Annotated in this window: 107 protein-coding genes, 6 tRNA genes and 1 other RNA gene (2 of these 114 only partly in view); 64 read left to right on the plus strand and 50 right to left on the minus strand. The window is 64.3% G+C overall.

What is annotated here, in order from left to right:
• Positions 1 to 43: transfer RNA gene (locus tag GMOLON4_RS13565), tRNA-Tyr, on the minus strand; it reaches 39 nt to the left of the window's first position.
• 175 nt (positions 44 to 218) lie between these two features.
• Here GMOLON4_RS13565 and GMOLON4_RS13570 point away from each other — a divergent pair.
• Both GMOLON4_RS13570 and GMOLON4_RS13575 read left to right on the plus strand, forming a co-directional pair.
• A complete protein-coding gene (locus tag GMOLON4_RS13570) occupies positions 219 to 1,094 on the plus strand; it encodes an inositol monophosphatase family protein (protein WP_245575517.1) in 876 nt (291 codons plus the stop codon).
• A 69-nt stretch (positions 1,095 to 1,163) separates the two neighbouring features.
• Positions 1,164 to 3,071, plus strand: a complete 1,908-nt coding sequence (locus GMOLON4_RS13575) for a M23 family metallopeptidase (RefSeq protein WP_051267186.1) — start codon at positions 1,164 to 1,166, stop codon at positions 3,069 to 3,071.
• A gap of 115 nt (positions 3,072 to 3,186) precedes the next feature.
• Here the strand turns inward: GMOLON4_RS13575 and GMOLON4_RS13580 are convergent, their stop codons facing one another.
• Complete coding sequence (locus tag GMOLON4_RS13580) at positions 3,187 to 4,428, minus strand: DDE-type integrase/transposase/recombinase (RefSeq protein WP_181244158.1); 1,242 nt, start codon at positions 4,426 to 4,428, stop codon at positions 3,187 to 3,189.
• A 179-nt stretch (positions 4,429 to 4,607) separates the two neighbouring features.
• On the opposite strand from GMOLON4_RS13580, the gene GMOLON4_RS13585 reads away from it, so the two are divergent.
• From GMOLON4_RS13585 to GMOLON4_RS13600, 4 genes are all read left to right on the plus strand, one after another.
• A tRNA-Thr gene (locus GMOLON4_RS13585) sits at positions 4,608 to 4,682 on the plus strand.
• A gap of 28 nt (positions 4,683 to 4,710) precedes the next feature.
• Positions 4,711 to 4,784: transfer RNA gene (locus GMOLON4_RS13590), tRNA-Met, on the plus strand.
• A gap of 72 nt (positions 4,785 to 4,856) precedes the next feature.
• On the plus strand, positions 4,857 to 4,988 hold the full coding sequence (locus GMOLON4_RS13595) for a hypothetical protein (RefSeq protein WP_265576758.1): 132 nt from the start codon (positions 4,857 to 4,859) through the stop codon (positions 4,986 to 4,988).
• A 51-nt stretch (positions 4,989 to 5,039) separates the two neighbouring features.
• Entirely contained in the window at positions 5,040 to 5,609 is a 570-nt protein-coding gene (locus tag GMOLON4_RS13600; protein WP_211222705.1) for a Fic family protein, read from the plus strand.
• A gap of 78 nt (positions 5,610 to 5,687) precedes the next feature.
• Here GMOLON4_RS13600 and GMOLON4_RS13605 read toward each other — a convergent pair whose 3' ends face one another.
• Positions 5,688 to 6,338 carry a mycothiol-dependent nitroreductase Rv2466c family protein gene (locus tag GMOLON4_RS13605; RefSeq protein ID WP_026937470.1) on the minus strand — a complete coding sequence of 217 codons (651 nt, stop codon included), beginning with the start codon at positions 6,336 to 6,338 and terminating at the stop codon, positions 5,688 to 5,690.
• 154 nt (positions 6,339 to 6,492) lie between these two features.
• Between GMOLON4_RS13605 and GMOLON4_RS13610 the strand changes: the two genes are divergently transcribed.
• The 4 genes from GMOLON4_RS13610 (at position 6,493) to GMOLON4_RS13625 (ending at position 8,616) form a co-directional block, all read left to right on the plus strand.
• On the plus strand, positions 6,493 to 6,900 hold the full coding sequence (locus tag GMOLON4_RS13610; protein ID WP_051267129.1) for a cupin domain-containing protein: 408 nt from the start codon (positions 6,493 to 6,495) through the stop codon (positions 6,898 to 6,900).
• 273 nt (positions 6,901 to 7,173) lie between these two features.
• On the plus strand, positions 7,174 to 7,926 hold the full coding sequence (locus GMOLON4_RS13615) for an SDR family NAD(P)-dependent oxidoreductase (RefSeq protein ID WP_026937472.1): 753 nt from the start codon (positions 7,174 to 7,176) through the stop codon (positions 7,924 to 7,926).
• Positions 7,927 to 8,053: 127 nt separating this feature from the next.
• The gene (locus GMOLON4_RS13620) at positions 8,054 to 8,308 is read left to right on the plus strand and encodes an addiction module protein (RefSeq protein ID WP_084147601.1); all 255 of its coding nucleotides are present in this window, start codon (positions 8,054 to 8,056) and stop codon (positions 8,306 to 8,308) included.
• The gene (locus GMOLON4_RS13625) at positions 8,305 to 8,616 is read left to right on the plus strand and encodes a type II toxin-antitoxin system RelE/ParE family toxin (protein WP_026937473.1); all 312 of its coding nucleotides are present in this window, start codon (positions 8,305 to 8,307) and stop codon (positions 8,614 to 8,616) included. The genes GMOLON4_RS13620 and GMOLON4_RS13625 overlap by 4 nt, the downstream gene beginning before the upstream one ends.
• Before the next feature lie 84 nt (positions 8,617 to 8,700).
• Here the strand turns inward: GMOLON4_RS13625 and GMOLON4_RS13630 are convergent, their stop codons facing one another.
• From GMOLON4_RS13630 to GMOLON4_RS13640, 3 genes are read right to left on the minus strand one after another with little or no spacing between them, the layout of a single operon-like run.
• Positions 8,701 to 9,267 carry a DUF5655 domain-containing protein gene (locus tag GMOLON4_RS13630; protein WP_026937474.1) on the minus strand — a complete coding sequence of 189 codons (567 nt, stop codon included), beginning with the start codon at positions 9,265 to 9,267 and terminating at the stop codon, positions 8,701 to 8,703.
• 32 nt (positions 9,268 to 9,299) lie between these two features.
• Positions 9,300 to 10,127: a DNA-formamidopyrimidine glycosylase family protein gene (locus tag GMOLON4_RS13635; RefSeq protein ID WP_026937475.1), complete on the minus strand. Its 828-nt coding sequence runs from the start codon at positions 10,125 to 10,127 to the stop codon at positions 9,300 to 9,302.
• Positions 10,128 to 10,148: 21 nt separating this feature from the next.
• A complete protein-coding gene (locus GMOLON4_RS13640; protein WP_211222706.1) occupies positions 10,149 to 15,041 on the minus strand; it encodes an Lhr family ATP-dependent helicase in 4,893 nt (1,630 codons plus the stop codon).
• A gap of 41 nt (positions 15,042 to 15,082) precedes the next feature.
• Between GMOLON4_RS13640 and GMOLON4_RS13645 the strand changes: the two genes are divergently transcribed.
• The gene (locus tag GMOLON4_RS13645; RefSeq protein ID WP_265415382.1) at positions 15,083 to 15,259 is read left to right on the plus strand and encodes a type II toxin-antitoxin system RelE/ParE family toxin; all 177 of its coding nucleotides are present in this window, start codon (positions 15,083 to 15,085) and stop codon (positions 15,257 to 15,259) included.
• Between the two features lie 178 nt (positions 15,260 to 15,437).
• Positions 15,438 to 15,812, plus strand: coding sequence for a hypothetical protein (locus GMOLON4_RS13650; protein WP_026937477.1), 375 nt, complete (start codon positions 15,438 to 15,440; stop codon positions 15,810 to 15,812).
• A 6-nt stretch (positions 15,813 to 15,818) separates the two neighbouring features.
• Here the strand turns inward: GMOLON4_RS13650 and GMOLON4_RS13655 are convergent, their stop codons facing one another.
• Entirely contained in the window at positions 15,819 to 16,232 is a 414-nt protein-coding gene (locus GMOLON4_RS13655; RefSeq protein ID WP_026937478.1) for a VOC family protein, read from the minus strand.
• Between the two features lie 138 nt (positions 16,233 to 16,370).
• Between GMOLON4_RS13655 and GMOLON4_RS13660 the strand changes: the two genes are divergently transcribed.
• On the plus strand, positions 16,371 to 17,024 hold the full coding sequence (locus tag GMOLON4_RS13660) for a hypothetical protein (protein ID WP_026937479.1): 654 nt from the start codon (positions 16,371 to 16,373) through the stop codon (positions 17,022 to 17,024).
• 58 nt (positions 17,025 to 17,082) lie between these two features.
• Here GMOLON4_RS13660 and GMOLON4_RS13665 read toward each other — a convergent pair whose 3' ends face one another.
• The gene (locus tag GMOLON4_RS13665) at positions 17,083 to 17,565 is read right to left on the minus strand and encodes a MarR family winged helix-turn-helix transcriptional regulator (RefSeq protein ID WP_245575508.1); all 483 of its coding nucleotides are present in this window, start codon (positions 17,563 to 17,565) and stop codon (positions 17,083 to 17,085) included.
• A 92-nt stretch (positions 17,566 to 17,657) separates the two neighbouring features.
• Between GMOLON4_RS13665 and GMOLON4_RS13670 the strand changes: the two genes are divergently transcribed.
• The 4 genes from GMOLON4_RS13670 (at position 17,658) to GMOLON4_RS13685 (ending at position 19,744) form a co-directional block, all read left to right on the plus strand.
• Complete coding sequence (locus tag GMOLON4_RS13670; protein WP_026937481.1) at positions 17,658 to 18,284, plus strand: mycothiol-dependent nitroreductase Rv2466c family protein; 627 nt, start codon at positions 17,658 to 17,660, stop codon at positions 18,282 to 18,284.
• An 89-nt stretch (positions 18,285 to 18,373) separates the two neighbouring features.
• Positions 18,374 to 18,811, plus strand: a complete 438-nt coding sequence (locus tag GMOLON4_RS13675; RefSeq protein ID WP_146137504.1) for a maleylpyruvate isomerase mycothiol-dependent enzyme family protein — start codon at positions 18,374 to 18,376, stop codon at positions 18,809 to 18,811.
• Between the two features lie 91 nt (positions 18,812 to 18,902).
• Positions 18,903 to 19,412: a carboxymuconolactone decarboxylase family protein gene (locus tag GMOLON4_RS13680; protein ID WP_051267136.1), complete on the plus strand. Its 510-nt coding sequence runs from the start codon at positions 18,903 to 18,905 to the stop codon at positions 19,410 to 19,412.
• Positions 19,409 to 19,744 (plus strand): GNAT family N-acetyltransferase, encoded by a 336-nt coding sequence (locus tag GMOLON4_RS13685; RefSeq protein WP_051267138.1) that lies wholly within the window; start codon positions 19,409 to 19,411, stop codon positions 19,742 to 19,744. Before GMOLON4_RS13680 ends, GMOLON4_RS13685 begins: the two co-directional genes overlap by 4 nt.
• Before the next feature lie 74 nt (positions 19,745 to 19,818).
• On the opposite strand, the gene GMOLON4_RS13690 is transcribed toward GMOLON4_RS13685, so the two are convergent.
• Positions 19,819 to 21,165 carry a flavin monoamine oxidase family protein gene (locus tag GMOLON4_RS13690; RefSeq protein WP_026937483.1) on the minus strand — a complete coding sequence of 449 codons (1,347 nt, stop codon included), beginning with the start codon at positions 21,163 to 21,165 and terminating at the stop codon, positions 19,819 to 19,821.
• 42 nt (positions 21,166 to 21,207) lie between these two features.
• Entirely contained in the window at positions 21,208 to 22,644 is a 1,437-nt protein-coding gene (locus GMOLON4_RS13695; protein ID WP_245575510.1) for an APC family permease, read from the minus strand.
• 166 nt (positions 22,645 to 22,810) lie between these two features.
• On the opposite strand from GMOLON4_RS13695, the gene GMOLON4_RS13700 reads away from it, so the two are divergent.
• The gene (locus tag GMOLON4_RS13700) at positions 22,811 to 23,386 is read left to right on the plus strand and encodes a TetR/AcrR family transcriptional regulator (RefSeq protein WP_026937485.1); all 576 of its coding nucleotides are present in this window, start codon (positions 22,811 to 22,813) and stop codon (positions 23,384 to 23,386) included.
• 77 nt (positions 23,387 to 23,463) lie between these two features.
• On the opposite strand, the gene GMOLON4_RS13705 is transcribed toward GMOLON4_RS13700, so the two are convergent.
• The 7 genes from GMOLON4_RS13705 to GMOLON4_RS13735 all read right to left on the minus strand — a co-directional run bounded on the left by GMOLON4_RS13705 (position 23,464) and on the right by GMOLON4_RS13735 (position 30,409).
• Positions 23,464 to 25,017 (minus strand): APC family permease, encoded by a 1,554-nt coding sequence (locus GMOLON4_RS13705; protein ID WP_169516530.1) that lies wholly within the window; start codon positions 25,015 to 25,017, stop codon positions 23,464 to 23,466.
• 90 nt (positions 25,018 to 25,107) lie between these two features.
• Positions 25,108 to 26,133 (minus strand): hypothetical protein, encoded by a 1,026-nt coding sequence (locus GMOLON4_RS13710; RefSeq protein ID WP_026937487.1) that lies wholly within the window; start codon positions 26,131 to 26,133, stop codon positions 25,108 to 25,110.
• Positions 26,134 to 26,197: 64 nt separating this feature from the next.
• On the minus strand, positions 26,198 to 27,547 hold the full coding sequence (locus GMOLON4_RS13715) for an LLM class flavin-dependent oxidoreductase (RefSeq protein WP_026937488.1): 1,350 nt from the start codon (positions 27,545 to 27,547) through the stop codon (positions 26,198 to 26,200).
• A gap of 19 nt (positions 27,548 to 27,566) precedes the next feature.
• A complete protein-coding gene (locus tag GMOLON4_RS13720; RefSeq protein ID WP_026937489.1) occupies positions 27,567 to 28,400 on the minus strand; it encodes an alpha/beta fold hydrolase in 834 nt (277 codons plus the stop codon).
• A gap of 40 nt (positions 28,401 to 28,440) precedes the next feature.
• Positions 28,441 to 28,986 carry a flavin reductase family protein gene (locus tag GMOLON4_RS13725; protein ID WP_106486647.1) on the minus strand — a complete coding sequence of 182 codons (546 nt, stop codon included), beginning with the start codon at positions 28,984 to 28,986 and terminating at the stop codon, positions 28,441 to 28,443.
• Positions 28,983 to 29,381, minus strand: a complete 399-nt coding sequence (locus GMOLON4_RS13730; RefSeq protein ID WP_051267140.1) for a RidA family protein — start codon at positions 29,379 to 29,381, stop codon at positions 28,983 to 28,985. Before GMOLON4_RS13730 ends, GMOLON4_RS13725 begins: the two co-directional genes overlap by 4 nt.
• Complete coding sequence (locus tag GMOLON4_RS13735; protein ID WP_026937491.1) at positions 29,378 to 30,409, minus strand: hypothetical protein; 1,032 nt, start codon at positions 30,407 to 30,409, stop codon at positions 29,378 to 29,380. The genes GMOLON4_RS13730 and GMOLON4_RS13735 overlap by 4 nt, the downstream gene beginning before the upstream one ends.
• A 178-nt stretch (positions 30,410 to 30,587) precedes the next feature.
• Here GMOLON4_RS13735 and GMOLON4_RS13740 point away from each other — a divergent pair, with 178 nt between their 5' ends.
• A complete protein-coding gene (locus tag GMOLON4_RS13740; RefSeq protein ID WP_026937492.1) occupies positions 30,588 to 31,226 on the plus strand; it encodes a TetR/AcrR family transcriptional regulator in 639 nt (212 codons plus the stop codon).
• Positions 31,227 to 31,318: 92 nt separating this feature from the next.
• Here the strand turns inward: GMOLON4_RS13740 and GMOLON4_RS13745 are convergent, their stop codons facing one another.
• The 4 genes from GMOLON4_RS13745 to GMOLON4_RS13760 all read right to left on the minus strand — a co-directional run bounded on the left by GMOLON4_RS13745 (position 31,319) and on the right by GMOLON4_RS13760 (position 36,721).
• Positions 31,319 to 32,911 (minus strand): DUF4041 domain-containing protein, encoded by a 1,593-nt coding sequence (locus GMOLON4_RS13745; RefSeq protein ID WP_245575512.1) that lies wholly within the window; start codon positions 32,909 to 32,911, stop codon positions 31,319 to 31,321.
• Between the two features lie 159 nt (positions 32,912 to 33,070).
• On the minus strand, positions 33,071 to 34,144 hold the full coding sequence (locus GMOLON4_RS13750) for an IS630 family transposase (protein ID WP_026937494.1): 1,074 nt from the start codon (positions 34,142 to 34,144) through the stop codon (positions 33,071 to 33,073).
• A 50-nt stretch (positions 34,145 to 34,194) separates the two neighbouring features.
• A complete protein-coding gene (locus GMOLON4_RS13755; protein ID WP_035733345.1) occupies positions 34,195 to 35,697 on the minus strand; it encodes a protein adenylyltransferase SelO in 1,503 nt (500 codons plus the stop codon).
• A 214-nt stretch (positions 35,698 to 35,911) separates the two neighbouring features.
• Positions 35,912 to 36,721 (minus strand): DUF4352 domain-containing protein, encoded by an 810-nt coding sequence (locus GMOLON4_RS13760; RefSeq protein ID WP_051267142.1) that lies wholly within the window; start codon positions 36,719 to 36,721, stop codon positions 35,912 to 35,914.
• 162 nt (positions 36,722 to 36,883) lie between these two features.
• Here GMOLON4_RS13760 and GMOLON4_RS13765 point away from each other — a divergent pair, with 162 nt between their 5' ends.
• Both GMOLON4_RS13765 and GMOLON4_RS13770 read left to right on the plus strand, forming a co-directional pair.
• A complete protein-coding gene (locus tag GMOLON4_RS13765) occupies positions 36,884 to 38,104 on the plus strand; it encodes a sensor histidine kinase (protein WP_051267144.1) in 1,221 nt (406 codons plus the stop codon).
• Positions 38,105 to 38,161: 57 nt separating this feature from the next.
• Positions 38,162 to 38,824 (plus strand): response regulator transcription factor, encoded by a 663-nt coding sequence (locus GMOLON4_RS13770; RefSeq protein WP_026937496.1) that lies wholly within the window; start codon positions 38,162 to 38,164, stop codon positions 38,822 to 38,824.
• 88 nt (positions 38,825 to 38,912) lie between these two features.
• On the opposite strand, the gene GMOLON4_RS13775 is transcribed toward GMOLON4_RS13770, so the two are convergent.
• Both GMOLON4_RS13775 and GMOLON4_RS13780 read right to left on the minus strand, forming a co-directional pair.
• Positions 38,913 to 41,489 (minus strand): glycoside hydrolase family 65 protein, encoded by a 2,577-nt coding sequence (locus tag GMOLON4_RS13775; protein WP_245575513.1) that lies wholly within the window; start codon positions 41,487 to 41,489, stop codon positions 38,913 to 38,915.
• Between the two features lie 97 nt (positions 41,490 to 41,586).
• Complete coding sequence (locus tag GMOLON4_RS13780; protein WP_051267147.1) at positions 41,587 to 42,405, minus strand: beta-phosphoglucomutase family hydrolase; 819 nt, start codon at positions 42,403 to 42,405, stop codon at positions 41,587 to 41,589.
• Positions 42,406 to 42,528: 123 nt separating this feature from the next.
• Here GMOLON4_RS13780 and GMOLON4_RS13785 point away from each other — a divergent pair, with 123 nt between their 5' ends.
• Positions 42,529 to 42,834 (plus strand): hypothetical protein, encoded by a 306-nt coding sequence (locus GMOLON4_RS13785; protein ID WP_035733347.1) that lies wholly within the window; start codon positions 42,529 to 42,531, stop codon positions 42,832 to 42,834.
• A 256-nt stretch (positions 42,835 to 43,090) separates the two neighbouring features.
• On the plus strand, positions 43,091 to 44,263 hold the full coding sequence (locus tag GMOLON4_RS13790; protein WP_051267149.1) for a M23 family metallopeptidase: 1,173 nt from the start codon (positions 43,091 to 43,093) through the stop codon (positions 44,261 to 44,263).
• On the opposite strand, the gene GMOLON4_RS13795 is transcribed toward GMOLON4_RS13790, so the two are convergent.
• Together GMOLON4_RS13795 and GMOLON4_RS13800 are read right to left on the minus strand one after the other, a co-directional pair.
• Positions 44,217 to 45,986 carry a beta-N-acetylhexosaminidase gene (locus GMOLON4_RS13795; protein ID WP_084147604.1) on the minus strand — a complete coding sequence of 590 codons (1,770 nt, stop codon included), beginning with the start codon at positions 45,984 to 45,986 and terminating at the stop codon, positions 44,217 to 44,219. The genes GMOLON4_RS13790 and GMOLON4_RS13795 overlap by 47 nt on opposite strands.
• Before the next feature lie 23 nt (positions 45,987 to 46,009).
• Positions 46,010 to 48,064 carry a glycosyltransferase gene (locus GMOLON4_RS13800; protein WP_084147605.1) on the minus strand — a complete coding sequence of 685 codons (2,055 nt, stop codon included), beginning with the start codon at positions 48,062 to 48,064 and terminating at the stop codon, positions 46,010 to 46,012.
• Between the two features lie 29 nt (positions 48,065 to 48,093).
• On the opposite strand from GMOLON4_RS13800, the gene GMOLON4_RS13805 reads away from it, so the two are divergent.
• Entirely contained in the window at positions 48,094 to 48,228 is a 135-nt protein-coding gene (locus GMOLON4_RS13805; protein ID WP_265576759.1) for a hypothetical protein, read from the plus strand.
• 24 nt (positions 48,229 to 48,252) lie between these two features.
• Here GMOLON4_RS13805 and GMOLON4_RS13810 read toward each other — a convergent pair whose 3' ends face one another.
• Complete coding sequence (locus GMOLON4_RS13810) at positions 48,253 to 48,879, minus strand: response regulator transcription factor (protein ID WP_026937498.1); 627 nt, start codon at positions 48,877 to 48,879, stop codon at positions 48,253 to 48,255.
• Positions 48,857 to 50,188, minus strand: a complete 1,332-nt coding sequence (locus tag GMOLON4_RS13815) for a sensor histidine kinase (RefSeq protein ID WP_051267152.1) — start codon at positions 50,186 to 50,188, stop codon at positions 48,857 to 48,859. The genes GMOLON4_RS13810 and GMOLON4_RS13815 overlap by 23 nt, the downstream gene beginning before the upstream one ends.
• Positions 50,189 to 50,354: 166 nt before the next feature.
• Here GMOLON4_RS13815 and GMOLON4_RS13820 point away from each other — a divergent pair, with 166 nt between their 5' ends.
• Both GMOLON4_RS13820 and GMOLON4_RS13825 read left to right on the plus strand, forming a co-directional pair.
• Entirely contained in the window at positions 50,355 to 51,425 is a 1,071-nt protein-coding gene (locus tag GMOLON4_RS13820) for an ABC transporter permease (protein ID WP_026937499.1), read from the plus strand.
• A complete protein-coding gene (locus GMOLON4_RS13825; RefSeq protein ID WP_026937500.1) occupies positions 51,422 to 52,114 on the plus strand; it encodes an ABC transporter ATP-binding protein in 693 nt (230 codons plus the stop codon). Before GMOLON4_RS13820 ends, GMOLON4_RS13825 begins: the two co-directional genes overlap by 4 nt.
• 43 nt (positions 52,115 to 52,157) lie before the next feature.
• Here the strand turns inward: GMOLON4_RS13825 and GMOLON4_RS13830 are convergent, their stop codons facing one another.
• Entirely contained in the window at positions 52,158 to 53,159 is a 1,002-nt protein-coding gene (locus GMOLON4_RS13830) for a LacI family DNA-binding transcriptional regulator (RefSeq protein ID WP_026937501.1), read from the minus strand.
• A 310-nt stretch (positions 53,160 to 53,469) separates the two neighbouring features.
• Between GMOLON4_RS13830 and GMOLON4_RS13835 the strand changes: the two genes are divergently transcribed.
• Positions 53,470 to 54,060: an FHA domain-containing protein gene (locus tag GMOLON4_RS13835; protein WP_146137506.1), complete on the plus strand. Its 591-nt coding sequence runs from the start codon at positions 53,470 to 53,472 to the stop codon at positions 54,058 to 54,060.
• Between the two features lie 59 nt (positions 54,061 to 54,119).
• On the opposite strand, the gene GMOLON4_RS13840 is transcribed toward GMOLON4_RS13835, so the two are convergent.
• The 5 genes from GMOLON4_RS13840 to GMOLON4_RS13860 all read right to left on the minus strand — a co-directional run bounded on the left by GMOLON4_RS13840 (position 54,120) and on the right by GMOLON4_RS13860 (position 57,204).
• A complete protein-coding gene (locus GMOLON4_RS13840) occupies positions 54,120 to 54,701 on the minus strand; it encodes a flavin reductase family protein (RefSeq protein ID WP_035733349.1) in 582 nt (193 codons plus the stop codon).
• 263 nt (positions 54,702 to 54,964) lie between these two features.
• Positions 54,965 to 55,168, minus strand: coding sequence for a cold-shock protein (locus tag GMOLON4_RS13845; RefSeq protein WP_026937503.1), 204 nt, complete (start codon positions 55,166 to 55,168; stop codon positions 54,965 to 54,967).
• Between the two features lie 346 nt (positions 55,169 to 55,514).
• The gene (locus GMOLON4_RS13850) at positions 55,515 to 56,375 is read right to left on the minus strand and encodes an aspartate dehydrogenase domain-containing protein (protein WP_026937504.1); all 861 of its coding nucleotides are present in this window, start codon (positions 56,373 to 56,375) and stop codon (positions 55,515 to 55,517) included.
• Positions 56,372 to 57,028, minus strand: a complete 657-nt coding sequence (locus tag GMOLON4_RS13855; protein ID WP_026937505.1) for an HAD-IA family hydrolase — start codon at positions 57,026 to 57,028, stop codon at positions 56,372 to 56,374. The genes GMOLON4_RS13850 and GMOLON4_RS13855 overlap by 4 nt, the downstream gene beginning before the upstream one ends.
• 23 nt (positions 57,029 to 57,051) lie before the next feature.
• Positions 57,052 to 57,204 (minus strand): hypothetical protein, encoded by a 153-nt coding sequence (locus tag GMOLON4_RS13860; protein ID WP_156892054.1) that lies wholly within the window; start codon positions 57,202 to 57,204, stop codon positions 57,052 to 57,054.
• 166 nt (positions 57,205 to 57,370) lie between these two features.
• Between GMOLON4_RS13860 and GMOLON4_RS13865 the strand changes: the two genes are divergently transcribed.
• The 5 genes from GMOLON4_RS13865 to GMOLON4_RS13885 all read left to right on the plus strand — a co-directional run bounded on the left by GMOLON4_RS13865 (position 57,371) and on the right by GMOLON4_RS13885 (position 61,144).
• On the plus strand, positions 57,371 to 58,291 hold the full coding sequence (locus GMOLON4_RS13865) for a class II glutamine amidotransferase (RefSeq protein WP_026937506.1): 921 nt from the start codon (positions 57,371 to 57,373) through the stop codon (positions 58,289 to 58,291).
• 114 nt (positions 58,292 to 58,405) lie between these two features.
• Positions 58,406 to 58,831: an FAS1-like dehydratase domain-containing protein gene (locus GMOLON4_RS13870; protein ID WP_407648566.1), complete on the plus strand. Its 426-nt coding sequence runs from the start codon at positions 58,406 to 58,408 to the stop codon at positions 58,829 to 58,831.
• A gap of 3 nt (positions 58,832 to 58,834) precedes the next feature.
• Positions 58,835 to 59,287 carry a MaoC/PaaZ C-terminal domain-containing protein gene (locus GMOLON4_RS13875; RefSeq protein WP_051267155.1) on the plus strand — a complete coding sequence of 151 codons (453 nt, stop codon included), beginning with the start codon at positions 58,835 to 58,837 and terminating at the stop codon, positions 59,285 to 59,287.
• Entirely contained in the window at positions 59,284 to 60,330 is a 1,047-nt protein-coding gene (locus GMOLON4_RS13880; protein ID WP_026937509.1) for a UDP-N-acetylmuramate dehydrogenase, read from the plus strand. Before GMOLON4_RS13875 ends, GMOLON4_RS13880 begins: the two co-directional genes overlap by 4 nt.
• A 34-nt stretch (positions 60,331 to 60,364) precedes the next feature.
• Entirely contained in the window at positions 60,365 to 61,144 is a 780-nt protein-coding gene (locus GMOLON4_RS13885; RefSeq protein ID WP_026937510.1) for a hypothetical protein, read from the plus strand.
• Between the two features lie 204 nt (positions 61,145 to 61,348).
• Here GMOLON4_RS13885 and GMOLON4_RS13890 read toward each other — a convergent pair whose 3' ends face one another.
• Both GMOLON4_RS13890 and GMOLON4_RS13895 read right to left on the minus strand, forming a co-directional pair.
• A complete protein-coding gene (locus tag GMOLON4_RS13890) occupies positions 61,349 to 62,548 on the minus strand; it encodes a pyridoxal phosphate-dependent aminotransferase (protein WP_026937511.1) in 1,200 nt (399 codons plus the stop codon).
• A 191-nt stretch (positions 62,549 to 62,739) separates the two neighbouring features.
• A tRNA-Trp gene (locus tag GMOLON4_RS13895) sits at positions 62,740 to 62,812 on the minus strand.
• Positions 62,813 to 63,001: 189 nt separating this feature from the next.
• On the opposite strand from GMOLON4_RS13895, the gene secE reads away from it, so the two are divergent.
• The 5 genes from secE (at position 63,002) to GMOLON4_RS13920 (ending at position 67,673) form a co-directional block, all read left to right on the plus strand.
• Entirely contained in the window at positions 63,002 to 63,616 is a 615-nt protein-coding gene (gene secE, locus GMOLON4_RS16335; protein WP_322745119.1) for a preprotein translocase subunit SecE, read from the plus strand.
• Between the two features lie 81 nt (positions 63,617 to 63,697).
• Entirely contained in the window at positions 63,698 to 64,609 is a 912-nt protein-coding gene (gene nusG / locus GMOLON4_RS13905; RefSeq protein WP_026937512.1) for a transcription termination/antitermination protein NusG, read from the plus strand.
• A gap of 95 nt (positions 64,610 to 64,704) precedes the next feature.
• Positions 64,705 to 65,139: a 50S ribosomal protein L11 gene (gene rplK, locus GMOLON4_RS13910; protein WP_026937513.1), complete on the plus strand. Its 435-nt coding sequence runs from the start codon at positions 64,705 to 64,707 to the stop codon at positions 65,137 to 65,139.
• Positions 65,140 to 65,254: 115 nt separating this feature from the next.
• The gene (rplA, locus tag GMOLON4_RS13915) at positions 65,255 to 65,944 is read left to right on the plus strand and encodes a 50S ribosomal protein L1 (protein WP_026937514.1); all 690 of its coding nucleotides are present in this window, start codon (positions 65,255 to 65,257) and stop codon (positions 65,942 to 65,944) included.
• A 307-nt stretch (positions 65,945 to 66,251) separates the two neighbouring features.
• Positions 66,252 to 67,673: an MFS transporter gene (locus GMOLON4_RS13920; RefSeq protein ID WP_035733352.1), complete on the plus strand. Its 1,422-nt coding sequence runs from the start codon at positions 66,252 to 66,254 to the stop codon at positions 67,671 to 67,673.
• A 269-nt stretch (positions 67,674 to 67,942) separates the two neighbouring features.
• On the opposite strand, the gene GMOLON4_RS13925 is transcribed toward GMOLON4_RS13920, so the two are convergent.
• Complete coding sequence (locus tag GMOLON4_RS13925) at positions 67,943 to 68,914, minus strand: NADP-dependent oxidoreductase (RefSeq protein WP_026937515.1); 972 nt, start codon at positions 68,912 to 68,914, stop codon at positions 67,943 to 67,945.
• Between the two features lie 106 nt (positions 68,915 to 69,020).
• On the opposite strand from GMOLON4_RS13925, the gene GMOLON4_RS13930 reads away from it, so the two are divergent.
• A complete protein-coding gene (locus GMOLON4_RS13930) occupies positions 69,021 to 70,055 on the plus strand; it encodes a 1-phosphofructokinase family hexose kinase (RefSeq protein WP_026937516.1) in 1,035 nt (344 codons plus the stop codon).
• Positions 70,056 to 70,243: 188 nt separating this feature from the next.
• Here the strand turns inward: GMOLON4_RS13930 and GMOLON4_RS13935 are convergent, their stop codons facing one another.
• A complete protein-coding gene (locus GMOLON4_RS13935; protein WP_106486782.1) occupies positions 70,244 to 71,800 on the minus strand; it encodes an IS1182 family transposase in 1,557 nt (518 codons plus the stop codon).
• 876 nt (positions 71,801 to 72,676) lie between these two features.
• Here GMOLON4_RS13935 and GMOLON4_RS13940 point away from each other — a divergent pair.
• Positions 72,677 to 73,489, plus strand: a complete 813-nt coding sequence (locus GMOLON4_RS13940; protein ID WP_026937663.1) for a YqaJ viral recombinase family protein — start codon at positions 72,677 to 72,679, stop codon at positions 73,487 to 73,489.
• 202 nt (positions 73,490 to 73,691) lie between these two features.
• On the opposite strand, the gene GMOLON4_RS13945 is transcribed toward GMOLON4_RS13940, so the two are convergent.
• Together GMOLON4_RS13945 and GMOLON4_RS13950 are read right to left on the minus strand one after the other, a co-directional pair.
• Positions 73,692 to 74,396 (minus strand): NAD(P)H-hydrate epimerase, encoded by a 705-nt coding sequence (locus tag GMOLON4_RS13945; RefSeq protein ID WP_051267282.1) that lies wholly within the window; start codon positions 74,394 to 74,396, stop codon positions 73,692 to 73,694.
• A 30-nt stretch (positions 74,397 to 74,426) separates the two neighbouring features.
• Positions 74,427 to 75,395, minus strand: coding sequence for an arsenic resistance protein (locus tag GMOLON4_RS13950; RefSeq protein WP_026937664.1), 969 nt, complete (start codon positions 75,393 to 75,395; stop codon positions 74,427 to 74,429).
• Positions 75,396 to 75,570: 175 nt separating this feature from the next.
• Between GMOLON4_RS13950 and GMOLON4_RS13955 the strand changes: the two genes are divergently transcribed.
• Genes GMOLON4_RS13955 through GMOLON4_RS13965 form a run of 3 tightly spaced genes read left to right on the plus strand, consistent with a single transcriptional unit; the run spans position 75,571 to position 78,805 of the window.
• A complete protein-coding gene (locus GMOLON4_RS13955) occupies positions 75,571 to 76,857 on the plus strand; it encodes an SPFH domain-containing protein (RefSeq protein ID WP_026937665.1) in 1,287 nt (428 codons plus the stop codon).
• Between the two features lie 58 nt (positions 76,858 to 76,915).
• Positions 76,916 to 78,433: a TFIIB-type zinc ribbon-containing protein gene (locus GMOLON4_RS13960; protein ID WP_245575542.1), complete on the plus strand. Its 1,518-nt coding sequence runs from the start codon at positions 76,916 to 76,918 to the stop codon at positions 78,431 to 78,433.
• Positions 78,434 to 78,445: 12 nt separating this feature from the next.
• Complete coding sequence (locus tag GMOLON4_RS13965) at positions 78,446 to 78,805, plus strand: hypothetical protein (protein WP_051267284.1); 360 nt, start codon at positions 78,446 to 78,448, stop codon at positions 78,803 to 78,805.
• 19 nt (positions 78,806 to 78,824) lie between these two features.
• Here the strand turns inward: GMOLON4_RS13965 and GMOLON4_RS13970 are convergent, their stop codons facing one another.
• Both GMOLON4_RS13970 and GMOLON4_RS13975 read right to left on the minus strand, forming a co-directional pair.
• Positions 78,825 to 79,250, minus strand: a complete 426-nt coding sequence (locus GMOLON4_RS13970; protein ID WP_026937667.1) for a pyrimidine dimer DNA glycosylase/endonuclease V — start codon at positions 79,248 to 79,250, stop codon at positions 78,825 to 78,827.
• The gene (locus GMOLON4_RS13975; protein ID WP_265576760.1) at positions 79,250 to 81,583 is read right to left on the minus strand and encodes an MMPL family transporter; all 2,334 of its coding nucleotides are present in this window, start codon (positions 81,581 to 81,583) and stop codon (positions 79,250 to 79,252) included. Before GMOLON4_RS13975 ends, GMOLON4_RS13970 begins: the two co-directional genes overlap by 1 nt.
• 233 nt (positions 81,584 to 81,816) lie before the next feature.
• Between GMOLON4_RS13975 and GMOLON4_RS13980 the strand changes: the two genes are divergently transcribed.
• The 7 genes from GMOLON4_RS13980 (at position 81,817) to GMOLON4_RS14010 (ending at position 86,757) form a co-directional block, all read left to right on the plus strand.
• A complete protein-coding gene (locus GMOLON4_RS13980) occupies positions 81,817 to 82,275 on the plus strand; it encodes a MarR family winged helix-turn-helix transcriptional regulator (protein WP_322745120.1) in 459 nt (152 codons plus the stop codon).
• 301 nt (positions 82,276 to 82,576) lie between these two features.
• Positions 82,577 to 83,092 (plus strand): 50S ribosomal protein L10, encoded by a 516-nt coding sequence (gene rplJ / locus GMOLON4_RS13985; protein WP_026937669.1) that lies wholly within the window; start codon positions 82,577 to 82,579, stop codon positions 83,090 to 83,092.
• A gap of 51 nt (positions 83,093 to 83,143) precedes the next feature.
• Positions 83,144 to 83,533, plus strand: a complete 390-nt coding sequence (rplL, locus tag GMOLON4_RS13990; protein WP_026937670.1) for a 50S ribosomal protein L7/L12 — start codon at positions 83,144 to 83,146, stop codon at positions 83,531 to 83,533.
• A gap of 285 nt (positions 83,534 to 83,818) precedes the next feature.
• Complete coding sequence (locus GMOLON4_RS13995; protein ID WP_026937671.1) at positions 83,819 to 85,021, plus strand: LPXTG cell wall anchor domain-containing protein; 1,203 nt, start codon at positions 83,819 to 83,821, stop codon at positions 85,019 to 85,021.
• A gap of 169 nt (positions 85,022 to 85,190) precedes the next feature.
• Positions 85,191 to 86,165 carry a hypothetical protein gene (locus GMOLON4_RS14000; RefSeq protein WP_146137549.1) on the plus strand — a complete coding sequence of 325 codons (975 nt, stop codon included), beginning with the start codon at positions 85,191 to 85,193 and terminating at the stop codon, positions 86,163 to 86,165.
• 67 nt (positions 86,166 to 86,232) lie between these two features.
• Positions 86,233 to 86,320, plus strand: a tRNA-Ser gene (locus GMOLON4_RS14005).
• Positions 86,321 to 86,409: 89 nt separating this feature from the next.
• Positions 86,410 to 86,757 carry a hypothetical protein gene (locus GMOLON4_RS14010; protein ID WP_035733588.1) on the plus strand — a complete coding sequence of 116 codons (348 nt, stop codon included), beginning with the start codon at positions 86,410 to 86,412 and terminating at the stop codon, positions 86,755 to 86,757.
• Positions 86,758 to 86,943: 186 nt separating this feature from the next.
• Here GMOLON4_RS14010 and GMOLON4_RS14015 read toward each other — a convergent pair whose 3' ends face one another.
• Together GMOLON4_RS14015 and ffs are read right to left on the minus strand one after the other, a co-directional pair.
• Complete coding sequence (locus tag GMOLON4_RS14015) at positions 86,944 to 87,885, minus strand: aldo/keto reductase (RefSeq protein ID WP_026937673.1); 942 nt, start codon at positions 87,883 to 87,885, stop codon at positions 86,944 to 86,946.
• 62 nt (positions 87,886 to 87,947) lie between these two features.
• An RNA gene (gene ffs / locus GMOLON4_RS14020) (signal recognition particle sRNA small type) lies at positions 87,948 to 88,044 on the minus strand.
• A 90-nt stretch (positions 88,045 to 88,134) separates the two neighbouring features.
• Here ffs and pta point away from each other — a divergent pair.
• The 10 genes from pta (at position 88,135) to GMOLON4_RS14070 (ending at position 101,336) form a co-directional block, all read left to right on the plus strand.
• The gene (gene pta, locus GMOLON4_RS14025) at positions 88,135 to 90,252 is read left to right on the plus strand and encodes a phosphate acetyltransferase (protein ID WP_026937674.1); all 2,118 of its coding nucleotides are present in this window, start codon (positions 88,135 to 88,137) and stop codon (positions 90,250 to 90,252) included.
• Between the two features lie 85 nt (positions 90,253 to 90,337).
• Positions 90,338 to 91,540: an acetate/propionate family kinase gene (locus tag GMOLON4_RS14030; protein WP_026937675.1), complete on the plus strand. Its 1,203-nt coding sequence runs from the start codon at positions 90,338 to 90,340 to the stop codon at positions 91,538 to 91,540.
• A gap of 183 nt (positions 91,541 to 91,723) precedes the next feature.
• The gene (locus tag GMOLON4_RS14035; RefSeq protein WP_084147651.1) at positions 91,724 to 94,264 is read left to right on the plus strand and encodes a DNA polymerase III subunit gamma and tau; all 2,541 of its coding nucleotides are present in this window, start codon (positions 91,724 to 91,726) and stop codon (positions 94,262 to 94,264) included.
• Positions 94,265 to 94,864, plus strand: coding sequence for a recombination mediator RecR (gene recR / locus GMOLON4_RS14040; RefSeq protein WP_026937676.1), 600 nt, complete (start codon positions 94,265 to 94,267; stop codon positions 94,862 to 94,864).
• Positions 94,865 to 95,152: 288 nt separating this feature from the next.
• Entirely contained in the window at positions 95,153 to 96,424 is a 1,272-nt protein-coding gene (locus tag GMOLON4_RS14045) for an aspartate kinase (protein ID WP_026937677.1), read from the plus strand.
• A 136-nt stretch (positions 96,425 to 96,560) separates the two neighbouring features.
• Positions 96,561 to 97,619, plus strand: a complete 1,059-nt coding sequence (locus tag GMOLON4_RS14050) for an aspartate-semialdehyde dehydrogenase (protein ID WP_026937678.1) — start codon at positions 96,561 to 96,563, stop codon at positions 97,617 to 97,619.
• A gap of 190 nt (positions 97,620 to 97,809) precedes the next feature.
• Entirely contained in the window at positions 97,810 to 99,300 is a 1,491-nt protein-coding gene (gene mqo / locus GMOLON4_RS14055; protein WP_026937679.1) for a malate dehydrogenase (quinone), read from the plus strand.
• A 50-nt stretch (positions 99,301 to 99,350) separates the two neighbouring features.
• A complete protein-coding gene (udk, locus tag GMOLON4_RS14060) occupies positions 99,351 to 99,983 on the plus strand; it encodes a uridine kinase (protein WP_026937680.1) in 633 nt (210 codons plus the stop codon).
• Between the two features lie 96 nt (positions 99,984 to 100,079).
• Positions 100,080 to 100,706, plus strand: coding sequence for a thymidine kinase (locus tag GMOLON4_RS14065; protein WP_026937681.1), 627 nt, complete (start codon positions 100,080 to 100,082; stop codon positions 100,704 to 100,706).
• A gap of 57 nt (positions 100,707 to 100,763) precedes the next feature.
• A complete protein-coding gene (locus tag GMOLON4_RS14070; protein ID WP_051267289.1) occupies positions 100,764 to 101,336 on the plus strand; it encodes an SRPBCC family protein in 573 nt (190 codons plus the stop codon).
• Between the two features lie 150 nt (positions 101,337 to 101,486).
• Here GMOLON4_RS14070 and GMOLON4_RS14075 read toward each other — a convergent pair whose 3' ends face one another.
• Positions 101,487 to 102,932, minus strand: coding sequence for a DEAD/DEAH box helicase (locus GMOLON4_RS14075; protein ID WP_035733592.1), 1,446 nt, complete (start codon positions 102,930 to 102,932; stop codon positions 101,487 to 101,489).
• Positions 102,933 to 103,247: 315 nt separating this feature from the next.
• On the opposite strand from GMOLON4_RS14075, the gene GMOLON4_RS14080 reads away from it, so the two are divergent.
• Entirely contained in the window at positions 103,248 to 103,415 is a 168-nt protein-coding gene (locus GMOLON4_RS14080; protein ID WP_156892059.1) for a hypothetical protein, read from the plus strand.
• On the opposite strand, the gene GMOLON4_RS14085 is transcribed toward GMOLON4_RS14080, so the two are convergent.
• Positions 103,367 to 103,741, minus strand: a complete 375-nt coding sequence (locus GMOLON4_RS14085) for a hypothetical protein (RefSeq protein ID WP_146137551.1) — start codon at positions 103,739 to 103,741, stop codon at positions 103,367 to 103,369. The two genes, GMOLON4_RS14080 and GMOLON4_RS14085, sit on opposite strands and share 49 nt — an antisense overlap.
• Before the next feature lie 43 nt (positions 103,742 to 103,784).
• Here GMOLON4_RS14085 and GMOLON4_RS14090 point away from each other — a divergent pair, with 43 nt between their 5' ends.
• Complete coding sequence (locus GMOLON4_RS14090) at positions 103,785 to 103,979, plus strand: hypothetical protein (protein WP_026937682.1); 195 nt, start codon at positions 103,785 to 103,787, stop codon at positions 103,977 to 103,979.
• A gap of 70 nt (positions 103,980 to 104,049) precedes the next feature.
• On the opposite strand, the gene GMOLON4_RS14095 is transcribed toward GMOLON4_RS14090, so the two are convergent.
• Both GMOLON4_RS14095 and GMOLON4_RS14100 read right to left on the minus strand, forming a co-directional pair.
• Positions 104,050 to 104,355 (minus strand): hypothetical protein, encoded by a 306-nt coding sequence (locus GMOLON4_RS14095; RefSeq protein WP_026937683.1) that lies wholly within the window; start codon positions 104,353 to 104,355, stop codon positions 104,050 to 104,052.
• 515 nt (positions 104,356 to 104,870) lie between these two features.
• Positions 104,871 to 104,947: transfer RNA gene (locus GMOLON4_RS14100), tRNA-Pro, on the minus strand.
• Positions 104,948 to 105,121: 174 nt separating this feature from the next.
• On the opposite strand from GMOLON4_RS14100, the gene GMOLON4_RS14105 reads away from it, so the two are divergent.
• On the plus strand, positions 105,122 to 106,270 hold the full coding sequence (locus GMOLON4_RS14105) for an ISAs1 family transposase (protein ID WP_106486788.1): 1,149 nt from the start codon (positions 105,122 to 105,124) through the stop codon (positions 106,268 to 106,270).
• Positions 106,271 to 106,383: 113 nt separating this feature from the next.
• Here GMOLON4_RS14105 and GMOLON4_RS14110 read toward each other — a convergent pair whose 3' ends face one another.
• Together GMOLON4_RS14110 and GMOLON4_RS14115 are read right to left on the minus strand one after the other, a co-directional pair.
• A complete protein-coding gene (locus GMOLON4_RS14110; protein WP_245575520.1) occupies positions 106,384 to 107,169 on the minus strand; it encodes a metallophosphoesterase in 786 nt (261 codons plus the stop codon).
• Positions 107,170 to 107,317: 148 nt separating this feature from the next.
• Entirely contained in the window at positions 107,318 to 109,873 is a 2,556-nt protein-coding gene (locus GMOLON4_RS14115) for a transglycosylase domain-containing protein (protein ID WP_051267192.1), read from the minus strand.
• Positions 109,874 to 109,983: 110 nt separating this feature from the next.
• Here GMOLON4_RS14115 and GMOLON4_RS14120 point away from each other — a divergent pair, with 110 nt between their 5' ends.
• Both GMOLON4_RS14120 and GMOLON4_RS14125 read left to right on the plus strand, forming a co-directional pair.
• Complete coding sequence (locus GMOLON4_RS14120) at positions 109,984 to 110,169, plus strand: DUF4177 domain-containing protein (protein ID WP_026937561.1); 186 nt, start codon at positions 109,984 to 109,986, stop codon at positions 110,167 to 110,169.
• Positions 110,166 to 110,627 carry a RidA family protein gene (locus GMOLON4_RS14125; RefSeq protein WP_026937562.1) on the plus strand — a complete coding sequence of 154 codons (462 nt, stop codon included), beginning with the start codon at positions 110,166 to 110,168 and terminating at the stop codon, positions 110,625 to 110,627. The genes GMOLON4_RS14120 and GMOLON4_RS14125 overlap by 4 nt, the downstream gene beginning before the upstream one ends.
• 149 nt (positions 110,628 to 110,776) lie before the next feature.
• Here GMOLON4_RS14125 and acs read toward each other — a convergent pair whose 3' ends face one another.
• Positions 110,777 to 111,684, minus strand: the 3' portion of a protein-coding gene (gene acs / locus GMOLON4_RS14130; RefSeq protein WP_035733438.1) for an acetate--CoA ligase. 1,060 nt of this gene lie beyond the right edge of the window; 908 of the gene's 1,968 nt are visible here — the last part of the coding sequence; its start codon lies beyond the right edge, outside the window; its stop codon occupies positions 110,777 to 110,779.

Raw genomic sequence — 111,684 nt, forward strand, 5'->3', positions numbered from 1 at the left:
CTGATTTACAGTCAGATCCCTTTGGCCGCTCGGGCAACCCGCCGGTTTTGGCTCTTCACGATGTGAAGCGCACCGGGTTAGCTTACACAATTTTGCGAGCGCTCGCACACCATTGCCGATTGCCGAGTTATCCACATTTGATACGGTAGGATGCGCTGGGGTTGCGGCTGTGGATGCGGCTGCGTTCCCGAGGCCTCGGGTTGCTACTGTCGCCAACCGTGAATGACATCGAATCCGCCGCATCCGTAGACCCCACCGAACTGCTCGACATCGCTATGCGCCTCGCCACCGAGGCTGCCGAGCTCGTGTCTCGCCGCCGACGCGAGGGCGTGGCCGTCGCGGCCACGAAAACGAGCGTCGTCGATGTCGTGACCGCCGCCGATATTGAGGCGGAGCAGTTCATTCGCGAACGGCTGTCGACCCTCCGCCCTGACGATGGTTTCTATGGTGAGGAATCGGATGCGCTCGAGTCACGTTCCGGGATCAACTGGGTGGTGGACCCCATCGATGGGACGGTTAATTACTTATACGGTTCGCCGAACTATGCGGTCTCGATCGCTGCCGTCACCGGCGACCCAACCGCCGAGCCCGCGGCATTCCAGGCGCTGGCTGGAGTTGTTGCGGCTCCGGATGCGGGAAAGACGTTCTCGGCGTCGCTCGGCGGGGGAGCGTTCGTGAATGGCGAGCGGATAGTGCTTGGGGAGGGGCCGGCCACGCTGGCCGAGTCATTGGTGGCTACCGGTTTCGCCTATTCGCCGGAGCGTCGGGTGCTGCAGGCGCAGGCTTGGCTCGGGTTGGCGGACAAGGTGCGTGACCTGCGACGGGTGGGGGCTGCATCCCTCGACCTCTGTGCTGTCGCGACCGGCCAGGTCGACATCTATTACGAGTTTGGGCTCAAGCCCTGGGACTGGGCCGCGGGCGCGCTCGTGGCGCGAGAATCAGGCGCGTGGGTCGGCGGGTCGGGTTTGGAGGAACGTGAGGGAAGGCGTATTCTGACTGCTGGCCATCCGGGCATAGCTGCTCCGTTCATTGGCCAGCTACTTGATTCAGCACCGCCGAAGTTGCTGTCGTCAGGGGAAAATTTCAGATCGTGATCAAAGCTTGGCTTTTTCGTAATGAATTCGTTACACTTTCCAAGGTTCAATCACGAGGAGTTTTGCTGAATGTCGTCCCCCACCGAGCAGCAGGCCGCGCCACTGTCAAGGCGCGAGCTTCGCGAACTCGAACGTGAAGCGGAACGCCGCAAAGCCCTCGAAACAGCTGCAGCGAAGAAGGCTGCGGCGGCTAAGGCAGCCGCTGCTCTGAAGGCTGCCGCCGAAGAGGCCGCTGCCCGTGAGGCCGCGGCCAGGGAAGCTGCTGCTCGCGAGGCTGCCGCGAAGGAAGCGTCGGCCAAGGAAGCTGCTGCACGCGAAGCCGCGGCGAGGGATGCTGCCGCTACAGAAGTTGCCGCGAGTCAAACCGTATCGTCGAACGTAGACGCCAACCCGGTGTACATGTCGCGTCGTGAGCGTCGCGAAGCCGAGCTTGCCGCCGCGGAAGCTGCGCACGCGGCGGAGGCTGCCCGTATCGCCGAAACCGAACGTGTCGCAGAGGCTGCCCGCGTCGCTGAGGAAGCCCGTCTGGCTGAGGTCGCGCGCGTGGCCGAGGAAGCCCGCATTGCGGAAGCTGCACGAGCGGCAAAGGAAGCCGCAGAACGTAGCGCCACCACTGCTGCACCCGTGGTCGAGGCTGCTGTCGCTGAACCGGTCGCAATCGCGACGGCAGCGAAGCCTGTCGCCGAAGAGCCTGTTTTCCTGTCGCGTCGTGAGCGCCGCGAAGCGGAGCGTCGTGCTGCAGAAGCCGCCGTCGCCAAGCTTGAGGCTGAGTCGCTGCGTGCGGCGGAACTCGCGGTTGCGCGAAACCCGGAGCTGTTCGCGAAGCAGAGCGAACCCAAGCTCGCTCCAGTCGTCGAGATGAAGCCTGCCGTCGCCGAAGAGAAGGTATTCCTTCCGGAGGTCGTCGACACCGCTGCGATCGAGACGCTCGACGTCAAGGCAAAGCCGGTCGTTCTTGCACCCGTCGTATCGCTCGACGAGGTTCGTGCGGCCCGTGCTGAATCCGTGGACATCGTTCCTTCAGCACCGAAGGACGAGCCCGAAGTTGAGGTTCCCGAGGCCTTCCGCGCGAAGGACAAGACCGAACGAGCCGACCGCATCAAGCGCTCGAACCGTGCCGCCTCTTCCGCGGGACGCGTCAGCGGTGGCATGGTGGCGCTCAGCCTCGTTGCGGGAACCGTAGTGCTCGGCGCTGGCTCTGCGGCAGGCTTCTCGATGTTGAACAGCGGGCCGGGTGCCGACGAGACGCCGCAGGCCGCAACTGTCGATACCCAGTCGCTGGTCGTAGGCGCGGAAGCTGCCGACGCCAACATCACTTCGCGCGTCGACGACGTCACCGCGGTGACGTCGATCGGTACCGCGGCTGCCGCGAACCTCGCCACGGGTGTGCAGCTTCCGGACAAGAATGCATACGTCAACAACATCACGGCGAACGTGCAGTGGCCGTTCCCGATGGGCGTGCAGATCTCGAGCGAGTACGGCTACCGCGACGCTCCGACCGCGGGTGCATCCTCGCTTCACGGCGGCGTCGACCTGACGCCGGGTCTCGGAACCCCGATTGGCTCCATCGCCGACGGCGTCGTCACCGATATCGACAACTCGGGTATCTCGGGCATGGGGCTCTTCGTTGAGGTCGAGCACATGATCAACGGGGAGCGCGTTACCGCAGTGTACGGCCACCTGAACCCCGACAGCATCGTGGTCAAGGAAGGGCAGGAAGTTTCGGTTGGCGACGAAATCGCCCAGGTTGGGAACACCGGCGTCTCCACCGGTCCGCACCTCCACTTCGAGGTGCACATCCGTGGCAAGTACGTCGACCCGGTCTACTTCCTGACGAAGCTGAACGTGGCCGGCGTGAAGACTGCCGTTCCTTCGCCCGATGACGGCGTGTCTGTAGCGCTCGGCACCGACGAGAAGCTGCTGCCTGAGGACAGCCACGCATTCGTCGACGAACTCTTCTCGAACCTGAATAAATAAGTCGCCGCGGAGCGAGATGCCTCATGTCAATATGCCCGCGAAATGATCTCCATGCCTCACTTGTGAATGCCCGCGAAATCGTGCCCAACCCGGGCCAGGGTTTCGCGGGCACGGGTTAGCTCGCTTTGCGACGCACCCCACGACTGGTGTCAGGCAGTGGCTTCACGGTCGCGGCTTCCAACTCCAGCGTCGGGCGCTGCGCGAGGCCGGTCAACCGGCGTTGGAGGGACACGATCCGGCGGGCGAGTTCGGCGGGGTTCAGGCTGTCGCGGTACGCGGTCAATTCCGCGATCTGCGCGGGAGCGAGCACTTCCGCGTCCAGGAGCCGATCGAACGGGGTTCGCGGGTCGTCGTACACCCGTTTGCGGCGGCCGACGCGGTCGGTGCTGTAGCCGGTGGGTTTGATCGTGGGTGTGAAATAGTTCAACCGGTCATTGACCAGCGGCCACAGCTGGTTCAGTAGCGTCAGCGCTTCGGGGGTGTCATACCGCCAGTAGAAGCCGTAGTGCCGCACGAGATGGTTGTTCTTCGACTCGATCGTGGCCTGATCGTTTTTCTTATACGGGCGTGAGCGGGTGAAGAAAATCTTCCGGTCCGCGGCCCAACCGATCACTTCGTGGTTGATGAACTCGCTGCCGTTATCGAAGTCTAAGCCGGTGACTTCGAACGGGATGCTGGTGACACCTGCGTCGAGCGCGGCGAGGATGTGGATAGTCGCGTTGTTCCGGATCGAGCGGGTGAACCCCCACCCCGTGCGCATGTCGGTCAGGTTCAATGTCCGTGCGAACTCGCCCTTCAGCGTGGGGCCGCAGTGCGCGACGGTGTCGCCCTCGAAGAACCCGGGCTCGTCCTCGACTTCGTCACCGGCTTTGCGGATCTGGATCGAGGAACGCAGCAAGGGTGAGGGTTTTGTGGTGCTGATCCCGCGCAGCGGGTCGCTGGCGCGGGCCGGGGCGAGGTACCGGTCGATCGTGGCCGCGCTCATCGCGAGCAACTCTTCGCGTACGTCGGGCGAGTACCGCTGCTGGCCGTGAACGAGTTCGTGGTGGCGTTCGAGGGCATCGAGCTGTAGTGGCATGGAGACGGCGAGGTATTTGCCGCACTGGCCGCCGGTCGCGGCCCACACCCGCTGCAGTACCTTGGTCGCGTCGTAGGAATACTTCCGTGGCCGTGGTTTGCGTTCGGTCGTAACGGCCCGTGGTCCTGGTTTGGAGGCTTTCGCGAGTCGGCGTCGGGCGTTATCGCGGGACCAGCCCGTGACCGCGACGACCTCGTCCAACAGCCGGCCACGGTCCTTTTTCGAGGCGTTGGCGTACTGCCGGGCATACTTCCGGGTGATCTCTATTCGGGCGGCCATTGACAACTCACTTCCCATGCCTTGAGCGTCACCGTTTCACGGGCCTTTTTATGTGAGGCATCGAGGGTGTTTCGCGGGCACTTGAAGTGAGTCTTGTCGCGGAGTTGCACATACCGGCTGGTTTAGTGCTAAGCTCTCCTGGTGCCTGTCGCGAGGAATCGCGAATGACCGGCCAAATCGCCCCGATAGCTCAGTGGTAGAGCACTTCCATGGTAAGGAAGGGGTCGCCAGTTCAATCCTGGCTCGGGGCTCCATCAGTTGCTGGACCGGTAGCTGAACCCTGGCAGGGTAGCTCAGTTGGTGAGAGCGCACGACTCATAATCGTGAGGTCGCGGGTTCAAGCCCCGCTCCTGCTACGAACGCCGCAGTCGCGGCAGTGAAGGCCCTCGAGATTCGAGGGCCTTCGTCGTTGGTAGGAGGTCTTCCGCATGGTCGAGGAATACCCAATTCACGCATCCCGCTTCGCGGAGGTGCTGCGCGAGCAGCGAGCCGTCAAGCTCAAGGGTGGCCTGTACCACCTCAATCAGGTGCTCATGGCGTACAACACGAACCGCATCTAAGGTAGCCTCCTCGACGAAGAGCAGACTCGCTTCATCTACGAGACCCGCACCGTGAGCGGCGATGCAGTGCCGGTCGACGATGTGGTGGAGACGATGAATAGCTTCGAGCTTTTCGACGAGATGATTGATTCTCTTGACGCACCCATCTCTGCCGAACGGATCAAGCGGTACCACGGCATCCTCAAGCGAGGCACGGCGCAGTCGAATCTCGATTGGTTCGTGGTGGGCGGCTGGAAGCGCGTGCCGAATGTCGTAGGCCTCCAGCAGACAACAGCACCAGAGCACGTTGAGCTCGCGATGTCGGAACTACTCGAGCAGACGCCATCACGAGGTGCGATGTCGTTTGCGGACATCGTTGATTTTCATCACCGCTTTGAGTCGATTCATCCGTTTCAAGACGGCAGCGGTCGGGTCGGGCGGATCGTGATGTTCCAACAGTGCCTGCAGAATGGCATCATGCCGTTTATTGGCTTGGATGCGCAGAAGGAGCTTTATTACCGCGGCTTGCGAGAGTACGAGACACAGCCAGGGTTCCTACGAGAGACTCTGCGCTCGTTCCAAGATTCGTATTACGCGAAGTTTGCGGAGCTCGTGCCGGTGGTTGGGCGAGAGGGACCGTGATGAAGAAGCCAGAACGCAGCAGTGCCGCTGCCGGACGGCCCGGCAGCGGCACTAACTAGGGACTTCTCGGCGGCCTGCCTACGCGTTCGCAGCGTCGCTGAGCTCAGAGACGCGCACCTGTGGGTCCTCCGTGCGGCTGCGCTTGATCTCGAAGAAGTAGGGGAACTGCGCGAGGCGCACGGCGGCGTCGAACAGCTCGCCAGCCTCTTCGCCGCGGGGAACGCGGGTGATGACGGGTCCGAAGAAGGCCGTGTCGCCGAGCTGGATGACCGGGGTACCTACGTCATCGCCTACCTTGTCGATCGCGCGCTGGTGGTATTCGCGCAGCTTGTCGGTCCACTCATCGGTGTTCGCGTACTCGGCGTACTTCGCGTCGAGGCCAACCTCGGCCAGCGCCTCGGCGATGAGCTCGTCGTATGCACCGAAGCCCTTGAGGCCTCCGCGACCCTCGGCGTGGATCTTGGTGCCGAGCGCGGTGTAGAGCGCATCCACCGAATCTGGGTGTTCGGTCTTGACCGCGGCGAAGACGCGGGCAGGACCCCAGGCTGCCTTCATGGCTTCCTTGTACCCGGACGGCAGCTCTTCGCGACCGTCGTTGAGGACGGCGAGGGACATTGGTACGAACTCGACCTCGATATCGCGAACCTGCTCGACCTCCTTGATCCAGCGGGAGGTCTGCCAAGCGAACGGGCAGGTGGTGTCGAACCAGAGGGTGACCTTTTCAGCCATGAATTGCTCCTTAAGATTTCAGCCGGTGTACGGGGTAACGATCCAACCTTGCGATCTAATCCCGAATGCATCCAACCGGGCTCGAGAATGTCGGTGGTTGGGAGAAAATAGCGTAGGAGACTATAGCGACGCTCGGGTCCAAGAGAGGTTTCACATGAGCGAGAAGCGAGAGCCGTTCCAGCTGCGCCCTGAACGCATTGGCGCGGCGCCTGACGGCCTGCAGGGCGGCTCGGTGCTGCTCGGGTCAACACTCGCTCCCGAGCCACGAGACGGGCACGGGCCAGCGATTCAGCGCATCCTGAACGGCGAAGCCGCAGAGTTCATCATGATGACCTACGCGCCGGGCCAGGTGCTCAGCGATCACCTGGCCGCGCATCCGATCACGATCCAGTGCCTCGAGGGGGAGCTGTTGCTCACCGTGGGGGAGACGAGCTACGAGCTGGTGCCGGGCCGCGTCGCGCACGTAAAGGCGATGGAGGTGCATCGGGTTGAGTGCCCGGCGGATGCGCCCGCGCGGAATGTGCTGTTGCTCACGATGTTGACGGCGGGCGCGCAGCACTGACGTGATGTCTGTGTGGAGAGGGTCGTGGTGTTCAGGTCCATCGAGGACCGAAGACTTCTCGTTATCCATCGTGGCGGCTCGCTCGTCTCCAAAGTGACGACGTGATTGTCTCCAAAGTGACGACTGCGTTTTCCATGGAGTTAAGAATCGAACCGAGTGCGACTTGAGTCTCGGTGCGCCCGCTCGTTAATTCAGCTAGTGGGGGAGAGAGCTTGTCATGCTGGGCGGCGCAGGAACACTGCCAGATCCAGATACAAACAAGGGAGTTCATCCATGTCGTTCAAAGATCGTGTTGCACTTGTCACCGGAGCCGGTTCGGGCCTCGGTGAAGCCATTGCCAAGGACCTCGCTGACAAAGGCGCGAAGGTTGTCGTCGCGGATATCAACGAAGAAGGCGCGAACCGCGTCGTTGCCGAGATCGAGCAGTCGGGCGGCACCGCCGCAGTGATCCTTGGCAACACGATGGTGAAGGAAGACAGCGAAAAGGCGGTGCAGTTTGCGGTCGACACCTACGGCAAACTGAACTACGCCGTGAACAACGCGGGCATCGGCGGCGCGCAGGCTCCGGCAGGCGAGACCGACCTTGAGGATTGGGACCGCGTCATCGGCATCAACCTCAACGGCGTGCTGTACGGGATGCGCTATCAAATCCCGGCGATGCTTGAGGCCGGGGCTGCCGAGAGTGCGATCGTGAATATGGCCTCGATCCACGGTACCGTCGCGGCAATTGGCAACGGTGCCTACACGGCAGCGAAGCACGGCGTAGTTGGCCTCACGAAGAACGCCGCCGCGGAGTATGGCCCGCAGGGATTGCGCATCAACTGTGTGGGCCCCGCTTACATCGAGACTCCGCTGCTCGAGAGTCTGCCGCGCGAAGCATACGACGCGCTGGCCGCCAAGCACCCGCTCGGACGTCTCGGTCGTCCGGAAGAGGTCGCCGCACCAGTGCGCTTCCTGCTCAGCGAAGAGGCCTCGTTCATCACGGGGTCCTACTACCTCATTGACGGCGGGTACACGAGCGTCTAACCTGAGCGGACATTTCACAATGGCGCAGGGCATCGTTCGTACGACTTTGTCCTGCGCCAAATTTCTGTGCATGTGAACGCGCAGGGCTGTCAACGCCCAGGACGATTTCCAGCGTAGAATCCGACGCATGGGATTGTCTGCAAAAGAGGTTGAGGAAGCGTTACTGGCACTCACCCGCAAAGAACGCGCGGCCGTAATTCGCCGTGGCCTGCAGACCCTGGAGAACCGCCAACCAAAGGCTGCGCGGGGTGAAGTAGATGCAGCTTGGCGGGTCGAATTACGTGAACGAATTGATGACATCGAAAGCGGACGGGTCGAGACGGTTTCTATCGACGCGTCATTCGCCGCAGCCCGAGCTGCAATTTCGTCGCTCGGTCAATGAACTTCGTTCGTAGCTCGCATCCCGAAGCAACCGCCGACCTCATCGATGCTGCCAAGTGGTATGAAGCAGAACAAACCGGGCTTGGGGTCGAGTTCCTCCAAGAAGCGGAAGAAGCGGTGCAGTCAATTCTTGAATGGCCACAGATCGCACCTGTGTTGGCGGAATGGGACGAAGAACCGGTTGTCCGTGCGAAGAGCCTAAGCGTCTTTCCCTATCGCGTGCTCTACTACCTCACTGAAAATGAACTAAGGGTTGTCGCTTACGCACATGATCGACGCGAGCCGAATTTCTGGGCCGGACGACTGTAGTTCTTCGGCACGGTTTGCGCGAAGATGCCTCGTTCATCGCGTTCGCTGCCACCGACCCCGCCATCGCATTCGTTTACCGATTCGCTAAAGGTTCTCCTGATAACTGCGCGCGAGCAGGTCGGCGACCTCTTGATCGACCTCGTCGAGGCTCGTCAGTCCGATCTTGACGGGACACACGCGATTCCCCAGATTCTTGGCGGGAAGTAGCCGGCCCTCGGGCGGCACATCCAGCCGGAGTCCGAGATCGATGCGCGTGCGTGTCGAGGGAACGAGCTGCGCGAACGTGCGTCGCGGGCTGACGAACGCGACGTAGGTCTTCCGCATCTGGATGGTGACCTCCGGGCCTGCCAGCTGCGCGAGCTCGATGACGCGCTCGGCAACCGGACGCAGTGCGGGGCGTGACTCATACTGTGCGTCGAAGAGTTCATCCGCCGTCGCCGTGAGAAATTCGGGATAGCCGAATCGCTCCATGATGAGAACCATCTGCGCATATCCGTGAATATCGCGCTCGCGCAACCACGCGCGCAACTCCGACTCGGAGCTGGGATCAGCCTCGCGAATCTTCGCGTTCCACTGCTCGACGGTTTCGCCGGTGCTGCGCTCGAGAAGTTCGCCGCACCACGCCATCATCTCGCGCCAGTCTTTTGCCATAGGTTCCTCCGACTCTCAGCGTTGGGGCGAGCCTATCGCTGGCAGCTCGGGCACCAGGCGGCGTTTCGCTCGGTCGCGCCGGGCTGGTTGCTGCCGGATGCGTGCTTCCCGTCCAAGATGATCGTGCCGCAGCGTCGGCACGGCTGACCGCCTCGACCGAACACGTAGGTCGGCTGGTTGAGATTCCCGGTGAACGTGCGTCCGACGCGGTCGCGATTGGCGAGTAGGAGCCGCCTGCCGAGCGCCACCCACTCGGCTATGTCGCCGCAGTCGGCAACGTGACGGCTCGGGAGCACACTGCGTAGGAAACATATCTCGGTGACGTACTCGTTGCCGAGGCCCGCGATGTTGCGCTGATCGAGCAGCGCCGCTGAGATCTCGCGGTCGGGTTCGTGTTGGATGCGCCGGGTCGCCTCGTCGAGGTCGGGGTCCTCGCCCAGGAGGTCCGGTCCGAGCCAGCCGAGGTGTTCTTCCTCCTCGGACGTCGGCCACAGATCGAGCTTCGCGAGGTCGATGCCGAGCGCGATCACCGCATCCGTGCCCACGATCGCTCGGATGCGGTGGGCCGCTGGCCAGGCCGTGGTCGGTCCGCGCCGTCGCCGGGTATGAGTTGCGGGCTCGGGCGGGCGCGGCGGGACCAGCCGCCAGGAACCATCCATGCCGAAGTGCGATTGCACGGTGTAGTCGCCGATGCGCAGCAGGATGTGCTTGCCGCGGGAGTTCGCGCCGAGGATTCGTTCGCCCACGAGCGATGCGGTCGCGAGCTTTGGCGTCCGCAGTTCGAAGCGGTCCACGACGCGTCCCGCGAGCGACCGGTGCAAGTTCGCGGCCGCGCGATACGCGGAATCACCCTCGGGCATGCGTGCCTCCTCGGCGGTCGCTCACAACCGCATCCTGAGCCCGCGAGGAATCTGCCCGAACCCGGCATCGGTCAGCAGCCGTGCAAGCGGCGTCTCGAGCGCGTATTTCCCGTCGATCTTCTCGATCACGAGGTTCGGGATGCGCGCACGCCGCACAGCGTCGGCCAGCGAGATGGCGGCGGCGCGGGCGACTGGATTGTTTTCGACGGCATCCAGCGAGTCGTCCTCGAGGAACGACAGCAGCGTTTTGCCGCCGCGCTCGACGTAGAGCACGAGCGCGCCGTCGACGAGGGTTACGAGTCCGCCGGCCTTGCGGCCGGGGCGGTGAGTGGATGGGTGTTCGGGCCAGGGGAGCGCGGCACCATACGGGTTGGCCGGGTCGGTCGCCGCCAGGGTGATCGCGCGCAGCGGCGGTTTCTCGGTGAAGCGGTCGTCGTCGGCGCGGCGGAGCAGGTCGATCGCTCCAGCGGTCGCGAACTGCGCCGCGCCGAGGCCGTCGATGAAGTACCCGCGGCGCGCACGGCCCGCTTCCTCGAACTTCGCGAGCACGCGGTAGGCGAGCGCGAAGCCACCTTCGGCGCCGGAGGCCTCGACGGAGCCGCGGGTGACGACACCGTAGCGATCGAGCTGCAACTCCGCGGCCGCCTGCGCCTTGACGGTCGCATCCTCGTCGTACGTCGCGGCGAGCGACCAGCGGCCGGCGGCGCGGGGCGGCACCTGCACGGCCTTGCGCTCGGCCGCCCAAGAGCGGAAGGAGCGGCCACGTGCGGGTTGCCGGGCGGTTCGGTGCGAGGGCGCGGAGCGGCTCGCTGAACCCGAGCGCGCAGGGCCCGTCAGGACCGCCCGCAGCGGCACGAGCGAGTCGCACGTAACGACACCGAGCCACGCGAGCTCCCACAGCGCATCCGCGATTGCCTCGAGGGAGGGCGTGTCCCGGCGGGGAGCTGGTGCGCCTGGGGTGTCGGTCGCGGCGCGGAAGGTGGGGCCGAGACCGGGTGCGGCAGCGGTGGGGTCGGGGTCGGGATCGCTTTCGTGCGCTTCGGCGGCACTATCCTGCTCGAGCGCGATCACGATCTGCGGCAGGAACATCGCACCGCCCTCCGCGAGCACGGCGGCGACGCGCTTCGCGAGCGGGGATGCATCCTCGGGCAGCGCCTCGCGCTGGAACGTGAGGTGCTCGGTATCGGTGAGGTGCAGGCTCAGCCAGCCGTCGGCGCGGCCGATCTCGCCGTGACCGTGCCAGCGAACCTCGCCCGAGACGATCAGCTCGTCGAGCATCCCGGGCGCGTAGTCGCGCACGCGCGCGGGCAGGACGAGCGACTCCCACGCGGATGCGGGGATCTGCACGCCCTGCAACTGGTCGATCACGGTGAACACGCCCTCGACGCCCGACACCGCCGCGCCACCCGAACCGGAATCGACCTGCTGCCAGTCGGCGAGGAACCGGGCATACGCGGCCTGCGAGACCGGCTCGACCTCGTGGCGCAGCTTCGCGAGGGTGCGGGCGCGGATGCGGCGCAGGACCCGGTCGTCGACCCACTCCTCACCGGCGCGGCCGGGTGTGAACTCGCCGCGCACGACCCGGTGCGCGAGCTCGAGGCGCTGCAGCGCATCCGTCGCGACCGCGTGGCCAATGCCGAGCCGGGTCGCGACGTCCGCGGTCGTGAACGGTGCGTGGGTGCGGGCGAAGCGGCCGACGAGGTCGCCGAGTGGGTCGGCGATCGGGGTGAGGAACGCGGCGGGCACGCCGATCGGGATGGGGGTGCCGAGGCCGTCGCGCAGGCGCGCGGCGTCTTCGATCGCGGCGACGCGCTCCTCGCCCGCGATACGCAGGCGGAGGGCGCGCTTGTCGGCGACGAGGTGGGCGACGATCTCGCTGACCTCGAAGGTGGAGCTTGTCGAAGCCTCGCTGGTTGAGCTTGTCGAAGCCATCGCGACCTCGACATGCTCGGCCGTCGACGTGGGTTCGGGCACCTCGACGGGCTCGGCGACCTCGGTCGCATCCTCGCCGAACCGGTCGATAATCTCCGCCTCGGTGAGCGGACCGAGCAGCCGAAGGAGGTCGGCGACGCCCTCGAGGTCGCGGGCGCGGAACCCCGGCGCGCGCTTCTGCAGCTCGGCCTCGACATCGGCAATCGCCTCCTGATCGAGCAGATCACGCAGCGAGGTGGCGCCGAGCAGCTCGGCGAGGAGGCTCGCATCCAGGTTTAACGCCGCGGCGCGGCGCTCCGCGAGCGGCTGATCGCCCTCGTACAGGAACTGTCCGACGTATCCGAACAGCAAATTGCGCGCGAACGGCGACGGCTCCCCGGTGATGACCTCCGTGATCCGCACCTCGCGCGACTCGATCCGCGCGATCAGCTCGGTGAACGCGTCGAGGTCGTACACATCGTGCAGTACCTCGCGCACGGTCTCGAGGATGATCGGGAACTCGGGATAGCGGCGGGCCACCTCGAGCAACTGGGCGGCGCGCAACCGCTGCTGCCACAACGGTGAGCGCTTGCCGGGATGCAGCCTCGGCAGCAGCAGCGCGCGGGCCGCGTTCTCGCGGAAGCGTGCGGCGAACAGCGCCGAGGCGCCGACCTCGCGGGTCACCGTCGGCGCGATCTCCTCGCGGTCGAAGACGAACAGCTCGGCGCCGGGCGGGTCGGCGTCGATGTCGGGAATGCGTACGACGATGCCGTCGTCGCTCGCCATCGCAGAGCCCTCCATCCCGAATCGCTCGCGCACCCGCGCCGTGACGAGCAACGCCCACGGCGCGTGCACCCGCCGCCCATAGGGCGAGTGGAGTACGACCCGCCAGTCGCCGAGCTCATCCCGGTTGCGCTCGACGACGAGCACCCGGTCGCTCGGCACCTGCCCGGTCGCCTCACGCTGTTCGCGCACGTAGCGCAGCAGGTTTGACGAGGCGTTTTCGTCGAGCACCGGGGCGAGCGTCGCGGGTACCGCGTCGTTGGATGCGATGTCTCGCGTGACCTCGCCGATCGCGGCACCGAGCTCCGCGGGCCTTCCGATCGAGTCGCCGTGCCAGAAGGGGAGCTTTCCGGGCTCGCCAAATGCGGGGGTCACGCGCACGCGGTCAGGCCCGATTTCGCGGATGCGCCACGAGGTCGAGCCGAGCGCGATCACGTCGCCGACGCGCGACTCGTAGACCATTTCCTCGTCGAGTTCGCCGACGCGCATCCCCGCTTTCCGACGACTCGAGCCCGTCGTGCCGTCCTCCGCCTCGGGGCCGTCCTCGGCGCCCGTGAACATGAACACGCCGTACATCCCGCGGTCGGGGATTGTGCCGCCGCCGGTCACCGCGAGTCGCTGCGCGCCGGGGCGGCCCTCGAAGGTATCGGCGTCGCGATCCCACAGGATGCGCGGGCGCAGGTGGGCGAACTCGTCCGACGGATAGCGGCCAGCGAGCAGGTCGAGCACCGAGTCGAGCAGCGTCCGTGACAGTCGCTGGAATGACGCAGCCTTCCGCACGAGCGCGAGCCAATCATCCACCGCCCAGCGGTCGATCGCTGAGGCCGCAATGATCTGCTGGGCCAGCACATCCAGCGGGTTCTCGATCAGCTCGATGCGCTCGATCGAGCCCGAAAGCATCCGCGAGGCGACGACCGCGGAGTGCAGCACATCCGCGCGGTGCTTCGGCAGCAGCTCGCCGCGCGAGACGCCGCCGACCTGGTGCCCGGCGCGGCCGAGGCGCTGCAGGCCCGAGGCGACCGAGGGCGGCGACTCGACCTGGATGACGAGCTCGACGTCGCCCATGTCGATGCCGAGCTCGAGGCTCGAGGTCGCGACGACGCAGCGCAGCTGGCCCGACTTCAGCGCCTCCTCGACCTCAGCGCGGATGTCTTTCGACATCGAGCCGTGGTGGGTGCGCGCGAAGGGGGCGTCTTCGCCCTCGTCGGTCGCGGCGCGCCCGGTGCGCTCGCGGTATTCCTCGTTGAGGTTTGCGGTGAGGCGTTCGGCGAGTCCGCGGGAGTTCACGAAGACGATCGTGGAGCGGTGCTCGAGCACGCGGTCGACGATCTCGGACTCGATGTGTGGCCAGATCGAACCGCGGCGCGGGTCGGTCGCCTGCGAGGCATCCCCGAACAGGATGTCGTCGTCGAGGTTCGTGCTCGGTGCCGGCGTTCCAGACGTGCCGAGGTCGCTGAGATCCTCGACGGGCACGACGACCTTGAGATCGAACGCCTTCTCGCTCGGCGGCGCGACGATCGTCACCGGTGCCGAGCCGCCCAGGAATTTCGCGACGGTCTCGAGCGGTCGCACCGTCGCCGAGAGCCCGATGCGCTGTGCGGGTGGGCGTTCCTCCGGGGACGTGCGGAGCGCATCCAACCGCTCGAGCGAGAGCGCGAGGTGCGCGCCACGCTTCGAGTCGGCGAGCGCGTGCACCTCGTCGACGATGACCGTGTCGACGGTGCGGAGCCCATCGCGCGCGGTCGAGGTCAGCATCAGGTAGAGCGACTCCGGGGTGGTGATGAGCACATCCGGCGGATTTGCCTGCAGGCGCCGACGCTCGGCGGGCTTCGTGTCGCCCGACCGCACGCCGACCGTGATCGGCGTCGCCTCGAGGCCGAGTCGCTTCGCGGTCTGGTCGATGCCGACGAGTGGCGCGTTGAGGTTGCGCTCGACGTCGACGCCGAGGGCCTTGAGTGGCGAGATATAGAGGATGCGGGTACCGCGTTCCCGGGGGGCGGTGCCGTCGTGGATGAGCCGGTCGAGCGCCCAGAGGAACGCCGCGAGCGTCTTACCGGAACCGGTCGGCGCGACCACGAGCGTGTGGCCGCCGGTTGCGATCGCATCCCACGCCTCACGCTGGGCGCGCGTCGGCTGCTCGAACGCGCCGAGGAACCAGGTTCGGGTCGCCTCGCCGAAGGCATCCATGCCGGAGCCGTTCGAAGCGTGCGCGTCAGTCATCTCTTTAGCGAACCACATGACGCTGGCCTGCGCGTGGTGGTGTGGCGGTGAAAGCGATGGCGGAAGTGCTGGGCCGAGGGCGTCGGTGTGACGAAATCCGTGAAGGCTATCGCCGCTACGCGATCGGCAGCCACCTCATCTTCGTTGTCGAATTGAAGCATGGCATCGATGTCATTCGGATCCAGCACCAACCGATGGACCCGACGCGGCACTTCTAACCGGGCGAGGGCGTCACGAGCCGTGTGCGCCACCAAGTCCTCTATTGCCATTGAAGTAAAGAGGGGATAGATTTAAAGCGTGAAGGCGCAGAAAACCCGCGACGTGCTCCGGCAGATTCAACGGTCGGGGGTACCCCTTCCCCGTGAATGGGAATAAAGCAAGTCAGGAGGAGCTCAGGTGCGAGAGCTGGATGTGGTCGTCGAACGCGACGGTAAGTGGTGGGTGTTTGAGATTCCTGAGCTGGGGACCGGCGGGCAGGCGCTAAGTCTCGCCGAAGTCGACGATGAAGCTCGAGACGTGGCCGCCATGTGGCTCGAGGAAGACCTCGCGTCGATAAAGGTCGACGTCACGATCAATGCTGCGGCGCATTCGATCGCGGAATGGGAGGCGGCGGAGCGGGAAGAAATCCAAGCGCGGGAGGCTCAGGCGCATGCCGCAGAGCGTCGGCGCGCCGTAGTTCGAGAGCTGCGAGGGCAAAAATTCAGCGCCCTTGACGTCGCGCGGATACTCGGAATTTCGAAGCAGCGCGTGTACCAACTCGAGAAGAAGTAAGTCTGGTTACGCGGCGGGCGGCCCGCCAGCCGCGGCCTCGGGGTCCATCCAGAACGGCTCGAAGTGGTTGCCGTCTGGGTCGTCGAACTGGCCGCCGTACATGAAACCGTGGTCCTGAATCTTGCCGACCTTGCCGCCAGCCTTTCCTACGGTTTCGAGGAACGCATCCACGGCCTCGCGAGAGTCGAGGTCGAAGGCGATCAACGCGAGCGACTGCGTCGCCGGGTCGCCGACCGTCTTGTCGCCGATGAAGGTTTGGTAGTAGTCGCGGTGGAGCGCCATAAGGTACTGCCCGTCGGACATTTCGACACTGACGGCGTTTTCGTCACTGAAGTTGGGATTGACCGACCAGCCGATGGCGGTAAAAAACACCTTTGACCGTTCGACGTCGGAGGTTGGGATGTTCAGGAAAATACTCATGCCCCAAGCCTTGTCTGGATCGGCGTAGAGCAACACCGTTTGACGCTGGCAGTACCTGGCAATGTTCCCCACACCTGATCAGCCCGTTCGGGTGCCGCTTCGTGAGCATGGCATATTGGATGCGTCGGACGGAGTGCCATGACGAAACGCGACGAGAACAACGCCAAGATAAAGCGGGGAGACGGCAGCGCGATCAAGCCAGTTCGTGGGCTCGAGGCGTTGTGGCGATCACAGTTTGGCATTCGCCTCGTCGAGCAAGATGGCAACGGCCGGGATGCGGTTCGCTCATATGCGGTCGACGTCAACCTCTTCGATTGGGAACCTACCGGCGCACTTTACCGCGACGGCCAACAGTACCTTCGAGCTGAGCTGCCAGTGCGATTCCCGGTGCAGCGGGGCGAGATCGACGTCGCGGCGACGTCGTTTGGGATGAAACGTGTGCATTTCATTCGAGACAACGAGGAGGTTCAGCTGCTGCCGATGCCGGGAACGGCTGAGCATGCCCGCGCAATGTTTGCCCGCGAGCATCCCTTTTGGAGCCGCTTGATCGGCATCCTCGCTATCGTCGTGATGCTGGTGAGTCTCGCGCTGCTCGTCCCTTGGGCGCTCGAACAGGTCACTCGCGTCGAGTTCATCGCCGAACGGTTTGGAGTGTTCGTTTCGCCGCTCGAGATCCCCGGGTGGCTTGGCGGAGTCCTCACGGTGGCGGGATTTGCGGCGGCCATCGAACGGGCGCTCACGCTCCGGAATCACTGGCTCATCGATGCAGACACATGGTTCCTAGGGGACTAGCGCGTGGTTCGCCTGCTGCTTTCGTGAGGGCTTGCGCGTAAGCAACATCCATCTTCACCTAGTCGGCAAACGGATCGGTAATCTCCCGAAGCCGGGTCAGTGCATCCCGCAACTGCGCCATCGATTCCTCGCCGAGATGTTCGGTCCACTCGGCCTCGATTCGAGCCTCCTCGCGGCGGGCGATCGGCAGATACTTGTCGATAGTCTCCGTGGTTCCGCGGACGAGCCTGGCCCTGCCGTCGGTCGGGTCGGGAACTCGCTCGACGATGCCGGCTTCTTCGAGCCGATCGATGAGTGACGTCGCGGTTTGCTTCGTGATTTGCGCCTGCTCGGCGAGGTCCGAGATTCGGCTCCCGCCGGGGGCGATTCTGGCAAGCAGTCGGCCCTGTGCGACCGTAAACTCGGCCCCCGCATCCCTCATCACCTGGAAGATTCGAGTCTCGGCGTAGCGCTGCGCGATGAACATCAAGACGGATGTGGGGAGTGCTCGGTCTTCGGGGTCGAGGTAGTGCGGGTTGGTATTGGCGGGTGACGCGTTCACGACGATCCTTGATTTGATTCGATTATCGAAGTAAAATAGTTCGTAGATCGTACCATTATTACTCGCGGAGCCTCAAGGAAGAGGGTGAGGTCATGGACGACACGCGTACGCGAATCGACTACTGGTTTGATCCCGTCTGCCCTTATTCCTGGAACGCGCACTGCTGGCTCGTCGAGGTGCAGCGAAAGGCCCATATCGATGTCACGCTTCACCCAATGAGCCTGCTTTTCGCCAATGAGCATTCCGAAGAATCGGATCAGTACAAGAAGAATGTCGCCAGAACTGCCGCCCCATCGCGCGTCGCGATGGCGATCTTCGAGCGTCATGGCGGTGAAGCATTGCGTCAGTTTTATCTGGCGTTCGGTCGCCCTATTTTCGATCACTGGCGGTATGCCTCGAGTCGGGAACTTCGGGATGCGATGGTCGCGGCGCTCGCGGAGGTGGGCCTTCCTGCGAACCTCATTGAGGCTGGTGAAGACACAACGTTCGACAATGCCCTCCGGCGCAGTCACGAGGAGGGAACCGGGCCGGTAGGCGGCCGAACTGTCGGTACCCCAACCATCCACATCGATGGTGCCGCCTTCTTCGGGCCAGTGCTGCAAAGCATCCCCCGAGGCGACCAATCGCTCGAACTACTCGAAGCGCTGCGGCTTCTTGCCCACAGCGACAGCTTCTATGAGCTCAAACGCGACCGCACGAGACCGCCGGTGTTCGATTGACCGGTCTGAACGAATCCGAGGAAAATCATGAACACCACACTTCTCGACATCGACGGCATCCGGGCGGGATGAACGCGATCAACAACGCGATGTCTATCAAGAAAGCAAACCAGGTGGCGAAGGAAACATTCGCTGACGAGATTCGCGCAACCATCGGCTCGCGGAAGCATAACGTCGGTGTGACTCCTCGGGAGACGCTGGTGGATGCGCTCGTGCATCCGCAAGACATCGCGATTCCGCTCGGCCGCGAGATGCCGATGGACGCGCTTGCTGCTGCCACGGCGGCCGAACGGGTGTGGTCGTATCAAGGTAAGGGGCTGGCGAGAGTCTTCCGAAACCTGCCGCTCTGGCACATGCGACTGGTCGCGACGGACATCGATTGGTCAGTCGATCCGCTCGGCGGGACAGTTGGTGCTCCCGAAATTCGTGGGCCGATTGCGGAACTGCTCCTGCTGCTGACGGGTCGAACCGTGGCGTTCGACCGCGTCGAGGGGGAGGGGCTGCTGCTGTTACAGCGCGAGCGCTGAGGAATACTGGGCCGGGCTCCGGGGTTGTGTGGTGATATGACCGCAGGGCCTCGTCGCCCGGCTTTATTCATTGCAGAGATCGGACTACCGCATGACTACTGACTCGCTTCCAGATCTTCCCCGCAGCCACCGCGCCGTCTATCGAGGTGCCGTGCGAATGGCACAGGCCGCCGGTGAGGCCGCGGCCGAAGCGGGAGTTGGCCGCGACCTCGTCGAACTCGTCAACGTTCGGGTGTCGCAGATCAACGGCTGCGCGCGCTGCCTCTCGGCGCACGTACCGGCGGCGTTCGAGGCCGGGGTCGGGCATGCGAAGTTGCACCTGCTACCCACGTGGCGCGAGGCGTCACTCTTCACCGAGGTAGAACGGGCTGCACTCGAGATCGCGGAACTCGTGACTCGGCTTCCGGGTGCAGCCGCAGGTGCGGCGCACTCTGCGGGGCGGGATGCGGGGCTCACGGATGAACAAATCACCGCGATCGAGTGGATAGCGATCTCGATCGGCGCGTTCAACAGGATCTCGATCATGTCCGGGCACGACGCCTTGCCACAGAAGTTTGACACGTTAGGACAGTCGATCAGCAACGAAGGAGACGAATCATGACCGAAGTACTCGTGAACGGCGTGAAGCCAGCGGTCCGTGACGACGCGGAGAACAACCGATACGTCATCGAGGCCGATGGCGACCAGCTCGGCCTCATCGACTACCGCATGCGGGATGGCAACATCGCGCTGATACACACGGAGGTCGACAAAGCGAAATCGGTTCCTGGACTGGCTCGACTGCTCGTGACTGAGGCCCTGGGGGATGCGCGCGCTCGCGGGCTGGGCGTGCTGCCGTACTGCCCATACGTGCGCCGCACAATCGACAAGAACCGGGACGAGTTCCTTGATCTCGTGCCCGAGGGTCGCCGCGCCGAGTTCAAGCTCGACTAGCGCTAGGTCCCTGAGTAGACGGGCGAAGCCCGGCGTATCGAAGGGCCGTGTCGCTTCGATACGCCGCTGCGCGGCTACTCACCGGCCGGGCGTGAGATGGCGTGCACACCACGCGCCGCGGTCAGTCCCGACTCGATCGCCCCATCCACGAACCCGTTCCACCCCTTCGCGAGGTCTCCTCCCGCGAACTGCAACCGAGTGTCGCGCCGGCCGAACTCGTCATCCCACGTGCGCAGGAACTGTCCGACTCGCGGCGTCGACCAGGTCTGCTGCGAATACGGGTCCTCGCCCCAGTCGTGACCGGTTGACTCGAGAACTTCGACGTCGGGCATCCAATAGCGCACCGCATCCTGGACTTGGGCCACGTCTGTCACGTCGAGGCGCGTGCGGTCGGGTCCGAAACCGACGAAGATCGTCGTGTCGTCGTCGAGGAAGTACTCGCTGCGCACGAGCGTGAGCGCGTGCGTCGGGGGAGCGTAGGCCGCGAACGAGCGGTGGCCCTTGACCTTGAACCAGACCTTCGTGCCGGTCTCGGAGTTGAGGCCTTCGGCAATAGTCCGCGAGGGTGACTCGGACAGCGCGGGCTCGAACTCGATGTCCTTGAGCGCGCCGATCGGGGCGGTGACGATGACCGCGTCGCTGCGGTGCTCCGCGCCACCCTGCGTGGTGATGGTGACGCCGGCATCGTCGTGCGCGATCCGCGTTACGACGGTGCCCAGCTCCACCGGAGTCTTGATGTCGCCCGCGATGCCCTCATAGACGGCGCGCATCCCGCCCTCGATCTTGAACTTGATCGTCTGTTCGTCGATCAGCGAGAGTCGGTGGTCGCAGAGCCCAGCCCAGTGCTTGGCCATGAGGGTGGATGCGCCGTCGAGATAGCCGTTGTAGGCCGCGGCCCACGAGGCCTGAACGAGGTCGGCCTCTTCGTCGGTGAAGCCGGCCGCACGGACTGCCTCGACGATGCTCGTGTCGTCAGCCGCCCGCATCCGCTCGCGGAGCTCATCCGAGTAGCCCTCCGCGGTGAAGATGTGGCGCGGCTCGTGGGGGTACGGGAAGAACTCTCGCGAGCCTTCGAACATGCGATCCTGAAGCTCGCCGAGCCGCTCGTCGAAGGCCTCGCTCGTGGACGACTGGACCTCGCCGTCCTTCAGCCAGAGGGCCAGGTCTGGCACCGGGCTTTCGATGAGTCGCTGTCCGTAGCGGATGATCTCGGTCCAGATATACGGCATCATCCAGTGCACCCAGGTGCCGCCGATCTCGAGCGGATGCCCGAGCCGCTCCTCCGTCCAGGTGCGGCCGCCGATGCGGTCGCGTGCCTCGAGGATGCGCACCTCGTGGCCGAGCGCCTCGAGCTCACGCGCCGCGACAAGCCCGGCGAAGCCGGCGCCGACGATCGTTACGTTCCAGTTGTTGGTTGTCATGTCAGTTTCTTTCTTGGTAGAGGTTCGGATGCTTGCGTGGAGTCAGAGCTTGACATCGCTGAAGTCGATTTCCTTGCGGCGGAGGCTGACGATCAGCGTCACGATGAAAGCGAGAGGGAGCGCGAGCAGTAACCACTTCGCGATGTCGCCACCACCGCCGAGGAGCGCGTCATAGTTGGCGAGGGTGATCAAGCCGATGACTGCAAACACGATTACGGATGCGATCGGTGCGATCACGGTGCTGAACGCGTGCGTGCGCCAGTCACCGCTGCGCAGGAAGTAAGCGGCGATTGCGATTGACGCGATGAAGAGGATACTAATGAAGCCAGCCGTACCCAGCGATAGGAACCACGAGTAGACGACGCCCATGGGGTCGGCTCCGGCGAGCAAGAACACCGCGACAATAATGAGCACAACGACGCTGTTCACGAGAACGGCGCGGGTAGGAACTTTTCGGTCAGACAGCTTGGCGAGCGATCGGGGGAGGACCCGGGCGCGTCCGAGGGCAAACAGATAACGAGCGAACATATTAGACACGCCCAGGAGCATCGCGAGGAAGCTCGTGACGACGAGTACTTCTATGCTCAGGGTGAGCCAGGTGCCCGCGCTCTGCGAGGCGACATCAAAGATCATCGTTGCGAACTCGGTTTCGGCGACACCCTGTACGCGATCCGGCCCGATGTAGCCGGAGACTGCCCACGTTCCGATGAAGTAGAAGATCGCGACGAACGCGATGACGAGGTAGAGCGCGCGAGGAATCGTTCGCTTCGGGTCCTTTGCCTCCTCAGCAAAGACCACGGTGGCCTCAAACGTGGTGAAGCACGAGAACGCGAAGAGGAGTGCCACTCCGAATCCCGGGACGAACAGCGACTCGGCGTTGAACCCGGTGAACTGAAATACGCCGAATCCGCGCTCTGCAACGACGGCAACGACGAGAGCTGCGACTACGAGGATCTCGAGAACGATGATCGTTCCGAGCACTCGAAGGCTCGCGTCGACGCCCCGCAAGGTGAGCGCAGTGGTGACTACGAGGAATAGCACGATCCAGACGAGCGGCGGGATCTCGAGGCTCGTGACTCGGGTCACGAGTTGCTGTGCAAAGACGCCGAACTGTGCCCAGAGGCCAACCTGCAGGCTGAGGTACGTCACGATCACGATGCCAGCGGCACCGGCGGCCCAGCGGTTGCCGAGGCCGCGCGCAATGTAGACCACGAAGCCACCGGCATTTGCGATGGTGCGTCCCATGCGCAGGTAGCCGACTGCGAATAGAGCGACCAGGAGGCCGGCGATCACGTAAATCAGTGGGGTAGCAGGGCCGACTGCGCTAAAGAGGACCGGGCTCGCTCCAACGAAAGCGGCAACGGGCGCTGCCGCAGCGATGACGAAAAAGGTAATGGAAAAGGTGCCGAGCTTGCCACCTTCGAGCCGTGGCATTGGTGCCTCAATTGATTCGGCGGTTGGTGTGAGCTGTTGATTCAACGTCGTCTCCATTGACTTCCCGAGTTCCAGACGGAGGTCGAACCACATGGGGATGCGACCGCACTCCAGTAATTCTGCAATTGCAGAGTTACTAGTATTCTGCGATTGCAGAGTTTGACTGTCAAGAGGCAGGCCTTCGGCCGGTCCCGCACTACGCTGGAGCACTATGAGCCAACCAACGAAAAAGCGCGTCGCGCGCGGGACCGGGCGAGATGCGCTGATTCAGGCCGCGGTTGGAACGGTCGGGAAGTTCGGGATCGAAGGCGCGACCGTGCGACGCATCGCGGAGGAAGCGGGCGTGCACAACACCCTCATTACTCACTATTTTGGGTCGAGAGAGTCGTTGCTTAAGGAAGCCGCGGAGTGGGTCATCGAGCAGCAATTGCGCATCGTTGACGTTTCGATCGACCTGGCACTGGACGAAAAGGCCAGGAAAAAGCTCGTTGAGGAAGTCGATTCGTCACCGCTGAAGCAGATTTTCCTCTATGAAATGGTTCTGGCACCGAGCCGCTACCCGGATCTGCAGGAGAGCGCGAGCAAGCTTTACGCGACCTACCTCGAGCGCACGCAGGTCTCGCTCAAGGCGCAGGGCTTCCCTGACGATCTCGCCCTCGCACGCGCAGTGTTCGCGTCAATTGATGGGCTCGTGCTGCAGCAGGTCTCGGTCGCGACTACGGCCGAGATTCTCGCCGCGCTCGAGCGTCTCGGCGACCTACTGAAGGGGTTGCGTCCGCAGCCGTAGACCGAAGCGCGAGGGGCTGGTTGATTCCGATTGGATCAACGAGCCCCTCGTTCGGTTGGGAGTTCAGCCGTGTACGACTATTGCTTCTTTTGCTCGCGTGCCGCGGCCTGCGTCATCAGGCGGTCGGTGCGAATAGCGGCTGCTTCCTCCGCGGAGTCGCCAGCCGCGAGGTCTTGGTAGACCTCAGGGCGGTTCTTGCGCAGCCAGTAGCCGAAGCCGATACCGAACACGAGCATCGCGAAGACGAGGATCGGCAGCAGCACCGTCCAGCCGGCCTCGACGCCCGTGATCCAGGAGAATCCGGCGAGTTCGATTGCGAGCGCGGCAATGAGCAGCACGGATGCGATCGAAGGGATGATGATCTGCTTCCACAGCGAGCGCTGTGCCGCGGGCTGCTTGAGGAAGTAGCCGACGACCGAGATCGACGCGAGTGCTTGGAGCAGGGTCGCCGCGATCGCGCCGACGCCGAAGGCAATCGTCGAGACCTGCGTGTACGGGTCTCCGCCGAACGCCCACACCAGCAGCGGCACGAAGATTCCGATACCGATCAGGGTGAACTGCGCGGCGTATGGGGCGCCGTGCTTGTTGAGGCGGCCGAGGTAGCTCGGCAGGATCGAGTCGCGCGCGAGGCCGTTCAGGTAGCGTGACATGAAGTTACCGATCGTGATCATCACGGCCAGCTGCGCCAGCAGTGAACCGATGCTGAAGAGGACGAGTCCGAAGGTGCCGAGGTACTCCCCGACGGTCGCGAAGATGAAGCCGCTGAGTCCCTGCTCGAGCACGACATCCATCTGCGTCTCAATGCCACTCACCGACGTGAGGGTCCAGGTCGTCAGAACCAGCACGACGACGATGATCGCGAGCGCACCGTACAGCGCGCGGGGAACGGTCTTGCCGGGGTTCTTCGCCTCGGGGGCGTAGAGCGCGCCGGCCTCGTAGCCCTGGAAGCAGAGGAAAGCGAAGATAAAGGCGACGGTCCACGACCCGATCGAGAACACGTCGGGGCTGATGACCTCGAGGGGGAGCGCATTGGCGATGCCGTCGCGGGCAATGATCGCGAACGAAAGCGCGAGCAGCAGCACCACCTCGAACGCCACGATGATGGAAATGAGCATCGCACTGATGTCGATTCGGCGGTAGATCAGGAAGCCGACGAGCAGCAGCGGGATGACATGCAGGAGCACCCACGGAACCTCCACGCCCGTGAGCGCGATGATGGATTCCTGCAACGTGAAGCCCTGAATCGCGGCCGCGCCAAGGAAGCCGAAGAGGTAGCCGATGGTGCCGACCATTGCGCCGCCGACACCGGCGGGCCGGCCGAGCCCGCGGGCGATGTAGTTGTAGAACGCGCCGGGGCGGTCGATGCGCCGCACCATCTGCACGTAGCCGATGCAGAAGATGCCGATCACGATGCCGGCGATCAAGAACGCGAGGACGGTGGACGGACCACCGAACGCGAACCCGAGGGGTGCGGTACCGACGATCACGGCGAGTGGGGTCATCGCGCCGATGATCAGCACGATGATCTGCCACGTGCCGAGCGTTCGCTTCGCCACGCGGGTCTGGTCGATCGAGACCGTGGATGTGCTGGGCTGAGTGCCGTTACTGACTTGGGTGGGTTGATCAGACATGTGAACCATGCCCTCCTCGATTGTCTAAAAGGGAGTGTTTCGAATCGCTTCTCGCGTCGTTGTGAGAAGCGGTTTTCATGAGGGGGACGACTAGCGCCGCGTGAATTGGTGGCTGGCGACCGGCATCTCGGCCGAAAAGAGCATCCCTGGCTCGGCGTTTACGACGTCAGGGATGCGCGAGATCAGCGCGACGTTCGTGATCTCGTAGCTGGGGAACGGGCGGTACTCGAGGTGGTGCGTGGGCATCCCGATGACGTCGAGGCTGTCTTTGGACTCGTCCTGCTCGATTGGCTGCACCGTGACGATGCCCTCGAAGCGAATGCCGCGGTCCGTCTCGAAACTGAGCGTCTCGACGAACCCACAGGTCTGCCCGGGCTGGATCGTGGTGCCCGCGAGGCCCCATTCATAAGTGGCATCGGCAAAGATCGGCACCGTCTCCTTCGAGACCGGACCGGCTACCGCGCCCATGCGACGAGCGGCCTCGACCATCGGCGCACCGAGTACGGACGGCACATCCTTCGTGGCCTCGGTGTGCGCGGCGAATTCCTCAGCACTCAGCGGCACACCGATTTCTTCCCCGACACCGGCCGAAAGCGCCTGCAGCGAGATCTCGCTCGTGAGGCGCACGGTGGTGATGTCGAGGCTGGATGCGGACACGAGCGCGGGCAGCTGCACCCACCACGTGTCCTGGACGCCCGAGGCCATGAAGCTCGCGCCGCCGCGAACGGCGCGCTCGTGCATCCCCGTGGCCCAGGAGTCGTCGCGACTCAGCACATCCTGCTGCAGCGTGATGACGTTGATGCCGCGATCGAGCACCTGTCCAGCCATGTCCAGGATGCGTTCGAGCGAGAGCGCGGGCGTGAGCACGACGATCTCGGGCTTGGTCTCAAGCCCGTCGAGCAGCGTGAACAGGTCCTCCGTCACGGCCACGTCTGGCACGTCCTCGCCTTCGATGAACTCGGCCAGCGGCTTGCCGACTTTGTCGCCGATGTCGACGGCCCCGAGAATTTCGTGGCCGACGTGATGGAGCAGCTCGGCGATGCGCGCGCCCTGCGCGCCGATCCCGACGGTTACCACGCGGTAGTAGTCGGGATGCGGCTGGATGGTTGTGGTCATTTGGTCTCCATTGACCTCATGGTGGGGCTCGCTGCAGCGAGCCCCACCTGGTGATTATTGATCGCTAGACGTTTGCCGATTCGAGCTCGGCGTCCTCGGTCCACGGACGGATGCGCGCATCCTGCCCATCGACCCACGTCTTGGTGACGTCGACGAGGTAGCCGTCCCGCACAATCGCCGGGTTCGGGACGTCCTTGCGGCGCTTGTGCTCGTACTCGAGGTTGGTGTGGAAGCCGGCGTTGTTCGGCTCGCGCTCCGCGAGGGTGAGGCCGTCCTTGCGGAAGTGCGGCAGCACCTGCTCCGAGAAGAATCCGAGCGACTTCTCGACCATCCACTTCGGCTTCACACCGAGGGAGAAGTTGAGGATGACGCGGCCAACGCCGGTCTCGGTGATCGCCTCTTCGAGCTTGGCGCGAACCGTCTCGGGCGAGCCCGCAATGACCCAGTTGTTCTCGATGAGGTCCTCGTAGGTCATCTTCTTGGTGTCGATGCCCCAGCCCTGGCCGAGGATGCCGCGCATCGAGCGTGCCGACGTGTAGCCCGGGGGGAAGGAGTCGGTGACCGGCGCCTCAAAGTAGTTCTGGTAGTTCCAGAGGTAGGCGGCCTCGGACTCTCGGCGGGCGATCTCGTCGGTCTCGGCGACGTGGATCTCGATCACCATGGCGGACTGGCGGGGGTCGGGCTCGTAGCCCTCGGCGCGGCAGAGGTCACGGAACTTGTTCAGCGTCTTCACCTGCTGCGAGCGCTCGCTGAGCACCGTCTGGTAGGTGAAGCGGCGCTTCGCGGCAACCTCGAGGGTCTCGAGCGAGCCGCCACTCGGGAGGATGAACTCAACGTCGTGCGCGGGGCGCGGCCAGATGTTGACGTAGTTGTGGTTGAAGTGCTCGCCACGCCACGCGAACGGGCCCTTCTCAGTGAGCGCAGCGACGAGCAGATCGACGCCCTCGGCGTGGCGCGCACGCGCGGTTGCGGGGTTCATCGACAGCGAGTGGTACTGCTGCCCGAGGCCCATGGGCAGGCCGATCGTGAGGCGACCGCGGGATAGGGTGTCGACGAGCGCGATCTCTTCCGCGAGGCGGATCGGCGACTGGTACGCGTTCAGCAGCGGGCCGCCGATGACAATCTTGATCTTCTCGGTCTTCGCGGCCAGGTATGCGGCACCCGCGAGTGAGCCGGGGAGGCTGCCGATCGGGCCGTTGTGCTGCTCGGTGAACATGGCGCCATCGAGGCCGTACTTCTCGAGGCTCGCGAGGAGCTCGATCTGGGTGTCGATGTTGCGCTGGCCCTGAATCGGGTCGTAGTTCTCGTTGGACAGGTCGACATAGAGGTTCTTCTGCTCCCGCTCGCCCGCGAAGGGGACGTTCGGGTAGGCGCTCTCGACGAGGCCGAAGAATTCGACGTTCTGGAGGTTCATTTCTTTGGTCCTTCTGGGTCTAGAGCGATGCGGTGAAGTCACGGATGGCCTGGGTTACGTCCGCAGGCTGTTCGACGGTGACGCCGTGGCCGGAGGGCTCGCCCTCCGTGCCGCTGATGGTCTTGAGGATTGCGTTCGGCAGGAGCTCGGCAAAGCGCCCGGCCTGCTGGTTGCCGACAACGCGGTCGTCGTCGACGCCAATGACGAGGGCGGGAATCTGCACGCGCTTGAGCTTGCGATCGAGCTTGAAGTCGTAGCGGGGGTTGAACATGAGGAGTGCCGCGGTGGCCTTCTGGCCGTAGTCGAAGATGAAGTCCTCCAACTCGCCCTCCTGCACGAGGTCCTCCGCGTAGCGGTCCTGGCGCCCGTTGAAGAAGGCCTTCGCCTCATCCTCGGCGGTCCCGCGGAAGATGTCGATGAACGGCTCGTCCTGGATGCGAGTGCCGAGCGGGGTGATCAGGGTCAGCGAGTTGTAGCGCTCGGGGAAGGTGATCGCGAGGTTCGCCGCGAGCCAGGCGCCCATCGAGGTGCCGACAAGGTGGAACTTCTCGAGGCCGAGGGCACGGAAGAAAGCGTCGTAGTGGAGCACGAAGTCTTCCCAGCTGTCTACGCCGTGGGGACGCGGTGTGTCGCCGAACCCGGGGTGCTCGGGCGCGATCACGTCGAACTGCTCGGCGAGCTGCTGGTGGATGGGCGCCCACTCGCGGGTGCCGCCGCCACCGTGGAGGTAGACGAGGGGCTCGCCGGTACCGCCGCGGCGGTACGCGGTCGCGACGCCGTCGACGTCAACGATCGTGGGTTCGGTGTAGTACTTCCAGGTGCGTGCCTGGTTGGTTTCTTCGGTGAGCGTCATTGCGCGTTCCTTACTTATTGGGCGTGGCCCGAGCGGTTGGCTAGTTGGTGAATCGGTCGATGAGGTCACGGAACCGCGAGCCGTGGAACACGATCGGTTCGGACTCGTCGTCGCACGTGAGTGCCTCGACCTTGAGGAGGATGACCTCGTGGTCGCCGGCGGGGTATTCGGCATAGACCGAGCATTCGAAGGTGATCGGGGCGTCGTGCAGGAGCACCGCGCCGCCTTCTACCTGGTTGTGGCCAACGCCCTCGAAGCGCGCATCCCGATCGCGGCCCGCGAGCTGACGGCTGAGCGGGCCCTGGTCCTGTCCGATCACCGAGACGCCGATGCGCTCGGCCTCACGGAGCTTCGGCCAGGTCTGCGAGGTGTTCTGGATGGCGAACTGTACGAGGGGCGGGTCGAGGGAGATGCCGACCATGAACGAGGATGCGATGACGACGTGCTTCGCGCCATCCACCTCGGCTGCCAGGGCGGCGACGCCGGAGGGGTAGTGGCCGAACGCGCGGCGCAGGGTCATCGGGTCGGAGAAATCGGTGGTTCGAGTCGGGGTCATGGCGGGCCGATCGAGAGTTGCGTGGGTCATTGTTCTGCCTTTCGCAGTTGTGCTCCGCGGTGCGCCCAGGCCTCGAACTCGACTCGCATGCGGTCATCGAGGAGTCCAACAACGGTGAGGGCACCGCTCGCGGGAAGCGGGGTGGGGAGTGCCTCGCGAACGACTTCGTTCAGCTCCGCGGCGTATTCGCGGCGCGAGACATAGGGCTTGAGGTAGACGATTTCGTGGAGTCCACTACCCGCGGCCTCGAGTGCGTGGCGCAGGTGGTCGATCGCGAACTTCGTCTGTTGGGTGGTGTCTTCGGGGAGCTCGCCCTCGGGCGAGATTCCAACAACGCCGCTGATGATGACCCATTCGTCATTGCTCAGCGAGTGCGGGAACGGATGCGGCAGTGGGGGTTCGGTGATCGCGCGCCACTCGGTCACTTGGCTGCCCCTTCGAGCGTCGGGAGAGAAACGACGTGACGGTACGTCGGAAGGGGAAGATCCACGGTGCGGATGACGCCTGCGGGCGCGGTGACGACATCCGGGATGCGGTTGACGAGACCGGCATCCACCGAGAGGTGTGCGGGCTCGATCTCGTGTCGAAGGGTCGCCCGCGGGCTTCCTTCGAGGACGGCCGTGAACTCGTCGTGGCCCATCACACCGGTGGTTTGCAGCTCAGCGGAGAGGGTGATGCCCTCATCCGTCGCCACCGTCACGACGTCGCGGCGACCGGCGGGCTGCCCTGCGGGGATGTCGCGGCCGAGGGTCTCCGAGGGAAGGTCGTAGTCGAGCAGCACCGGCGTGATCTCGCGCTTTTCGTCGGTGATCGTGAGGCCGAGCCGCGTTGCGATTACGGGGAGGACTGCGCCGAAGACCGAAGGGGTCGTTGCGGCTTCGGCGGCCGTTTCCTCGAACTGGTCGGGGGTATTGCCGATGCTGCACCAGGTCACGAACTCCTCGGGGTAACCATCGACACCGAGGTGGGTCTGGATGTTGATCTCCTTGAGGTCACGCTGCTGCGAGGAAAGCTGCGTGACAAGACCGGCCCACAGTACATCCTGGCTGCCGGTCGCGACGAACGAGCGGCCTGCCGCGAGGGCTGCTGCATTGAGCCGCTCGTAGTCGGCGGGGGCGAAACGCTCGAGGTCGAATGCATCCTCGACAAGGGTCACGACGTTGGTGTCGTGCTGCAGGAGCTCAATCGCGAGGTTGGTCAGGATGCCGATGCTGACCTTAGGCGTAAGGACCGCGATGTCGATGCTTTCGCTCCACGGCAGTTCGGAAATCTCCTTCTGGATTGCCACGCCGCGCTGTTCCTCGCGCCCGGTCACATCCGCGAGATCTTGGCCTGCGATGCGAGGATCCGAGGCTCCCACAACGTTGACGCCGGCTTCGGCCAGCAGAGTTGCGATCCCGACGCCGTGTACGCCAAGGCCGACAACGACCGCTGAAATTGGAGTGTTCGTCATTGTTCTCCTGTAGCTCCTTCGACTCTGCAATGAATCTCTTCGCTTAGATGAGCGCTTGCTCAACTTTGAGCGCCTGCTCATCATGACACCTTTTTGCGGATGGAGTCAAGGGGCCGCGTTGACGACTTCCTGAGAGCCGCGGTGTGGAGCATCAGACCGCGTCAACCACAATGGGGGTATGGCAAGAACCGTGGACCGCGAACAGCGAAGGCTTGAAATCCTCGAGGGGTTTCACCAATACGTCGGTCGTGTGGGCCTTCACGGTGCCACCTCGCGCGGTCTCGCACGCGAGATGGGGATGGCCGCCGGCAGTCTCTGGAACTACTTCGAGAATTTCGACGAGCTCATCGTCGAGGCCTATCGGTCCTCGTTCGAGCCGCTCGAGGCGCGGCTATCGGTGCACGACGCCGAGCCCGGCCTGGATGGGCTGGCTCGCGCCGTCAGCGAAATGCTGCCCATGACTGAATTTACTCAGGAAGAAGGCGACCTGTCGGTTGCCTTCATGGGGAACATGGGACGACACCCTGAGTTGTATGCGATCCAGGCGCGGATCGAGCGCGTCATGGCGGACCACATCCGCCTGCACCTAGAGGCCGCGCAGCGGGATGGTGACTTGAAACCGGAAGCTGATGTCGCTCGACTCACCGAAGTCCTGCTCGTCGTGGTCATCGGGTTGCAGATGCAATGGGTCGTGCCAGGTTCGCATAACCGCACCCCGGAAGCGCAGTGGCGGGTGCTGAGCGACACGATGCGCCCGTGGCTCGCCGATGGCGTAGAGGTGCTCGAGAGCCCGCCCGATCTCAGCGATGCCCGCTGAATGGCGTTCCGCTCGGTGAATAGCGCCCAACTCGTATCGAACCCTGCGGACGGCGTGCGTGAGTAAGCTGTGGGCTTGCTCACGCGTTTCGTCTAGCTCGTCAATTGTGTGCTGATTTCCGCGCTAGTGCGGAACTCTTCGGCAGCTGGTTCGAGGGTAAACTCCAAAACTTCAACGTTGTGTTCGCGTAACGCTTTGAGAACCTCGGTCGGCGTGGCGCGGAAGAATTCCCTGCGTTGATTTACTTTATTGATTCGTTGTTCGGCGAATTCATTGTGGAGCATTGCTTCGATGCCGACTGCATCCTCCGCGAAGAACAGTGCGTGCACATCGAACCGGAACGGCACTGACGCGTCGCCAAGTTCGACGACGCGGTCCATCGGGTTAAGTCGTCGAGTGAGGCCGATCTTGACAACATCCGCGCCGAACGCGCCAACGTTGCTAATAACGTAGACGTAGCCTGCTCGAATATTTGCAGTTCGGTAATCGACATCATTGATAGCGCGTTCAACATCATCCAACTTTTCGCGGAGGCGCTGGGCGCCTTCCACATCTCCGCGTTCAGTGAGCGAAGCGAGTGCATTTTCGTAGTGGCTACGTTCCTTTTCGAGGCGCTCCTTTTCGCGCTGGAGCTCCTGCTCGGCCTTGCGTTGCTCGCGTAGCTCCTCGCGTTTGGCTCTTTCTTCTTCCTTCTCCCGCTTCACAGCTTGAAGGTGACGACTCGCGATCTCTAGCTCTTGTAAGCGAAGGCGGTGAAAGCTGTGATCGATTCGTAGATCAATCATTTTTCCCAACCGCTCAATTTGATCTTTAGCCGTTGACAAACGCTTTTGAGCCGTTGCGAGGTTGCCCGCCTTTACGGCCTTCACGCAGTTTTCTGCTTCTGCGTTGTATGCTCGCAGCAACAGCTTGGACATGTCTCGAACAAATTTCTTACCTTGGGACGCGCTGTTGTTGAACGTGAATGAGTCCGATGCGATGGCTGCCGTGCCGTCTCGGACCGCAGCTTTGAGTTGTGTTCTGACTGATTCCAACTCAGTGGAGAGCGATACCGAGTCTTCGGCGGGGTGCTCATAAGAGAAGAGGCCGAAATCTTGCAGACTAACAGTGGAACGCATATCAATGACTTCGTTTTTGAGCTGCGCCTTCTCGGCTTCGGCGTTGCGAACTTCTGCTCGCATTTTTGCAAGCTCGTCACGAGCGGTCTTCAGTGAATTCAGGGACTCTTCTTTTGCCCGTTGTTGCTCGACAACATCATCAAGCCCGTACTTTGAGAGCAGTGCCCGCAATTGAGAATTTTCAGCGCGTAGTTCCGTATTTTCGGCTTGCAAATTTTCGGCGATCTTGCGTGCGCCGAACCGCGGAATCCGTGCATTGTCGAGTGGCCTTGATTTGCCCGGAATGGGGTTGTCTCCGGACTCGTCCTCATTGAACGCCATGGAAGAGTGGGCCGAGGACGGGCTCGAAGTAGCGTGTTGCTGTTGCTGTTGCTGTTGCTGTTGCTGTTGCTGTTGCTGTATGTCCGGGAGCGGATCCACAAACTGGTGGCCCTGATTCATTACATGGTCGGTCCAGGTCAAGCCCGACCAGTAACGAAGCTCGTATTTTTGCGAGGGGTCCGCGTACCACCCGGGGTTCGGCTGTCCATTTGTTTGTTGCTGCAATTTGGCACCAACTTTCGTCACTCCGTCATGTAATGCCTATTCTGGCAGGAAATTCCGACGCCGAGTCCCTGCTAAATGCGAGTTGATCGCCGAGGTGGGCGTGTCCAGCCACTGGAGATAATTAGATTCCAGGACTCTTGTCGGCCTGATATCAAAATAACTGCTTCGTGGAAGTTGAAACTAGTGTCGCGTTTCTGAAGTTCCTTGAGGGTTGGCTTTCGCGAGTACCTGCTCTGGAGTTTTGGTCCACACGAAAGGGTGCTTGCGCTCGTTCCACCCCGTCACGAATTGTCGGATCTTCGCATTCAGGTCTCTTACCGAGGTAAAGATTCCCCGCCGGATCGCTTGCCTGTCGATGATCCCGAACCACACTTCGACCAGGTTCAACCACGACCCGGACGTTGGCGTGAAGTGGATATGAAACCGCGGGTGGTCCGCTAACCATTTCTTCACTTCCGGGGTCTTGTGGGTCGCGTAGTTATCGATCACCAAATGCAGATCCTGCTCGGGATAGGCGCGGTCGATCTGTCGGAGAAAGCTGAGGAACTCCTGCCGACGATGCTTCGGCCTCACCGCCGAGGTGACCTGGCCGGTGGCAACCTCGAGGGCCGCGAACAAGGTCGTCGTGCCGTGTCGCTTGTAATCATGGGTCTGTTTCTCGGCATCGCCGATCCGCATCGGCAGCATCGGGGCGGTGCGATCCAATGCCTGGATCTGCGATTTCTCATCGACGCAGAGCACGATCGCGTTCTCCGGCGGCGCAAGATACAACCCGATTACATCGGTGACTTTGCCGACCAGTTCCGGGTCGGTGGAGAACTTGAACGTCTCCGACTTCCAGGGCTGCACGCCATACTCTCGCCAGGCTCGCGCGACGGTTGCGTTTCCGATCCCGAGCCGATCGGCAAGCAACCGTGAAGACCAATGCGTCACACCGTACTTCTTCGGCGGTGGCTTCAACGTCACGCTGATGATCGCCGCGTGATCGAGCTGTTTCGGTCGTCCCGAGCGAGGTGCATCAGCGAGCCCTGCCAACCCCGCCTCCGCATATCGGCTGCGCCATTTCCACACCGAGGTTGGCGTGGTGCCGAGTGCCTGCGCAATGCGCGCGTTCGCGACACCTTCCGAGGCCATCAGCACGATTCGCGCGCGAAGCACGAGACCGGCTCGCATTGATGTTGATCTCGTCCACGAAAGGAGCCTGTCGAAATCACCATCGTAAAGAGCAAGGGCAGGGGCAGGAGAATTCGCCATGCATTATTCTTTCAACCCATCAACCATTTAGGAACTAACGACACGCGACACTAGGTCCCGCAGTAAGTCCGGTACGGCCCAAAGTCGTCCGGCGCGGGTTCGGTGTAGCGTTGCTTACCGTGGTGCGCTTCGAACGGCGACGTCACCAACTCGAGCAGATCCCCGACAGGTTGCATGTCGCCGGCAGTCGCCGCAGCGAGTGCCTTTTCCACGATGTGGTTGCGCGGAATGTAGATCGGATTCACGCGATCCATCGCCGCATCGTCCGGGGCAAGAGACCTCCACCGACTCAGCCATTCGTCGAACTTTTCCGAGACTGAAAACTGCACTCGCACCGGAACTGTGTTGCCGCGTGCCGCATCCGCAAGATTCCGGAAAAACGAGGTGTAATCGACGCGCTCGACCTTGAGGATGTCGAAGAGGTCGGAGACCAGGGCAGCCGCAACCTCCGCGCTGAGGGACGACGGTAGCCCGAGCTTCGCGCGCATCCCTGCCGACCATACCTCGCTATATTGCGGGGAGAACTTGCCCAACGCATCCTGCGCGATCGCGTCGGCATCGTCTTGCGAATCGGCGAGGAGCGGCAGCAACGATTCGCCGAACCGGGCGAGGTTCCATTCGGCCACGACCGGTTGGTTGCCGTACTTGTAGCGGCCCCCGTGATCGATCGAGCTGAAGACCGCGGATGGCGTGAAGTCGTCGATGAACGCGCAAGGGCCGTAGTCGATCGTTTCGCCCGAGATCGTCATGTTGTCGGTATTCATGACACCGTGGACGAAGCCGACGAGCATCCACTGCGCGATCAGCGAGGCCTGGGCGGCGATGACGCGCTCGTACAGCGCGAGGTAGGGATTGTCGGCGCTCTCGGCCTCGGGGTAGTGCCGGGCGACCGCAAAGTCGGCGAGGCGGCGAAGTAGGTCGAGGTCGCCGGTCGCCTTCGCGTATTGGAAACTGCCGACACGCAGGTGGCTGCTCGCGACGCGGACGAGGAGCGCGCCGGGCTGAGGGTCCTCGCGGATCACGGTGCGCCCCGTTTGCACGACCGCGAGCGACCGAGTGCTCGGGATGCCGAGCGCATGCATCGCCTCGCTCACAATGAATTCGCGGAGCATGGGGCCGACCACGGCGTAGCCGTCACCACCGCGCGAGAACGGCGTCGGTCCCGAGCCCTTGAGGTGGATGTCTTGGGTCGCGCCTGTCGCATCCGTCACCTCGCCGAGCAGCAGCGCCCGGCCGTCGCCGAGCCTGGGGGAGTAGCCACCGAACTGGTGGCCGGCGTAGACCTGCGCGACCGGCGAGGCGTCCGCAGGCAGATTGGTGCCGGTGAGGAAACCGATGCCCGCCGGGGTCTGGAGTGCCTCGGGGTCGAGACCCAGCTCGCGCGCGAGGTCCTCGTTGAGCACGAGCAGCTGCGGGTTCGGCGGGGTGTCTGCCTGCCAGCCCAGGGCGAGTTCGGGCAGCTCGTTCGCGAACCGCGATTCGAGGTGGATGCGCGAGGTTGCATCATCCTGCGAGTCGAGTTGGGGCTGCGTCTGGTTCGGTGAAGTGTTCACGGTCGGTCCTTCCCGTGGAGAGCTTCCACCGTACGCCGCCGAGTTGAGCGCGCGCATAACCGCGGGAGTGAGTGGCCAGGGAGAAGGGGAGATCGGTTGCCGGTTCTAGGCCCTGGGCGTGAGGCGAAAACCCCGAGGATGCCGTTTACCACTGCCACCGGAGCAGTAAACGGCACCCTCGGGGGTACACGGGAGGGGGGTAGGCCCGCTGGCACTAGCCCTCCGACGAACCGCCTGCGATGTTGACCGGGACCTCGTCGTCGAACATGCCGTCCTGAACGATCACCTCGACCGGCTCCGCATCCGCCGGGATGTCGAACACCAGGGTGCCGTCGACGGTGTTGCCCGGGTTAATCTCCGTGAAGAGCGTGTCGTTGTCCTCCATATAGAGGGATGCGCTGCTGTCGGTTTCGTGCTGGCGACCCTGGCTGTCAACGAGCTTTTGGTTGCTCCCGAAGAACGAAACCGCCTCGTTCCCAGTGTTCGTGACGCTGACGTGCACGAAGAAGTACTCGCCCTGCGCCGTCTTGTTCAGGTACTCGCTTCCGACCTCGGTGCCGCCGTTTTCGACACCGGTAATGGTGAACTCGAGATCGCCCGAGGTCACGGCGTCGCCGATGCTCGCTGCGGCGTTTGATTCCTCTTCCGCAGGGGCCGCTTCCTCGGCCGCATCTTCTTCGGCCGGTGCGGCCTCCTCCGCCGGAGCACCCGCATCCTGATTCTCAGCGGCAACCGGATCCGCGGCGGGCTCGTCGTCGGAGGAGCCACCGCCACCGCCGATCGCCGCGAACAGGCCGATCACGATTACCGCGATACCGATTCCGGTGAGGACCTTGTGGCGCGCGAACCAGTTCTTCTTCTTTGGCTGATCCGGCTGGCCCTGGTACTGCTGGCCTTGGTATTGCTGGCCCGGCTGTGCCTGACCCTGATACTTCTGGCCTTGGTATTGCTGGCCCTGGTACTGCCCAGGCTGGCCCTGGTTGTCAGGCGAATTGGGCGGGGTGAAGTTGTTCTGGTTCGTCATCGTCTCTTCCGTCTCTCAGTGCTGGGCTGGATGCATTCAGCCTCCCCGGACGAGACCCAGTCCGGATATTGCCGTCCGGATAAAGCCGGCTACCCGAACGGACAGCACCTGTTGGCGAAACGGCAACTACGCACTGTCGTTGGCTGGCCATAGGCTGCAATCGTGAGCATTACGAAGAACGAGTCGACCCTGTGGCGCCGCATCCTGTGGTGGGTCAACACGGTCGTGCTCACGGTGGTGACCGCGTCTATTGGGCTGGTGTCGCTCGTATTCTCGCCGCTGGGGGCCGGTGTAGGCAGTCGAGAATCGACTTCCTCGGGGATGGAGATCTTCGGCGTTCTGTTTGCATTCCTTGCAATATTCGCCCTGGCTGCAATGGTGTGGTCCCGCCGACGTTGGCCGTTCGAATACACGATCGCTGGCTCGATAGCCGGATTGCTCTTTCCCGTGAGCCCAGTGTTCGCGCTCGTGGGGTTCGCCGAGCTCATTGCCCGTGGCAAGACCACGAAGATCGCGATCGGATCAGTCGCAACGGTCGCGGTAGTCCTGCGGAGCGTCATCGGGGACGTTATCGCTCCGAGCCGAGAGCAATCCTTCCTCCAAGTGCTGCTGTCAAACACAGAGGATGGCGACGAACGAGTCGCCATCCCGGTCTACACAGTCATCCTCGTTGTCCTCATCCTGCTGGCCATCCCGGTCGGCATTGGCCTATTGCTGCGCTTCCAACGCGGTGAGCGCATCGCGGTGCAGCAGCGCGACCAGCTGGGTGGCGAGCTCGGGCGCAGCCACGAGCGGGAGCGAATCGCGCACGAGATTCACGACGTGCTCGGTCACCGACTCTCGCAGCTGAGCCTGCGAGCGAGCGCCCTCGAGGCAAAGGCCGCGCAGTATCCCGAGATCAGCGAGGAAGCGACGCAGATGCGTCAGAGCGCGGCACAGTCAATGGATGATCTGCGTTCCCTCCTGCGGGTCATCCAGGGCGAATCGAACGAGGTTTCGCTGTCCGAGATCCACGAGGTCATCCGCGAAACAGGAATTGATGAAAGGGCGCTCAACCTCACCGTGTACCTCCGCGATGCGGATGATGCGCCCGGTGAAATCGCGCGGGCAGTCATCCGCATCGTGCAAGAGATCATCACCAACGCGCGCAAGTACGCGCCCGGAAAGCTCTTGCGACTCACCGTGTCTGGCGGACCGGGGGAAGGCATCACGATCGCGTCGGCGAACGAGCTCGGCAGCGTGGCGGCGGGGTCCGCTGGCACCGGTTCCGGGCTCAGCGGGATGCAGGAACGGGTGAGGCTCCTTGGTGGCCAGTTTTCGGCAGGGCAGATCGGCCGCGACTTTCGCGTGGATGTGCACATCCAGTGGCCGGAGCACGCCTAGCCACTTGGACGGACCGGCACCGTCTCCGAATGTCGGAGGCGGAAATAGACTAGGGGCATGCCCATTCGTGTCCTACTCGTCGATGACGATCCGCTCGCGCGCCGCTCGGTCGCGAGCATCCTCGAGGCTCACGAGGACGTCTCTGTCGTTGGTGAGGCAGACGACGGCGCCGGGATCGGGCAGCGCGTGCGCGAGAGTCGACCGGACGTGGTGCTCATGGATCTGCGGATGCGCAAGGTCGACGGCATTGAGGCCACGCGCGAAGTCCGCGCGATCCCGGACGGTCCCGAGGTAGTAGTGCTCACGACTTGGGACGGCGATGACGCGGTCATGCGCGCGCTCGAGGCCGGTGCATCCGGGTTCCTCGTGAAGACCGCCGGCCCCGGCGAGATCTACCGCGCGGTGCGTGCCGCGGCCGAAGGCGACTCGGTGATGTCGCCGTCCAGCACCCGGCACTTCATCGATTCGATGCACTCGGATTCCGGCTGGCGCGAGCGGCGCATGGCACGGAAGCGCGTGGCGACGCTTAGCGACCGAGAATTGGAGGTAGCGAAGCGCATCCCGCTCGGTGAATCGAACGAGGCGATCGCCGCGGTTGTGCATCTGTCGCCGGCGAGCGTGAAGCAATACGTCGCGCAAATCTCGGAGAAGCTCGGGGTGCAGGGACGTGTGCAGATTGCCGTGCTGATGACGAAGGCGGGGTTCGCGGGGGAGGTATAGCCCGTTTCGATACGCCGCTTCGCGGCTACTCAAAGACCGGCGGGGCCGATGGCCGAGTAGCCGGAGGCGTATCGAGGTCTGGCACAGATCACATGTCGTCGAAGGATGCGGGGTCGCCGGCCTGGGCCTCGGCGGCACGTGCATCCTGCACCATGATCGGGCCCATCGCCGGCATCTGGCCCGTGACAGTCGGGACGGACGCGGTGAGCAGCGTGCCGTCGCCGCGATGCCAGCCGTGGATCGTGTGCATCCCGAGGCGTTGCGACTGCCGCGGACCCTGGTGCTCGAGCTCCACGATCGTCGGGATCCCCGGCGCGACGGTGACGTCCTCCCCGCGCACCGACAGGTTGACCGAGTGGCCGCGTTCGAGCACAAACGAAATCGACTTGGGCCGCAGCTCGACGCCCACGCGCGAATCGCGCAGCAGGAGCGAGAAATCGATGCCCTCCCAGCCGTCGGGTAGGCGCGGATCGAACGTGATCTCGCCGTGGTGGTCACGCATCCCAGCAAACCCGAACACGGCGCCCATCCACAGCCCGCCCGAAGAAGCGACGTGGATACCCACATCGGTGTTGCCATGCAGGTCGGCGAGATCGACGAACGCGGTGTGCCGGAAGTACTTCTCCGCGAGTCCTATGTGCCCGACCTCGGCGGCGATAATCGACTGCACCGCCGCTGACAGACTCGAGTCGGCGGTCGTGAGCACGTCGTAGTACTCGAAGTCACGCCGCTTCTCTTCGGCCGTGAATAGGTCGCCGCGAAGCAGCAACGCGAGCACCACATCCGCCTGCTTGATCACCTGGAACCGGTAGATCACGAGCGGGTGGAAGTGCAGCAGCAGCGGCCGCTGCGAATCGGGCGTGCGCCCGAGGTCCCATACCTCTTTATCGAGGAACGACGCATCCTGTGGATGCACGCGGAAGTTGTGGTCGTAGGGAATGAACATGTGCCGCGCGGCCCGACGCCAGCTCGTGACCTCCTCGACCGAGAGCGACAGCCGCTCAATAGCCCGGGCGAACTCGGCCGGATAGCTGTCACGCAGAATCTCGACGGCCTCGGCGGCCAGGTAGAGGTTCTCCTGTGCCATAACGTTTGTGAACAGATTGTCGTTGACGACGGTCGTGTACTCGTCGGGTCCCGTGACGCCGTGGATGTGGAAGGCCTCGGTCGCGCGCTCGGTCTCGCGCCAGAAGCCCAGGTCGTACCACATGCGTGCGGTCTCGACGAAGACATCGAACGCACCATTCACGAGGAACGAGGTGTCGCCCGACGCCGAGATGTACTGCGCCATGGCATACGTGATGTCGGCGTCGATGTGATACTGCGCGGTGCCAGCCGCGTAGTAGGCGCTCGACTCGAGCCCGTTGATGGTACGCCACGGGAAAAGCGCGCCCCGCTCGTTCAGCTCCGTGGCTCGGACGCGCGCGGAATCGAGCATGTTGTAGCGGAACCGGAGGGCATTCCGGGCGATCGTCGGCTGCGTATAGGTAAGGAACGGCAGCACGAAGATCTCGGAGTCCCAGAAGTAGTGTCCGCTGTAGCCGGACCCGGTGACGCCCTTCGCGGGGATGCCAAGGCCATCGGTGCGCGCGGAAGCCTGCGCGAGCTGAAAGAGATCGAAGCGCATGGCTTGCTGCAGATCCGGCTGCCCATGGATGACCACATCCGAGCTCTTCCAATAATCGTTCAGCCACCGGCGCTGCGTGTTTCGGTGCTCGAACACGCTCGATTCGAGGGCGCGATCGAGCGTGCGGGTGCAGCGATCGGCGAGCTCCCGCGACGGCGCGTATCGGGCCGTGTGATAGCTCACGTACTTCGTGAGCTTGATCGGCCGGTTGGCGCGGCCGTTCACGCGGTAGACGCGTTTCGCGAGATCGGGCTTCACGTCGTTCGAGACGCGCCAGTGGCCCGTCATCTCGCCGCCGACCGACATGCGGTGATCGACCGCACACACGATCGACATGCCCGAATTCGTCGTGCGATACCCGAGCATGAGCCGGGTGCCCTCGTCGCGCTGCAGGGTTGGCTGCAGGATGCGGCCCTCCAGTTGCTCGACCTTGCGCGGGTCGAAGCCGCCGCTACCTCCGCTCGTGCCGTTGGCGGCAGGGGCCGAGGCGGTGGTCGCCTGATCGCGATACTCGTCGACCCCATCCTGACGGTTGAGGAGCTGACTCGAGATCACGATGGAGGCATCCGCATCCAGCAGTTCGACCTCGTACTCGAGAATCGCGAGGTGGCGCTCGGTAAACGACACGAGTCGGCTCGAGCGGATCCGCACGTGCTTGCCGCTCGCGGTGCGCCAGGTCACATCTCGGGTTATCGTGCCCGCGCTCATGTCGAGCCGGCGCTCGTAGGCGACGATTTCGGCGGTGGACAGGATGAACGGCTCATCATCGACATAGACCCGGATGACCTTCGGGTCGGGGATATTGACGATCGTCTGCCCGACGCGCGCGAAGCCGAACGCCTCCTCGGCATGCCGGATCGGCCAGGTCTCGTGAAACCCGTTGACGTAGGTGCCGTGTTCGGAGGCCTCGCGGCCCTCGTCAATGTTGCCGCGCATCCCGAGATAGCCGTTCCCGACGGCAAACACAGACTCGGTGCGGCCGAGGATGCCGGGGTCGAAGCGCGTCTCGATGATCGACCACGGGTCAACAGGAAACATCGAGCGATCGAGTTCTTCCCCGGGGAGTGGGTTCCGGGACGACGGGGCGTTCCGTTCCGGCTCACTTCGCCACGGCCCCTGGCTGTCGGGGAAGCCGTTACTCTCCATATTCGTCATCCTTCGGCGCTCCCTTCCCATTCATGTCTCCGGAGACCGCGCGGGGTGCGTCCCGCTCCGGGAGTAGGCCGATGAGCTCGGCGAGATCAGCGACCACGATGTCCGCACCGGCGTTGACCAGCGCATCCTGCCCGACCCCGCGATCGACACCGATGACGAGCCCGAAGTCGCCCGCAGCCCCGGCTGCGACGCCCGAGGCAGCATCCTCGACCACGACGCACACCGTACTGGGGATGCCAAGCTCGCGTGCCGCCTGAAGGTAGGTATCGGGCTCCGGCTTGCCGGGGAGCCCGAGCTCGCTCGCGTGAATGCCATCGATGACGACTTCGAACCGGTCGCCGAGGCCAGCCGCCGCCAACACGCGCATCCCGTTGCGAGAGCTCGTGACGATTGCCGACTCGATCTCGCGCTCGGCGCACTCGTCGAGGATGCGCAGTGATCCGGGATACGCCGCGACTCCGTCCCTGTCGAGGATCGTGAGGAAATTCTCGTTCTTGCGGTTCCCAAGCCCGGCCACCGTTTCCTCGGTCGGGCCGTCGTCGATATCGCCCTCGGGAAGGGTGATACCGCGGGATGCGAGGAGGTCACGCACACCGTCGAGGCGCGGCTTGCCGTCGAGATAGGTGAAGTAATCGTCCTCGGAATACGGCGGCGTGGCACCACGGGCCTCGAATTCCTCGCGGAACAGCTCGGCCCAGGCCTGCCGGTGGACTTCCGCGGTCGGCGTGATGACGCCGTCGAGGTCGAAGAGGAAGGCTCGAATCGGGTTCTGGGCGCGCGCGGGGTTTGCCACAAACATGCCCCTCATTATTGTCTCGAGCACCTGGAAGGGGCTGGTGAGGTGATGAATTGGACGCAAACATCCGTGGGTTGGCTGGCGGAGTCTAGCCAAAGGCGAGTCGCATACGGCAAGCTTGAGCACATGATCATCACTGCCAACGAAGCCGGTTTTTCCCTCAACGAACCCGAGGACTTTTCGCGATTCCACGTCGACGCACAGGGCCTCACTGCCGCACAGCTCTCTGATCTCGCCACCGACAACATCGAAATCGCACCGATCGCCGACGCCGACCATCTCTGGATCTCGGTCGACTTCCTCCGAAACGGTGACACGAGCCCCGAGCGCACCGAGCACATCGATCGCCTCGTTGGCTTCGCGACCGAGCGAGGCTGGTACGACGGCGAGGCGGATGCGATTCGCGCCCACGTCGAGAACCTCGCGAGCTAACGAATCGGGCGGCGTGACCCGGCGATTGGGGCCGGGTCACACGTTTGTAACGACGTTTGTAACGAAGATAACGAGAAAAATAACGACGAAGTGACAATCGGTCCTTGGGTCCGAGATTGGCTCAATTGCAACGATCTGAGTCGAAACGACAACTCCACATCGAAGAAAAATCACGAAATTTGATAACGAAGGGTTGACCTCTTCGTTACTTTTTCGTTATGGTTCTTGAGTCCCAATTACTAGGAGCCATTTCTTTATGTCGTTTGTCCCCACCCAGGTCCGGCCCGCCGAGGCTGAAAGCGTAGAACTCGACGAGTTCAGCGCCGCAGCAGAGGCTGCCGAAAGCCTCACGAAGACTGAGGCGACCGCCTCGCTTTGTGCGCTGGCGGATGCACCGCAGTCGGCCACCGTAACTGCGCAGTCTGAAATCGACCCGAGCGCCCCCGTTCAGTACAGCACCCGTCGTGAGCGCCGCGAAGCCGAGCGCGCGATCGAGGCGCAAGCGCGAGTCGAAGCATTTGCCGAGTCACTCCGAGCAGCAAAGGACATGCAGATCGCATCGTCGGCTGACTCGGATGTCAACACGCTCGAAGTTGAAATCCCCGAATCTTTCCGTTCGCAGTGGAAGAGCTCGCGTACCCGCGGCAGCCGTCTGCTGTCCGGTCGCCGTGCATCCGGCTCGACCGTAGCCCTCGGCATCATGGCCGGCACCGTCGTGCTCGGCACTGGTTCGGCCGCTGCCTTCGCCGCCGTTGCTTCGCCCGAGGCCGCTGAGCCCACCGCGAACCTCGCTGAGGCCGCCGCTTCCGCAACCGACGTTGCGCCCGAGGCTGCAACCCAGGAGGCAACCGCCGCCGCCGAGACCGCAATGGCTCCGGCACCCGCCCCCGCGATCGAGGCAACCTCGGTTACCGCGTTCGACGCCGCGACCGTTGCCGGTCTCGCGGGCGAGGAAGAGGTCGTCGAGGTCGCAACCGAGTCGGCAGACGCCTCGGGCTCGGCCGTCACCGCGAGCGCCGCTCAGGCTGGCGTTGTCGCACCGGTTGGCGACTCGACCATCAGCAGCTACTACGGTCCGCGTGACTCGCCGACCGCAGGTGCGTCGAGCTGGCACGAGGGTGTCGACTACACGCCCGGTTACGGTGCACCGGTCGGCTCGATGGCCGCCGGTACCGTCACGAACGTGAGCTACGGTGGCACGGGTTACGGCCTGTACATCGAGGTTGAGCACACCATCAACGGCCAGTCGGTCAAGACGGTCTACGGCCACCTCTCGTCGATCAACGTGTCGGCCGGTCAGTCGGTTGGCGCTGGCGAGAACATCGGTAACGTCGGCAACAGCGGTATCTCGACCGGTGCTCACCTCCACTTCGAGGTGCACGTCAACGGCTCGACCGTTGACCCCGTTGCTTACCTCCAGAGCAACTAAGCACTAGTCCTCCCGCGATCGCGAGCGCGATCAGGGCTCCGGCCCACCACAGCCACTGGCTCCTGGCTGCTGACCCGCCCCCAGCTGACGCATCGGAATCCGATGCACCAGCTGGGGGCGGCGTCGTTTCCGGGGGAATGGTCTCGAGTACACCGGCGTCTGGCGCGACGACGGGCGCGGGGTGACCGGATGCATCCAGCATCGCTTGCAGCTCCGGGAGCGTCAGCGTGGACTTGGGCAGCGCAAACTTCACGGCCATCGCCGCGATAGGGTCGCGCACGGCCGCGACGACCTCGTCGGCGGTCAGCGCATCCGGAATATCGCTCCAGATGGCGAGCATGCCGCCCCGTGAGGACGGGATGATCTCTGCGGCCCCCGCGACCGCGGGATACACCGACGCGTTCCAGCTCGTGAGGATCGCCTCGCCGGTGGGGTAGTAGTACTCGACGCGCTCGCCGAGGACGAAGTAGAGATACTCGTCGTTGAGATTAATGAGGTCGTAGCCGCGGTCGGCAAAGACGCTCGCGGGCACCGCTCCCGGCGGGCGCTGCGTCCAATACGCCACCTCGATGTCTTGGTCGAGCGTCGCCGCCGTGCCCCTGAGCATCCCGTCGCTGAACACGCGCGGGCGGTACCCGGCAGCCCGGATGGTCGCACCAATGTCGTTCACGAAGGCCGTCAGCGCGTCGTAGGCGGTCGCATCCGGCCCGAACTGGGCTTGAGCCTGCTCGGTGAGTGCGGCTACCTCGTACTGATCGCCGAAGTTCACGAACTCATCGCCGCCGAGGTGCCAGCTGAGCGTCTCGAACTCGGGCTGGGCGAAGAGTGCCGCGTACTCGCCGATGAGATCGTCCGCGAAGGCGAGCGCATCCGGGTTAGTGATGTCGAGGGCGCCGAATACCTCTCCGCCCGCCGGGTCGCGCAGCCGCAGCTCCGGGTAGTCATCGAGCGCGTAGTCGAGGTGCCCCGGCATATCGAGCGAGGGGGTGACACGGATGTGCAACGAATTTGCGAGCTCGACGAGCGTGGCGATCTCGGCCTGGGAATGGGCGTCGGGCGAGGCGATACTGGGATGCGTGGTCGACTCGATCGCGAACCCCTCGTTCTCGGAGAAATGCAGCTCGAGCTCGTTCATGCCGTACCAGCTCATCTGAAAGAGCAGCGCCTCGAGTGACTCGATCGGATAATGCTTTCGCGCGATGTCGATGTGGACGGCACGGACCTGGTCTTCGGGGAGCGCGAACGCATACTCACCCGCGGGGATGTGCTCGCTCGCCACGAGCTGCTGGAGGAGGGGGCGCGTGACGCGAAACACCTCGGTCGGGGTGGCACCGGATGCAATGAGTGCTACGGACGTGACCGCCAGAGTTGGCTCGTCGCCCACTGACAAGACGATGTCGGTCGGCTTCGTGTCGGTGCCCTCGGGCGCGAGGAGGGTGGGCGGCGGTGCGTCGAGAATGCCGAGCGTCGCGAGCTCCTCGGCGAGGCGCGCGGCCTCGGTCGCGAGGTCCTCGTCGGTCACGAGGATGCGCGTACTCGCGTCGGGCGACCACGAGCCGGTTGTCGAGGCGACTTCGGTCGGTGGTGGCACCATCACGAGGCTGGTCGGTTGGCTGTCGGTGGATGCGTGCGGCGTGGCAGCGGCGCCAGGGCCGACGCTGGTGGCGACCAGCAGCATCCCGATAGCGCCGGCCAGTACTCCGCGAAGCATTCCTCGGATCATGCGCCCAGGGTACGCGGCGGGGGCTACTCGGCGGTCGGCACGAGGCGAAGGCCGATCGCGAAGGGCACCTCCTGGCGCTGCCCGCCCGAGTGCGTGAGCCCGCGCCCATCCTCGTCGACCGTGAGCTGCGTGCGGTGGCTGCGCAGCGCCGCGAGGACTGCGGGCAGGTGCTCAGGGAGAGAGAACCACGCGGCGTCGTCGCCGTCGAAGTCGACCGAGTCCTCGTCGCTCGCCTCTTCCTCGATCAGCTCCGCGAACGGGATGTCGAGCTCCCGCGCGGCGGCGAGCGTCGCCTCCCGAGTGCGTACGTGATCGGGGTGGCCGTAGCCGCCATCGTCGTCGTAGCTAATGATGAGGTCCGGTGCCTCTGCCTCGGCGAGCGCGCGCACGTCGGCGGTCACGTCCTCGAGACTTGCGGCGGTGAGCGATTCGAGATCGGTCGCATCCGCTGGGCCCGCCAGACCAGGACGGATCCAGCGCATCCCGGAGTCCCGGTAGACGCGTGGAGCCAGGCCGTCGGCACGCGCGGGCGGCATCCCGAGCCAGTACGCGGCCGCGATCCCGAGGGCACTGACCGAGCCGGCAAGCTCGCGCTCGCGCACCCGAGACAGTTCCGCCGCATCCGTGCCCTCTGGCAGCACACCGGCGACGATCTCGCCAGCCTCACCCCGGCAGCAGGTCAGCAGCGCGACCCGGGTGCCGCGCTCGTGCAGCGCGCGCAGCAGCGCGCCACCCGCCAACGCCTCATCGTCGGGATGCGCGTGCACCACAAGGATTCGCTTCGCGCCCTCGAGTACCGACTGGATCGAGCCGGTCATCGTTGCCTCCGCGCGATTCAGTGCGGCTTTCAGTGCGGGTTCCGGGGCGGGGCGCTCGATTCCACGGTAGACCTCGAGCAGGCGCTGCGCCGAGGCTTGCCAGCTCATCTCGAGCGCGTGCGCGAGCGCGCCCTCGCCCAGCTGTTCCGCGAGCGCGTCGTCAGTGACGAGGCGCGTGATCGTCGCGGCCCAGTCGGCCGGCTCACGCGAGTCGACGAGGATGCCCGTGTCGCCGTCGAGCACGGACTCCTGCAGCCCGCCCGAGCGATACGCCACGACCGGTAGCCCCGTCGCCGCGGCCTCGAGCGACACGAGCCCGAAAGTCTCCGAATGCGAGGTCATGAGCGCGATATCGCTCGCGCGCAGCTCATCGGCGAGCGGGCCGCGCGTCTTCGCGCCAACGAACTGCACGTCGTCCTCGACACCGAGGCGCGCCGCCGACACGTGCAGCGACTCCTCGTACTCGGCCGTGTCGGGCGCGGCCGCACCCACGATGACGAGTTCGGGCCGAATCTCGGGTTCGATGAGAGCCAACGCCTCGATCGCGAGGTCGAAGCCCTTGAGGGGATGCAGCCGGCCTGCGGCGATCAGACGCTTGCGATGGCCTTCAGGCTTCGCCGGGCCGGGATGGAACAGCTCGTGGTCGACGCCGGGCGACACGACCTCGACGCGATCGGGCTCCGCGCCGAGGCGAGAAACCGCGGTCTCGCGCTCGGCGTTGCTGATCACGACGAGCGAGTCGGCCTCCTTCGCGAGCATCGCCTCGCCCTCGAGGCGACCGGGCGATTCCGCGCGCTCACCGTCCGTGAGCGGCGAGGCGTCCTTCGCCGCGATCGAGTGGAAGCTCTGCACGAGCGGCACGCCGAGTGCGCGCGTAATCGGCAGCGCCGCGATGCCCGAGAACCAGTGTTCGGCGTGCACGATGTCGACCTTGAGCGACCGCAACAGCGGCTCGAGTGCATCCCGAAACTCGCCGATATAGAGCTCGTGATCGCCCTTCTCGAGGGTCTCGGCAGGGCCGGCATCCAGGATGTGCAGCGAGAGATTCGGCGCCAGCTCGCGGAAGGCGGGGGAGTCCGGGTCCTGCCGCCGGGTGATGAGCTCCACCCGGTGACCGAGCTTCGCGAGCTCCTCAGCCTGCGCGCGAACAACGACGTTCATCCCGCCAGCATCTTTGGTTCCGGGTTCGTCGATGGGGGAGGTGTGAAGCACCACAAACGCGATGCGAAGCGTCGAAGCCCCGTGGTCGGCAAGAGTCATGTAAAGACGGTACCTGCCGGGGAGCCAGATTGCCGAGTCACAGGGCGCAGCGTTACGCCGAGCGCGTAGCGGAACTGCGGCGGCCCCTCGCTATGCCGCTTCGCGGCTACTCGGGGATCGGGCTTGCTATGCCGCTTCGCGGTCGCCTGCCGATGGCCGAGTAGCGGAGCGTATCGAGGCCTAGCGAGCTAGCGGAGGATGCCGCGCTCGCGGGCCTCCGCAACGGCCGCCGTGCGGGTCGTCACGCCGAGTTTCGTGAACACGTGGCCGAGATGCGATTTCACCGTCGTCTCGCTCAGGAACAGAGCCGAGGCAATCTCGGCATTTGTCTTGCCCTCGGCAACGTACCCGAGCACCTCCATCTCGCGAGCCGACAGCGCGGTCTGTGGGATGCGCATCCGATCGAGCAGCCGGCTGGCGATCACGGGTGCCAGCGCGCTCTCACCCGCGGCGGCGGCGCGCACCGCGGCGATCAGCTCGCTCGGGGGTGCGTCCTTGAGGAGGTAACCGCTTGCCCCAGCCTCGATCGCGCCGAGGATATCGGCATCGGAATCGTAGTTCGTCAGGACGAGCACGTAAGGCGGATGCGCGAGCCCGCGAATTGCTCGCGTCGCCTCCGCGCCGCCCGAGGCACCGTGCGCGCCGAACTGGAGGTCCATGAGCACGACGTCTGGATGCTCTCGCTCGGCAAGCCGGACGGCCTCGTCCGGTGTGCCGGCCTCGGCGACGACCTCGAGGTCCGGCTCGAGTTCGAAGAGCGCGCGCAGCCCGGCTCGGACGATGGGGTGGTCGTCAGCGAGTACGAGGCGAATCATTCGTGTCCTCCAAATCGTTCGTGCCGGCCGAGTCTGGCGTCGCCGCGAGGTCAATCGTGACTGTCAGCGTCGTCCCGAGATCGGGCGCGGAATCGATCTCGAGCGTACCGCCGAGCTGCTCGACGCGCTCGCGGATCGAGCGCAGCCCGAACGAGGTGTGGCTGATGGCATTCCCGGTGGCAGGGTCCGAATCATGTGCAGCTGGCCAGGCAGTCGGTTCCATACCCGAAGCCGTCCGTGCGTCGTGCCGGTGATCATGGTGCATCCCGCGGCCGTCATCCGCGATGCGGAAGGTCAGGATGCTGCCCTCGCGCAGCAGCGAAATGGTCGCGTGCGTTGCCTTGGCGTGCTGGAGGACGTTCGCGAGCGCACCCTGGGCGATGCGCAGCAGCGCGCTCTGGATGTGCATCGGCACGTCAGGCCCCTCCACGACGCGCACGGCGACGTCGAGGCCCTGCCCGGCCCACTCGGTCTCGGCGAGGCGCCGGAGGGTCTGGCCGAGACCCTGCTCCTCAAGGCGTGGCGGTAACAGGTGCGCGATAAAGCGCCTGGTCTCGGCGAGGTTCGTGGCCGCGGTCTGGCGTGCGAGGCGGATGTGCTCGACGCCCGGGCGATCCGGATCGGCCTGCTCGGCGGCGTGCAGCAGCATCTGGATGCTCGAGAGCCCCTGCGCGACGGTGTCGTGGAGCTCGCGGCCGAGCCGCTCACGTTCGGCGAGGGCGCCGGCCTCCCGCTCGGCCGCATCCCGCTGGGCGAGCGCATCCCCGAGCTGCCGAATGAGTGCCTCGCGCTGTTCGGCCTCGTGGAGGAGCGCCCGATATCCGAGCCCCACCACGATCGCGAATGCCGCGCCGACCATGGGTCCCGCGAACGAGGCGAAGCCGCCGCCCTGCCCGAAGTGCAGCGCGAGTCCGGTCCACAGCCCGGTCACGATCACGGCGATCGAGCCAACGAGAGGCCGCAGGAGGGCGAGGTAGAGGAAGTAGAGCGGGAAGACGACCCACGCGCCGTCCGGCGTGAGCCACAGCAGGATGGCCCAAAGCGCGGTGAGCGCAATCAGCCACGCCACGGAGGCGATGCGTCGCGACCGGCTCGACTCCCGCGCATCCCCGCGACGACGCCGGTGCAACACGTAGCCCGGCGCGAGAAACACGACGAGCATCAGGACACAGACGAGCTGCACGGCGAGGCTGTGCTCGCCCGAGCGTTGGACCGAGCGGATGAGCGGCAGGGCGATCACACCGACGAACAGCAGGACGAGCGCGACCCGCAGCGCCGAATTGACCTTCGACGGGCTGAATGCGGGCATACGCCGAACTGTATCGGCGACGGCTGGGTTCGAGCATCCTGCGAAAGTAGGAGCGCGAGGCCCGACCATCGGTCGGGCGTGACCCTGCCTACGCGCGATGGCACGGGCCCGAATCCGCAGGAGTCTGGATCCTGTCACCACCGAGGTGACGCGAAAGGACCGCACCATGTTTGTTGCGCTGCGCGACCTGCGCTTCGCCCGGGGCCGATTCATCCTGATCGGCGCCGTCGTCGCGCTCATCACTATCCTCGTGGGCTTCCTCGCGGGGCTCACCGGCGGGCTCGCGAACCAGAACATTTCCGCCGTGCTCGGCATGCCGGGCGATCGCGTCGTATTCGCGCCACCGGCCTCGGCCGACGGTAGCCCGACCTTCGCCGACTCGGATGTCTCCGCGGCGCAGGCCCAGCAGTGGCGGGATGCGCCGGGCGTCACCGAAGTCGAGCCGATCGGCATCAGCCAGACCCGCCTCGAGACGGCGGATGCGCGCACCAGCATTGCGCTGTTCGGCGTCGAACCGACGTATGCCGACACCGCGCCGGTGGACTCGGGCAAGATTACGCTCGCGAAGCCCGCGGCCGATGAGCTTGGGGTCGCGGTCGGCGAAGTTGTCACGGTGGGCGGACACGAGTTCACGGTCGAGGCGATTGGTGGCGACTGGTGGTACAGCCACACCGCGGTCGCCCAAATCACGCTCGAGGACTGGCAGGCGTTCGCATCCGCCACAGGGAGCCCGGACGCCTACGCCACGGTGCTCGCGGTCTCGGGCTCACCCGATTGGGCAACCACGGATGCGGCGGTGGGCACCGTCTCGGAAGGCACGGTCGGCACTCTCATGGCTCTGAGCTCCTTCAAGTCGGAGATTGGTTCGTTGCTGCTGATGGTCGCGATGCTGTTCGGCATCTCGGGGCTCGTGATCGGCGCGTTCTTCACGGTATGGACGATGCAGCGGCGCGGCGACGTCGCCGTGCTCAAAGCACTGGGGGCGAGCACCCGTTCGCTCGTGCGGGATTCGCTCGGCCAGGCGCTCATCGTGCTCATCGTGGGCATCGGCGCAGGCACGCTCATCGTTTTCGGCCTCGGCACTCTGGCTGCCCAGGCACTACCCTTCGTCCTCTCGCCGCTCACGACCCTCCTGCCCGGGCTCATCATGACGACCCTCGGCCTCGGCGGAGCCGCATTCGCGCTCCGCTCTGTCACCACCGCCGACCCACTCACCGCACTTGGGAGCAACCGATGATCAATCTCGACCACATCACCCTGACCTTCCCCGACGGCGACGCCACAGTCGTCGCGGTCGACGACGTCTCGCTCACCGCGCATCCAGGCACGGTCACCGGCATTACCGGGCCGAGCGGGAGCGGTAAGTCGAGCCTCCTCGCCGTCGCCGCGACGCTCATCCGCCCGTCTTCCGGGACGGTGCTGATCGACGGAATCGACGCGACGCACCTCTCGCTCGACGAAGCGACGTCACTGCGCCGGGAACGCATCGGCATCGTGTTCCAGCAGCCGAACCTCATCCCGTCCCTCACCGCGCTCGAGCAGTTGCGTGTGATGAACGAGCTCGGCGCTCACGGAAGCCGTGCCCGCCGCCGCGAGGTCGCCGATCGCGCCACCGAGCTGCTGGCTGCGGTCGGGCTCGGCGGGCACGCCGACAAGCGCCCGCAGCAGCTCTCGGGCGGGCAGCGACAGCGCGTGAACATCGCCCGGGCGCTGATGAACGAGCCGAGCGTGCTGCTCGTCGACGAGCCGACGAGCGCCCTCGATCAGGAACGCGGCGCGCAGATTATCGACCTCATCGTGGGCCTCACGGATCGACTGAACACCGCGACGCTGCTCGTGACCCACGACCTCGTGCATCTCCCGCAACTGCATCGCGTAGTCGAGCTCGTCGACGGCCGCATCCGCACGCCGGTCGCGATCGGATAGCGGAGGCTAGGGTCGCATGGCGGATGCTCTGGTCGCCTCGCGCCTACGCGGTGGCGCGCACGATCAGCTCGACCGGCAAGATCACCGAGGACACCTCTTCCTTGCGGAAAAGGCACTCGAGCATTTGCACGGCCTGGCTGCCGACCTCATGGAGGGGCGTACTCACGGTGGTGAGGCCCAGCGCCCGGGCGAGGGGAGTGTCGTTATACCCCGCCACCGCGAGGTCCTCGGGAACGCGCAGGCCTCGTCCGCGGATTGCGCCGATCGCGCCGATCGCGGACTGGTCGTTCACGGCAAAGACCGCTCGCGGCGCCGGGTCCTTCGCGAGGAGCTCCTGGACGCCGTCCTCGCCGTCCTCGACGGAGAAGCCCTTGTGGACGATCGTGACGGCGGACATATCGAACCCGCCGTCCTGGAGAGCGGCGAGGAACCCGTCCTGGCGATCGAGGCTCGTCGAGATCGACTCACCAGCCGTGATGATGCCGATCGACTCGTAGCCTTGCCGCAAGAAGTGCTCGCCCATCAGGTAGCCGCCGCGGCGGTCATCGGACGCGCAGGACAGCGCCGACCCGGAGCGTCGGTTCACAACGACCAGCGGAAACTCGCGTTCCTGGAGTTCGACGATCACGGGGTCGTCGAGCAACGCGTCGCTGAGCAGGATGCCGTCGACGCGGCGGTCGAGTAGCTGGTGGATGCGCTGGTCACGCAGCTCCGCGTCGTCGTGGCTGGTCGTGACCATCGCGAAGTAGGAGTGCGCCGTGGCGTATTTGTCGACGCCCTCGTACATCGCCGAATACACGTAGTCGTTCAGCCGGGGAAACAGCACGCCGATGAGTCCGGATCGTTTCGTGCGCAGGGAAGCCGCGTGGGGATTCTTCACGTAGCCCGTTTCGCGCGCGAGGTCGATCATCCGCTGCGCGGTCTCCGGGCTCGCCCACTTCGTTTCAGTGCCAGCAGGGTCGTTGAGCACACGGGACACGGTGGACGGCGTCACGCTCGCCATTGTGGCGAGTTCTTTGAGCGTCGTGCGGCCGAGAGGGGACATCGGGAATCTCCATGGGGAAGGTGGAAGTGCTGCAATGTTGCGCAGCCTGCACCGATGTTATCCAGAGTCGTAGAAAATTCGCAGACAGGCGCGGGTTATGGTGCGGTGCTCGTGCATTTCGGTCATTCACGGCAACACTCCCGAGCGCGAGGCGGAATGTTAGTGAACTCGGAGCCAGAATTACGGCTCGCGATCTACCGTGGAAGTAGTTCGAGACCGACTAGAGGTTCTCGGCTCTACTTGGGTCGGCGCGGCATTCGCATGAACGCACGACGTCGTGCCAGGCCCTGGCTAGGAAGAGGTGTCAACGATGACTGATCACGATAGTGGCGTGAATCCCCGCCGTCACCCGGACCTCCCGGAAATTCAGCACATGGAACCGCCCCACTACGGTCGCGGTCCAACGACGCACAGTAAGTATGGTGCGGGTAATCCTCGCCTGGTCATGATCGGCGTGGAAGACGCCGCTGAGCGTACCACCTACCTGCTCGACCGTGAAGAAACGACGATCGGTTCGGGCGCCGACTGCCACATCGTGCTCGACGGCCTGCTTCCGCACCATGCGACGATTACGCACACCGATACGGATGAGTATGTCCTCGACTCGATGGGACAGACCCACACGGAATCGCCCGGCGAGGAGTCGCCTTATGACGACGCACCGAAGGGCTCTCTTCTGCGGCACGGCTCGGGCTTCACAATCGGCGACCACTCATTCGCGTTCCAGCGCAGCGAGTACGCGGACCACGGTCGACCGTTCGGTGGGCGCTCTGGCGGCGAGGGTTCCCGCCAATCGCGGCAGGACCCGCCGCCGGACTACCGCCCCGCACACACCGACGCGATCGATCAGGAGCGGATCGCGAAGGCGATGGCCGAGCGGCAGCGCAAGCACGGCGCCTAGGCGGCTGCGGTGTGCTTAAGCGTCTGCAGGCGCGACGCTAAGACGCGACGCTTCCGGGACTAGTTCTCCGGAAGCGTCGAGCCTGGCGTGAGAGCGTGCCACGTGCGGTTCACGTAGGCGATGGGGTCTGCGGGCTCGTCAACCGGGCCGTTCGGGATGGAGGTGGTCAGGCCGCGCACGACGTGGAGCGTGCCGCCCGCGGTCTCGAGGCGCGAGACGATCTCGCCGCGCACCCAGGTCTTCACGCCGTGGAAGTATGGCTCGCCGGATTCGAGGCGATCCCAGATGCTCGTATCCGCGAAGCGGTCGATACCGCTGGTCGCACCAAGCTTGGCCACGTCGAGGTTCTCTGCCGTGAGGAAGTGGACCACGACGGTCTCCGCGCTCAGCAGCGTGGGCGTGCTCGAGGAGATTGCGGATGCTGAGAAGCCGAGCAGCGGCGGGGCGACTGAGATTGAGAAGACGGAGGTCGCGGTTAGCGCGACTGGCCCGCTGCCGTCGTCGGCAGTGATGAGTGCAACGCCGCCGGGGTGAAGCCGAAAGACGTTCTTGAATTCATCCGCCGATGCTTGCTCCGCGGCGCGGAAGTCTGCCTCCGAGACGCTTCCCTTGAGATAAGACGGTCGAATTGTTTGAGTCATGTGAGTTGCACTATTTCTTCGTAGCGGCCGAAACGCGATAGTTCGGAGTACAACTACTACTCTCGGGCATAGCCTGCACGAGGGGAAGCTGTGTAACGAAGAGTTACACCGCGACCGTCACGAGCGATGCGGGGGAGCCGGTGACTCGCTCGGAAAAGAATCGTGGCGGCCGACTCGAAAGAGTCAGCCGCCACGATCTTTGACGGGTCAGAAACGAAGCGCTACCGCACTATTTGCCGCTGAACGCGCCGGGTTAGTCTCAATTACAGAGCGCGGATGTTCTTGGCCTGAGGGCCCTTCTGACCCTGCTCAGCCTCGAACTCAACCTTCTGGTTTTCCTCGAGATTACGGTGTCCACGACCATCGATCTCGCTGTAGTGAGCGAACAGGTCGGCCGATCCGTCGTCGGGGGCAATGAAGCCAAAGCCCTTGTCCGAGTCGAACCACTTGACGGTGCCAGTAGGCATATATTTTTCCTTCGTTGTGCTGAACCACGTATGCGGTTCTGTTTTCCACGGTGATTTGCCACCGTGAAGTCTATGGGTCACCGGCGCGTCAGCGCGCAGGTGTTGGTGGATACTTGATGTCGCGCAGGAGCTTCTCGTGAAGTCCAGTCGATCGGTCGCGCCGAGGGCGCAGCGAACGACATCGTTTTTTGAGACAGAAATGGACGGGTGATTCAGGAACGATGTGGTCCCCATCCATCGTCAAAACTTTGCGAAGTTAGCCGGATTTTCTTCAAAACCACAACCGGGGAATTTCGCATTCGTCTTCAACCATATACGGGTCGAGGCGAATTTGTCAGGGAAATCTTCATCGAGGTGACGAAAAGTGTCGTCGGACGTCTCGGGCAAGGGACATCGCGGTCACTCCGCTCGTGCGCGGATTCGTGGGTGAGGGCGCGTTCTGGAGGACGAATTCGTAGTCGCCAGAGGCGCCGGTCGCGCGGATGATGTGACGGCTCAGCGTGGCGTCTGGATCGGCCAGGATGCGGACGCGAACGCGGGCCAGTGAGCGGGCGAATGCCACTGAGCGCTCCTTCGGCGTCGCGGTTTGGGGGAGCAGCTCTTGGGTTGCCCAGGCGAGGGCGACCGCGACGTTGATGTTCGCCGGGAACTTGGCGATCGCTAACTTCGGGTCGCCGTCGAAGGCGACGATCGGATCGTCACCGGGCTCGAGCGCGAGGATCCCGGCCCGCTCGGCATCGCTCATCCAGGGGCGCACGAGTGAGGACGCGAGCTTCGAGGTCTGAATCGAGACGGCGTCGAGTCCGTCCGCTTGCGCGGCGGCGGCGAGGATGTCGAGGCCACCAATCGCGCCGTTGGTGACGGTGAGGCTGCCCGGGCCCGAAAGCATCCCGAGCCGCGCATCCTCGTCGACGAGTGCACCGACGCTCGTGAGGAGGAGATCGCGACCAGCACGCACGACCGCGGGGCCATGCTCGATCGCGGCCCCCACGCCGGCACACTCGACGATCAGGTCGGCGTCGGCGTACGCGTCGCGTGCCTCGGTGACGGGGATGAGCGGGAAGGATGCTGGGGCTTCTCGCCTTGCGCCCGGGTCGCGGACCGCTGCGCCGAGGATGTGGAGCTCCCTGCGATCGAGTTCGGGCCCGAGGAGCGCGACGAGGTCTTGCCCGATCGCGCCGAACCCGAGGAGGAACAGGCTGCTCATGCCGACTCGTAGAGCCGGAAGGCGCCGTTGACAGGCTCGATCTCGACGTTGTGCCAGTGGCGGATGCGCTCGAGCCCGGCGGCCTCCGGGCCCGCGTACCCGCCGACGACGACCGTCACGGCGCCGGCGCCGCGAGCCGAGGCGAGGCCCGCCCCGGAATCCTCGAACGCGGCACACACCGCCGCGGGGAGGCGGAGCAGCTGGGCACCGAGTGCGAAGGGCTGCGGGTCGGGCTTGCCGACGGTGATGTCATCGGCGGTGACGGCGAGCTCAGGAAACGGCACTCCGGCCGCGCCGAATCGCTTGACGGCGAGATCACGGGGAGCGGAGGTCACGACGGCGAACGGAATCTCGCTTGCGGTCGCCCGGCGGATGAACTCGGCCGCGCCGGGGACCTCGACGATGCCGTCGATGCGTGCCATGCCCTGCGCCTCGACCTCGTCGCGCCAGCGCCACTGTTCCGCCTCGTCGTCGGGAAGGAAACGACGGACGGTATCGATCGATGGGCGGCCGTGCGAATAGTCGAGGATTGCGGTGAGATCGAGTCCGTGGACATCGGCGAACTCACGCCAAATCTGTTCGACGAGCGCGTTCGAGTCGACGAGGGTGCCGTCCATATCGAGCAGCAGTCCGGAGACGGTGTGGTTGAGCATGACTGCCTCCTGAATCGGTGCGGCTACTTCTTTAATCGGTTGCGGCGCAGGATGCGAATCACGAGACCGAGGAAAAACACCACAACGACGGCACCGACGATGACGAACGCGACCGGGTCGGCCGAGTAGGTGGATGCGGGAGTGGTGGACGAGGCCTGGGAGAGATTCGAAAACATAGCGAGTCCATTGTCCCATCAGCCGACGAAAAGGGTGCGTTGGAATATGACGACATTGGTCGCCCACCCTCGCGCAAACTCCGGCCCGGTGGAAGGATGGACAGAATCCGAACTTCGGCCCGGGAACCGGGTTGAAGCAGCCACATCGCAGCGAAAGGGAGAAGTCATGTGTCGACTACTCGCCTACGCCGCACCCCGTGAGACGACCGTCTCGGAGGTGATCGGCGCAGAAAACGCCGGAGCCTTCCAGCGAATGACGACCGTCCACAACGATGGCTGGGGCACTGCGTGGCTCGCAGCAGGCCCGGGCGAGCCAGAGCCCGAAGTTGAGTCGCTCCGCGTGTCGACTCCGGGGCAGCACGACCCGCTACTTGAATCGGCGCTCACTGAGGATGCATCTACTTCGCGCCTCGTGCACCTTCGCCTCGCGACGGACACGCACAAGCGCACGAAGGTCAACACGCATCCGTTCCTCAAAGAGGAATTCGCGTTCGCGCACAACGGCTCGATCATCCCGGTCGAAATTTTCGAGGAGCTGCTCCGCCCCGAGTCCTACGGCGACGTCGAGGGCACGACTGACTCCGAGCTGTACTTCGCGTTCATCCGCCAGGAGATCCGCGATCTCGGCGGCACGGTCGCCGACGGTGTCGTGAGCGCGGTGCAGAAGCTGCGCGCAGCCTTCCCGGTCGCGAGCCTCAACGCCGTCGTGCTGACGAATGAGGAGCTCATCGTCGTACACGCGAACTCGACGGCCTACGTGAACGACGCCACGTTCCGTAGCTACGGGGTGGACCCGGAGGCGCTGCCGATCGATCACCGCGAGTACTACTACAAGCTCGCGATGTATCAGGCGGCGGACGGGACCACGGTGTTCTCGTCGACGGGGATCGACCTCGCTGGTTGGAGCCGCGTGCCGGACGACACGATCACGCGCGTCGACCTCGACACGCTCGAGCTCTCGCAGCGCAAGATCTTCGATAGCACGCAGACGGCGACGCGCCTCGAGCCCACCGCGCTCAACGACGCGACCATCCTGGAACTCGCGCCACGCCGCGAGCGGCGAAACCCGTACAACTGGGCCATCTAGCCCCGCTCGGTGCGTAGCCGCGCCCCGGCGTATCGAACCGTGCTCGCCGGGGAGCCTGGGCCGTGGTCAGGCGCGGCCCCATAGACTGAGCGGGTGACTGTGAACCCTGAACTTATGGGCCGTCGGTTCGAGCTTTCGGAGCCGTACCAGGTCGGCCGCGAGCACGTGCGGGAGTTTGCCCGCGCCGTGTTCGCCACCAACCCCATCCACACCGACCTCGAGGCCGCGCGTAACGCGGGCTACGCCGACCTCGTCGCGCCGCCGACGTTCACCGCTGTGCTGCAGGATCGCGGGCTGCAACTCCTGCTCGCCGATCCGATGGTGACCTTCGAACTGAAGAACATCGTCCACGGCGACCAGAAGTACGAGTTCATGCGCCCGGTCGTCGCCGGCGACCTGCTCACCACCGAGCTCGAGGTCACCAAGGTCATCGCGCGCGGACGCGTCAACATGATTCAGGCGACGACGGTGATTCGCGACATTAATGGCGAGATCGTCGTGACCTCGCTCGCAACGCTCGTTATCGGTGGGGAGGAATAAGCCATGACCGAAGCCAAATTCTCGGCGGCTGCGGGGACCGACCTCAGCCAGCACGCGGTCGGTGACGTGATCACCGAACAGAACCTGCACCTCACCCGCGACGCGCTGGTGCGGTACGCCGGCGCATCCGGGGACTTCAACCCGATTCACTACCGCGATGACATCGCCGCTGAGGTGGGCCTCCCGGGCGTACTCGCGCACGGGATGCTCACGATGGGCGCTGCGATTGCGCCGCTCGTCGAGCTGCTTGGTGACCCGGGCCGCGTTGTCGAATACCAGGTCAAGTTCACCCGCCCCGTCGTGGTCGACCCAGTCGAGGGTGCCGACGTGAGCGTCGTCGCGAAGATTGGTGAGGCCGCCGACGAGCTTGGCGTCGGGCGCGTCGACCTCGACGTCATCTACGACGGCAAGGCAGTGCTCGGCAAGGCACAGGTTCGCGCGCGGTTTACCGTATGACGACGTTCGCGCAGCTCACGACGACCGCGGTCTCGGATGCCGAGGCCGACCTCGTCGTCCCGGAAAGCCGTGAGGCACTAATCGACGCCTACCTCGAGCTCGTTGACGAGCGCGAGCCGTTCCTCATTATTGGTGGCGGCTCGAACACGATCGTGAGCGATGACGGCTTCCCCGGGCGCGTGCTCAAGATTGAGACGCGGGGGCTCGAGTTCGAGGATGCGGACGGTCACGTTCTCGTGCGCGCCGAGGCGGGGGAGTCATGGCCGGGGCTGGTCGACCGGGCCGTGTTCGAGGGGCTCAGCGGTATCGAGGCCCTCGCCGGAATTCCGGGCTCGGTGGGCGCCACGCCCGTCCAGAACATCGGTGCGTACGGCCAGGAGCTTTCGGATGTGCTGACTCGCGTCGAGCTCCTCGACGCCGACACTGGCGCGGTCGAGTGGGTGGATGCAGCCGATCTCGGCCTGGGCTACCGCACGTCCGTGCTCAAGCGCCGCGAGCGTGTTGGCCTCGTGTTGCGCGTCGAGCTTCGCCTCACTCGTGTGGGTGACGGCGCGGGCGCACCCGTGCAGTATGCGCAGCTCGCGAAGGCGTTGGGCGTCGAGATCGGTGACCGCGTCGATGTCGCGGCCCAACGCGACGCCGTGTTGCGCCTGCGCGCGACGAAGGGAATGGTGCTCGACGCATCCGACCCCGACACTCGCTCGAGCGGGTCGTTCTTCGTCAACCCGATCGTGCGGCACGATTTCGCACGCGAGCTGCCGAGCGAGGCCCCACGCTTCCCCGCGGGCGAGGGCGAGGACGGCGAGCCGCTATCGAAGCTCTCCGCCGCGTGGCTAATTGATCACGCGGGAGTGAAGCGCGGTTTCGCGCTGCCGGGGTCCGGCGCTGCAATTTCCTCCAAGCACACGCTCGCGATCACGAATCACGACGGTGCGACGGCACAGGACATCGTTGAACTGGCGCGCTTCGTGCGCGCGCGAGTGCAGCAGGAATTCGGCGTGGTGCTCATCCCCGAGCCGAACCTGATCGGCCTCGAGATCTAGTGATGGCGCACGTGCAAATCGGGCGGGCGGCGGGATGAGTCCGCGCGAGTTCCGTCCGCCCGAGCCGGTTTATAAGCAGCAGGATGCGGCCGAGCCGGAACCCTCGGGACCTGCGCGTCGCCCGCGCGGCCTGCTGCTCGCAGCCATCATCGCCGGTGTCGTGGTGATCGCGCTCGGCATCACCCTCGGGACACTCTGGGGCAAGACGACGGAGCCGGTCGCGCTGGATGCGGGTACGGCGCCTGGCGCGACCGAAACTCCAGCCGAGAGCGGGCCGACAGACACCGACCTGATCGGTCCGGACGCCACGAACCCGCCGCACACTGTCGCGCGGGGCGATACGGTGCCGATCAACGTCGACGCACAGTTCCCAAACGGCGTGAAGCTCGTGCCACCCGCGCTCGGTGACTGGAGCGAGCAGGACATCATCAACCGGCCGGATCAGTTCACGGCGGTCAGCCCGGGGTACGGCGCGTCAATCGAGGTTTGGCAGACGAGCGTCTTCGGTACGCCGCAGTCGGACGAGGCGCTCACCATCGCGCAACTCAACCGCATTAGTGATGAGTGCAGCCCTGGCGGTGACACAACGCCACAGGGCGAGCCGGTTGTCGACACGTTCACTGGGACGGACGACACGAAGCTCGAAGTGCTCATCGCGAAGGTCACGGGCTGCGACGGCGGCGAGCTGTGGCTTATCGAGCGGGTCATGCCACTTTCGGGCACCCGATTCCACGTGGTGCTTTGGGACGCCTACTCGGTCGAAGACAACGAGGAACTCATGGCGATGTACGACGCGATCCGCTTCGAGTTCTAGCCGACCGCTCGGTGGGTAGTGGCCCAGCGGCGTATCGAAGCGCCCCCTCGAGACGGCGCTTCGCGCCTACTCGGGGATCGGCGTCGATGGTTGAGTATTGGGCGTAGCCCCCGTATCGAAATCAGCGCCGCGGTTCGCCCCGGAAAAGAGTCGAGCGCAGCGGGCTTTCGATGCCTCGCTGCGCTCGTACTCAAGCGCCGACGGCTACTTGTTGAACAGCTTCTGCAGGCGCTGGATGCCTTCCACGAGTGCCTCGTCGTTCAGCGCGTAGCTGAAGCGGAGGTAACCCGACGGGCCGAAGGCCTCACCGGGAACGGCCGCAACCTCGGCCTTCTCGAGGATGTAGTCGGCGAGGTCGAGCGACGAGTCGATGACCTTCCCGTCGTACTCCTTCCCGAGGAGTGCCGAGACATCGGCATACACGTAGAACGCGCCTTCGGGAACGGGAACAGTGACGCCCTCAACCTTCGAGAGCTCCTCGACGATGAGCTTGCGACGGCGGTCGAACGCGACGCGGAACTCCTCGATCGGCTCGGAAGGGCCGGTGAGGGCGGCGAGCGCGGCGCGCTGCGCAATGTTGTTCACGTTGCTCGTGAGGTGCGACTGGAGGTTGGCGGCACCCTTGATGACGTCTTCCGGCGCGACCATCCAACCGACGCGCCAGCCCGTCATCGCGAAGGACTTGGCGACACCGTTCAAGAGGATCGTGCGGTTGTCGAGCGTCGGTACGGCCTCGACGATCGAGATCGCGCGCACGCCGTCGTAGGTGAGGTTCTGGTAGATCTCGTCCGCGATGACCCAGATGTCCTTGGAGAGGGCCCACTCGCCGATGGCGCGGGTTTCTTCCTCCGAGTACACGGCACCGGTCGGGTTGGATGGCGAGACGAAAATGAGTGCGCGAGTGTTCGAGGTGAACGCCGCCTCGAGCTGCTCGGGGGTTACCTTGTAGCCCTGGTCGGCGCCGGCGAAGACTTCAACGGTCTTGCCGCCCGCGACCTTGATGATCTCGGGGTAGCTCGTCCAGGCCGGAGTTGGCATGAGTACTTCGTCGCCGTCGCCGATGACGGCATTGATGGCTTCGAAGACTGCTTGCTTGCCGCCATTGGTCACGAGCACGCGGCTGGCAGGAACATCCAGGCCCGAGTCGCGGCGCGTCTTAGCTGCGATGGCGTCGCGCAGCTCCAGCAGGCCAACGTTCGGCGTGTACTTGTGGTTCTTCGGGTCCTTGGCCGCCTCGACCGCTGCTGTTACGACGTGTTCGGGCGTGGCGAAGTCGGGCTCGCCAGCCGCGTACGAAATGACGGGGCGGCCCTGAGCCTTCAGTGCCTTGGCCTTGGTATCAACTTTGATCGTGGCAGAAGGAGCAATGGATGCGATGCGGGGCGCGAGACGCGATTCAGTCATGACCTCTAGCCTAGCCACGCACACCGAATAGCAGCTACGCGCGTGCACAGGGTTCAGGCTCCGGGTTTGTGAACTTGCCCAGCCATCGCGATCCGAAGGTTTCCCTGCGGCCCGTATCGCATGAGTTCTGCCTGAGTTGGGGCCGGGAAAGCAAAAACCGGCCGATCCCTTGTGGGGATCTGACCGGTCAGCAGGGCGGACAGGAATCGAACCTGCAACCTGCGGTTTTGGAGACCGCTGCTCTGCCAATTGAGCTACCGCCCTAAGGTTGTCACGAATGACAACTAGACAAGGGTACGCCATCAGTGGGGTTGATTGCCAGTCGGCTGACTCGACAGTGTTTGGCAACGTGAAGTAACCTGGTGAGGTTGCCAAACGGCATCATGTGGCGTGCCTGGAAACTTTATTCTCGGGACTCGGTGCGCCAGACAACATACTTCGAAGGGAATCCGCGTGGCGACTGGTACGTCTGGCGACGAGCGTGACGACGAACTCACCAATGCAACGAGTGAGGCCGTTGGCGCTGAACCGACTGACGAGACCGATGCGGAAGAGGTCGACGCAGCGTTGTCGGACGATGACTCGACGGAGGCTGCCGACGACGCCGATGGCGAAGCGGGCGCTGCCGACAACGAGGATGCGGCTGATGAGGAAGACTCTGACGAGAAAGACTCAGAGGCAGACTCCAAGGGCGCAGGCGCCAAGGACTCGGCCGTAGCTGCCGCCGCGGGCTCGAAGACTGCGGTGAAAGACAAGCGTCAGAAGCAGGGCAAGACCGCGAAGCGCTCCGAGGCGGAACTTGCCGCGAAGAAGGAACGCAAGCAGAACCCGATCGCGCGATTCTTCGGCGAGGTGATTGCCGAACTCAAGAAGGTAGTCACCCCGACTCGACAGGAGCTGTGGCGTTACGTCGCCGTCGTGATCGGCTTCCTCATCATTGTGATGGCACTCGTCGCACTCTTCGACTTCGTCGCGAACTACCTCGCATCCTGGGCATTCGGCGAAGGCACTCAGCTCTTCCAGCAGCAGCCTGCCGAAGTCCCGGTAGAGACCGTGCCCGCCGGCTAGGCGCCCATCCAGCATTCATTTCGGGCAATTTCCCGAAACCCAGACCCAAGCATCCACTGAAGAAAAGCGAGCGAACCAACAATGGCTGAAGACCGCAACCTCAACGACCCGAACGGCTTGTTCGAGCCGGCCGCGGAGCAAAACTCCGAGGTCGCCGAAGCGCAGGAGGGTGCCTTCTTCGTCGAGGATGTGGACGCCGACTCGGTAATCGAGCAGGCGGACGCTGAATACGACGACACCAGCGACGAAGCGGACATCACGAGCGAGATCTCGGACCCCGAAGTTGACGAGTTTGTCAACGACGTGCTGGACGTAGACACGTCCGAGGAAGCTGCCGCGCAGGAAGCGGCCACCGAGGATGAGCGTGAGGTTGACGAAGTTGACCCGTACGCCGAGTTCAAGATGGAACTGCGCCTCAAGCCGGGCAAGTGGTACGTCATCCACACCTACGCCGGCTTTGAGCGCAAGGTTCGCGACAACCTGAACCAGCGCGCGCAGACGATGGACGTCGAGGATTACATCTACGAGGTACAGGTCCCGATGGAAGACGTCGTTGAGATCAAGAACGGCCAGCGCAAGATGGTGACGCGCGTGCGCATCCCCGGCTACGTGCTTGTGCGCATGGAGCTCAACGAGGATACCTGGTCGGTCGTGCGCCACACGCCGGGTGTCACGGGGTTCGTGGGGAACGCCCACAACCCGACCCCATTGCGTTTCAAGGAAGCATTTGACATGCTTAAGAGTCTTGTCGACGTGCCCGATGCCTCAGCGGCGGAGAGTAAGAAGGCGGAAGGCGGTGCCGGTAAGGCACCCGTCGCCGAAGTCGACTACGAGATCGGTGAGACGATCACGATCAAGGAAGGCTCCTTCGAGGGCCTTACTGGTTCGATCAGCGAGATCAACCCCGTCAGCGGCAAGCTCACGGCACTGGTATCGCTCTTCGGTCGTGAGACGCCGGTTGAACTCGCGTTCGACCAGGTTTCGAAGCTCTAGCCGACACCCATAATCCACCGGAACCCGGAACGGCCGGGCTCCCGGGAGAGCAACTGGGCCGCAACCCAGTAGCTCGCACGAAAGAAGGAAAACACATGGCACCGAAGAAGAAGGTCACGGGTCTGATCAAGCTGCAGATCCAGGCTGGCGCCGCGAACCCCGCACCCCCGGTTGGTCCGGCGCTGGGTCAGCACGGCGTGAACATCATGGAGTTCTGCAAGGCCTACAACGCGGCAACTGAGTCGCAGCGTGGCAACGTGGTTCCGGTTGAGATCACCGTGTACGAGGACCGCTCGTTCACGTTCGTCCTCAAGACCCCTCCTGCCGCAGAACTCATCAAGAAGGCTGCTGGCGTCAAGAAGGGCTCCGGTGTGCCCCACACCAACAAGGTCGGCAAGATGACCATGGACCAGGCTCGCGAGATCGCCGAGACGAAGAAGGCTGACCTCAACGCGAACGACATCGAGGCTGGCGCGAAGATCATCGCCGGTACCGCTCGTTCGATGGGCATCGAGGTCACGGGCTCCTAAGTCCGGACCGTTTCGTCGAACCCTCGAGGCATGCGGCCTCGAGATCGGCGACTGAATTATTCCGCGGGAGAGCTGGCCAAGCTCGTCAACCGCACACTCTCGTAAGGAGCACAACATGGCACAGAAGTCCAAGGCGTACCGCGCCGCGGCAGAGAAGATCGACGCGGACAAGGTTTACACCGTCGAAGAGGCAGCAGCCCTCGCGAAGGAGACCGCGTCGCAGAAGTTCGACAGCACCGTTGAGGTCGCAATGCGCCTCGCTGTCGACCCCCGCAAGGCAGACCAGATGGTTCGCGGTACCGTGAGCCTCCCCAACGGCACCGGTAAGACCGCTCGCGTCATCGTGTTCGCCCAGGGTCCCGCGGCTGAGGCAGCTCTCGAAGCTGGCGCAGACGAGGTTGGCTCGGACGAGCTCATCGCGAAGGTCGCTGACGGCTGGACCGACTTCGACTCGGCCGTTGCCACCCCCGACATGATGGGCAAGGTCGGTCGCCTCGGTAAGGTACTTGGTCCCCGTGGCCTCATGCCGAACCCGAAGACCGGCACCGTGACCCCGGATGCAGCCAAGGCTGTTACCGAGATCAAGGGCGGAAAGATCGAGTTCCGCGTGGACAAGCACGCCAACCTGCACTTCATCGCGGGTAAGGCTTCGTTCACCGAGGACCAGCTCGTCGAGAACCTCAAGGCCGCGATCGACGAGGTCATCCGCCTCCGCCCGTCGTCGGCCAAGGGCCGCTACGTGCAGAAGGCTTCGGTTTCGACCACCTTCGGTCCGTCGATTCCGCTCGACGTTTCGGCCTTCTAAGGAACGGTTTCTTAGGAAGCCGCGTTCCGGCTAAACCCGAACGTGATTTGCCGCGCGACGCGGCGAAACTGCGAAACGAGGTCCTGCATCCACCTGGATGCGGGACCTCGTTTCGTTTCCGCCTCAACTAATAATCTTGGAACGAGTGCACGCGTCATGCAAGAGGTCGTAACAAATGGACAATTTGGCAGAGATTACTGACCGACCGGTCTCTCAGTAGGTACATTCATAGAGCGGACAACAACGTCCTTCCGGAGAGCGGCCCCCGCGCCCGGAACCATCATTTCTTTGACGACGGAGTCTTTGAATGACGCAAGTAAGCACATCCCCACAACCCACGACCTCGAATCGCGAGCGCAGGAAAGTCCTCGCCGCGACGATCGTCGGTACCACCGTCGAGTGGTACGACTTCTTCATCTACGCCTTCGCGGCCGCGCTCATCTTCGGCCCGCAGTTCTTCGGCCCGATGGGTGAGGCGTTCGGCGACGCAGGCCCGACCCTGATCTCGTTTGCCTCGATCGGTCTGTCCTTCCTGTTCCGCCCGCTCGGCGCATTCCTTGCCGGCCACTTCGGCGACAAGTACGGGCGCAAGCCAGTCCTCGTGGCGACGCTCCTGCTCATGGGTATCGCGACTTCGCTGATCGGTGTCCTCCCGACCGGCAGCATGGCCGCGACCAGCGCCGTGGTCCTGCTGCTGCTGCGCATCCTGCAGGGTATTTCTGCCGGTGGCGAGTGGGGCGGTGCCGCGCTCATGGCGGTTGAGACCGCGCCGGTCGGCAAGCGAAACCGCGCCGGTGCGTGGCCGCAGCTGGGTGTGCCGTTCGGCATGCTCCTCGCGACCGGCATGCTCACCATCCTGCAGCTATCGCTCGGCCAGGAAGCCTTCACCGCGTGGGGCTGGCGTATCGCGTTCCTCTTCTCGCTCGTGCTCATCCTGATTGGATACATCGTGCGCCGCACGATCGAAGAGTCGCCGGTGTTTAAGCAGATCCTCGACACCGCTAAGAAGGAATCCGCGCCGATCGCGGTGCTGTTCCGCCGCTTCCCGCTCATCGTGCTGCTCGCAGCCCTCGTCTTTGCCGGCGACAACGCCGTTGGCTACATGCTCGTGGGCGGTGTCGTGCAGCGCTACGCGACGACCCCGACCGCGGACGGCGGGCTCGTCGGCATGGATGGCGGTCAGGTGAGCCTCCTGCTCAACATCGCTGCCATCTCGTGGGCGATCTTCACCTATCTCGGGGCCTACATTGCCGACAAGATAGGTGCAAAGCCGGTGTTCATCATCGGCTACATCCTGATGATTTTCGCGGCCGGTGCCCTGTTCCCGCTCGTGATTATGGGTGGCGACAACCCGATCTATTTCGTCCTCGGCACCTCCCTACTCGGCATCCCGCTCGGCTTCTGCTACGGACCGCTCTCGAACTGGTACGCCGAGGTGTTCCCCGCATCGGTGCGCTTCTCGGGCGTCTCGATTACCTACGCGATCGGCGCCATCATCGGTGGCGCGTTCGCCCCGCTCATCGTCCAGGCGATCTTCGAGGCGAACACCAACGCATGGCAGGGTGCCGCGCTCTACCTCATGATCATGTCCGGCGTCGGCCTGATCGGCTCGCTGCTGTTGCGCAACCGCAACGGCATCCCGCTGGGCGCGGATATGGAGGCCTCTGGTAAGTGGCACGAGTGGAAACCAGGCGACCCGATTCCGGAGGGCGTCAAGATTAATCACTGAGTCCCACAATTCTCAGAATTCTGTAATCAACCGTCGATAGTCTGCACCTCGTGGACTTGAGAGATCCGGTCCATCGCGAACGCGAGTGAATACGACCAAGGCGGTCAGATTCATCAGACTTGAAGGAGCAACGCAGCTACAGAGAGTTTCGCAAACCGCACCAGTCCCTGGCCGAGCCTTAGGAGTACCTGAGCAGGCGCCGGAAGAGACAAGCGACCAAATCGCCCCCACCCCGAACCAGGGGAGGGGGCGATTACCATTTCCGGTCGTTAGGCGACTTCGATGGCGATCTTGCCCCGGACGTGGCCGTCGGCGACGAGGTCGTGAGCCTCGGCAATTTGCTGGAGCGGGAACGTCGCATCCAAGTGCGTGCGCAGGTCACCCTGGTCGGCGAGCTGGGCGATGGTCGTGAGGATGCGGCCCTCGGGAGAGAGCTTCAGCGTGGATGCGCGGATCGACGGGTTGGTCGCAGCCACCTCCTCCTGCATCTCCGGCCACGAACCGGTCGGCACGTTGATGATGAGACCGCCGTCGCGCAGCACCTTGAGCGAACGTGAGCCGGTGTTGTCCGCGACATTGCCGATCAAATCGAGCACTACATCCACCGGTTCCGTGATGACGTCCTCGAACCGCTGATTGCGGTAATCGATGACCTCATCCGCCCCGAGCTCGCGCAGGAAATCGAGGTTACTCTCGGATGCGGTGGCGATGACGTGCGCGCCATAAAAGTGGGCGAGCTGCACCGCGAAGTGGCCGACGCCGCCAGCACCCGCGTGGACGAGCATCCGCTGGCCGGTGTGGACTCGGGCGGCGTCGACGACCCCGGCCCATGCAGTTAGGGATGCGAGGGGCGTGGCCCCAGCCTCGGCCCAGGACATCGACTTGGGCTTTTTCGCGAGCGACATGAACGGCACCGAAACGAACTCGGCGCACGAGCCCTGATAGTGCGGGGTAAGGAGCATCCCGAAGACCTCGTCGCCAGGTTGGAACGGCGCGAGCTCGTACGGTGCCTCCTCAACGACGCCCGCAAACTCGTTGCCCGGAATCCACGGGAAGCGATCGATGAAGCGGGAGACGCCCTTGCCCGAGCGGGTCTTCACGTCGATCGGGTTCACACCGGTCGCCTTGACCCGCACGAGGGTGTCGCTGTTCGCGATATACGGGCGCGGAACCTCATCGAACTGCAGCACCTCCGATCCGCCGAATTCAGAAACTACACATGCTCGCATCAAGTCAGTCATGCAAAAAGCATGCCACGTGCCCTTGCGACGACTTGGGATGCGCGCGATACGGAATCGTTCACGCGCCCGCGGTAGCGTTGCTCTGACCCCTCGGAAGGAGCTCCTCATGCCCGCAGTTGTTTCGCTTACTCCCGCACCGGTCATTGACCGGACATATCTCGTCGACAGCTTTGACGCCGGCAAGGTGAATCGCGCGACGGAAATTCAGGAGTTCCTTTCGGGTAAGGGGATCAACGTCTCGCGCACGCTTCGGGTCGCGAACGTACCGACGTCGGCAGTGCTGCCGATCGGGCGAGAAGACGAGCACCTGCTTTTCCGCACCCCGTACCCGCAGGTGCTGCGCATCCTGCCGATCCCGGGGCGGATGCGCGTCAACACAGCGATCCTCGAAAAGAGCGGTCGCACGACGAACGTGAACCAGAAGGCCGTGCCGATTCCGCAGCGTGAGTGGGAAGCCGTGGTGGACATGACGATCACCGAGATCGAGGCGCTGCACGCTGATTGGCTCGTCGTGTCGGGCTCGGTGCCGCGTCACCCCGAGAACGGCGAGAAAGTGGACTTCACTCGCCTGTTCACCGAGGCCCGGCGCCTCGGTACGCGCGTCGCGTTTGACTCGTCCGGCACCTCGCTCGAGAAGTGGGCGCGCTCGGGGCTCGTGAACCTCATCAAGCCGAACACTGACGAGATTGCGACCCTCGTGAACCGCGAGCTGCACACTGTTGGTGAGGTGCTCGAAGCCGGCCGCGACGTGATTGAGGAATGCGGACTCGAAGTCGCGTTCGTCTCAATGGGTGGCGACGGCGCGCTTGCGATCTCGAAGGACGAGGCGATCTGGGGCTTGGCGAAGGTGGATGAAGTCGTCAACACGACCGGGGCGGGGGATGCATCCCTCGCCGGCTTCGTCGGTCATTCGATCGTCGGGCCAGGACAGCTCGGCGGCCGCGCAGACCACGGGACGTTGCCGGACCTCTCGCTGCGCGCTGGGCTCGCGAAGGGCGTCGTGTACGGCGCGGTCGCGGTGACCGTCCCGACGACGATCATCGAGTCGCTCGACAACGCGCCGACCCCGGTGCTGACCGAGCCGCCCGTCGAGAAGCCGCTTTCGGAGCCGACCAAGATCTTCGAGACGCCTTCGGCCTAGGACGCTGCTGATTATTGGGGGTTCAGGAGTCCCCGCGAGTCGCTGAGGGCGATTTTTTGCTCTGCGACGGGGCGTCTTGTCGACTGCTGAACTGCCGGAATCGGATCTCGGTTCCGGCCCGATGGTCCGCCCAGGCCACCCGTGCCCGGCCGTGGCCGGTGGGAGGCAGCAGCCCTCCCTTCGCGGTGTTATCCAAGAACCCAGACCCCGTTCTGACTACTCAAGCCGAGAGTGAGGAGCCGTTTGAGGTTGATACCAGCCGCCCGGTTCAGCCACCAGGCGTTGTTCTTCACAACACCCCGGTAAGGAACCCGGCGGGCCCCGCGTGTCATCCACGCGATCGAGCGTTCAACCATGGGCCTGTGTTGTCGATAGACGGATTGAAAGTCAGGATGCAGGGCGCGCGCCCGGTGTTCACGTTGAATTTCTTGCTGTGGATGCAACACCATTTTGCGGCCGCGGGCGGCGGTCGTGCACTGGGCTCTCAGCGGGCAACCCGCGCAAGCCGCCCCGAAAGTGACCGTGCGTTTTGAGGTGATCGATCGAGTGATTCCCGCCGGGCAAATGACGGCGCGGTTGGCCTCGTCGATGGTGAAGTCATCAATGGTGAACCCGCCCGGGACGGCTCTGCTCAACGGCATCGGCTTGATGATCGGAACATGCCCAGCAGCGGTGACCTGCGCGAGGAGGTCACCACTGCCATAAGCAGAATCGCCGAGGACCTCCACCATGTCAGATCCAATGCTGGTGTCCGCGGCCACGAGCTCGACGCCGCGGACCGCGTCACTGTTCTGCGCCCCCGATGCTTTCGTCAACGCGGCCGCGGTCACCAGGCCGGTGTCGGGCTCGATCGCAATGTGGGCTTTGAAGCCGTCTTGTTTCTTCTCCCGGCTCTTGTGTGCGTGGCGAGTGTCGGGGTCAACGGTCGAGATCACCCTGTCGGGTGCGACCTTCCGGGCGATCCGCCAGCGCCCGTCCGTGCCGTCCGATCCCTCGGCCGGTTCAACGTCTTGACCTGCGACGAGAGCGAGGAGCGCGACCGTCTCCTGCTGCGGCTCCGTCAGCATGGTCGTGTCGATCGCCGCGAGCAATGCCAGCGCGTCGGTTACGAGTCGGGAGACAAGGTCGTCCCTGGCCGCTTTGTCATCCCAAGCGATGTCGGGTTTCCCCGGCTGGGCATAGTCATGGCCAGGCAGACCGGCCACGATCGTATCGGCTCCCGGGATCTCCCGACCGACCCGCCGGATCTGCGCAACCAACTGCGTCACCGTGTCCTGGCGGGCAACGGCATCATCCAGAATCGTCGAGTCCAACGCCCGACGCTTACGACCAGAGAGCGCCCCAGACCGCGCAATGACCTCAGCCACCGCCTCGAAAATACGGTGCGGGCGTGTGCTCGCGGCCAGGCGGCGGCGCCAATAGGTCAACACCGTCGGATGGAACGACGTTTCCGTCAATCCGAAACCACACGCCGCTTTCCAACGCAAATCAAACGTCACTGCTTCCGCTGTCTCCCGGTCCGACAACGAGTGCAACGTCTGCAACACCATCACCGAAGCGATCACGTCCGCCGGCGTCGACGGGCGTCCACGGCCCGAGGGAAACAAGTCCGCGAACGCGTCATCGGGGAACAACTCGTGCCGGTGCTCGGCCAGGAACGCGAACACCGACCCAACCGGCAACATGTGACCGGCGAACGCACCGACATCCAACAACTGACGCTGACCATCATCACGACCCTGCATAAATCCAGTCTTAAACACCGGCGCCAGGAACGACAGAGGCGCGCCTTAAACCGCCAAGATAAATCAGCAGTCTCCTAGGTCGCGGCGCGCGCCCGCGTGGCGGTTGGCGGTGCTGGTGCGGGTTGGCTGCGCTGGTTGCTGGTTGCCGGTTGCCCCTGCCGTTAGCGCTTTGCCTTGCCGGTGCACGGGCAAGGGTGCGCGTTAGCTGCAATGCCTGCATTAGCGATGGTCGTTCGCATTGGGTTCCCCCTGCCGTTAGCGCTATCCCCTGCCGGTACACGGGCAAGGGCGCGCGCTAGCCGCAATGCCCGCGTTGGCGATGGTAGATCGCGGCGGGTTGCCCCTGCCGGTAGCGCTTTGCCGTGCTGGTGTACGGGCAGGGGCGCGCGTTAGCTGCAATGCTTGTGTGGCTGGCGTTCGTTCGCGCTGGGTTCCCCTTGTCGTTAGCGCTGTCCCTTGCCGGTGTACGGGCAGGGGTGCGTGTTAGCTGCAATGCCTGCGATCCAGGGTGCCACGGCGTCGAACTAGGGTGCTGCGCCGTCGGCCCAGGGTGACCGTGATGAACCAGGGCGTTCAAACACCCTGGCTCGTCACAAGCATAAAGGTCGGGCGCGAGTGGGCGAGGGATCGTGCCATGTGCATGAAGGTTCGGCCCGGCTGCATGCAGGTTCGGTGCGAGTAGGTAATGGTTCGGCGCGACTGTGCGACGGATCGACCCTCGACCATGAAGGTTCGACACGGCCGCGCAAAGGCTCGGCCGCGCCACGCCAACCAGGGCAGCCTCGCGCACGCCACGACCACGCCGCGAACCAATCTCCGAGCAACGGACAGCGTGTACCGGACCCGATTGTCGGCGGGTGCTGGCAGAATGGGCTAATGGTAATTTTTCGTCCGACGGCTACCGAGAGTTCCGACTCTCGCCCGTCTGCGGACGACTTTGCACCGCTCGCGCTCGCGGAATTGGACGCGGCGCAGCCCGAGGAGATGAAGCGCCGAACCGAATCGTTCGAGAGCTACGTCATTCGCCAGACGCGTCCATCGACACTGCCGAGTGTGCCGGTCGAGGGGGCGGTCTGGAAGTCGGGCATCCTCGAAGAGCTGCGCAACCCGCGCCCGAAGGGCCCAGTCGCGCAGCGCATCGTGTGCTCTTCGGACGATCGCGAGAACTGGCTCGCTGAGCGCCGCCGTGGAATTACGGCCACCGACGCTGCCCGCCTCGCGACGCCGACCTCAGTACGTTCAGTTGCTTCCGACAAGGTCTACGGAAACTCGTTTAGCGGTAACGCCTTCACCGACTTCGGTCGGCAACGCGAGCCCGTGATTGCCGACTGGGTGCTTCAAGAACACGGCATTGCAGCCTGCGGTCTCCTGTTCCGCTCGGCCGACAACCCGCGCCACCTCGCGACACCCGATGGTCTCGCCGAGTGGGGCGACGAGGTGGTGCTCGCCGAAATCAAGACGGTCAATAAGCCGTGGAAGCGCATCCCCCGCAACTACCTGCGACAGGTCTGGTGGCAGCAGTATGTGCTCGGCGCCGAGCGCACGCTATTCGTGTGGGAACGTCACGAGAATTTCGTGGTGCAGGATGCGGAACCCAAGTCGGTCTGGATCGATCGCGACGACGCGGAGATCGCCAAGCTCGTGACGCTCGCGGACGAGGTCCTCGCCCGCGTCAAACACGGCGCCTAACGCCGAGCTCGCTAGACAGCGCGATCAGCCGGCCTTTGAGGCGCTAAGCGCGACCAATAAGTTCATTGAGTAGCGCGAAGCGCGACCAATAAGTTCATTGAGTAGCGCGAAGCGCGTATCGAAATTTGCGATCATCATGGCCTTTCGATATGGCGCTTCGCGCCAACTCAAGGACCGACGCGGCCATCTCGGCCGAAGCGCGCTACGGCAGCGAGACCGTCGGCCGCACCTGCAGCAGCCCCTGGGATGCGCCGAGCGGCTCGAGCCAGACCTTGCCCGCGAGCGAGGCGGCGGGCTCGAGCAGGAGTCCTGCCTTCACGCCGATGAACGTGACAGTGAGCTGGGCCTTGAGGACCGCATCCGGGTCGGGCACGCTGCCGTCGTCGGGATCGATGCCGGACGGGATGTCGACGGCGATGACGATGGGCGTCGGGTCAGGGGCGGATGCGATGGCCGCCTTCACCGCGACCACAAAGGCCCGCGCCGGGTCGCGAAGCGCTGGCGACCCGCCCGCTGCCGTGCCGCCCGAACCGATGCCGAGCACCCCATCCAGCACGACGTCAGCACCTGCGACCAATGCCGCGGCCGACTCGGGAGATGCATCCAACAGTATCTCCGCGCCCTCATCGCGAGCTGCTGCTTCGGCGGCCTCGAGCAGTCGTCCTCCGACGGCAACCACCTGCACCTTCACGCCCGCATTCGCGATAAACGATGCCGCGTAAGTCGCATCCCCGCCGTTGTTGCCGGGCCCGGCCAGCACGAGCACACGGGCTGACTCGGGCGACGGGAGGATGCTCGTGACGTGTTCCGCGAGGGACTGGGCGGCCCGAATCATGAGCGGCACACCGCGCTCAAGGAAGGGCGCTTCGGCCTCGCGGATCTGGGCGGCGGAGTATCCATTACGCATACCCTCTAGTCTCCCACCAGGACGGCGCGGTCACGAATGCGCGAGGTCGGGCACGAGCCTTGGGACGAGCCGAATGAGAATAACCATGAGGATGAGCTCAACGAGCGTCTGCGTCACTACGACGAGCGGCGCGAGGCCATAGGGCTCGGGCATGGCCAAGACCAGGGGGAGTACGACGAGCGAATTCCGTGTCACGCCGCTGAATACAGCCGCTCGCTGCCCCGGAATGTCGAGCCGAGCTGCCCGGGAAACCCCGATGCCGACCGGGACCATAATCAACGCGAAGAGCAGATATACCGGGACTACGGAAACGAGCGTCGCGAGTTCCTCGCGAACTTCCGCAATCTGGGAAGCGACGGCGACGGCGAGCGTCAACATCATCAGCGGCACCATCGAGTTCGACGCGGCGGCCTGGATAGTGCTACCGAAGCGAGTTCCAGCGGCCAGTTGCGTGAGCCATGCCGCGATGAGCGGGAGCAGGATGAGCAGGAGGAACGCCTCTACGAACGGCGCGAGGTCAACGGCGACAACGAATTCTGCCCCTACGAACCACCAGAGGTACAACGGTAGCAGCAGCATTTGGGCGAGCATCAGCAGAGGCGAAGCGGCGAGGAGCCGCTCCTTCGCGCCACCCGCAAGCCCAGTGAACACGATCACGTAATCCACGCACGGAGTCAGCAGCACGAACAGCACTCCGACGAGGAGGGCGTCATCGTGCGCGACGAATCGCGACACAAGAAACACCACGATCGGCACGAGCACAAAGTTGAGCAGCAATACCGTGGCGAGAAATCGCCAATCTCGAATCGCCTGGCCGATCCTCGCGAATGGAACACCGAGGAACGTGGCGTAGAGCAATAGGCCAAGCGCCGGGTTGATCGCGACTGCGGCGGGATGCGCTACGCCGGGCGCCAGTAGCCCGACTAAACCGCCAAGACCGAGCGCGCCGAGATAATGCAGTACTTGCTGCCGTTCCATCCACGCGACGACTGACTGCATAGGCATGAGTATCGCAGCCGCCAGCGGCCAGGTGGAACTTCACACCGACACGCGATCATGCCAGCGAGTGACATCGCTTAGGCAAAGCGTGAACTCCCTGTAATTGTGCCCCGGAAACAGACTGCATTCGGTCGACTCACCTACGCTGAATTTCACTTGAGACGAAGGGGAAACGATGGGCTTCATTCAGGCATTCGCCGGTGCAATCGGCGGCACGTTGGCAGACCAGTGGATTGACTTTCTTGAACCGCCGCGCAACATTTCGCCGACGGCCGCGATCTTCCCAGCGGTAGTATCCGGCACAAACGCGGGCCGTGGCTCGAACACCAAGGGCTCAGAGCACGTCATCACGAGCGGTTCGAAGATTATCGTGCCCGAGGGGATGGGGCTCATCACCATCCAGGACGGTCAGATTACCGGCCTCGTCGCCGAGCCCGGCGGCTTCATCTTCGAACCCGACAACCAGGACTCGAAGTCGATTTTCACGGGCGGGGGACTGCTCTCGTCGACCGTGATGACCTCGTGGGAGCGCTTCAAGTTCGGCGGTCGCCCGAGCACCCAGCAGCTCGCGTTCTACGTCAACCTCAAGGAAATTCCGAACAATCGCTTCGGCACCCAGTCGGAAATCTACTGGGACGACTCCTACCTCGGAACCCAGGTCGCCGCGATCACCCGCGGAACCTACACCCTCCGCATCGTCGACCCGATCCTGTTCGTGCGTAACTTCGTGCCGCAGAACTACGTCAGCGCATCGCCCACGGTCTTCGACTTCAGCGACGTCGACAACCCCGCCGGTGCTCAGCTGTTCAACGAGGTCGTGTCGTCGCTCGCACCCGCGTTCTCGAACTACACGAACGACCCGAACAAGGGCAACCGTATGGCGCGCATCCAGGGCGACGCTCTCGGCTTTGCGCAGTCGCTGTCGGCGGCCGTCGAGGCGGGCTACAACTGGTCATCCGACCGCGGTCTCGTGATCGTGAAGACGGCGATCCAGGCGATCGAGTACGACGAGACGACAAAGAAGCTCCTCGCGGATGCGCAGAAGGCGGATGCGCTTTCCGGCTCGCGTGGGCAGTCGTTCCTGCAGCAGTCGATGGCTCGTGGTTTCGAGTCGGCCGGCGAGAACTCGGGCGGTCAGGGCATCGCGATGATGGGGATGGGCGTGGGTGCCGCGGGCGGCGCGGTCAACTACCAGCAGAACCCGAACCAGCCGGCGCCTTACCAGAACCCGTTCCAGGGTCAGCAGCAGGGCGGGCAGCAACAGCAGGCTCCCCAGCAACAACAGCAACAGCAGCAACAGCAGCAGGCCCCGCAGCAGCAGGCCCCGCAGCAGCAGGCCCCGCAGCAGGGCGCAGCCGACCCCGTGGCGCAGCTCGCGCAGTTCAAGCAGATGCTCGACCAGGGCCTGATTTCTCAGGAAGACTACGACGCCGCGAAGAACCGTGCGCTCGGGCTCGGGTAATAAGCCGAGCGCAGTTCATAGCTAATGCGTCCACGTTGTCGATTAGAGGGGAGGGGTCATGGGGCTGAATTTTTCGTTCGGTGGGGAAATCGGGCGGCAAATCTTTAACTCGATTCAGCAGAACCTGCCGAAAGAGGCTCGCGATGAGCTGAATTCGGTGTTGGGTAATGGCTCCTCCTCCGACGAGCAACGGAACTATCAGGAGCAGGGGGAACCGCAAGGGTTCTTCCAGCCTGCGCCGTCACAGTACCCGGGCCAGCAGCCCCCGGCGCAAGGCCAGCCAGGGCAAACGCAGCCAGGGCAAGACCAGTCCGGGCCACACCAGCCCGGGCAAGGTCAAGGTCCAACCGGGCAACCAACCCAGCCCCGCGCATCCGGAGCCGTGCCGACTGACCTCGGGCCGAGCGTCAACGTCGTCGACACCTCGAATAACAAGGGTGACGGGCTCGACAAGTGTCCGAAGTGTGGGTCGACCGATATCGTCCTCCGGGTCTCAGAGGGCACGCTGATTTGCCAGTTCTGCCGCTTCGAGTGGAACGAAAAGACGATCGACGAGAAGTACGGTTTCGAGTCGCCGATCTCGGAGCTCCACGGCATCCACATGGGCTCGGGCGCGACGCGGCTACAAGAATCGACGAAGGATGTGCTCACGCTCAAGTGCGGCGCGTGCGGCGCCGACGTCGTCGTGAATACCAATGAGGCGATGACCGCGCGGTGCCACTGGTGCCGCAATACCCTGTCGGTGAACCGGCAGGTCCCGAACGGCGCCGTGCCCGATGGCGTCCTGCCGTTCTCGTTCCCCAAGGACAAGGCGATTGAAAACATCCGCGAGTTCGTCTCGAAGCGCAAGTTCTTCGCCCATCCGCAGTTTGTGAAGGAGTTCGCTCCCGAGGAAGTGGTGGGCGTGTACATGCCCTACCTCACCATGGATGCGAACGCCGAGGTCGAGCTGCAGGGCAAGGGCGAGGTGCAGACCAGGCAATACACGCGCGGGTCGGGGGACAACAAGTACACCGTGTATGACGCCGACGTGTACGAGCTCGGCCGCAAATTCGACCTCTACGTTGACGACATCCTGATCGAGTCTTCGCAGCAGCGAGCCAATCAGGACACCGACCTCAACACCAACAACGTGATCAACGCCATCCAGCCGTTCGACACGAAGCAGGCCGTGTCATACAACGCGAATTACCTGCGCGGCTATACCTCGGAGCGCCGCGACCTCGACGTCACTGCCGTCGAGCCGATGGCGAACGGGCGCGTCCTGTCGGTTGCGCGAAGTCGTGCGGGAGACACCATTCGGCGCTACGGGCGCGGTGTGCGATGGGAACAGGAGCAGCTCGTCGTGCACGGCAGTCGTTGGGTCTCGCTGTACGTTCCGGTCTGGCTCTACAGCTACTACGAGCAGCGTGGCGATCGGGCGTTTACGCACTACGTCGCCGTCAACGGCCGTACCGGCTCGACGATGGGCAGCGTGCCCGTTCGCCAGGGGCGGCTGCTCGCCGTGTCGGCCGGAATTTCCATTATTGGCACGATCATCAGCGGTGTGATTGGCATCGCGTATCTCGCGCTCTAGGAAGGATGCACTGTGTTTGTTGAACTCGTCTCGGCGGACGTAACGGCCGGCATCCTCGCGCTCGCGCAGCACACCTCCACGATCGCGCAGTCTTCATCATCAAGTAGCAATAACGAAGGCCTGCTGTACCTGCTGCTGCTTGGCCCCGCATCCGGCTTCTTCTTCTATGGGGCGATGATGCGGCGGTATCGGAACCACGACAAGCGCTTCCACTACGAGCACGACTCATCGAGCGAGATGGTGAACGTGCAGGAGTATGACCGTCGGGTCAGTCGAATTACGGGCACACGTGCGCGCCGGATTCAGGGCGATAATTCCCGGGACCCGCTGCAACGACTCGGCTCGCGCACCAAGGTGTACCGTCGCCAGTAGGGCCCGCAGGCCGGACGGTTCAGATGCGCTCCCACGATTCGATCGCCCCAGGGACGACCGTGAAGAGCGGATGCGCAGTCGGCGTGGATGCGCGCCAGCGCTCGGCGTATTCGGGGCTGCGTCGCTCGAGCTTCTCGCCGAGGTGCCGCCATTCGTATTCCAGCTGCCCCTCGGTCACCGGCAACCGTTCGTCGAACCCCCGCTCCCGGATCTTGCCCGCGTTGAAGTTGTAGCCGCGAGCGGTCGCCTCCATGGCAATCCCGTCGAGGTACGCGCCGATCGCGCCCAGTGCATCCGATGTGTCGCGAAAGCGTGCGAGTTGCGGATGATTGCGGTAGCCCTTCGTCTCGCCCGCGAGGACGACCTGGGCCAGTAGGGTCTCGCGCCAGCAGGCGACGAGCCCGGCGTGATCGAGGTGCGCGGGATGGAGCGACCAGATTCGCATTAGGCGCCGCTTCCTGAGTTGACGCCGCTTCCCGAGCTGGTTTCGCTTGCGCTGCTCACCTCGGCGCCGGCCACGGGCTCGGCGGCGTGCTTCGGTGGGGTCGCTCGCGAATGGCCCTGTTCTTCCGCCAGGATGCGCCCCGCGGTCTGCCGATCGTTGCCGTCGACCGTCGCGCGCGGCAGGTTCGATGGCCACCAGATCGCCTTGCCGATGTCATAGGCGAGTGCGGGAACGAGCAGGGTGCGAACGACGAACGTGTCGAGCAGCACCCCGAATGCGACGATGAACGCGATCTGCACGAGGAACAGGATCGGGATGACGGACAGCGCGGCGAACGTCGCGGCAAGCACGAGACCCGCCGAGGTGATGACGCCACCGGTGATGGTGAGGCCCCGCAATACGCCCTGTCGAGTGCCGTGCGCGAGTGATTCCTCACGCACGCGAGTCATGAGGAAGATGTTGTAGTCGATGCCGAGCGCCACCAGGAAGACGAACCCATACAGCGGAACCGCCGGGTCGGCGCCCGGGAAGTCGAACACCGTGTTGAAGGCGAGCGCGGCGACGCCCATCGCGGTGCCGAACGACAGCACGGTCGTGAGGATGAGCAGCACCGGCGCGAGCACTGAGCGCAGGAGCAGCATCAGGATGAGCATGATCACGACGAGCACGATCGGGATGATGAGGTTACCGTCGTGAATTGAGGCGTCTTTGGTATCGATGGCAGTGGCAGTGACGCCGCCGACGAGGGCATCCGGATGCGCCTGCTCGAGGTCGCTCCGCAACTCGCGCACGGTGTCGCCCGCGGCATCCGAATCAGGCGCGTGCGTGAGCGTTCCCTGGAGGAGCACATCGCCGTCAACGACCGTCGGTGCCGGCGCGGGAGTCCCTGGAGGGCCCATCGGCTGGATTCCGTCTGCGGTGACCGGCGCGGTACCGCTCGGCGAATCCGCGGCGGTGACGGTGACCGAGTCGATGCCGTCGTTCGCGAGCATGATCGCGGCCGCATCCTCGAGCTCCGCTTCGGCGACGACGACATAAGCCGGACTTCCCGAGCCTTCCGGGAAGTGCTCGCCGAGGTACTGCTGGCCGTCTCGAGCCTGCGATTCGCCGAGAACGAGTTCCGACTGCGCGACACCGACCGCGTTGAGCTGCGTCGCGCCGAGTGCGCCGACAAGCAGGACACCGGTCGTGATCATCCACACGAGCCGGGGGTGCCGCTGCACGAGTCGCGCCACCGCGACCCAGAATCCTCGCCGATTCGGGATGCCGGCCTCGGCTTCGACGACCTCGGGCTCGTACTTCGGGCGGCGCGGCCAGAATCCGGCCCGGCCGAACGCGAACAGGATCGCGGGCAGCAGCGTCAGCGCCGAGAGCATGGCGAACACGATGCCGATCGAGGCGACGGGGCCGAGCGTGCTGTTCGACTTCAAGTCGCTCAGGAGGAGGCACAGGAGCCCTGCGATGACGGTGCCGCCCGACGCCGCGATCGGTTCGAGCGATCCCCGCAGGGCGGCGCGCGTCGCGTGCCACTTGTCCCGTGTCATACGAAGCTCTTCGCGATACCGCGACACGTAGAGCAGCGAGTAGTCGGTCGCGGCGCCGATGACGAGGATGAACAGGACGCCCTGGGTCTGGCCGCTCAGCAGCACGATTTCGGCCTTGGCGAGCCACCAGACGGTGAGGAGCGCGACGCACAGCGCGAACATGCTCGTGGCGAGCACCGCGACCGGCAGGAGGAGGGATCGGTAGACGAGCACGAGGATGACGAACACGGCGGCAAGCGCGACGCCGAGCAGCAGGCCGTCGATACCCGAGAACGCCTCCACGAGGTCTGCCGAGAATCCTGCCGGCCCGGTGACGTACACATCCACGCCCGCGGGAGCGCCCGCTGCGAGGGCGCTTTCGAGAGCGGCGACCGCATCGCCGATGTCGCCCGAAGAATCGATCGGGACGAACGCCTGCGCCGCGAAACCATCCTTCGAAGGAATCGCGGGGGACACGTCGCCGTCGACGCCGGCCATCCCGGCCAGACTGGAAACGTCATCCTGGATTGCCGCGAGCTGCTGGTCGGTCAGCTCAGTCTCGGCGACGAACACCACCACGGCTGGGATCGCCTCGGAATCGTTGAACTCCCCGAGCAGCTCCTGCGCCTGGGTCGCCTCGGCAGATTCCGGCAGATAGGCCGTCTGGTCGTTCTTGGAGACCTCCGATACCCGGCCGAAGAACGGCCCGCCGATCGCCGCGCCGACGAGCCACACGAGGATGATTGCCGCGGGCAGGAGCGTGCGTAGCCCATGCAGACGCTTCGGTGCCGCCGATTCTGTAGATACCAAATCAGAAGTGGCGGAACTCTGCTCTTCCACGTACTTCGAGGAATGCATCGAATTTCTCCCAGCAGTATTTAGTTCGCCTAGCTAGAAACAAGCTTAGCACGATGGTTGATTGGGTAGAATGAACAGATGGGGACTTTCGGGGAGGGCAACAGTCTCGGTCGCGCGTCTACAATGTCGAAGCAGCCGATCCTCGAAGCGAGCTCATTGATCGAGCGCACCTTTCCGAGCGGGATGTGGTCCAGATCAGTGCCGTCATGGAGGCGCTGGGACGCTATCGCGAAGCGGAGCAGCGCCTGTCTGAGGCATCGCTGAAATACATGAAGCTGAACGGCACCGATATGCGGGCGCTTCATTTCTTGATCGTGTGCGGCAACGACGGGACGATTGCCACGCCGGGTGCGCTGGCAGCGCACCTTCATATCTCCAGCGCATCCACGACCAAGCTACTGGATCGTCTCGAGCGAGGCGGGCACGTCACCAGGGAGCCGCATCCGAGTGACCGGCGAGCTCTTGCCATTTCCATCACTGAGGAGACGCGTCAGGCGGCGATGGAGACCGTCGGGCGTCAGCACTCGAAGCGGTTCTATGCGGCCGCGAGGCTGACCTCCCAGGAGCGTGACGTGGTGGTTCGCTTTCTCGACGACATGACGAGTGAAATCACGCTGGTCGACGAGCCATGGGCGAAGGGCTAGTCGCGTGAATGCGCCAGTCCCTTGCGCAGACGTGCATTGCCGCCTAAGCTAGTCCTCAGCCTTAGACCGTTGGTGCTCGGTGTGCGTATTTCGATTCGCGTTCCGAACGAAGGTTCCTTGCAAAAGGACTGCCATCGCAGGTGACTGTAGCAGCGCATCCTCGTTTCTGTAGAGGGTTGCGCACTTACGCTCCGGCATCTGCGTCGGAGCGTTTTTTGTTTTGGATGCGCTCCTCGAGCGCGCGCCAACGGTGCGACGGAAGCACCCGCTTCTGGCGCGCGATTCAGATGAGAGGAGACCCATGGCGACGAAGGATGCAACTGTCGCAGAGCTCACGAAGGAATTCGAGAGCTCTTCGGCCGTCGTGCTGACTGAGTACCGCGGTCTCACCGTGACCCAGCTTAAGACGCTGCGTCGTTCGCTCGGTGAGTCTGCAAACTACGCCGTGGCGAAGAACACGCTTGCCAAGATTGCAGCCAAGAACGCTGGAGTCGAAGGCCTCGACGAACTCTTCACCGGACCGACCGCAATTGCGTTCGTGAAGGGTGAAGTCGTTGACGCTGCCAAGGCACTGCGTGACTTTGCCAAGGACAACCCCCTCCTGGTGATCAAGGGCGGCCACTTCGATGGCGCCGCAATCACCGCGGAAGAGGTAAACAAGCTGGCGAACCTCGAGAACCGCGAAACGCTGCTCGGCAAGCTTGCCGGCGCTTTCAAGGCCTCGCTGTTCGGAGCCGCATACATGTTCACCGCGCCTGCGTCGAAGGCGGTTCGTACCGTCGACGCTCTGCGCGAAAAGCAGGAGTCCGCGAACTAGTCCATCCCGGACTCGAATCTTGCGGAAAAATTCATTACAAGGAGAAAACAAATGGCAAAGCTTACTGCTGAAGAGCTCATCGAGGCCTTCAAGGAACTGACCCTCATCGAGCTCAGCGACTTCGTCAAGCTCTTCGAGGAGACCTTCGAGGTCACCGCTGCTGCTCCGGTTGCTGTTGCAGCTGCTGGTGGCGCTGCTGGTGGCGAGGCTGCCGCTGCTGAGGAAGAGAAGACTGAGTTCGACGTCATCCTCGAAGCTGCTGGCGACAAGAAGATCCAGGTCATCAAGGAGGTCCGTGGCCTCACTTCGCTCGGCCTCGGCGAGGCAAAGGCTCTCGTTGACGGTGCTCCCAAGGCTGTGCTTGAGGGCGCAAACAAGGAAGACGCCGAGAAGGCAAAGGCAGCTCTCGAGGCTGCTGGTGCAACCGTTACCCTCAAGTAGTTTTCGCTACGCGGGGGAGCGCGTCTTCGCTCTCTAACTAAAGACCGCGGGTCGGGACAGACGTCCTCGCCCGCGGTCTTTTCTCGTTTCCCCAACATTTCCGCGGAGGATCCTCGAAAGAATGCGCCGCGACGCCCGACTTATTACGTAATTGATTGGGGAATGCGACCAGAGGTTGATTGCGATGAAAGTAACAGGACGGTAACCTCATTCGCAGGTTGTTTTAAGGAAAGTGTCATGCTTGCCCTTCGGTGCGCGTGACGATGCGATAGAGAGAGCTACTACATGACTAATTCGCGCAAGCGCACGACCGGGGCGGCAATCGCTGGCTCGGCACTCGTCCTCGGTGCAGTATTCACCCCCGTTGCGGCATACGCCGCTCCCGCTGAGACCCCGCCCGCTGACTCGACGGTAACTCCGGCTGCTGAGGCGCAGCTTGCAGCCGTTCAGTCGGTGTACACGACTGCTGAATCGATCTCGGGCCTCGAGTACGTCGGTAGCGGCTTTACGCCGGGCGCGACCTATGAGCTTTTCCTTGTTCAGCCCGGTTCAACTACGCGGGAATCCGTGACGGATACCGGCGAGGGCTACATCGTTGCCGATGACGGAACCGTCTCGGGTGTCGTCAACTTGTATGAAGGCGACGTTGCGGTTGCTTTCCCCGAGGGTGACTACCAGTTCATCGTCGTTGAAGGCACCAACGAGGCTTCGGCTGCGTTCAGCGTGAGCGATGCGCCGGTTGAGACCGAGACCACGGCTCCGACCGAGACTGAGACGACGGCTCCGGTTGAGACCGAGACCACGGCTCCGACCGAGACGACCGCTCCGACCGAGACGACCGCTCCGACCGAGACCCCGACTGAGACCACGGCACCGGTTGAGCAGACCCTCGTGGTCGAGCAGGACAACTACACGGTTGCTGAATCGATCAACGGCGTCAACTACGTCGGTACGGGCTTCGCCCCGAACACCGAATTCGCACTCTGGGTGATCATTCCTGGTTCCACCGAGTGGACCGAAGTTACCTACACTCCGAGCGACGAGACCGAGCCGCAGATCTCGGACGCCGAAGGTAACGTTGCTGGCACGCTCAACTACTACAACCTCGACACCGGTGTGGAAATCGAGTTCCCCGAGGGTGCCTACCAGATTCGCGTCGTGCAGGTCACGGAAGGTGACGACGAGCTCGCAGCGGAGGCAGCCTTCACGGTTGGCGAAGTAGCTGAGACCACCGCGCCGACCGACGACGAGACCACGATTCCGACTTCGGACGAAACCGAAGACACCTCGGGCTCGGACGACAAGACTGACGACAAGGGCAGTGCCGACAAGGGCAGCTCGGATGACAAGGGCAGCTCAGTCGACAGCGAAGACCAGCTCGCGCAGACCGGTGCGGACGACCTCCTCCCCGTCTTCGTTGCGGGTGGTCTTGTGCTCATGGCTGCGGGTGCCGGACTCTTCCTCGTTCGCCGCCGCCTCGAGGCATAGTCCGCACTCGAAGTAATCAGGGGCCACGGTCTCTGACAAGGCGAGAGCCATACTGCGGGTCGGGATAATTTCCCGGCCCGCAGTGTTTTCCATACTCTTTACCTGCGACCAGATATCATTTCGGAAACGGCGATTGTTTCGCCGCATTGACTTAAGGGGAGAACAAGTTATGGCAACCTATGCCCGGAACTTTTCTCGATCTGTAATTGCGGTGGCCGCCACGTGCATCCTTGGTGCGACCGTCGCAGCGCCCGCCTACGCGACAACAGTCGCGGACGACGCCGGGGAGACAACCTCGACCGTGACTCCCGTGACAGCGGAAGCTAGCGCACAGGCGCAGCCGGAGCTTAGCTTCACAACGCTCTCCACCGCGACAACTGCCGCCGTCCCGGACGAGCCTGGCAACGCATCCGTCGATCCTGCCGTTGATGCAACGCAGCAGGAGGCGGCGCCAGCAGAAACTAGCACCACCGAGACTGGCGGTTCGGATGCGTCCGGAACGACCGATACTGGTGGTGCCGATGCTGGCACGGATCCGGGCACTGGCACGGATCCGGGCACCGGGACGGACACCGGTAGCGTCGATGCTGGCGCGGATGCAGGAGCCGACGGAAGCGGCGGCTCCGATGGCAGTGGTGCCAACAACGAGGCCGAGGGTGGCGTTGATGGTAGCGGTACCTCAAGCGGCACCGACACGTCCACGGGAGGTACCGGCGGCTCGGCTGACGCGAGCGGCGGCGTCGACGGTGAAGTCCCCGTTGACCCCGCACCCTCCGAGGAGCCACCGATCACCAGCCCCGGGCCCGAACTTCCGATTCAACCCGTCGCCCCCGATTCGCAGTCTTCTGGCCCATCCGTCGTTCCCGAAGAGCCCGGCAAGGCCGACGCGCCCACCCGGACTCAAGACATGGAGAACGGGACGAGCCAGACGAATGGGACGAGCCAGACGAATCGGCCTACGCTGAGCCAGACCGTCGACCCAGAGACCACCGCGGACGACGATCGCGGCGGCGTCAAGGCTGAGACCGAGTCGCTTGCCCAGACTGGCGCAAATGAGCTTCTCCTTATCGTCGGCATCGGGGCACTGCTCGTCATCGGCGGGATCGTGCTCGTGGTTATGCGGCTCCGAAAGCGCGGCAGCTAGGTCGGTGGCAACGTGACCTGCAAAAAGCAGGTACGATATACCGATGTCCGCACTTTTGTGCGGCCCTGGAGGATTCGCCTAGTGGCCTATGGCGCACGCTTGGAAAGCGTGTTGGGTGCAAGCCCTCAGGGGTTCGAATCCCCTATCCTCCGCCATTAAACTATGCCCCCGACCAGGTGATTGTCTCGCCGAGTCGGGGGCATGTTTCGTCCATGCAACGTTTCTATGCAATAAGGGGCACATCATGCAGGACTGGATTGAGCATCGTCGCGGTATCGACGGCGAACGGCTCGGCTGGATGCGACCCGAGGGCGAGGGCTTCGTCGTCATCGATTTGCTCGGTCGAGCAAGGACGAAAGCACTCGATTGGTTGGATGCGGAAACGTTTCTCGAGGAGCTCGGCATCGGCTACCTTGCCGACAAGTACGAGGTCTTGCTCGAAAATGGCTCGTGGCAGCGAGTCCGCATCATCGAGGTGTCGACCAGCAGGATCTCCCTCAAACAGGAAGACTGGGGCGACATGTCAGCGCCGCCGGTCTACTACAGAGCGAATTTCCCGCTGGACGAAGCGCAGCTGCGTCCGGTTCAGTAGCGCGCGACACCACTGCGGGAAACAGCGCGTGAAAAAGTGCACGTATGAGCACGACACGCTGCGACACACCGTGCGCTGTGCTCATACGTGCACAATTTTCCTCGGTAGGACGCCGGGCCGCCCGAATTCCTCGGTAGGACGCCGGGCCGTCCGGCTTCCTCGGTAGGACGCCGCCGTCCAGCAGCCCTACGCGAACGGGGCGGAGGCGGCGTCGAGGGTGGCGACCTCGTCGGCGGTTAGCTCAAGCGAGGGTGCGGCCATAATGGCGGGCAGCTGCTCAGGCTTGCTCGCAGAGGCGATCGGCGCGGTGACGCCCTTCGCGAGTAGCCAAGCGAGCGCCACTGTGGTGGGTTCTACGCCGCGGGCCTCCGCGACCTCGACCAGCGCATCCACGACCGTGAAGCCTTCATCGGTCGCGTAGCCCGAGGCCATGCCCTGCCGGGCCGCTCCCTCGAGATCGGAGGCCTGGCGGTACTTTCCGGTGAGGAAACCCGACGCGAGCGAGAAATAGGGGAACACGGCGGCATCGAACTCGCGAGCAATGTGCGCGTATCCCTGCTCGTAGCCTGCCCGCGCGACGAGGTTGTACTGCGGTTGGATCGCGACGGGGAGCGTCAAGTTCGCCGACTTCGCGGTCTCGAACCACTCGCGCATCCGTTCAGGGGTGAAGTTCGAAAGCGCGACGTGGCGAACGCGGCCCGATTGCACGAGATCGTGAGCGATCTGCACCTGCTCGTCGATCGCTACCGACTCATCGTCGTAGTGCGCGTAGTAGATGTCGACGTAGTCGGTCTGCAGGCGCTCAAGCGACTCGTTCAGCGCTGCGTCGGCATTCTCGCGAGACAAGCCCTTGCGCGAGCTGAGTCCGCCTACCTTGGTGGCGATGATGACCTCGCCGCGGTTGCCGCGTTCCTGCATCCATTCCCCAAGGACTCGTTCCGAGTCGCCGCCATCGCTACCCTCTTGCCACTGCGCATACGAGTCCGCGGTGTCGATGAAGTTTCCGCCGGCCGCGACGAATGCGTCGAGCACGGCGAACGACGTGTCGCGATCGGAAGTCCAGCCGAACGTGTTGCCGCCGAGGTTGATCGGGAAGATTTCGATTTCGGTACGGGGGATGCGGGCCATGAGTCTCCTAGTAGGTGAAATGGGTTCGGCAGGGAGGCTACACCCCAATATTGCGGGGAAACGAAAAGGACCCCTCGCGCACCCGCCAGAGCCTGGTTACCCTTGCTTCGTTTCCGACCTGGGGGAGTTGGCCTGGATGGCGCCACGCGAGGAGCCAGCGTCCAGCATATCGTGACGCGGGGGCAAATGCACTTCGCGGCTGCGCGGCGATTCAGGGGCGCGACCATTCGTGTCGTTAACATGAACCCTGTGACCGCAAGTATTTACATCACGTCGTCCGAAGGCTATTCCGGCAAGCAAGCAGTGGGGCTTGGCGTGCTCGATACCCTGACCAAACACGTCGGTCGGGTCGGGCTGTTCCGGCCGATCGTGGAGGATCCCGCGACCGACGATGTGCTGTCGCACATGCTCGATCGGGTGGATGCGTCGCTCGGCTTGACCCCGGAGGAGTGCGTTGGTGCGACGTACGACGAGGTGCACGACGACGGCGATGCCGCCCTCGCCAAGATCATCCAGCGCTATGACGCGGTCGCGCGCCGCTGCGAGGCGGTCGTCATCATCGGCAGTGACTTCACCGACGTCGGTAACCCGGCGGAACTCAGCTTTAACGCCCGTGTCGCCACCAACCTCGGCGCGCCCGTGCTGCTCGTGCTGTCGGGCCGGAACCAGAACGACCTGACGCCCCGCACGGCGGAGGAACTCGGCCAGGTGGCGGCAATCACGCTGCCCGAGCTGCGGGAGGAGCACGCGAAGCTCATCGCCGTGGTCGTGAACCGAGCCGAGCCGCACGCGCTCGAAGAGATTCAGGCCGAGGTCAAGCGGGTCGTGCGTGAGGATGCGCACGGCGGCAAGGTGCCCGTGTGGGCGCTGCCGCAGAACCCCATTCTGATCGCACCGACGGTCACCGAGCTTGCCACGGCGGTTGAAGGTGAGCTCTACTCGGGCGACGAGGCGCTGATGTCGCGCGAGGTGCTCGGCGTCACGGTCTGCGGTATGTCGATGGAGAACGTACTGAGCCGCACCTTCGAGTCCGGGGTCGCCGTGGTCGCGGCCGACCGCACCGAAACGCTCGTCGCGCTCCTGCTCGCTCAGCAGGCGGACAACTTCCCGTCGCTCGCGGCCATTGTCGTGAACGGACCGTTCGAATTCTCCTCCACGATCGAGACGCTGCTGCGCGGTGTTGACCTCAACGTCCCGATTGTGCGCACGCAGTACGGCACGTTCGAGACCTCGCAGCGCATCATCAACACTCGCGGTCGGTTCTCCGCGGCGAATCGTCGCAAGGTGGATGCGGCGCTCCAGGACTTCTCGCAGTACATCGACCATGACGAGCTCGTCGAGCTCCTCAACGTCCCTGAGCCATCCGTCGTCACCCCGCTCATGTTCGAGTACACCCTGCTCGATCGGGCCCGACGCGACCGGAAAAAGATCGTGCTCCCGGAAGGAGAGGACGATCGCATCCTGATCGCCGCATCCACGCTGCTGGCCCGCGAGGTGGCCGATCTCGTGATCCTCGGCGACGCCGACGCGATTCGCCGCCGAGCGGTCGAGCTCGGCGTCAATGTGGAGGCAGCCGAGATCATCTCGCCGCAGGATCCCGAACTTGTTGAGAAGTTCGCCACCGAGTATGCCCGGCTTCGCGCGCACAAGGGCGTGTCGATCGAGGACGCGCGCCTGCGCGTCCAGGACGTGTCGTACTTCGGCACGATGATGGTGCACCTGGGACTTGCCGATGGCATGGTCTCGGGGGCGGCGCACACTACGGCCCACACCATCCGCCCGAGCTTCGAGATCGTGAAGACGAAGCCGAGCGTGTCGATCGTCTCGAGCGTGTTCCTGATGTCGCTCGCCGACCGAGTGCTCGTGTACGGCGACTGCGCGGTCAACCCCGCGCCGACCGCCGAGCAGCTCGCCGACATTGCGGTCTCGTCGGCGGAGACCGCGGCGCAGTTCCACATCGAGCCGCGCGTCGCGATGCTGAGCTACTCGACGGGTGATTCGGGCACGGGTGAAGACGTCGACAAGGTGCGCGAGGCGACGCGACTCGTGCGCGAACGGGCGCCGGAGCTGCCCGTCGAAGGCCCGCTGCAATACGACGCGGCGACGGACATGGCGGTTGCCGCGAAGAAAATGCCGGGGAGCGAGGTCGCGGGGCGCGCATCCGTGTTCATCTTCCCCGACCTCAACACCGGCAACAACACGTACAAGGCAGTCCAGCGCTCGGCTGGGGCGGTCGCGATCGGGCCAGTCCTGCAGGGCCTGAACAAGCCGATCAACGACCTCTCCCGCGGCGCGCTCGTCACCGACATCATCAACACCGTCGCGATCACCGCGATCCAGGCTCAGGCAGAGGCCGCGGCCAAGTAAATTCGGATGCGCCGTGCCTCGCCTTGGCAGCGCGGCGCTTCCGTTTGCAACCATCGCTCCGAGATATCTAACGAAAGTAGCGCCAATGACTGTCGTCCTCGTCGTCAACTCCGGCTCGTCCTCGCTGAAGTATCAGCTCATCGAAATGTCGGATGAGCGGGTGCTTGCCTCCGGTCTCATCGAGCGCATCGGCGAAGCCTCCGGCGTCGTCACCCACAAGCGGGGCGATGAGCGAGCGGAGCGAGAACTCGAGATCGGCGACCACGACGCCGCGTTCGACATCATGATGCAAAACTTCGCGGAACACGGCCCGTCGATGGACGACGCGAAGCCGGTGGTGGTCGGGCACCGAATCGTGCAGGGCGGGCGGCGGTTCTACGGGCCGACGATCATCGACGAGAAGGTCGAAATGGATATTGAGGAGCTCATCCCACTCGCGCCGCTCCACAACGGACCGAATCTCGCTGGTGTGCGCGCGGCACGGCGGGTGTTTGCAAACATCCCGCACGTCGCGGTGTTCGACACGGCTTTTCACACGACGCTCTCGGATGCGGCGAGCTACTACGCGCTCAACCGCGAGGTGGCCGACAAGTATCGGGTGCGGAAGTACGGCGCTCACGGCACGAGCCACAAGTACGTCTCCGAGGCCGCCGCGGAATTTCTTGACCGGCCCTACGACGAGCTGCGTACCGTCGTGCTGCACATTGGCAACGGCGCCTCGGCCTGTGCGGTCGACGGCGGTAAATCGATCGACACCTCGATGGGCATGACCCCGCTCGAGGGGCTCGTGATGGGCACGCGCACCGGCGACATCGACCCCGCGGTGCTCTTCCACTTGCACCGCAAGGCGGGCTACTCGGTGGATGACCTTGACCGGCTCCTGAACAAGCAGTCCGGTCTGTTGGGGCTGACGGGGACGAACGACGTGCGCGATGTCACGGCACGCGCCGCGGCGGGCGACGAAGCGGCCGAGCTCGGGCTCGAGATCTATGTTCACCGACTGCGCCACTACATCGGTTCCTACCTCGTCGCGCTGCAGGGCGCGGACGTCATTGCGTGGTGCGGCGGCGTCGGCGAGAACTCGGTCGAGGTGCGGAAGCGCGCGTTGGCTGGGATGGAGTGGCTCGGCGTTGAGCTGGATGCGGAGCGCAACGAGGCCCGCCGCGACGGGATTCGCGAGATCTCGACGGACTCATCCCGCGTTCGCATCCTCGTCGTGCCGACCAACGAGGAGATTGAGATCGCTCGCCAGTCGCTCGAGGCGACGGGCGTGCCCGCGGCCCAGTAGGTGGGCGCGGCCGGCTTCGAGAGGACTTTGAGTCGGCGGGCGCAGCAGGCCGTATCGAAAAGTCCGGCAGCACGAGCGGCGTCGCGAAGCTCGCCGAGTGCGACCGCAGGTCGCGTATCGAGGCCGCCCAGCCCTGTGGATGCGGTGTATAGGTGTGGCCTCGAGCGGTCTACGATGGTGGGCATGGTCGCTGCCCTCTATCGTCGTTATCGGCCCGAGTCATTCGCCGAAATGATCGGGCAGCGTCAAGTGACCGACCCCCTCATGACGGCGCTTCGCACCGGCCGAATCAATCACGCGTACCTCTTTTCCGGCCCGCGAGGTTGCGGTAAGACGTCGTCTGCGCGCATCCTCGCCCGCTGCCTGAACTGCGCCGAGGGCCCGACCCCGGAGCCCTGCGGCAAGTGCGAATCCTGCCTCGAACTCGGGCGCAACGGCGGCGGGTCAATCGACGTGTTCGAGATCGACGCCGCGAGCCACGGTGGCGTCGACGACGCGCGTGAGCTGCGCGAGCGTGCGGTCGTCGCGCCGACGCGAGACCGCTACAAGATCTTCATCATTGACGAGGCACACATGGTGACCGCGGCTGGCTTCAACGCACTGCTCAAGGTCGTCGAAGAGCCACCGGAAAACGTCATGTTTATCTTCGCGACGACCGAGCCAGAGAAAGTCATCGGCACGATTCGCTCGCGCACGCACCACTTCCCGTTCCGGCTCATTCCGCCCGCGCCGATGCTCGAGTATGTCGAGGAAATCTGCGCGGCGGAGGGTGTTACCGCGCAGCCGGGTGTGCTGCCGCTCGTTGTGCGCGCGGGTGGCGGCTCGGCGCGTGACACGATGTCGCTGCTCGACCAGCTCATCGCTGGCACCGACGGCAGCGAGCTCGAGTACGGGCTCGCGACGCAGCTGCTCGGATTCACCTCGCAGGGCCTGTTGAACGACGCAATTAATGCGTTCGCGGCTGGCGACGCGGCCGAGGCGTACCGGTCGGTGGATGCGGTGATTCAGTCTGGCCAGGACCCGCGGCGTTACGTCGAAGACCTCCTAGAACGCGTTCGCGACCTCATCATCGTGCGCGCGCTCGGAGAATCGGCATCCTCGGTGCTTCGCGGCGCTGCCCCCGATGACCTCGAACAGATGCGGGGCGCCGCGGCGCGCTTCTCGCCGCGGGCACTCAGCCAGATGGCCGACATCGTGAATGAAACGCTCACCGAGATGAGCGGCGTGACCGCGCCGCGGGTGCAGCTCGAGCTGATGGTTGCGCGGATTCTCGTCGCGATGCGCGCCGACTTCGCGGGCGGCGCGGCCGGGTTTGTGGAGGCGGGGGAGACCCCGCTGGGGCAAGGCAGCCAGACCTCGGGGCGGGGTGCGGCTCGGCCGGCCACACCTGCTGGCGGTGCCGCGCAGTCCGCACCGTCGCAGGCTTCCGCCCCGTCGCGTTCTTCTGCACCGTCGCCGGCTTCCGCACCGTCGCGGGCTTCCGCACTTGCGAATGGGCCTCTTGGTCCTTCAACCAGCACTGCTCAGCCGGATGTGCGACCAGAGCAGGGCCCGGCGAGTCCGGCCGCAGATGCAGCAGCGGCATGGGACGCCGTCGCACCCGAACCCGCGCCATCCGCAGACGTGTCGGCGAGCCGAGTCGAGCCATCCGTCTCGTCAGCCAGCGAACCTGTGTCGGAGCCAGAACGTGCATCCGAACCCGCTCAGCAGCAGAACCAGCGGCGCGACGAGACGACGAACCACCCGGAGCAAGCTGTCGATCCGGGGAGCTTCGACCTCTCCCGGGTTCGCGCGGCGTGGCCCGAGGTGCTCGAGCAGATCGCGCGCGACGGGCATCCGACTTCGGCTGCAATCGTGAAGCAGGTCATCCCGACCGAGTTCGGTGCGGGCGAGGGCGCGGGCAAACTCCGCGTCGAGGTGCCCAACCGTGGCGTGATGGACCAGCTGTCGCGTGGCCGCGAACAGGGCAACGCGCCGGCGAACCATCTCAAGACGGCGCTCGGTCGGGTTTTCGGCTTTGACGTGGTCGTCTACCCGCGCGTGCTCAAGGACGGTGAAACGTCCGCAGCGCCCTCGACGGATGCGCCACCTGCAGATCCGGATCGTCACCGAGGCGCGCCGAGCGAGCCAACCGGGCAGCGCAATCCGGCCGGATCGACTCCGGCTGTGCGGAACGAGGCCTCCGCCGCGGCGGTCGCGACCACTCACACGGAACGCGCACCGAAAACTGAACCGACCTCGCCGTCACCGGCGGCCAAGGTCGCGACATGGGACGTCGTGGCGATTCCGGGCTCGGAGGACGGCCCCGGCTCGGGATGGGATGACCTCGCGACCGAGTCGGCGACGCCGACGGAGCAATCGAGCGAGGCGCGCATCCCTGAGGTAATTGCGGCGAAGACCCTGGCAGCGAACGAGGCCGACACGATCGAGCGCGACTCGATGGCCGCATCCGTCGCCTCGAAGGAACGCTCGAACTCGGCCGCGGCAACCGCAGCGCCGACGCAGACCACCGCGTCGGCCCAGGAACTCGAGCCCGCGCCAGCCCGGCGCCATCCGGCACTGGCCACGGGCAGCGAGCGCTACGGTGAATCGGTCATCCGAGAGCGGCTCGGCGCCCGATTCGTGAGCGAAGAACCTATTGAGATATTGCAGGAGACGGCGGATCCGGAGGAAATCCCTCCGCCCGATGATTTCGACGCGCCGCCGCCTCCTGAGGAGTACTAAATGTATGACGGAGTAGTGCAGGAACTGATTGACGAGCTCGGTCGGTTGCCTGGAGTCGGGCCGAAGTCTGCGCAGCGCATCGCGTTTCACATCGTGCAGACGCAGAGCTTCGACGTGACGAAGCTCGCGAAGGTGCTGCTCGAGGTGCGCGAACGCGTGCGCTTCTGCGAGCAGTGCGGCAACGTTTCCGAGTCGGCGGTGTGCAATATCTGCGCAGATCCGGAGCGGGATCGCACGCTGATTTGCGTGGTTGAGGAGCCCAAGGACGTCGCGGCAATCGAGCGAACGCGTTCCTACGAGGGCCTGTACCACGTGCTCGGCGGCGCGATCTCGCCGATCGACGGCATTGGTCCGGACCAGCTCAATATCCGCGGGCTCATGCCGCGGCTCGAGACCGGTGAGGTAGTCGAGGTCATCATCGCGACCGACCCAAATCTCGAGGGCGATGCGACCGCGAGCTATCTCTCGCGGCTGCTGTCCGCAGTCGGCGTGCAGGTCTCGCGGCTCGCATCGGGTCTGCCGGTTGGCGGCGACCTCGAGTATGCGGACGAGGTCACCCTCGGCCGTGCGTTCGCGGGGCGCCGACTCATCGGTCAGTAGGGATCGGGGCGCCATGACGACTGGATCACCAGGGCTAGGCGCGATTCGCGGCACGATGTGCACCATTCGAGAGAAATAGCGCCTCTTGGGGTGCTATACGTGCTCCATTTTGCGCCCAGCCGCGCAGCGCCGCTCGGCAGGCCCCGAATTTCGGCCCCCTGCTGCCTTTTTCTGCGCATCCTGCGGACAGAATTCCGCCTCGTGCATGGATGCGCGGCCAAGTGGCCGACTAGACTCGATCGAGGGCCGCATCCGCGTGCCCAGAAGTCTTATCGGGAGTGAGGGTTTGTGAGCCTCATCGTGCAAAAGTATGGCGGCTCTTCAGTCGCCGACGCCGAGGGCATCCGTCGGGTTGCCAGGCGAATTGTAGACACGAAGCGTGAGGGCAACGACGTCGTGGTCACGGTGTCTGCGATGGGGGACACGACCGACGACCTCATTGACCTGGCGCATCAGATCACCCCGATGCCTGAGCCGCGCGAGTTCGACATGCTCGTCACCACCGGTGAGCGAATCTCGATGGCGCTGCTCGCGATGGCGATCAAGTCGCTCGGCTACGACGCACGCTCCTACACCGGCAGCCAGGCCGGCATGATTACCGACTCGACGCACGGCGATGCGCGCATCCTCGATGTCACGCCGAGCCGCATTCGCGAGGCACTCGACGAGGGTGCCATCGCAATCGTGGCGGGTTTCCAGGGCTATAGCCGCGACACCCGCGACATCACGACGCTCGGTCGCGGCGGTTCCGACACCACCGCCGTCGCGCTCGCGGCCGCGCTCAACGCCGACCGCTGCGAGATCTACTCGGATGTCGACGGCGTATTCACGGCTGACCCGCGTATCGTCCCGAAGGCCCACAAGCTCGATCGCATCTCGAGCGAGGAAATGCTCGAGCTCGCGGGCTCTGGCTCCAAGATTTTGCACATCCGCGCCGTTGAGTACGCGCGCCGCCAGGGCGTCACCCTGGTCGTGCGCTCGTCCTTCTCGAACGAGCCGGGCACGACCGTTTACATCGACAATCCGGAAGAGGAGAACCAAGTGGAAGAAGCCACCATTGCCGGTGTTGCCCACGACCTGAGCCAGGCAAAGATCACCGTGGTTGGGGTTCCGGATGTGCCGGGTTCCGCGGCTGCGATCTTTAACATCGTTTCGCAGCAGGGCGCGAACATCGACATGATCGTGCAGAACGTGCAGACGCAGAACGACGGCGTGACGGACATCTCGTTCACGCTACCCAAGATCACGGCCGACGGCGTGCTCAAGGCGCTGGAAGGCGCGCGCAAAGAAATTGGTTATGAGAGCATCCGCTTCGACGACCAGATCGGCAAGGTCTCGCTCGTTGGTTCGGGGATGCGCACCAACATTGGTGTCTCGACCACACTGTTCGACGCGCTCTCAAAGGCCGGAATCAACATCGACATGATCTCGACCTCCGAGATCCGCATCTCGATCGTGACCCGCGCCGACCTCGTTCCGGAGGCCGCCCGCGCGATCCACGCAGCGTTCGGCCTCGATGGCGAATCCGAGGCCGTCGTCTACGCCGGCACCGGCCGCTAAGCCCAGCGCGAATCTACGAGCCCAAGGGTATCGGCGCCAACAGGCGCGCGGTACCCTTGAGCCCTACGTGCCTTCGCACATCCGAGCCACCGCTGATCCGTTGAAGAGTGGCCGTTATCTAAGGAGTTCCCCGACTATGTCTGACCAGTTCACCGTTGCCGTCGTTGGTGCAACCGGCCAGGTTGGTGGCGTTATGCGCCGTCTGCTGGCCGAACGCGAGTTCCCGATCGGGAAGATTCGCTTTTTCGCATCTGCTCGTTCGGCCGGTAAGCAGCTCGAATTCAAGGGCGAGCAGGTCACGGTCGAGGACGTGGCGACGGCCGACCTGTCGGGCATCGACATTGCACTGTTCTCGGCTGGCGGCTCGACCTCGCGCGCGCAGGCCGAGCGCTTCGCCGCGGCGGGCGCCGTCGTGATCGACAACTCCTCGGCCTGGCGCAAGGACCCGGAGGTGCCGCTCGTGGTCTCCGAGGTCAACCCGGGCGATCTGAAGGACCGCCCCAAGGGCATCATCGCGAACCCCAACTGCACGACGATGGCGGCAATGCCCGTGCTGCAGCCGCTCAACGAGAAGGCGGGTCTGAAGCGCCTCGTGGTCTCGACCTACCAGGCCGTGTCCGGTTCGGGTCTCGAGGGTGCCCGCGAGCTGTCGAGCCAGATCATGGCTGGCGCCGCCCAGGGCGAGGATGCGCTGCTCGGCCTCGTCGAGGACGGCACCGCGGTCGAGCTTCCCGAGCCACAGAAGTACGTGCACCCGATCGCGTTCAACGTCGTCGGGCAGGCCGGCGACTTTGTGGATGACGGCAGCGGCGAGACCGACGAGGAGCAGAAGCTGCGCAACGAGTCGCGGAGGATCCTGCATCTCCCGGACCTCCTCGTGTCGGGTACCTGCGTTCGCGTCCCCGTCTTCACGGGGCACTCGCTGACGATCCACGCCGAGTTCGAGAACGACATCACGCCCGAAGAGGCGAAGGAGATCCTCACGCAGGCGCCGGGCGTCGAGGTCGTGGATGTGCCGAGCCCCCTCGCTGCGGCGGGTAACGACCCGAGCCTCGTGGGTCGCATTCGCGCCGACCAGGGTGCGCCCGAGGGCAAGGGCCTCGTGCTCTTCGTCTCGAACGACAACCTGCGTAAGGGTGCCGCGCTCAACACGATTCAGCTTGCGGAGCTCGTCGCCAAGGAACTCGCGGCGTAACGCTCGTTGAGTAGCGAAGCGTATCGAAACGCTCGTTGAGTAGCGAAGCGTATCGAAACGTGCCGGCCGCGGTGTCGTTTCGATACGTCGCTTCGCGCCTACTCAACGAGCGGAGGCGTCGCTTCGCGCCTACTCAACGGGCGCAGCCGCTCTGAACGGGCGGTCGGTTTTGGTGGCGTAGGATAGCGGGGTGACGAACCCGAAGATTTATGACGCTGTCCTTATTGGTGGCGGTGTGATGTCGGCAACGCTGGCCACACTCCTCAACGAATTCGAGCCCGACTGGTCGATCAAGATCATCGAACGACTCGACGACGTGGCGCAGGAGTCTTCGGGCCCGTGGAATAACGCGGGTACGGGCCACTCGGCCCTCTGCGAGCTGAACTACACGCCCGAAAAAGACGGCAAGATCGACATCACTAAGGCGCTGCAGATCAACGAGCAGTTCCAGGTCTCGCGCCAGATGTGGTCGACCCTCGTGACTCGAGGCGAGCTTCCAGAACCCACCAAGTTCATCAACCCCGTCCCGCACATGACGTTCGTGACGGGTGAGGATAACGTCAATTTCCTCCGCCGCCGCTACGAGCTGCTCAAGGCGCAGCCGCTGTTCGCGACGATGGAGTTCAGCGACGACCCCGCGAAGATTTTCGAGTGGGCACCCTCGCTCATGGTGGGCCGTGAAAAGGACGAGGTCGTTGCCGCGACTTACGTCGAGCAGGGCAGCGACGTCGACTTCGGCGCGATGACACGCTTCCTCATCCAGAACGCGATCGACAACGGTGCCATCGTGCGCCTCGGCACCGAGGTCATCGACCTCCGCCAGCGCCCCGACGGCATCTGGCAAGTCGCGACGCAGGTTCGAAGCGGCGCGAACAAGGGCCAGAAGAACGTCACGCACGCCCGGTTCGTCTTCGTCGGCGCCGGTGGTGGCGCGCTCAACCTGCTGCAGAAGTCGGGTATCGACGAGGTCAAGGGCTTCGGCGGCTTCCCGATCTCGGGACAGTTCTTCCGCACCGACAACCCCGAGGTTGTCGCGAAGCACCAGGCCAAAGTGTACGCGAAGGCCGCGGTCGGCGCCCCGCCGATGTCGGTTCCACACATGGACACCCGCGTCGTCGACGGGCAGAAAGCGCTGCTCTTCGGCCCTTACGCCGGATTCAACACCAAGTACCTCAAGGAAGGGTCGCTCCTTGACATGTTCAAGGCGATCCGCCCCGGCAACATCCCGACTTACCTCGGCGTCGGCGCGACCAACATCGATCTCGTGGGCTACCTCGTGGGCCAGCTCGCAGCATCCGACGACAAGAAGTTCGCGGAAGTGCGCGCGTTCATGCCCGAGGCAAAGCGCGAGGACTGGCGCCTCATCACGGCGGGCCAGCGCGTGCAGGTCATGAAGCGGGATGCGGACGGCAAGCCGGTGCTCCAGATGGGTACCGAGGTTGTCGCCAAGGCTGACGGCACGATCGCAGGCCTCCTCGGCGCATCCCCGGGTGCCTCGGTCGCACCCGACGTCATGATCGATCTCGCGCTGCGCTGCTTCCCCGAGAAGTCGGCCGCGTGGGAGCCGAAGATCAAGGCGCTCGTGCCCGAGTACGGCAAGAAGCTCAACGACGACGCCGAGCTCGCGAAGCTCGTGCAGAACGACACCGCAGAGGTCCTCGGCCTCGCACAGATCCCGTAAGGGGAGTCGCGGATGCTTCGCGACGACATCGCCGCCCGAGGCGGTGCCCAATGAGCGCACCGTTTGTCGTCGGCATCGCCGGTGGATCGGGCAGCGGCAAGACTGCGCTCGCTCGATCCCTCGCGGAGCGGTTCGGCGAGGATTCGGCGCTAATCTTTCACGACAATTACTACTGTCGTCGGGATGAGCTGACCTGGGATGAGCGCAGCGCGGTCAACTACGACGAGCCCGCGGCGTTCGAGACCTCGCTCCTCACGGAGCATCTCGACCTACTCCTTGCGGGGCAGTCGATCGACGTGCCCGTGTACGACTACGCGCAGCACAATCGCTCGGAACAAACCGTGCGGGTGAATCCCGCACCGATCGTCTTCGTCGAAGGCGTCCTCGTGCTCTACGAAGAGGAGCTGCGCAAGCGCTTCGACCTGAAGCTGTTCGTCGAGACTGACGCCGATGTGCGCATCCTGCGCCGCATCAAACGCGACGTGCTCGAGCGTGGCCGCACGATCGAGTCGGTCGAGTCGCAGTATCTGTCGACCGTCAAGCCGATGCATGAGCGGTACGTCGAGTCCTCGAAGGTCTGGGCCGACGTCATCGTCCCGGAGGGCGGCTACAACCACGTCGCCCTCGAGACGATCGCGGGTGGCCTCGCGGCCAATGTCGCGAACCTGGCGAAGCGCACGTAGCGACACCGCGCATCCAACCGACACCACGCATTCAACCGACACCGCGCATCCAACCGACACCACGCATCCAACTAACTCTGCGAAAGGGAACCGCTCGTGGCCAAGCTGTACTTCCGCTACGGGGCGATGAACTCGGGAAAGTCCACGGTCCTGCTGCAAACCGCGTTTAACTACGAGGAGCGTGGGCACCGCGTGCTGCTCGCAAAGCCCGTGGTCGACACGAAGGGCGCGGATTCGATCTCGTCGCGGCTCGGAATGGACCGCGTCGTCGACTTTCTGATCGACGCCGATGACGACCCGCGCGAGCAGTTTCACGCGCGAGTGGGCGAGGACCCGGTCTCGTGCCTGCTCGTCGACGAGGCGCAGTTTCTCAGCGCGGCCCAGGTGGATGCGCTCTTTCGCATCGCCGTGCTCGACGGCATTCCGGTGCTGTGTTACGGCATTCGCACCGACTTCCAGACGGTCGCATTCCCTGGCTCGCGGCGGCTGCTCGAGATCGCGCACTCGATCGAAGAACTCAAGACCATCTGCCGCTGCGGTCGCAAGGCGATCATGAACGGCCGCGTCGTCGACGGGCAGTTCATTTTCGACGGCGATCAGGTCGCGATTGACGGCGGGCACGTGACGTACGAGTCGCTCTGTGGCCAGTGCTATCTGCGGGAGTCTGGCGGGCGGCTCGCGAGCGACGTTGTGGTCGAATCCCAGGCACCTTTACGGTCCTAGAAGGTGGATGCGCGCCTAGGCTGGATGGGTATCAGCGGCTATGCGAGAGGAACATCCATGTCTGATGAACTGCAGTTCGAGCGCGTCGATGCGGAGAGCGTGCAGCTGGAGGGGACGACCATCACCGTCGGCCGCCTCGTGCACGCACCTGCGTCCAAGATCTTTGCGGTGTTGAGCGATCCGGCGCAGCACGTCGACCTCGATCCGAAGGGCCTGAACCGTGCGCCGGACGGGGAGGCCCCCGAACGGATCACGGAGGTGGGGCAGCAGTTCACGCTCAACATGTATGCGGAGTCGCAGGGTGGCGACTACCGAATCACCAATAACGTGACGAAGTTCGAGGAAGACGTGGTCATCGGCTGGAAGCCGCAATCAGAGGGCTACGACAAGCCGTTCGGCCACCAGTGGACTTGGGAGCTTGAGCCCGAGGACGAGGAATCGACGTACGTGTCGCTGACCTACGACTGGGACGACATCACGAACGAGAAGTTCCTCGCCAACACGAAGTTCCCTATCTTCCCGATCGACTCGTTCAAAGCGTCCGTGGAGGCGCTCGCCGAGCTAGTCGAGGACGACTACGAGCGCGAGGATGACGGCGACTGGGACGACGAACTCGAGGACGAGCAGTAGGGTGCTGCGCGAGGTCGTCATTGCCGCTAGCGCTTGGCCGTGCGGGTGCTCGGGCAATGCTCGGCGCTGTAGGCACGGGGACCGGCGCCATAAAACGCGAAGGCGGGGCGACAGCGTGAGTGCTGTCGCCCCGCCTCTGCGTGGTGCTAGTTAGCGGGCTGCGCCGGAGCGCTGGCCGCCGCGGGGGGTACCGCCGCGCTGCCCGCCAGAACGTGCCGCACCGGAGCGCTGGCCACCCGAGCGCGATGCACCCTGCTGGCCGCGCTGCGAACCCGCACCAGCAGTAGCGCCGGCACCCTGGCCGCCACCACGCTGCGAGCGTGCTGCGCGCTTGCGACGCGCGTTCGCGCCGTTCGACGTACCCTGAGCCTGCTGCACGGGCTCGTTGCCGACGCCGGGGCCACCCGGAACCGGTGCCACGTGCGGCGCCTGCTCGCCCACGAGGTCGAGCACGAACGGCGACTGCGAGTCCGCGAGGCGCGGCTGCACCGAGATCTGTGCGCGGCGCAGCAGCTGCTTCGTGTCCTGACGCTGCTCGGGCAGCATGATGGTCACGACATCACCCTCGGCACCTGCGCGGGCGGTACGGCCCGAACGGTGCAGGTAGGCCTTGTGCTCGGCCGGCGGATCGACGTGTACGACGAGCTCAATGCCGTCGACGTGCACACCGCGGGCGGCGACGTCGGTCGCGACGAGGACGCGCACATCCCCGCCCGAGAATGCCGCAAGGTTGCGGTCGCGCGCGTTCTGCGAGAGGTTGCCGTGCAGATCGACCGCGGGGATACCCGCGGCGGTGAGCTGGCGGGCAAGCTTCTTCGCCTGGTGCTTCGTGCGCATGAAGAGGATGCGGCGGCCGGTGCCGCTCGCAAGCGTGCGAACCAGCTTGGTCTTTTCGCTCGTCGACTCAACCTCGTAGACGTGGTGCGTCATCGCGGCGACGGGGGAGTTGGCCTCGTCGACCGAGTGCACGGTGGGGTTGTTGAGGAAGCGCTTCACGAGCTTGTCCACGCCATTGTCGAGCGTGGCCGAGAACAGCAGGCGCTGGCGGCCCGCCGGGGTTGCGTTCAGGATGCGCGTGACGACGGGCAGGAAGCCCAGGTCGGCCATGTGGTCGGCCTCGTCGAGGACGGTGACCTCGATGTCGCCGAGGTCGGCGATGCCCTGTTTCATGAGGTCGTCGAGGCGGCCTGGGCAGGCGACGACGATGTCGACGCCGTTGCGGAACGCGCGCTCCTGCGGGCCCTGCTTCACGCCGCCGAAGACGGTCGTGACGCTGAGTCGCTTCGCCGCGGCGAGCGGTGCGATGACATTTGCGACCTGGGTCGCAAGCTCGCGGGTCGGGAGCAGCACGAGGCCCTTGGGGCGGCGTCCCTCGCCGGATGCACGCTTCAGCTCGGCGACGCGAGCAACCAGCGGAATGGAGAATGCCAGGGTCTTACCCGACCCGGTCTTACCGCGACCAAGCACATCCTTGCCAGCGAGCGTGCTCGGAAGCGTGGCCTGCTGGATGGGGAATGCGGTCGCCTTGTTTGCAGCCTCGAGGACTGCGACGAGGTCGGCGGGAACGCCGAGCTCGGCAAACGTAGTGGACGTCATAGACGTGTGGATGCCTTTCGGATTGCACGCAACGAACATGCAGCTCGAGCGAGCTGATCCCTGCGGCAACGGTGATGGCTGATCCTGGACGGATTGGGCCGTTGGCACTGTTGTTGAGAGCGCGCCTCGGCGATGCAATGGGATCGCGGGCGGGGGACGTTACGAGTGTCAGGCGGCTCGGATCGGCCGCACAGAATTGCAAGTCTATCAGGTGGGATGCGCGCACTCCCAGGTTTGTAAAGACTGGAAGCGCAGACGATGAGGAACTCGGGCTCAAACTCGGTGGACGTAACCCTTTGGTGTGAAGATTGAAGCGTGACGAACCAGGCTCCCGACCTGATGGAACGCATCCGCCGACCGGTCGTCGTGATCATCGGCGTATTTCTGGTGTGCGCCGCGTTGCGCGTCTTCGAGTATGCGGTGCTACGGACCGATCAGTCGCCCATCGCCGAGGCGATCGTGCACAAGCTCGGGGCATTGTGATCCTCGCGCTCGCGATCATGTGGACCGGGCTGACCTGGCAGGGCATCGGCTTCATCCGCCGCGGCGCATTGCGGTTCACACTGTAGGGGCTCGCGCTTGGCGTCACGACGTTCGCCGTTGCCTACGGAGCCGAGATCATCATGCTCGCAGCCCAGGGCCAAACGGTCGGGATGCAGGTCTACGTGGATGGGTTCGACCTTGCGGGCGAGCCCGTGGCACGGACGGGACTTTGGTTTTTCGTCCTGTGCATTTTCGCGAACATCGTGAACGTGGTCATGGAAGAGGGGATTTTCCGCGGCTTGTTCATCCGCGGTCGCCGGATTCAAGTTCGCGCTGCTCCTGAAGCTCTCGGGGTCGTTGTGGACGCCGATGGCGGACCACTTCGTGAACAACACGGTGGTCAACCTGGTGCACGTGGTCGGAACCGGGGGCGTCGATGAACTGCAGGTGGTGCGGATTTCGATCGCGCAGACGCTGTCGTTCGTGATTGTGCTCGTGCTGTTCTTCGCGACGAAGGCGTGGCGAAAACCGACGTTCCGCGAGCCTGGCTGGTTGAAGGAGTAGCAACGCTGCTGGTGAAGGATTGCGGGAGCCACACGGGACTCCTCAATCCTTCATATCCATGCACTCGTGCTTACATCGCGGCCAGGCGACGGGAGAAAGTAGCTAACGCATCCGCGATGTCGTGCGCATCAGCATTTTCGTCTTCCGCAGCGAGTCGAGTGGTGATCCAGGTGCGCGCCAGTGTGGAGGCAGGCAAACCCGCCTTCTCCGCAGCGGCTTCCAGCGCTGTATATTCTGACTCTCCAAGTCGAATCGAAAACACGCGCGACCGTTGCCCACGATGCGTGATTGTTGTGCCGTCGCGCAAAGGCGCATCGATGTGCTGTTCTGCGTATTCCGCTTCATCGCGCAGTTGATCTTCAATATTCTTTTTCATGGCATGTCACCTCCCGTTTTGTGGCGACGCTGATCGATGGAGTTGGCGGGCCAGTCGTTCACCCCGTACGTGACACCTTCGTGAATGCGGATGATCACGGTGAGGAGGCGACCAGTCGTTGCGGAGCGACCACTCACGCGGACGCTGGCTCCACTTAAGCTCGAAGGATCCGGATCAAAAGTGACTGACAAGGGATCCGCAAGCGCTTCATCTGCCTCCTTTGACGACACGCCGTGGCGCCGCTTCATGTATTCATCGCGGTGCGTCCAATTCACCTGATGCGCATGCTCCTATTGTATGACGGTTTGTCATACAACGCGAAAATTCAAAGGACGTCTTGACCGAGTGATTGAAAGTGGAGACTGGACTGTCGCGGCTATAGTCTCGACTTATCTACACGTTTTGGCTGATATGCCGTCGTGTCCCGATCATGTCTAGACGGCGTTCTCGTGGTAGCGCAGAAATAACAAACCCCCGGAACTTCCGCGTTATTTCAACGGAGTTCCGGGGGTTGCTGGTCGGGATGACAGGATTTGAACCTGCGACCCCGTCGTCCCGAACGACGTGCGCTACCAAACTGCGCCACATCCCGATGTCGTCAACTGACAACTCAACGATACTAGCGTAATTTCGTGCGGGATGCATATCGGCCAGGGCTCTTTCAAAGTCCTGGATGAGGCGTGCGCGCGGCGTGGCCGCTTTTAACCGATGAGAACTCCTGTTAATCCGGTGGTTACCACAACCGTTGGAACACAGGAGTTCTCACATGTCATCATCGTTGATCGACCTGATTTGCGCCACCACCACTGCTCCGACCGACTTCGAGGCTGTCCCCGAAATCGATTTCGAGGCCCTCCGCAATCTCCTCGCGACCACCCCAGACCCACGCTCCCGACGCGGCTGCCGGTACGAATTCGCGGAACTCCTCAGCATCTTCGTGGCCGCGGTACTCTGCGGCGCAAAATCCCTCACCATGATCACCGAATGGGCCGCCCACCAAGCCCAAACCCGGCCGTTCCCATCAGGACGAACCCCCTCCCTCGCCACGATGCACCGCGTCGCGACCAGCGCCGACCCGGTCTGGCTCGACGAACACTTAGGCGCGTGGACCCGCAACCAGCACTCCGTCACCAGCAAGGTCGTCGCCATCGACGGCAAAGAAGTCCGCGGCGCGAAACACGCCAACGGGCAACGCGTGTTCCTGATGGCCGCGTTCGATCACGGTACCGGCTGTGTGATCGAGCAAGAACCCATCCCGGAGAAAACGAACGAGATCCCGCACTTCCCGATCCTGCTCGCCAGGCTCGGTGACCTGCAGGGGATGATCGTCACTGCGGACGCGCTCCACACCCAAACATCCCACGCACACTGGTTACACGAGCACGGCGCACACTATGTCTTCACCGTGAAATCGAACCAGCGAGCACTGCGCGATCGGATCATGCAGCAGAACTGGGCCCACCACCAACCCGGCTTTCTCGACACCGAGAAGAAACACGGCAGGATCACTCGCTGGGAAGCGACCTGCCTGCCCGCCCCGACGCGAATCAGGTTCCCGCACGCGGCACAAACAATGCGATTGACGCGCGACCGCACCAACCCCCGCACCCGCGAGTCCACGCGCGAGCACGTGTTCGTGATCACCTCGCTGCCACCCGAACAGGCCAGCCCCGCCGCCCTAGCGAGCTACATTCGCGGGCATTGGGGTATCGAGAACCGGTTGCATTGGATCCGCGATACCGCCTACCGCGAAGATGCTTCCCAGGTCCGTACCGGCAACGCCGCGCACTTGATGGCCACGATCCGAAACCTAGCGATCACCGTGCACCGTTTGGCTGGCGCGACGAACATCACCGCGGCCCTGCGCCATGCTGGCACACGCCCGAACACGATCAGAACCATCACCGGACTTTGAAAGAGCCCTGGCATATCGGCGCGTTTGCTCGTTTCGATACGCCGATTCGCGGCTACTCAACGAGCGCGGTGGTCGCAGCTTCGCGGCTACTCAACGAGCGAGTATTCGGCGTTCTAACGAGCTTTTGGGACGAGGCGCAGGAGCGTCGCCTCGGGCGGGCAGAAGAGCCGCACGGGGGAGTAGATCGACGTGCCGAGACCTCGCGACACGTGCAGCGGCGCGCTACCGCTGGCGGCCTCCCACGTCGAGAGCCCGCCAGCCTTCTCGGTCGGCAGATCGCAGTTCGAGACGATCGCCCGTCCACCCGGGAGGCACACCTGGCCGCCGTGCGTGTGACCGGCGAAGATCGCATCCGCCCCGACCTCCGCGACGTACGGCGTGAGGATGCGCTGGTACGGCGCATGCACGAGCCCCAGGGTCAGATCCCACTCGGCACCCGCAGAGACGCCACGGAGCGATTCCAGCGCCTGTGGCAGGCGATCCACCTTGATGTGCGGGTCGTCGACGCCGACCGTTCGGATGCGCAAGCCACCGGCCTCCACAATCTCGGCCCGGTTGGTGAGATCGACCCATCCGAGATCGTCAAAGAGCAGCTCGCGAAGCGCGCGTTCGTCGAGGTCGCGGACGCGTTTCGGTTGCGGGCGTCTCGGCATGAGATACGTGAGCGGATTCTTGAAGATCGGGCCGAAATAGTCATTCGACCCAAACACGGAAAGCGCCGGAATGCCACGGAACGGCTCGAGCATCTCGGCGAGGTGGGGGAGCGCATCCTTGTGGCCGAGGTTGTCGCCGGTGGCGACAATGAGATCGGGACGCAGCTCGGCGAGCGACTGCACGAAGCGCTGCTTCTTGCGCTGGCCGGGGGCGAGATGGAAGTCGGCGAGGTGGAGCACATCCACTGGTTTGCTGCCGGCGGGCAGGATCGCAAGCTCCTCGCGCCGGAGCGTGAACCGACGGCGTTCGATGCCGATGGTCCATGCACCGACGGCGAGGCCGCCGGCAGTTATGCCAGCGGCCCCGACGAGAAGGTTGCGAAGAAGCGAGTGCTTATTCAGCTTCGATCACCACTTCTGAGTCTGGTGAGACGGTGGCGCCAGCCGCGGGAGTCGTGCTCTTGACCTTCCCGTCTTCTGGTCCGTTCCACTTGAAGGTGACGCCGACATCGCCCAGGCCAGCATCGGAGAGGGCAGTCACGGCCTCGTCCTTGGTCATGCCGCCGATCTCTGGCATCGGCACGCCTTCAACCTGGTTGTCGCCTTCTGCGCCCTTACCGTTCGAAGGGCGGATCGTCACGGTTGAGCCCTTGGGCGAGCGAGTTCCGGATGACGGGTTCGAGGACGCGATTGTGCCTGAGGGCTGATCCGAGTCGGTCTCGTCACCGACCGCAACCTTGAACCCGGCGGCCTCGAGCGTCGAGGTCGCCTCCGACACCGTCATGCCCTTGACATCAGGCACCATGACGTTTTCGACCTTGAGTGATTCGGCGGGTGGGTCCGGGAATGCCTCGGCGCCGTATTCGGGGATCGCGCTCGCCATGATCGCGTTCGTGATCGGGTGACGGGCATTGTTGAGGCCGGCGTTGACCGTGGACACTCGGATGTAGTCATTCGGGTCCTCGGGGTCGCCGCCGTCAACGAGAACCGGACCAGCGTTGCCCACCCAGACCGCGGAGGCCACACCGGTGGTCGACGCGATCATCCAGGTGTCGAGGTCGTCATCCGCGGTTCCGGTCTTACCAATGATCGGCCCGAGGCCGGGGTTCGACTGGGTACCCGTACCGCTGTCCATCACGGATTCCATCGCGTATGCGACACCGTGGGCAACTTCGGGGCTAATGGCCTGTTCACATTTGCTTTCGGGCGGTGTGATCTCGGTGCCATCGCGCAGCGAGATGCTGGTGATCGAGATCGGCGAGCAGGACACGCCGTCATTTGCGATCGCCGCGACCGCGGTGGCCATCGACAGTGGCGCAACTTCGTTCGCACCAAGGATGGCAGCAGGGGTGGTGTTGTTCGGGTTACCGTCGGCGCGGTGGGCGCCGAGCGCCATCGCAATGTCGCCGGTCACACACTGGTCGAGCTTTTCACCCATCGCGACATACGCGGTGTTGATGGAGTTTCGTGTCGCCTCGACCGCATCCATCGAACCGTACTTCTGGCCCGCGTAGTTCTGCAGGGTCCAGGAGCCGCCCCAGGGACCGTTGCACGAGTCTTGGAAATTAGAGAGGTTGAAGGTCGTCGGCGCCGCGTTGATGGATTCACGCAGAGAATGGCCGGATTGGAGCCAGTTCGCCAACGTGAAGATCTTGTATGTCGATCCCACCTGGAAGCCGCTCGAGCCGCCGTAGTTGTAGTCGGTGTTGTAGTTCACCGCGGTGAGGGCAGGGTTGTCCGCTGCAGCGTCTGTCTCGTCGAACTCCTTGTTCTGCTGCATTGCGAGGACGTGCCCTGTACCGGGCTGCACGACCGAGGCCGCGGCACCGATGTCCATGTAGTCGAGCGACTGCGGGACGTTGCTGTCGATCGCGTTGGTGAGGTCCGCCTGCAGGTCAAGGTCCAGCGTAGTGTCGATCTGGTAGCCCTTGGTCTGGAAGTTGAAGAGGCGTTCCTCGTAGGTCGAACCGAACGCGGGGTCGTTCAGGATCGTTTTCTGCACGTAGTCGCAGAAGAACTGCGAGTTCTCCTCTGCGTTCATGCAGCCGTGCTGAGTCGGCGTGATGTTCGGCTCAATCGGGGTCGCGACCGCTTCCTCGTACTCGGCCGTCGTGATCGCGCCCTCGTCTTCCATACGCATCAACACGTAGTCGCGGCGAACCTTACTGTCTTCGAGGTTCTCCGGGTAGTCGATCCGGAACGCATTCGGGTTCTGCACCATGCCGACGAGCGTCGCGGATTCGGGCAGCGTGAGGTCCTTGGCGGGCTTACCGAAGTAGTACTGGGCGGCCGACTCGATGCCGTAGGTCTGGCCACCGAAGAGGGCAATGTTGAGGTAGCCCTCGAGGATCTTGTCCTTGTCGTTGTACTGCTGCTCGACACCGATCGCGAGGCGCATTTCCTGGAGCTTTCGTCCCATGGAAACCTCGGTCGCTTCCTCGTACGCCTGCTGCTGCTGCACGGGGTCGAGAATGGCCTCTGCCGCCTGCACGCGCTGGTTGCGGACGTACTGCATCGTGATGGTGGATGCACCACCACCGTCGTCGCCGATCAGGCCGACGACGAGCGCGCGGGCCGCGGAAATGACATCGACACCGCCGTGCTCGTAGAAGCGCGGGTCCTCGGTCGAGACGGCGGCCGCGGCCACGTATGGCGAAATCTGGTCGAGGGGAACCTCGACGCGGTTCTGCGAATAGAACTCGGCGATCTTTTCTCGTTCACCATCCCTCGTCGCGTAGAGCTCCGTCTTTTGCTGCAGCGGTTGAATCTGCAGGTAGGAAGGAAGCGATTCGAAGAGGGTAATCGTGGAGTTCGCGGCGACGCCGGCGACCGCGATTACTGGCGTGATCAGCGCCGCAACGAGGACACCAGCGATACCGCTCATGCCCAACATGCCCAGCACGGTGGCTAGGACATTGCGCTTTGGCGCAGTCGAGGAGTTCTTAGACATAGGAACTAGGGTAAAGCGAAATGATCAATACGGTCACGGACTCCCAGCTTTGGTTCGCTCCAAGCGCTTCGCGAAGTGGTGCCGTCTGACCGCCAATGAAAGGCCGCTCATTGCAAAAATGGGAGTATTTCATCACGCCACTGCCTGTCCACACCCCGGGCGCAATCCTGAACAATTGGGGCAAGCAAGGGTGGGAACTCGTACAAATTGTCATGAACGAGCAGGGCGGCTCGGTCGCCTACATGAAGCGACCGCTCGACGCCGAACCAACCACAACTGAGGAGACCAACGGATGAGCCGTATTGAAGAAAAGCTAGGCCAGATGAGCGTGAGCCTGCCTCCGGTGGCAGCGCCCGCAGGTGCCTACGTTCCTGCCCTTGAACATGATGGGCTCGTCTACACGTCTGGCCAGCTGCCATTCGTCGAGGGCTCGCTCCCCACGACCGGCAAGGTTGGGGCCGAGGTATCGCTCGAGGATGCACAGGACCTCGCGGCCGTCTCCGCGCTGAACGCGCTCGCGTCCATCAAGCAGGTCATCGGCGACCTCGACCGAGTAACCCGTGTGCTCAAGGTCACGGTCTTTGTCGCGTCGGATGCATCCTTCACGGCCCAGCCGCAGGTCGCGAACGGTGCCTCGGAACTGATCGGTGAGGCGTTCGGCGAGCTGGGCAAGCACGTGCGCTCGGCGGTCGGCGTCGCGGTGCTGCCGCTGAACTCGCCGGTTGAGCTCGAAGTCACCGTCGCCTACGAGTAATCACAAGGTCCTCGAAGCGTCGAAGGTCCTCGAGTAACCACAAGGTCCTCGAGTAGGCCGAAGGCCGTATCGAGAGGCGAGCCGACTGGCGCCACCTCTCGATACGCTTCGCTACTCGAGGACCTTTTGTGTCTCGAGGACCTTTCCGCTTAGGCGTGGCGCGCGAGCACCTGCTGCTCGATCGCATCCATGACACTCGCATCCGTGAGCGTCGAGGTGTCGCCTGCAGGCTTGCCGTCCGCGACGTTCTTCAGCAGGCGACGCATGATCTTCCCGGAGCGAGTCTTCGGCAGCTCCGCGACGACAAAGACTTGGCGTGGGCGCGCAATCGCGCCGATGCGCTTCGCGACGAATCCGCGCAACTCGGCCTCAACATCCACCTGTGCGGCGGCCTCGCGCTGCGAATCTTTCAGCACGACGAAGCTCACGACCGCCTGGCCAGTGGTCTCGTCGGCGGCGCCAATCACCGCCGACTCGGCAACGAGGTCGTGATCGACGAGTGCCGACTCGATCTCGGCGGTGGAGAGCCGGTGGCCCGACACGTTCATGACGTCGTCGACGCGGCCGAGCAGCCACAGGTCGCCGTCGAGGTCGACGCCAGCGCCGTCGCCCGCGAAGTAGCGGCCGGGGTACTGCGACCAATACGTCTCGATGAAGCGCTGGTCGTCGCCCCAGATGCCGCGGGCCATCGAGGGCCACGGCTCGGTGATGGTGAGCAGACCCATCTCGCCGGGATCGACGCGATTGCCCTGCTCGTCGATGACCTCGACCGAGATTCCGGGAACCGGCTTCTGGCCCGAGCCCGGCTTCAGCGCATCCAGTGTCGGGATGGGCGCGATCATGTGGGAGCCTGTCTCGGTCTGCCACCAGGTGTCGACGACCGGGGTGCGGTCAGCGCCAATGACCTCGCGGAACCACTCCCACGCCTCCGGGTTGATCGGTTCGCCTACCGAACCGAGCAGGCGGATGCTCGAGAGGTCGTGTCGCAGCGGGATCTCGCGGCCGCTCTTCATGTAGCCGCGGATCGCGGTCGGTGCGGTGTAGAAGGTCGTGACCT

The organism is Gulosibacter molinativorax (assembly GCF_003010915.2).
GTDB lineage: Bacteria > Actinomycetota > Actinomycetes > Actinomycetales > Microbacteriaceae > Gulosibacter > Gulosibacter molinativorax.

Excerpts from the sequence above, each read along its gene's own strand:
- GMOLON4_RS14035 (WP_084147651.1), top strand. The coding sequence starts at position 91,724 with ATGGTCGCTGCCCTCTATCGTCGTTATCGGCCCGAGTCATTCGCCGAA.
- GMOLON4_RS13630 (WP_026937474.1), bottom strand. The coding sequence starts at position 9,267 with ATGGCAAAAGACTGGCGCGAGATGATGGCGTGGTGCGGCGAACTTCTC.
- GMOLON4_RS13880 (WP_026937509.1), top strand. The coding sequence starts at position 59,284 with ATGACGACGTTCGCGCAGCTCACGACGACCGCGGTCTCGGATGCCGAG.
- GMOLON4_RS13750 (WP_026937494.1), bottom strand. The coding sequence starts at position 34,144 with ATGGCGAATTCTCCTGCCCCTGCCCTTGCTCTTTACGATGGTGATTTC.
- GMOLON4_RS13810 (WP_026937498.1), bottom strand. The coding sequence starts at position 48,879 with ATGATTCGCCTCGTACTCGCTGACGACCACCCCATCGTCCGAGCCGGG.
- GMOLON4_RS14105 (WP_106486788.1), top strand. The coding sequence starts at position 105,122 with ATGTCATCATCGTTGATCGACCTGATTTGCGCCACCACCACTGCTCCG.
- GMOLON4_RS13795 (WP_084147604.1), bottom strand. The coding sequence starts at position 45,986 with ATGATCCGAGGAATGCTTCGCGGAGTACTGGCCGGCGCTATCGGGATG.
- GMOLON4_RS13680 (WP_051267136.1), top strand. The coding sequence starts at position 18,903 with ATGACTACTGACTCGCTTCCAGATCTTCCCCGCAGCCACCGCGCCGTC.
- GMOLON4_RS13725 (WP_106486647.1), bottom strand. The coding sequence starts at position 28,986 with ATGACCCACGCAACTCTCGATCGGCCCGCCATGACCCCGACTCGAACC.
- rplJ (WP_026937669.1), top strand. The coding sequence starts at position 82,577 with ATGGCGACGAAGGATGCAACTGTCGCAGAGCTCACGAAGGAATTCGAG.
- GMOLON4_RS14050 (WP_026937678.1), top strand. The coding sequence starts at position 96,561 with ATGTCTGACCAGTTCACCGTTGCCGTCGTTGGTGCAACCGGCCAGGTT.
- GMOLON4_RS13625 (WP_026937473.1), top strand. The coding sequence starts at position 8,305 with ATGAACTTCGTTCGTAGCTCGCATCCCGAAGCAACCGCCGACCTCATC.
- GMOLON4_RS13735 (WP_026937491.1), bottom strand. The coding sequence starts at position 30,409 with ATGACGAACACTCCAATTTCAGCGGTCGTTGTCGGCCTTGGCGTACAC.
- GMOLON4_RS13635 (WP_026937475.1), bottom strand. The coding sequence starts at position 10,127 with ATGCCCGAGGGTGATTCCGCGTATCGCGCGGCCGCGAACTTGCACCGG.
- GMOLON4_RS14070 (WP_051267289.1), top strand. The coding sequence starts at position 100,764 with ATGTCTGATGAACTGCAGTTCGAGCGCGTCGATGCGGAGAGCGTGCAG.
- GMOLON4_RS13610 (WP_051267129.1), top strand. The coding sequence starts at position 6,493 with ATGAGCGAGAAGCGAGAGCCGTTCCAGCTGCGCCCTGAACGCATTGGC.
- GMOLON4_RS14095 (WP_026937683.1), bottom strand. The coding sequence starts at position 104,355 with ATGAAAAAGAATATTGAAGATCAACTGCGCGATGAAGCGGAATACGCA.
- GMOLON4_RS13860 (WP_156892054.1), bottom strand. The coding sequence starts at position 57,204 with ATGTTTTCGAATCTCTCCCAGGCCTCGTCCACCACTCCCGCATCCACC.
- GMOLON4_RS13870 (WP_407648566.1), top strand. The coding sequence starts at position 58,406 with ATGGGCCGTCGGTTCGAGCTTTCGGAGCCGTACCAGGTCGGCCGCGAG.
- GMOLON4_RS13815 (WP_051267152.1), bottom strand. The coding sequence starts at position 50,188 with ATGCCCGCATTCAGCCCGTCGAAGGTCAATTCGGCGCTGCGGGTCGCG.
- GMOLON4_RS14125 (WP_026937562.1), top strand. The coding sequence starts at position 110,166 with ATGAGCCGTATTGAAGAAAAGCTAGGCCAGATGAGCGTGAGCCTGCCT.
- GMOLON4_RS13800 (WP_084147605.1), bottom strand. The coding sequence starts at position 48,064 with ATGACTCTTGCCGACCACGGGGCTTCGACGCTTCGCATCGCGTTTGTG.
- GMOLON4_RS13970 (WP_026937667.1), bottom strand. The coding sequence starts at position 79,250 with ATGCGAATCTGGTCGCTCCATCCCGCGCACCTCGATCACGCCGGGCTC.
- GMOLON4_RS13780 (WP_051267147.1), bottom strand. The coding sequence starts at position 42,405 with ATGTTTGTGGCAAACCCCGCGCGCGCCCAGAACCCGATTCGAGCCTTC.
- GMOLON4_RS13845 (WP_026937503.1), bottom strand. The coding sequence starts at position 55,168 with ATGCCTACTGGCACCGTCAAGTGGTTCGACTCGGACAAGGGCTTTGGC.
- rplK (WP_026937513.1), top strand. The coding sequence starts at position 64,705 with ATGGCACCGAAGAAGAAGGTCACGGGTCTGATCAAGCTGCAGATCCAG.
- GMOLON4_RS13825 (WP_026937500.1), top strand. The coding sequence starts at position 51,422 with ATGATCAATCTCGACCACATCACCCTGACCTTCCCCGACGGCGACGCC.
- GMOLON4_RS13930 (WP_026937516.1), top strand. The coding sequence starts at position 69,021 with ATGCCCGCAGTTGTTTCGCTTACTCCCGCACCGGTCATTGACCGGACA.
- GMOLON4_RS13700 (WP_026937485.1), top strand. The coding sequence starts at position 22,811 with ATGAGCCAACCAACGAAAAAGCGCGTCGCGCGCGGGACCGGGCGAGAT.
- GMOLON4_RS13890 (WP_026937511.1), bottom strand. The coding sequence starts at position 62,548 with ATGACTGAATCGCGTCTCGCGCCCCGCATCGCATCCATTGCTCCTTCT.
- GMOLON4_RS14030 (WP_026937675.1), top strand. The coding sequence starts at position 90,338 with ATGACTGTCGTCCTCGTCGTCAACTCCGGCTCGTCCTCGCTGAAGTAT.
- GMOLON4_RS13925 (WP_026937515.1), bottom strand. The coding sequence starts at position 68,914 with ATGACTGACTTGATGCGAGCATGTGTAGTTTCTGAATTCGGCGGATCG.
- GMOLON4_RS13655 (WP_026937478.1), bottom strand. The coding sequence starts at position 16,232 with ATGAGTATTTTCCTGAACATCCCAACCTCCGACGTCGAACGGTCAAAG.
- GMOLON4_RS14090 (WP_026937682.1), top strand. The coding sequence starts at position 103,785 with ATGGCGGACCACTTCGTGAACAACACGGTGGTCAACCTGGTGCACGTG.
- GMOLON4_RS14000 (WP_146137549.1), top strand. The coding sequence starts at position 85,191 with ATGGCAACCTATGCCCGGAACTTTTCTCGATCTGTAATTGCGGTGGCC.
- GMOLON4_RS13770 (WP_026937496.1), top strand. The coding sequence starts at position 38,162 with ATGCCCATTCGTGTCCTACTCGTCGATGACGATCCGCTCGCGCGCCGC.
- GMOLON4_RS13885 (WP_026937510.1), top strand. The coding sequence starts at position 60,365 with ATGAGTCCGCGCGAGTTCCGTCCGCCCGAGCCGGTTTATAAGCAGCAG.
- recR (WP_026937676.1), top strand. The coding sequence starts at position 94,265 with ATGTATGACGGAGTAGTGCAGGAACTGATTGACGAGCTCGGTCGGTTG.
- GMOLON4_RS13865 (WP_026937506.1), top strand. The coding sequence starts at position 57,371 with ATGTGTCGACTACTCGCCTACGCCGCACCCCGTGAGACGACCGTCTCG.
- GMOLON4_RS13715 (WP_026937488.1), bottom strand. The coding sequence starts at position 27,547 with ATGAACCTCCAGAACGTCGAATTCTTCGGCCTCGTCGAGAGCGCCTAC.
- GMOLON4_RS13955 (WP_026937665.1), top strand. The coding sequence starts at position 75,571 with ATGGGCTTCATTCAGGCATTCGCCGGTGCAATCGGCGGCACGTTGGCA.
- udk (WP_026937680.1), top strand. The coding sequence starts at position 99,351 with ATGAGCGCACCGTTTGTCGTCGGCATCGCCGGTGGATCGGGCAGCGGC.
- GMOLON4_RS13705 (WP_169516530.1), bottom strand. The coding sequence starts at position 25,017 with ATGTCTGATCAACCCACCCAAGTCAGTAACGGCACTCAGCCCAGCACA.
- GMOLON4_RS13620 (WP_084147601.1), top strand. The coding sequence starts at position 8,054 with ATGGGATTGTCTGCAAAAGAGGTTGAGGAAGCGTTACTGGCACTCACC.
- GMOLON4_RS13875 (WP_051267155.1), top strand. The coding sequence starts at position 58,835 with ATGACCGAAGCCAAATTCTCGGCGGCTGCGGGGACCGACCTCAGCCAG.
- rplL (WP_026937670.1), top strand. The coding sequence starts at position 83,144 with ATGGCAAAGCTTACTGCTGAAGAGCTCATCGAGGCCTTCAAGGAACTG.
- GMOLON4_RS13670 (WP_026937481.1), top strand. The coding sequence starts at position 17,658 with ATGGACGACACGCGTACGCGAATCGACTACTGGTTTGATCCCGTCTGC.
- GMOLON4_RS13595 (WP_265576758.1), top strand. The coding sequence starts at position 4,857 with ATGGTCGAGGAATACCCAATTCACGCATCCCGCTTCGCGGAGGTGCTG.
- GMOLON4_RS13950 (WP_026937664.1), bottom strand. The coding sequence starts at position 75,395 with ATGCAGTCAGTCGTCGCGTGGATGGAACGGCAGCAAGTACTGCATTAT.
- GMOLON4_RS13820 (WP_026937499.1), top strand. The coding sequence starts at position 50,355 with ATGTTTGTTGCGCTGCGCGACCTGCGCTTCGCCCGGGGCCGATTCATC.
- GMOLON4_RS13840 (WP_035733349.1), bottom strand. The coding sequence starts at position 54,701 with ATGACTCAAACAATTCGACCGTCTTATCTCAAGGGAAGCGTCTCGGAG.
- GMOLON4_RS13790 (WP_051267149.1), top strand. The coding sequence starts at position 43,091 with ATGTCGTTTGTCCCCACCCAGGTCCGGCCCGCCGAGGCTGAAAGCGTA.
- GMOLON4_RS13775 (WP_245575513.1), bottom strand. The coding sequence starts at position 41,489 with ATGTTTCCTGTTGACCCGTGGTCGATCATCGAGACGCGCTTCGACCCC.
- GMOLON4_RS13615 (WP_026937472.1), top strand. The coding sequence starts at position 7,174 with ATGTCGTTCAAAGATCGTGTTGCACTTGTCACCGGAGCCGGTTCGGGC.
- GMOLON4_RS13675 (WP_146137504.1), top strand. The coding sequence starts at position 18,374 with ATGTCTATCAAGAAAGCAAACCAGGTGGCGAAGGAAACATTCGCTGAC.
- GMOLON4_RS13660 (WP_026937479.1), top strand. The coding sequence starts at position 16,371 with ATGACGAAACGCGACGAGAACAACGCCAAGATAAAGCGGGGAGACGGC.
- GMOLON4_RS13710 (WP_026937487.1), bottom strand. The coding sequence starts at position 26,133 with ATGACCACAACCATCCAGCCGCATCCCGACTACTACCGCGTGGTAACC.
- GMOLON4_RS13960 (WP_245575542.1), top strand. The coding sequence starts at position 76,916 with ATGGGGCTGAATTTTTCGTTCGGTGGGGAAATCGGGCGGCAAATCTTT.
- GMOLON4_RS13575 (WP_051267186.1), top strand. The coding sequence starts at position 1,164 with ATGTCGTCCCCCACCGAGCAGCAGGCCGCGCCACTGTCAAGGCGCGAG.
- GMOLON4_RS13720 (WP_026937489.1), bottom strand. The coding sequence starts at position 28,400 with ATGACGCTCACCGAAGAAACCAACCAGGCACGCACCTGGAAGTACTAC.
- GMOLON4_RS13740 (WP_026937492.1), top strand. The coding sequence starts at position 30,588 with ATGGCAAGAACCGTGGACCGCGAACAGCGAAGGCTTGAAATCCTCGAG.
- GMOLON4_RS13940 (WP_026937663.1), top strand. The coding sequence starts at position 72,677 with ATGGTAATTTTTCGTCCGACGGCTACCGAGAGTTCCGACTCTCGCCCG.
- GMOLON4_RS14010 (WP_035733588.1), top strand. The coding sequence starts at position 86,410 with ATGCAGGACTGGATTGAGCATCGTCGCGGTATCGACGGCGAACGGCTC.
- rplA (WP_026937514.1), top strand. The coding sequence starts at position 65,255 with ATGGCACAGAAGTCCAAGGCGTACCGCGCCGCGGCAGAGAAGATCGAC.
- GMOLON4_RS13945 (WP_051267282.1), bottom strand. The coding sequence starts at position 74,396 with ATGCGTAATGGATACTCCGCCGCCCAGATCCGCGAGGCCGAAGCGCCC.
- GMOLON4_RS14115 (WP_051267192.1), bottom strand. The coding sequence starts at position 109,873 with ATGTCTAAGAACTCCTCGACTGCGCCAAAGCGCAATGTCCTAGCCACC.
- GMOLON4_RS13690 (WP_026937483.1), bottom strand. The coding sequence starts at position 21,165 with ATGACAACCAACAACTGGAACGTAACGATCGTCGGCGCCGGCTTCGCC.
- GMOLON4_RS13640 (WP_211222706.1), bottom strand. The coding sequence starts at position 15,041 with ATGACTGACGCGCACGCTTCGAACGGCTCCGGCATGGATGCCTTCGGC.
- GMOLON4_RS13850 (WP_026937504.1), bottom strand. The coding sequence starts at position 56,375 with ATGAGCAGCCTGTTCCTCCTCGGGTTCGGCGCGATCGGGCAAGACCTC.
- nusG (WP_026937512.1), top strand. The coding sequence starts at position 63,698 with ATGGCTGAAGACCGCAACCTCAACGACCCGAACGGCTTGTTCGAGCCG.
- GMOLON4_RS13855 (WP_026937505.1), bottom strand. The coding sequence starts at position 57,028 with ATGCTCAACCACACCGTCTCCGGACTGCTGCTCGATATGGACGGCACC.
- GMOLON4_RS13835 (WP_146137506.1), top strand. The coding sequence starts at position 53,470 with ATGACTGATCACGATAGTGGCGTGAATCCCCGCCGTCACCCGGACCTC.
- GMOLON4_RS13760 (WP_051267142.1), bottom strand. The coding sequence starts at position 36,721 with ATGACGAACCAGAACAACTTCACCCCGCCCAATTCGCCTGACAACCAG.
- GMOLON4_RS13935 (WP_106486782.1), bottom strand. The coding sequence starts at position 71,800 with ATGCAGGGTCGTGATGATGGTCAGCGTCAGTTGTTGGATGTCGGTGCG.
- GMOLON4_RS13580 (WP_181244158.1), bottom strand. The coding sequence starts at position 4,428 with ATGGCCGCCCGAATAGAGATCACCCGGAAGTATGCCCGGCAGTACGCC.
- GMOLON4_RS13920 (WP_035733352.1), top strand. The coding sequence starts at position 66,252 with ATGACGCAAGTAAGCACATCCCCACAACCCACGACCTCGAATCGCGAG.
- GMOLON4_RS13785 (WP_035733347.1), top strand. The coding sequence starts at position 42,529 with ATGATCATCACTGCCAACGAAGCCGGTTTTTCCCTCAACGAACCCGAG.
- GMOLON4_RS14015 (WP_026937673.1), bottom strand. The coding sequence starts at position 87,885 with ATGGCCCGCATCCCCCGTACCGAAATCGAAATCTTCCCGATCAACCTC.
- GMOLON4_RS14075 (WP_035733592.1), bottom strand. The coding sequence starts at position 102,932 with ATGACGTCCACTACGTTTGCCGAGCTCGGCGTTCCCGCCGACCTCGTC.
- GMOLON4_RS13685 (WP_051267138.1), top strand. The coding sequence starts at position 19,409 with ATGACCGAAGTACTCGTGAACGGCGTGAAGCCAGCGGTCCGTGACGAC.
- GMOLON4_RS13830 (WP_026937501.1), bottom strand. The coding sequence starts at position 53,159 with ATGTCCCCTCTCGGCCGCACGACGCTCAAAGAACTCGCCACAATGGCG.
- GMOLON4_RS13995 (WP_026937671.1), top strand. The coding sequence starts at position 83,819 with ATGACTAATTCGCGCAAGCGCACGACCGGGGCGGCAATCGCTGGCTCG.
- GMOLON4_RS13605 (WP_026937470.1), bottom strand. The coding sequence starts at position 6,338 with ATGGCTGAAAAGGTCACCCTCTGGTTCGACACCACCTGCCCGTTCGCT.